The organism is Thioalkalivibrio sp. ALE14, from assembly GCF_000376845.1.
Taxonomy (GTDB): Bacteria; Pseudomonadota; Gammaproteobacteria; order Ectothiorhodospirales; family Ectothiorhodospiraceae; genus Thioalkalivibrio.
The window spans coordinates 1-112,964 of record NZ_AQXY01000031.1 but is presented as its reverse complement, the minus strand read 5'-3'; the positions used below and the strand labels follow the sequence as shown (position 1 = coordinate 112,964).

The window sequence follows — 112,964 nt, the reverse complement described above, 5'->3', positions numbered from 1 at the left end:
GGTCCATGAGCCAACCATCCTGTTCCGAGAACCAGCCCGATGCCAAATTCCGAGAATGCACCTGTTGCTTCCGCCGCTCTTGATGCCGAGGCGGACTGGGAGGCCCGCTACCAGGCGGGCTCCACCCGCTGGGATCGGGGCGGGCCCAGCCCGTCGCTGGAGCGGTGGATGGAGGTGACGGCGCTGCAACCCGGCGCCCGCATCGTGGTGCCGGGTTGCGGGTTTGGCCACGAGGTTCCGGCGCTGGCCGGCCGGGGATTCCATGTGGTGGGGCTGGACGTGGCGCCAACCCCGGTGCGGCAGCTGCGGCGGGAAGTGAGCCAGGCCGGGCTGGAAGCTGAAGTGGTCCAGGCCGATATGCTCGCCTGGCAGCCCGAGACTCCGGCAGACGGGGTCTACGAGCAAACATCCCTTTGCGCGCTGCCACCCGACCAGTGGCCAGCCTACGAGCATCAGTTGCATGCCTGGTTGCGGCCGGGGGGCGAACTCTTCGCATGTTTCATGCAGACCGGGCGCGAGGGTGGTCCACCCTTCCATTGTGCCTTGCCGGACATGCGCGCGCTGTTCACGTCCGACCACTGGGAGTGGCGCGATGACGTCGGGCGCACCGACCACACGAACGGCAAGTACGAGCAGCTGTACCGTTTGCTCCGGCGGTAGCGGCAAGCGGCGGGAGACAGCCGGACTGTGGTCGAGGATCTCCCGCTTCCCGGCGTGGGAGATCCGTTCAAGTGCATCCATATGATCTAGATTCACGGGGGAAGAGGTCACAAGCCGTCCTGGCCGGTGAGCCCTCCCGTCCACCCGAAAAAGGAGTGCGCGATGAGAGTCTGGATGCTGGTTTTGCTGTTGATGCTGCTGCCGTTCCCCCTGGGGGCCTCCGATTCCGGAGACGTCGAGGAGTTCGATCGCGAGACGTTGCAGCAGATGGTCCGCCACAGCGTGGAACTGGTCCGCATCGAGGATGGCGTGAGTATCGAGGACGCCATCGAGTCGATGAAGCTACGGGCGAACCTGCGCAACTTCCAGGAAGTGGCCGACCTCCCTCTGTCGGATCAGGTGCAGGCCATGGGAGGCGAGGGCAACTACATGCGTATCCTGGCGTTCTGCGATGCGCTGATTGCGAACCAGATGGTGCAGCACGACATCATCTTCGCCAGCTTCCTGCCCTGCCGCATCGCGGTGGTGGAAGACGGTGAGGGCCAGGGCTGGATCGTGACCACCAACATGGACATGATGCTGCACGCGACGGATCTCCCCGAGGATCTCGAGGCGACCGCGCGCGAGGTCCGGGACACGATCTACAGCATCGTCGAGGCGGGACGCACCGGCGACTTCTGAGTCCCGCCAATAGAAACGCCCGCGGCTCCTTGCGGAGGCCGCGGGCGTTGGTCGTGGGGCGCTACCCGCTATGCTAGCCGTTGGCGGCCTTGCGCTTGATCATCAGCGTGCCATCCGCGCGCGAGCCCGATTTTTTCGCCGCGCCTGCCCCCTTGGAGGCAGGCCGTTTTCCGGGCGCGGCATAGGCCGGACGCTTGCGGTTGGCCGGTGCCGGTCCGCGTTTGGCCGGGGCCGGCTTGGCGAAGGACTTGGGCTTCGTGTTGCTCGATTCAGCCCGCTCGTTGCGCGGCTTACTCGGCTTGCGCGGGGTAGCCGGACGTGCGTCTTCCTGGTTGGCAGCCTGGCCCGGTCGGGGTGCCTGGCGGCTCAGCTCCAGCTTGCGATTGGCCACGTGGATATTGCCCAGGCGCTGAATCGCGGCTTCATCAAGCGAGGCCGGAAGATCAACGTGGCTGTGGTCGTCGCGCAGGCCGATGCGGCCGATGTCGCGACCGTTCAGGCCGCCTTCGTTCGCCAGTGCGCCGACGATGGCACCCGGGGCCACACCATTATTGCGCCCCACGGGCATGTAGTAGCGCACCATGTCGGCTTCCGGCTCGCGATCCTTGCCGCGTGACGGACGCGCACCGCGCGGCTTCGAGTCGCGACGGTGGCTGTCACGCTCGGAATAGGGTGCACGCGCGGCGGCCAGCAGCGGATCGTTGCCTTTTTGGGCATTCGCGTCCAGCGGGCTACCGGCCGTCGCCAGGGCGACCAGGGCCGTCGCCAGTTCGCGTTCGGATACATCGCCGTTGGCCAGCAGACGCTCGACCAGAGCCTCGTGTGCGCTGGCCTGTTCGCTGCCCAGCAAGGCCTGCACGCGCTCGGCGAAACGACCTTCGCGTCGCGCCTGGACGGCCTGGCGGTCGGGCAGCGGTTGTTCGCGCACCGGCTTGCCGGTGAGGCGCTCGATGTCCTTCAGCATGCGACGCTTGCGCGGCTCCAAGAACAGGATCGCGCGGCCCTTGCGCCCGGCGCGGCCGGTACGGCCAATGCGGTGCACGTAGACCTCGGCATCGCCGGGGGCATCGAAGTTGAAGACGTGGCTGATGCGCGGCACATCGATGCCGCGGGCGGCCACGTCGGTCGCCACGATCACGTCCAGACGGCCGTCGCGCAGGTCGCTGACGACCCGCTCGCGCTCGCCCTGTTCCATGTCGCCATTCAGGGCCGAGGCGGCAATGCCGGCCTGACCGAGGGCGTCGGCGATCTCGACCGTGGAGGCCTTGGTGCGGGCGAAGACGACCGCACCGTCCAGGCCGTCTTCGGTCTCCATCAGGCGCGTCAGGGCCTCCAGCTTGTGACGGGCGTCGACCAGGCAGTAGCTCTGGTCGATATCGGTACCCGCCTCGTTGCCGGCACCGATCTTGATCTCTTCCGGCTCGCGCATGTGACGGTGCGCAATGCGGCGAATGGGCGCCGGCATGGTGGCCGAGAACAGGGTGGTCTGACGGGTATCGGGGGTCTGCTCGAGGATCCACTCGATCTCCTCGACAAAGCCCATGCGCAACATCTCGTCGGCCTCGTCCAGCACCACGACGCGCAGGGCGTCGAGATTCAGCGTGCCACGCTTGATGTGATCCACGACGCGCCCGGGGGTGCCGACCACGATCTGCGGACCCTTGCGCAGGGCGCGCAGCTGCTCGCCCATCGGCTGGCCGCCGTAGACCGGCAGGACGTCGATGCTGGCAAAACCGGCCGCGAATTCGGTCAGCGCGCCGGCCACCTGGTTGGCCAGTTCGCGGGTCGGGGCCAGCACGAGCGCTTGCGGAACGCGCTGGGTGGCGTCGATGAGGTCGATCAGTGGCAGGCCAAAGGCGCCGGTCTTGCCGGTACCGGTTTGAGCCTCGCCCAGGACATCACGCCCCGCCAGAAGCGCGGGGATGCAGGCGCCCTGTACCGGGGTGGGGGTGGAAAAGCCCATATTCGACAGGGCACGAACCAGCGACTCGGAAAGCCCGAGCTGGGCGAAGGAGGGGGAATCTGACATTGGGATACTCACACAGGCCGGAAACAAAGGCCCGGCGAAAATCGGATGGCAACTGCCAACCCGGCATCATACACGAATCGTAGCCCTAACAAGCGAAAACTTCGGGACTTTCTTGGGAGCGTCCCTGCCTGGCAGTCGTTCCTGTGCGGGGACGAGATCGAACGTGTTGCGGATCATCCCTCGTTTGGAGGCCAGGCGCGCGGGCGGATCGTATCGTTTTGGGGCGGAGCCGAAATATCCGATGGGCTCGCTGCGTCTTACCGGTGGGGCCGCATATGGCTGGCTCGGTCGAATTGCCCAACCTGCGTTGTCGGGATATAGTTCGCCAACCCTGCTTTGCTGGATGCAATATGTCGCTTAAACCAACGGATTTGTTCAACCTGCTGGCGGACGAGACACGGCTGCGGTCGCTGTTGCTGATGCAGGCGGAAGGGGAACTGTGTGTGTGCGAGCTGACGCATTCTCTGGAGATGTCCCAGCCGAAGGTGTCGCGTCACCTGGCGGCCTTGCGTCAGCACAAGGTGGTGCGGACGCGGCGGGAGAGCAACTGGATCTATTACCGGATTGCGTCCGATTTCCCGGAATGGGCGGGCGCGACCCTGCAGGCCGCCGAACGTGCGGCGGCGGGAGCGGAGCCCTATGCGGGGGACCGGGCGCGGCTAGCTACCGCGCCCAGCCGTGCCGAGTTCCTCGACTCGGCTTGATCAGCGCACCACCGGGATACGCGGCATGACAAAACGGCCGGCGCCCCTTGCAGGACGCCGGCCGTTTTCGTTTGCACCTCCGGTGGAGCGGGGGTGATCAGTGCGGTTCGCGGTGGACGCAGGCCAGGATCGCGGTGGCGATGTCGCCGGGTTCGATACCCGGGGCATCCAGGCCGATCTCCTGCATGCAGGAGATCGCGGCGGTTTGCAGGGCCTCCTGGTCCAGCGGCAGGCCGTGCAGTGCATCGGCGATGCGGTCCATGCCGTCTTCCGGGAAGACGGTGAAATCGCCGGACAGCAGGAGATCCGCGATGTGATCGTCCTTCTCCATGAGCTGGGCCCGGATCAGGCCGCCGGCGGCCTTGTGGGCCCCCTCGGTCAGGTGGGTGCCCGCGGCGATCTTGACGCCCATCTCCACGAATTTGCGGCCCTTGCGGTAGGTCCATTCAGGGTCCGTGAGCTCGGCCATCTGTTCCTCGATGGCGGCGGTTTCCTCGGCGGTGGGCTCGCTCAACTCGACCTCGACGTCGAGATCGCTGGCCACCCGTTTCAGGAAGGCGTCGCGCACGGTCTCGCGGGCCGGCATCTCGCCGAGTTCGCGTGACAGCGTGGTGATGTAGTCCTCCATGCCGGCGCGCAGCTTGTCGCGGAACTTCTCCGAAGGGACCTTGAGGCAACGCGCCATGGTCGCGGTGTCGAAGTCGAACATGAAGCTGCCGACCATCACCGTTGCGTTGCCGATACTCGCCGCACCCGTGCCGCCGATCTTGCGGCCGTCCACGTGGATGTCGTTGACCGGACGGAAGGTCGCGTTCACGCCCAGGTCCTGATAGGTGTTGATCACCGGGTCGATGAACTTCTTGTAGATGTCGGAGACGATACGCGGCGCCTTCGACGACGGGTAGATGAAGTGGAAGAACATCTGGTTGTGATCCAGATACACCGCGCCGCCGCCGACATGACGGCGGATGATCGGCAGGTTCTTTTCCTTGCAGTATTCCTCGTCGGCCTCCAGGGCAATCTCCTGATGCAACCCGACGCAGACATAGGGGTCGTCGGGGTTGACCAGGGTAAGCACCGGATCGTCGTCCTTGCCCATGGCCTCGGCAATGCCGTGGTAGACGGCCTGGGAGCGAACGGCCGGCTGCTGGCCGAAATCGATGACGCGTAGACGCATGGCAGTGTCCTTGTCTTTTTCGTGAGGCAAAGGGTGCGGGCTGCCTAGAACTCGGCGTTCCAGGTGAGGCCAAAGCTGCGGCCCGGGGCCCAGATGTCCTGGACGCCGTTGGCCGGGTCCAGGCGTGCCTCGGTCATTTCGTTGACATGCTCGCGGTAGGTCTTGTTCGCGATGTTGGTCACGCTGAAGGTGATCTCGTTGGAACGAAAGCCCGCGCTGGGCCCGAAGCGGTAGCCTACGGCGAGGTCGGCGGTGGCGAACCCGGAGGTGTTGCGCTCGGTTCCGTCGGTGAACGTGTCCGCCGTGCGGCTCTGACTCGCTACGGCGCGCACACGCGCATCCCACTGCCAGCCCTGGGCCACGGTATGGCTCAGGCCGATGCTGGCCTCCGGCGGCGGCATCTGGGTCAGCGGTTCGTCGAAGCGGCTGTCGCGGTTCTCGCCGCGGATCCACGTGCCGCTTGCGTAGCCGGTGATCGCGTCGGTGAAGGCGTGCTCCACCAGGGCCTCGAGACCATGGATGCGGGCCTCGTCGAGGTTGACGGTTTGTTTGGTTTCGTCGCCAATTACTTCACCACCGATGTAGTCGCGAATCCGGCTCTCGTAGGCCGAGACGGTGTATGAGGTTGCGCCAATGTGGCCGCGGGCGCCCACCTCGAAGGTGCGGTTGCGTTCCGGTTCCAGCTGCGGGTTGCTGAGCCAGGTGAATCCATCGCTGTAGGGGTAGGTGAGATAGCGTTCCAGCAGGCTGGCGGAGCGGTATCCCTCGGAGAGACTGAAGTAGGGGTTGAAGGCCTCGTCCAGGTGCCAGGTAAGGCCAGCTGACCAACTGAGATTTCGGTCGGTCTTGTCGAGTGGTGGCGCAACCATGAACGCATCGTCCGCTTTTCCCGAAACTTCGTCGTACCGAACACCAAGATTGACCGTACCCCAGTCGAGGTAAGTTTCGTGTTGCACGAAGATCCCCACCGACTCAATGCGGCCGTTACTTACCAATGGCTGCGGGGTATCGATAAACGGATTGACGTACTCGCCCGGCTGGAAGTCGTTGCTCTCGGTCCCGAAAAACGATTCGGGGCTTGCGCGAAGCCGCCAGGCTTCGGCCCCGACCAGCAGGATTTGGTCATCGGTCGGTACGAGCTCAGTCTGGACGCGCAGGCCATCCGTGGTGAAATCGGTATCCGAGGTGCGGTAGTCGCGGCCCAGTTGGGCATTCCAGTCGTAGTTGCCTCGCGAGAGCTCGTGCCGGTAGACCGAGGCCTCGACGCGCGGGGCCCAGGCGCCGGACAGTTCGCCCTCGTAGCGGAGTTCGAAGAGGTCGCGGGTCTGGCGCGGGGTGTAATGGGTGTTCAGCCCTAAAGGCGGCTCGATGGTCCCAGGCCCGGGCTCTTCAGTATTGAAGTTGCGCGAGGCGAGGTACCAGACGTCCTTGCGTTCGTCGCGCTGGGCGCGGAACTGGACCTCGTGGCCCGGCGCCAGCTTGCCGCGATAGCGCAGGTGGTAGGCGTTCTGTTCGGTGCCGGAGTCGCGCAGGCGGTCGCCGTCGCCGGTCTTGTAGTCGTCGGTGTTCAGATACGCGGTGGACAGGTCCAGCACGTTGCGGTCGTTGGAGACGGTTACGCCGACCGCGCCGCGGATGCCGTCATCCACCGAGGTGACACCGAGGCGCGAGAAACCGCGGGTTTCGGGCTTCTCGGTGAAGTCGCCGCCGCGGGTGATGATGTTGATCACGCCGCCCATGGCGCCGGCGCCATAGAGTACGGAGCCCGGGCCGCGCACGATCTCGATGCGTTCGATCAGGTCCACGTTGACGTAGGAGGCCAGCGAGCCGCGTGCCGGGGGTTGCATGGCGTTGATCCGCACGCCGTCCACCAGAACCAGCACCTGGTCGCGCTTCAGGCCGCGGATGATCGGATCGGAGCCCACCGATCCGTCCACGGCCGTGGCGACACCCGGCTGGCCGCGCAGGAGGTCGCCCAGGGTGCGCGCCTCGCGGTTGCGGATCTCGCTAGCCTCGATCACGGTGACGGAGGAGGGGGTCTCGTCAACCAGTGTCTCGTAGCCGGTGGCCGTGACGGAGACGGTGCCCAGCGTCTGTGCGGCCTCCTGGGCCTGGGCGAGGGCGGGTGACGCAAGCAGACTGGCCAGTGTCAGGTGACCGACAACATGACGTTTCATGGCTGGATGACTCCCCAATAAGCATTCAAGAGCGCGCTAAAGTAGGGTCGTCGAACGCCAAGGGCAATTTACACCCCGAACCGTCAGGCCCATTCGGGTCGGGCGTACCCGCCAGGAACGGTCCGGGGGAGAGGAGGGATCCGCCATGCTGGAACTCGGCATCGTCGCGCTGACCACGTTTTTCGTGACCATCGGGCCAGTGGATGTGGCGGTGGTGTTTGCCGTGCTCAGTCAGGGCATGGATCCGGCCCAGCGCCGCGCCATGGCGATCCGTGGCGCGGTGGTGGCGGGGGGTCATCCTGTTGCTGTTCGCGCTGGTGGGGGAGGCGCTGCTGTCGCTTCTGGGAATTTCGCTGGCCGCGCTGTACACCGCCGGCGGGATCCTGCTGCTGCTGATCGGGATCGACATGGTGTTTGCGCGCAGCTCGGGTGGTGTGTCCGCCACGGCGGCGGAGACCCAGGAGGCCCGCACCCGCAAGGACCTGTCCATCTTTCCGCTGGCGACGCCGCTGCTCGCCGGTCCCGGTGCGATGGGCGCTGCGATCCTGATGATGAGCCGAGCCGAGGGCGACCCGGCCGCTCAGGCCGTGGTGCTGGGTGCGCTGGTGGCGGTGATGGTGCTCGCGCTGGTGTGCCTGCTGGTTGCGTCGCGACTGCAGCACTGGCTGGGCGTGACCGGCGCGCATGTGCTCACCCGCATCCTGGGGGTGCTGCTGAGCGCCCTTGCTATGCAGTTCATCTTTGACGGGCTACAGCGCAGCGGGCTGCTGGGCGCCTGAAAGGGCCCCGGGGCGCGCGTGGGGGCAGGGGTTCTCCTAAACGCGAAGAGACCCCTGCCCGAGTTCGTGTCAGAGCAGATCCTCGGCGATTGCGTCGATTCCGGCGGCCGCACATTCGTCGTCGACCTGGCCGCTGGGGGCGCCGGAGATGCCGATGCCGCCGACAATCCGGCCACCAGCCGTGATCTGCTTGCCGCCGCCGAGGATACTGACCTGGGGCAGGTGCTGGATGCCGTAGCCGCCCGCACCGGGCTGGCTCATCTCGCGCAGGCCCAGGGTGTCGGTACGGAAGCTGACGGCGGTCCAGGCCTTGCTGATGGCGGTATCCACGGTGTGCGGGCCGGCAAAACGGTCGCGCTTGAGCGCCTGTGGCGTGCCGTGCCGGTCAACCACCGCCGCGGTGACCTGGGTATCGCGGTCGCGGCAGGCTTGCACGGCCGCTTCAGCGGCCTTGACCGCGAGCTCCGGGATCAGGGTTGGGGTGTCGAAGGTACCCTCGCTGGCGTGCAGCGGGGCGGCGGCAAAGGCGAGGGCAATCGGGGCTGCCAGGAAGTAACGCAGGGTGTTCATCTCGGACCTCCAGAGGGTCGGGGTTTCACCCTTTCATCTAGATGTACGAGCTCCGGTCTTCAATGTGTGGACTGCCCGTGGCCGGCCTCATGAGCCGAGGGCCGGGTGGGCCGTGAGCATTCCCCGCAGGTTACTGCTGAGAAATGACAAAACGGGTCATATAACGCGGGCATCAGCGGGCCCTCTCGTTGCCTGGGCAGCAACCACTCAGGCGGCGCCGCTGGCCGCTTCCCGTTCGCGGCGGGCCAGATCGCGCAGGGCGTGTCGCAGGGCGGGGCGCAGTGGGGCATTCAGGTGAACGCGGGCTCGCCCCGGCGGGATGCCCTGGTGGCGGCAGAACAGGCCGAGGGCGTAGGCAAGGTCATCGCGGGACAGCGCGGTTTCGCGTTCGGCCGCCGGGCCCTTGCAGGCGCCACACGGGTTCACGCGGACCTGGAAGGCGGTATTGGCCAGCATGATGCCAAAGCCCATTCGTGTGGCCAGGAGCTCGGCGATGTGGGCCTCGTTGCCCTCGAGGGCGGGCGGGGACTGGTGGGCGGTGGCCAGCAGACGCAGCGCAATCTCGCGTGCGAAGTGGGCGATCAAAGCCTGGGAATGGGCGACCAGCTCGGGGTCGTACGGGATGCCGACGCCGCTGGATACGGCAGGCGCCGGGTTCTGGGTGGCTCGCGGCGTGTTCATTGTGTCCCACGGGATCGGTTCGCCCATCAGACTGCCCGGGTGCGAAAGGCGGAACGGACTGTCCGCAAGTCCTGCGTGTTCCAGCACGCGGTCGAACACCAGCTGGGCCATGGCCTGACGGTTATCGGCCTGCCCGGGGAAGTGTTCGGCCGTGGGCAGTACCAGGTGTGCGTTGCGCAGCATGGCCGCCAGGTGAGGCTCGTGATCGGCCCAGTCGAAGATGGCGTGGATCCAGGCGCGGCTCTCCGGATCGAGGGCCGGGGCGCGCTGGAACAGACGAGGGATGAGCGAGATCACATGCGATCCTGAGCGACGGGTGTAGTCTCTATTGTATGGGAGGTCAGCGGGCCGTCGCGATCGGATGCGGGGCCCACGAAGGAACCGTTTCGCGGGCCTTCCATGTTGGGGAAACCGTTGAACTGCATGGCCTGTCGCACCTGTGGGCAGGAACGCGAGGAGGCAAGCAATGAGCACGATGAAAGCCGCCGTTTTCGTTGAACCGGGGCGGATCGAGATCCAGGAACGTCCGATCCCGGATATCGGGCCGACCGACGCCCTGTTGCGGGTCACGACCACCACCATCTGCGGGACGGACGTCCATATCCTCAAGGGCGAATATCCCGTGGAGCCGGGGCGCATCGTCGGACACGAGCCCGTCGGGGTGATCGAGAAGCTGGGAAGCGCGGTGACCGGCTACGCAGTCGGCCAACGCGTCATCGCGGGCGCGATTACGCCCTGTGGTCAGTGCCATTCCTGTCAGGAGGGGATCTCCAGCCAATGCGGTGGCAAGGCCATGGGTGGCTGGCAGCTGGGTAATACAATCGATGGGTGCCAGGCGGAGTACGTGCGCATCCCCAACGCGCAGGCCAACCTGACGCCGGTGCCGGACGGCCTGAGCGACGAGCAGGTGCTGATGTGCCCCGACATCATGAGTACCGGATTCGGTGGCGCGGAGAGCGGGCATATCCACATTGGCGACACGGTGGCCGTGTTTGCCCAGGGCCCGATTGGCCTGTGTGCCACGGCGGGTGCGAAGCTCATGGGGGCGACGCAGATCATTGTGGTGGACGGGGTGCCGGAGCGGCTGGAGGCCGCACGGCGCTTGGGCGCGGATGTGGCGATCAATTTCCGCGAGCAGGACCCGGTCGCGACGATCATGGAACTGACGGGTGGCCGCGGGGTGGATGTGTCCATCGAGGCCCTGGGACAGCAGCAGACCTTCGAGGCCTGTCTGCGCATCCTGAAGCCGGGCGGGACGCTGTCCAGTCTCGGGGTCTATTCCGGCAAGGTCTCCATGCCGCTGGATGCGATCGCGGCTGGACTGGGGGATCACACCATCGTGACGACGCTGTGCCCCGGCGGGAAGGAACGCATGCGGCGGTTGATGGAGGTCGTCGCCTCGGAGCGCGTGGATCTGACGCCGCTGGTGACCCACCGCTACAAGCTGGCGGACATCGAGGCCGCCTACGATCTCTTCTCGCACCAGCGCGACGGCGTTCTGAAGGTGGCGATTACGCCGTAGTGGCAGGCGAAAGCCAACGGCGGAACCAGGCCGCCGCGAGTCCCGCCGCCTGTTCCAGTGTGCCGGGCTCTTCGAACAGGTGGCTGGCCCCGGGGACGATCTCAAGCTCGCAACCTGCGCGCATACGCGCCTGCGCCTGGCGATTCAGCTGGATGACGGTGGTGTCGTCGCCACCCACGATCAGCAGGGTGGGGCTCTGCACCTGGTCCAGGGCGTCGCCTGCCAGGTCCGGGCGGCCGCCGCGCGAGACGACGGCCTGAATGGTTCGAGGAGCGGCCGCGGCAGCTCGCAAGGCGGCGGCCGCACCGGTGCTGGCGCCGAACAGCCCCAGCGGGAGGGGCGCCAGCGACGGCTGTGCGGCGGCCCACTGGCAGGCCTGCACCAGCCGCCGGCCGAGCAGGTCGATGTCGAAGCGGTTGGCGTAGGTCCGGTCCTCCTCCTCGGTCAGGAGATCGAACATCAGTGTGGCCATGCCGCTGTCCTGCAGGGTGCTGGCGACCTGCCGATTGCGGCGGCTCAGGCGGCTGCTGCCGCTGCCATGCGCGAAGATCACCAGTCCGACGGGCGACCCGGGCAGGCCGAGGATGCCCTGGTGGGGCTGTCCGTCCAGGACCAGGGTGACGTTGCGTTCCTCAGCGCGAGACATCGGGGCGTTGTGACTGGTGGACCGATGCAAGCAAGGCGATCACTTCGTCGTCGGTGGTTTGTTCGAAGTCCTCGTAGTATGCGCCCACGGAGCCGCGGTAGTACTCGGGGATGTCCAGAGTGACCAGTTCGTCCACCTCGGTTTCCAGCAAGGCGGCGGTCTCCGCTGGCGCGACCGGGATCGCCACGACCAGATGGTGGGGCCCGCGCTGGCGGGCGTCGCGGATCGCCGCGCGCATGGTGAGTCCGGTCGCGATGCCGTCATCGACGATGATCGCGAGCTTGCCGCTGACGTCCGGGGCCGGTGTGGTGCAGTACAGCCGACGGCGGCGCCGAGCCTCGGCGCGTTCCTGTGCCTCCGCCTGCTCCAGCCAGCCGGGATCCGCGCGCGCCTCCTCGCGCGGATTGCAGACCCGTTCGCCGTGTTCCGGTACAGCACAGATGGCGTACTCGGGGTGGAACGGGTGACCGATCTTGCGCGGGATCAAAAGATCCAGCGGCATACCCAGGTGACGGGCGACCACAGCGCCCAGAGGCACCCCGCCTCGAGGCAGGGCATATATGACCGCGGGCTGACCGCGATAGCGCTCCAGGGCGCGTGCGAGCAGCTCGCCAGCTTCATGACGGTCACGAAAGCGCATAGGAGCCGCATCTCGCAGGGGGCGTACTCAGAGTGTAGGCCAGGGTGGCGTGAACCGGGCCCTCAACAACAAAAAGGCCCGGGGCCAATGGCGCCCGGGCCTCGACAGGAGAAACGTCTCCCTGGGTGTTTAGTTGAAGGCTTCACCGGGCTTTACGCCCATGGCCTTCAGGATCATCGCCAGAGGGCAGAAGCCGGTAAAGGCCGACTGCAGCAGGTTGGCGCCGACAAAAATCGTCAGGATCAGCCACATCGGCGTGAACACCCACGCAAGGATGGCGCTGATGATTACGACGAGGCCGGCGAAGGCGAGTACAACGCGGTCAATGCTCATGGATGGTATCTCCAGTATGTATTAGAGAACTCTAATATGGGGCCTGTCACCCGCAAATACAAGGGGTGACGGGCGCATCGTCCTTCTAGATGCACAAACGGCCTCGACGTTCAGGGGAATATCTGACCGGGCTTGAGGCCCACCGACTTCAGGATCATGACCAGTGGGCAGAAGCCGGTAAACGAAGCCTGGATCAGGTGGAGGCCAATGAATGCCGCCAGCAACAGCCACCAGGGGCTGATCAGCCAGGTAAGCAGGGCACTGACCAGGACCACGATCCCGGCGAACAACATGAAGAAACGGTCTGTGGACATGATGACTCCTCCTTGTGTGTGGAGCCTTGGGGTTCTGTCCATGGGCCTTCCGGAGACTGTTCCGCCAAGTAGAGTTCGCGATCATTCCGCGAGAGGGCGCTGGACAACAACCGATAGTTCGAGATTACACCCAGCAGGCGGTCCGTCAAGGCAGCCCGACATCGGTGGCGGTTGTGTATTCAGCGAGAACCGGGGAGCCCGGGAAAAATGGAGCCGGCGACAGGAGTCGAACCTGCGACCCTCTGATTACAAATCAGATGCTCTACCAACTGAGCTACACCGGCCTGGTGTTGGGGAAAGCGGATTCCCCGGAGTGCGGGCCTGGCGGAGGGCCCGTTAGAAAAATGGTGCCGGGAGCGAGAATCGAACTCGCACTCTGTTGCCAGAACCGGATTTTGAGTCCGGCGCGTCTACCAGTTCCGCCATCCCGGCTTGTGGGGCGCTAGTGTAGCGCAGGTTTCTTGCGGCACAAACGGCCTCGGGGGCGCAGGGGGCCGCGCCAGTGAGATTCCCGCATGGTAGGATCGCGCGCCATGCGTGTCGCCGACTTCGATTACGAGCTCCCGTCGGAGCTGATTGCCCAGTATCCGCTTCCGGATCGGGCGGGTTCGCGGCTGCTGGTCCTGGAGGACGAGCAGCCGCGGGATGCAGGCTTTGCGGAGATCGAGGGCCTGTTGCGCCCGGGTGATCTTCTGGTCCTGAACGATACCCGGGTGATCCCGGCGCGGGTGTTCGGGAAAAAGGAGAGCGGGGGGCAGGTCGAGGTCCTGGTGGAGCGGATCGAGTCGCCCGCCCGGGTGCTGGCCATGGTGCGGGCGAGCCGGGCGCCGAAGGTCGGGACGCGGCTGCGTCTGGCGGACGCCTTTACCGTCGAGGTGACCGGGCGCGAGGGCCCGTTCTTCCGGCTGGCGCTGGTCGATGCCGACGACGTGCTGGCGCTGCTGCGCGCGCACGGGCATATCCCGCTGCCCCCGTATATCGAGCGCGCCGACGAGGCGCATGATGCCGATCGCTACCAGACCGTGTTTGCCCGCCGCGAGGGCGCGGTGGCCGCGCCCACGGCAGGCCTGCATTTCGACGACGCCCTGCTGGGGCGCCTGCGGGATGCCGGTGTGGAGACCGCAACCGTGACCCTGCACGTGGGGGCCGGGACCTTCCAGCCGGTCAAGGTCGAGGACACTGCGGCGCACGCGATGCACGCAGAGTGGCTGGAGGTCTCGCCCGAGGCCTGCGCCGCCGTGGCGGCCTGCAAGGCGCGTGGCGGGCGGGTGGTCGCGGTGGGGACGACCTGCGTGCGCTCGCTGGAGACCGCCGCCGCAGGTGGAGAACTCGCGCCCTTCCAGGGCGAGACACGGCTGTTCATCCAGCCGGGCTATCGCTTTCGGGTGGTCGACCGGATGGTGACGAATTTCCATCTGCCCCAGAGCACGCTGTTGATGCTGGTGGCGGCCTTTGCCGGCTACCGCCGGATCCTGGATGCCTACGCGCACGCGGTCGCCCAGCGCTACCGTTTCTTCAGCTATGGCGACGCGATGTGGCTGGCGCCGGGACGGGTCGATGACCTGCCTCCCAGCGTTGCCAGGGATACGGGGGGCTCTGATGGACTTTGAGAATCTGGCCGTCGACGGGCCAGCGCGCCGGGGGCGCCTGCATTTCCCGCGCGGGACGGTGGAGACGCCGGCCTTCATGCCGGTGGGGACCTACGGCACCGTCAAGGCGATGACGCCGGAGGAAATGCGTGACCTGGGTGCGGAGATCATCCTGGGGAACACCTTCCATCTGATGCTGCGGCCGGGCACCGAGGTGATCCGGGCGCATGGCGATCTGCACGACTTCATGCACTGGGAGGGCCCGATCCTCACCGATTCCGGGGGCTTCCAGGTGTTTTCCCTCGCCGAGATGCGCAAGATCAGCGAGGAGGGTGTGCGCTTCCAGTCGCCGGTGGATGGCTCGAAGGTGCTGATGACCCCGGAGTCCTCGATGCAGGTGCAGCGCGAGCTGGGCTCCGACATCGTGATGATCTTCGACGAGTGCACGCCGTATCCCGCCACGGAGGACGAGGCGCGCCGGTCGATGGAGCTGTCGCTGCGCTGGGCGGCCCGTTCGCGCGCCGCGCATGGCGACAATCCGGCAGCGTTGTTCGGGATCGTACAGGGCGGCATGTATCCGGCGCTGCGCCGCGAATCGGCCGAGGGCCTGCAGGCGATCGGCTTTGACGGCTATGCGATTGGCGGGTTGTCGGTGGGCGAGCCGGAAGCCGAACGCCTGCAGACCCTGGACGTGACCCTGCCGCTGCTGCCGACCGATCGCCCGCGCTACCTGATGGGGGTGGGCCGACCGGAGGATATTGTGGAGGCGGTGCGCCGCGGCGTGGACATGTTCGACTGCGTGATGCCGACCCGGAATGCCCGCAACGGCTTCCTATACACGCGCGAGGGCGTGCTGCGCATCCGCAACGCACGCTTTCGCAATGACACCGGCCCGATCGACCCGGAATGCGGGTGCTATACCTGCCGTCACTACTCGCGGGCCTATCTCAAGCATCTGGACAAGTGCAACGAGATCCTCGGCTCGCGCCTGGCGACCACGCACAACCTGCATTACTACCAGGATCTGATGCGCGGATTGCGCGAGGCGATCGCGGCGGGGGCGCTGGACGCGTTCGTCGCCGATTTCTACGAGCGACGCGGCATGGCGGTCCCGCCTGTGCCATAATCCGCGCGTTATTTTTCGCGCCGGCGGGCGACCTTTTTGCAGGCGGCCGGCGCACGCACCTGAACCGAGAGACGGAGTGTTTCGATGGACTTTCTGATTTCTTCAGCGCATGCCCAGGAAGGTGGAGCCGCCGGCGGTGGCATGATCGAGTTCCTGATCATGATCATCATCTTCTTCGCGATCATGTACTTCCTGATCATCCGCCCGCAGAGCAAGCGTGCGAAGGAACATCGCAACATGGTCGAGGCCCTGTCCAAGGGCGACGAGATCGTCACCAACGGGGGTGTGGCCGGCAAGATCACCGAGGTCAGCGATGACTTCATCAAGGTCGACATTGCCGATGGCGTGAATGTGGCCGTGCAGAAGCAGTCAGTTGCCTCCGTGATGCCCAAGGGCACGCTCAAAGACCTCTAAACGCCCCGTCAGCGTCCCCGCAAGGTCCTCGATATGCGCAATTCCTATCCGGCGTGGCTGTACGCCCTGATCGTCGTGGTCGTCCTGGGCGCGGGTCTGTATGCCGCGCCCAACCTGTTCCCGGAGGATCCGTCGGTCCAGATCGGCAATCCGGTGACCGGCGAGATCGACGAAAACATCCGGGAGCTGATGGGCACCATCCTGGGTGCTCAGGGCGTGACGCCGAAACACGTCGAGGAGCAGGACGACGGCCAGCTGCTGCTGCGCTTCGAGACGACCGACGAGCAGTCGCTGGCTGCCGGAATCCTGCGTGATGCCCTGGATGACAATCATACGGTGGCGCTGAACCTGGCCCCGGCTACGCCGAACTGGCTGCGTGCCATCAACGGCCAGCCGATGGCGCTGGGCCTGGACCTGCGCGGCGGGGTGCACTTCCTGATGGAGGTGGACCTGGAGGCGGTCATCGGCACGGCGATGGAACGCTACTCGAATGAGCTCCGCGGGCGCATGCGTGACGAGCGCCTGAGCTTCGACACCATCGAGCGCAGTTCCAGCGACCTCACGGTTCTGTTCGCGAACGAGGCCAATTACGAGGCCGCCGAGAGCTGGCTGACGCGGGAATACCGTGGCGAACTCGAGTGGGAAGTGCGCGGTTCCGGTGACACGATTCGCATGGTCGGGACCCTGAACGATGATCATCTGACCGAACTACGTCGTCAGGCCCTGCAGCAGAACATCTCCACCCTGCGCTCGCGCGTGGATGAGCTGGGTGTGGCCGAGCCGATCATTGCGCAGCAGGGCGAGAACCGCATCGTCGTGCAGCTACCGGGCGTGCAGGACACTGCGCGGGCGAAGGAAGTGCTGGGCGCGACCGCCACGCTGGAATTCCGTCTCGTCTCCGAGGCCGGTGATCCGATGGAGGCCGACCAGACCGGTCGTGCGCCTTCCGGCACCCGCCTGTACCACGAGCGAGACGGAACGCCGGTCCTGCTGCAGCGGCAGGTCATGCTGACCGGCGACTACATCACCGATGCCTCCTCAGGTATTGCCCAGGACACCGGCGGTCCCGCCGTGTTCATCAACCTCGACGGACAGGGCGCCCGGATCTTCTCGCGGGTGACCTCGGACAACGTGGGTCGCCTGATGGCCTCGGTGTTCATCGAGACCACCACCGAGACGGTGGAAGAAGACGGCGAACAGGTCCTGCGCACCTCGCGCAGCGAGGAGGTCATCAACGTCGCGCGCATCAATGAGCCACTGGGCCGGCGTTTCCAGATCTCCGGGCTGGACAGTACCCGAGAGGCGCGCAACCTGGCACTGCTGCTGCGCGCCGGTGCGCTGGCAGCGCCGATGTCCATCGTGGAAGAGCGCACGGTGGGGCCGAGCCTGGGGCAGGAGAACATCGATCGCGGCATGCAGTCGGTGGTCATCGGGTTCATCGCGGTGATGATCTTCATGGTCCTGTACTACCGCGTCTTCGGCCTGATCGCGAACGTGGCGCTGGCGCTTAATCTGATCTTCATCGTATCGGTGTTGTCGATGTTGCAGGCAACACTGACCTTGCCGGGCATTGCCGGGATCGTGCTCACGGTTGGCATGGCGGTGGATGCGAACGTGCTGATCTTCGAGCGCATACGCGAGGAGATACGCAACGGACTGTCACCCCAGGCGGCGATCTCGTCGGGCTATGACCGGGCATTCACGACCATCGCGGACGCCAACGTGACCACCCTGATTGCGGCGCTGGTGCTGTTCCTGTTCGGCACCGGTCCGATCAAGGGCTTCGCCATCACGCTGTCGATCGGCATCATCGCGTCGATGTTCACCGCGATCATCGTGACCCGCGCAATCGTCAATCTGACCTACGGGCGCCAGCGCCGGCTGACGCGCCTGGCCATCTGAGCGCGGAGATAAAACATGCTTCCGCATCTGAATTTCGCTGAATCGAACATCGATTTTTTGGGCAAGCGCAAGATCACGATCGCGATCTCGCTGGTCCTGATCCTCGTTTCGGTGGCGCTGCTCGCGACCCGCGGGCTGAATTTCGGGATCGACTTCACCGGGGGCACCCTGGTGGAAGTGGGCTATCCCGAGGCGGTCGAGCTGGATCCGATCCGCGAAACCCTGTCGGCCGCCGGCTACGCCGGCGCGCAGGTGCAGACCTTTGGCACCTCCCGGGATGTACTGATCCGTCTGCCGCCAAGCGAGGACGACGACAACCCGGCCATGCTGTCCAACCGGGTGTTGAACGCCTTGCGGGATGGTGGCCCGGAGGATCCGGACCTGCGCCGGGTGGAGTTCGTCGGCCCCGCAGTGGGGGAGGAGCTGCGCGAACAGGGTGGCCTGGCGATGATCTACGCCCTGGCCGGGATCCTGATCTATGTGGCGGTGCGTTTCGAGTGGCGCTTCTCGATCGGGTCGGTGCTGGCGCTGGTGCATGACGTGCTGATTACTCTGGGGATCTTCTCGCTGCTGCAGCTGGAATTCGATCTGGGTGTGCTCGCGGCGGTACTAGCCGTGATCGGCTACTCGCTGAATGACACCATCGTGGTGTATGACCGAATACGCGAGAACTTCCGGGTCCTGCGCAAGCAGGGGACCGAGCAGGTGATGAACAACGCGGTGAACAAGACCCTGGCGCGTACGATCGTGACCAGTGCAACGACTCTGCTCGTGCTGTTCTCGCTCGCGTTCCTCGGGGGGGCGGCGCTGCAGAATTTCTCGGTTGCGCTGATCATCGGGGTCATCGTCGGCACGTACTCCTCCATCTTCATTGCCGCGACGGCGGCGCTGATGCTTGGGGTGGATCGCCAGGTACTGCTGCCGGTAAAGAAGGAAGGGGCGGAAGAAGACCAGACGCCCTGAGTGCCGCGTCCGAGGTGGTGCCACGCACTACGCCGCGCGGAATGAAAAACGCCCGGGGCCGAGAGGCCGCCGGGCGTTTTCGTGAGCGCGTATTCCGGGGGTGGTCTCAGAAGGCCAGCGCTTCCTTGATGATTCGCTCGACCAGATCGTTCACGGCGCGAAGGCTTTCTTTCGACTCCTCGTCACCCACTTCAGGGACGGGCGTGTAGCCCATGTAGACGGTGCCGGGCTCGTCGGTGAGTTCGTAAACCGTGATGATGTAGGGACAGAACACCATGTTGTGCGGGTCGGCCTCCATGGTGGCGCGGGAATAGGTCGCACTGCAGAAGTCGACCGAGTTGCCATTGAGGTAGATCCCCTCGCCGCTCTCCTGTCCGGCGGTGCGGTCCAGCATGTTCGCGATATAGCCGACGTTGTTGATCACCAGCCCTTCGGCCGTGATGGCCTCTTCGACCATCTCGAAGTAGAAGTCGTATTCGCCTTCGGTCTTGAAGATGACGCGTTCGTCGGTCTCCATGAACGTCTCGTAGGCGCTGGCCGTGCCCGCGACGGCGAGCCCAAGGCCGAGCCCGATCGCCAGGGTCGAATGGCGCAGGGTGCGCGAGATGCCGGTGAGTGTCTTCATGGTTCCTTCCTTTGTCTTGGTTGGTGCTGGCAGTGTAGCGGAGGTGGGGCCGGTGCCCGAACCGGGGTGCCGCCCGCGAAAGGCATGTGTCGTCAGTCGAAGAAATGGCCGGCAAAGCGCGTGCGCGGCGCCCAGTACGGATTGTCGAGATGTTCGATGCGGACCTGTCCGCGGGAGCTCGGGGCATGCACGAAGCGCCCGTCACCCACGTAGACCCCGACGTGGTCGATTTGATTCCCGCTGATGGCGAAGAAGACCACATCGCCCGGCGTGGGCGACCCGTCACGGCGCGTGGCGGCGCGGGCCTGATCGCGGGTGGTGCGGGGAACGCTGCGGCCCGCCTCCCTGTAGGCGCGCTGGACGAGCGCGGAGCAGTCCAGTCCTGAGGCGTCGGTGCCGCCATAGCGGTAGGGCGTATCGAGATGGCCGAGGGCGGTGAGTACGACCTCCGAGCGCTCCAGGCCGGCCTCCGGCGCGGGGCTCATCGGGCCTTCGGGCAGGGACTGGGGTGTGGCAATGGTTGAGACTGAACCGGACTCGCGCGGTTCGGGGCCTGTGCTGCAGGCCGCGAGGAACGCGAGGCCGGATCCGGTAAGCACCAGTGCCAGTCGGGACCGGACGCGGTCAGAAGAGATCGCGTTCGGCATAGCTGTCGGGAACGGTGAAGAGCTCGGGGCTCAGGTCGTCCGTGGAGATGCCCGCCAGGCGAGTGGTGACACCGTCCTGCTCGCTGACCTCCAGCGGGATGCCGTCGACCCGCGGAAGCAGGGAGGCACCCATCTGCGAGGCCATGGGCCCACCGGCCTCCAGGGCACTCAGGGACAGTTCGTACAGCCGGTCCATCAGACCGCCGAGGGTGGCGAAGTCATCCTGCCGAAGCCCCAGGGCATCGGGTTGTGCGACGCAGACGGTGCTTTGCACGTTCCCGTCGATCAGGACCTCGTAGTCGTCGCAGACGAAGTCCCCGATCGCCCGCTGCCGGTCGGTGGCACGGGTGTCGATCTCGGCGTCGAAGCCCTCGGCGCCGATGCCCAGCTGCTCTTCGAGCTGCGCGCGCACCTCGGGCGGGAGTTGCTCCATCTGGCGCCGCAGGTCGCTGACCATGTCGGTCATCGCGCGCATCTGCTGATCCATGACCTCGCGTGTCAGCGGCGTGTAGGTCTGCTCCGTGTCGTCCACGACGGTCAACTGGTCGGTCGTGGCGTCAAACAGCATATAGCCCGAGGTGCCGCTGATGGACTCGTTGAGTTCCATGCGAACGATATCGCCGCGTACCAGGATCTGGCTCTCAAGGCCCTCGTCGTCCACGTAGTGCAGGAGCGCGTCGGCCTGGGCGACAGTGCCGAGCGTGAGGAGCCCGCACGCGGCGATGGGCGCGAGTGCCTGGCGGAGATGGGCGAGCGGGCCGGAACGAGGCTGCATGGGAACTCCTGCGGATTGTGGGGTGTCGGCGCGAGCGGGACGATTCAACCGACTGCTCCGCCAGCAACGCTTCAGTGCCGCGATCCCGTTATGTTGAGGACCTTTCGGCGGCCTGTCCATGTGCGATTGTACCCGGTCGCTCAGGATGCGACGGGGCGCAGCAATTGGCGCGCGAGGGCATCGGGATCCAATGGGGCCTCCGGGGCGACCTCGATGCAGCCTTCGTCGTCGGAGGGCCATTCCTGCTGCGGCTGTTGTTTCTCCATGACTTCGATGCCCGCGTCCGAGGCATCGCGGCCCGCGCGGGCCCGTTGTTCCAGGCGCTCGCGCAGGATGGTCTCGTGTGCGCGGCAGGCCACCACTGCAAAGCCGGCGGAATGCTTGCGCGCCAGGGCCTGGAATGGCGCCCGCTGGTCGCGTGACAGGAAGGTGGCATCCACCACCACGGTGAGACCCAGCGAAAGCAGCTGATCTGCCCGCGCGTGCAGGTGGTCGTAGATCCGGGCGCGCCCGGAGTCGCTGTAGTCGACCGGCGTGGGCATGCGCTTGCGTTCAATATCGGAGCGCAGGCGCACGGCGCCCAGGGCCTCCAGCACCTGGGTACTGATCACGGTCTTGCCGCTGCCGGAGACCCCATGCATCAGGATCAGCCGCGGGGCCCCGCGTTCGGTCAGGCGGTCGGCCAGCGCGAGGTAGCGGCCCATCTCGGCCTTGTGGGCGGCCTGCTCGTCGGAGGGGAGCTGGGCCTCGGCGCCATGAATGCCCTGGACCTTGGCGCGGATCAGGGCTCGGTAGACCTGGTACAGCGGCAGCAGGGCGAGCCCGTCGAAGTCCTCGCGGCCCTCCAGATAGGCGTTCAGCAGCCGCCAGGCATGGGCCCGGGACTGCCGCGCCAGAAGGTCCATGGTGGTAAAGGCGATCTCGGAGATCACGTCGATCCAGCGCAGGGCGGGGTCGAACTCGATGGCGTCGAACGCGACCGGGACCTCGTTCCCGTCCTCGTCGTCGACGTACACCAGGTTGCCCAGATGCAGGTCGCCATGACCATGGCGGACGTATCCGTCATCATGTCTTTTCTGAAGATGAGGCTGAAGGCGATTGATTTCCGATCGGGTCCAGGCCTCCAGTCGTTCGAGTCGTGCGCGATCGGCCGCACCTGTGACGGCCTTTTCCAGGGCCGGGAAGTTGTCCAGCATCGGTTGGGTAGCGGCGTCCACCGTGCCGTATTCGGAACGGGTGTCGGTGCGTTCGGTTCGCTCGTGGAAGGCAGCGATGTAGTGACCCAGTGCCTCCATGGCGGCCGCCGGCAGCCGGTCCTGCTCCAGCAGTCGGTCCAGCTGGCGTTCGCGGTCGAACCGGCGCATGTGTACGGCGTAATCGAGGATGGGGCCCGGTCCGTTGATGACCGGGCTCGCGTCGTCGCCATTCAGGGTGACGACCTCGAGATAAATCTGCGGCGCCAGGCGGCGGTTGATCTCCAGTTCGGTCTCGCAGAACTGGCGCCGGGCCTCGAGCGTGGAGAAGTCCAGGAAGTCCAGGTCCAGGGGCTTCTTGAACTTGTAGGCGTCGTCGCCGGCAAGGATCACGGTGGAGATATGCGTCTCGATGGTGCGCACGGTCTTCGGGTCGGGCGCCGGCGCGGGAAACCCGGGGCCCTCGACCAGGTGGCGCAGACGAGTGTGGTGCTGTTCCAGTTCGGTCATCGAGGCTCCGCGTTGAGACGTGGGGTTGGGGGTGGCGGGGGCTACAGGTTTTTCCCGGAATCGCCGGCCATGCACCCGTTTTTGCCTGTCTGTCAGGTTACCATTGCAGCCGTTCTGGTCACCCCGTCCCGTACCCGCCATGCCGCGAAAGCCCTCTCGACGTCCACGCAAGCGAAGCCCGGCCCGAAAGGGACGTCTCCGGCGTCTGTTCGGGGCCGGTGGCTGGACCCTGGCCGGATTGCTGCTCGCCGTCGTGGCGGTGGGCGGGGTCTACGTCCATCAACTGGACCGCGAAATCCGCGAACGGTTCGAGGGCCAGCGCTGGGCCCTGCCGGCCCGGGTCTATGCGCGACCGCTGGAACTGTATGCCGGGCGCCCACTGACCGCAGATGCGCTGGAGACGGAGCTGCGCGCCCTGAACTATCGCGAGACGGCCGACGGGGCCGGTCCCGGGGAGTTCCACATCGGTGGGAACGTGGCCCGGCTGACCACCCGGCCGTTCATGTTCGGGGACGGCGCGGAGCCCGCCCATTCGGTTCGGGTGCGGTTGTCGAATGGTCGGGTGCAGTCGGTCGCCGAGCAGGCCAATCGGCGCAACGTGGATCTGATGCGCGTGGAGCCACTGCTGATCGGCAGTATCTATCCGACCCACGGGGAGGACCGCATCCTGGTCGATATCGACGAGGTGCCGCGCGAGCTGATCGGGGCGCTGCTGGCGATCGAGGATCGCCGGTTCATGTCTCACCGCGGTATCGATCCCGTTGGTATCGGCCGTGCGGCGCTCGCCAATCTGCGCGCCGGTCGTACGGTCCAGGGCGGCAGCACACTGACCCAGCAGCTGGTCAAGAATTTCTACCTGACCCGCGAGCAGACGCTCACCCGCAAGCTGAACGAGGCGGTCATGGCGCTGCTGCTGGAGCATCGCTACGACAAGCGGGAGATCCTCGAGGCCTACCTGAACGAGGTGTTCCTGGGCCAGACCGGCGAGCGTGCGATTCACGGCTTCGGGCAGGCGGCGCAATTCTACTACCAGCGTCCGCTGAACGAGCTGCGCCTGGATCAACTCGCTCTGCTGGTGGGGCTGGCACGGGGCGCCAGTTACTACGATCCAAGGCGGTTTCCCGCGCGGGCCACACAGCGCCGGGATCGAGTCCTGGAAGCGATGGCGGAGACCGGGCTTGCCAGTCGCGGGCGCGTGGACCGGGCGCTCGCGACGGCGCTGGATGTGTCCCCGGTGATGCCGGAAGGGCGCAGCCGCTTCCCGGCGTTCCTCGATCTGGTGCGCCGGGAGTTGCGTTCCGACTACGCCGACGAGGACCTGCGCAGCGAGGGCCTGCGGATCTTTACCACCATGGACCCGGTGGTGCAGATGCGCCTGGAGGATCGTCTGGTGCGGGGTGTGGACGATCTCGTGCGCCGCCGTGGAGGCAGGACGGATCTTGAGGCCCTGCAGGCCGCGGCGGTGGTGACGGATCCGCAGTCCGGCGAGGTGCTGGGGGTCGTGGGGGACCGCAATCCACGCTATCCCGGCTACAACCGGGCGGTGGAGGCGCAGCGCCAGGTTGGGTCCGTGATCAAGCCGTTCGTTTACCTCGCGGCCTTGACCAATCCGGATCGCTACACCCTGGCTACGCTGCTCGACGACAGCCCGCTCACCCTGCAACTGCCGCATGGCGAACCGTGGACACCGCGGAATTTCGATCGCGAGTATCGCGGCCCGGTTACAGCCTGGGAGGCCCTGGTGCAGTCGTATAACGTGGCGACCGTGCGTCTCGCGGAGGACATCGGCATTTCCCAGGTGGTGAGCCTGTTGCAGACGCTGGGGTTGCAGCGTACGCCGGCTCCACTGCCTTCGCTGGCGCTCGGGGCCATCGAGCTGTCTCCGCTGGAGGTGGCGGGGCTCTACCAGGCGCTCGCCAATGGGGGCTATGCAACGGGCACGCGGGTCATCCGCGATGTGCTGGACCAGGACGACGCGATGCTCTCGCACTATGGCCTGTCGCTGCAGGGCGCGGTGTCGGATGGCTCGGTTCGGGTACTGATGCACGCTCTGCACGACGTCACGCGCGAGGGAACCGGGCGCCGGATCGATGCGCGCCTGAACGGCCAGGTGGTGGCGGGCAAGACCGGTACCACCAATAACTTCCGCGATAGCTGGTTCGCCGGCTTCGACGACCGCCACGTGGCGGTGGTGTGGCTGGGGATGGACGACAATCGCCCGACCGGCTTGACCGGCGGGGTCTCCGCCGCTCCGGTCTGGGCGGAGATCATGGACGGGATTGGCGTCCAGCCCCTGCATCTGGAGGGGCACCCCGGGATCGCCTATCAGGGGATCGACCTCGCCTCCGGGCTGCGGGTGGAGAATGATGACCATGCCTGCGAGTCGGTGAAGACGCTGCCGTTCTGGCAGAATTCGGGCCCTGAGACTCGCGCCGATTGTGATCGGGGCAGTGATTCCGGCCGGCAGGGCTGGTTCGAGAGGCTATTCCGTTGAAGAAAGTGTGTACCGCAAAGACCTGTTTTTCCGGCATTGAGATTCGCGTTCGAGGCCATTCGGTCGCGCCGGCTGCGCTTGCGGTAGCGCTGGCCTTGTTGCTGGCTGCATGCGCGACGCCGGCCCCCCGGGATGCCGGCACCCAGGCGCCCGATGACGCGGAACGGGCCGGCGAAGAGGATCCGGCGCGGGAATCGGATTCCCGGGCACCCGAGCCGGAACGTGAAGCGACCCCCGCCGCTGCGCTGAACCTGGCGCAGCAGGCGGAGTCCGCCCGCCAGGCGGGGGATACGGCGCGGGCGGAACAGCGCCTCGAACGGGCCCTGCGCATCGCGCCGCGGGATGCGGGTCTCTGGCACCAGATGGCTGCGCTGCGCCTGGAACAGGGGCAGTACCAGCAGGCCGAGCGCCTGGCCGGGCGTTCCCTGCAGATGGCCGGCAGCCGGGACCGCGAGCTGGCCCTGAAGAACTGGCGCCTGATCCTGCAGGCGCGCGAGGCCCAGGGGGATGCGGCGGGTGCCGCCGAGGCCCGTGAGGCGATTCGCCGCCTGGAATCCGACATTGTCTGACGCGTTCAGCACCGTCGCGGCGGGCTCGGCGGCTGTGCGTGCCCTGAGCCCGGGCGGTGACCTTGCCACTGCGGTGGAGGGCTTTCGCCCGCGCGAGCCGCAGCAGCGCATGGCCGTGGCCGTGGAAGAGGCGCTGGCCACCGCGCCCACCGCGCTGCTGGTCGAGGCGGCCACCGGGGTCGGAAAGACCTTCGCCTATCTGGTGCCGATCCTGCAGTCGCGCCGCCGGGCACTGATCTCCACCGGGACCAAGACCCTGCAGGACCAGCTCTTCGAACGCGACCTGCCGATGGTCTGCGAGGCGCTCGGGTATCGCCCGCGCGCGGCGCTGCTGAAGGGGCGGGCCAATTACCTGTGCCACTACCGGCTGGAACTCGCGGCCGCGGAGGCTGGCGGGGCGACCGGTGGCGGTGTGCGGCGGGATCAGTTGCCGGTGATCGAGGCGCTGCAACGTTTCGCGCGGTCCAGCGATACCGGCGATCTGGGTCAGGCCGGGATCCTCGCGGAGGACTCGATGCTGTGGCCGCAGGTAACCTCGACCGTGGACAACTGTCTGGGCGGTGAATGTCCGAACTACAACGACTGTTTCGTGGTGCAGGCACGCAAACGGGCGCAGGAGGCAGACGTGGTGGTGGTCAACCACCATCTGCTGCTGGCCGACATGGCGCTGAAGGAGGAGGGCTTCGGGGAGCTCCTGCCGGAGGTCGACGCGGTGATCGTGGACGAGGCGCATCAGCTGCCCGATATCGCCGGGTCGTTCTTCGGGATTGCGGTCGGGACCCGTGCGCTGCGGGAGCTGGCGCGCGATGCGCGGCGCGAGCAGGAGCAGCACGCCCCGGAGATGCTCGATATCCGTCAGCGGGTCGCGGAACTGGAGGCCAGCGTGGCCGAGCTGCTCGACGCCTCGCGGACCTGGGAAGGGCGCTCGAGCTGGGACACGGTCAACCCGGATGGCGCCCTCGACCCGCTGCTGGACCGGCTGGACGCGGCGCTGGGTTTTGTCGGCGATGCCCTGGAGGCGGCGGCGCCGCGGGCGCCAGGCCTGGAGCAGCTGCGCGCGCGCAGCGCCCTCCTGCTTGAACGCCTGCGCGAATGGCGCCAGGAGACGCCCGACACGGTGGCCTGGGCAGAGCGCTTCAGCCAGAGCCTGACCCTGCACCGAACCCCGCTGGATGCGGCGCGCCCCCTGGCGCAGCGCCGGGCGGCGCGTCCGGCAGCCTGGATCTTCACCTCGGCGACGCTGGCCGTCGGTGAGGACTTCGGTCACGCCGCGCGCCGGCTCGGGCTCCCGGCGGACGTGGCCAGCGAGCGCCTGGACAGCCCCTTTGACTTCCCGCACCAGGCCTGTCTGGTGCATCCACAGCCTCCACTGCCCAATCCCAACGATCCGGGGTACACGCGGGCCTGCATCGCCTGGGCCTGGCCCCTGCTGCGCGACAATCCCGGTGGGGGGTTCTTTCTGTTTACCAGCCACCGGGCCCTGCAGGAGGCGGCGACGATCCTGCGAGCCGAGCTGCCGGATGACCGCGAGCTGCTGGTGCAGGGGGAACAGCCGCGGGGTGATCTGCTGGCGCGTTTTCGCGAGTCGGGAAGGGCCTGGTTGCTGGGGGCGCACAGCTTCTGGGAAGGGGTCGATATTCGCGGCGAGGCACTGTCCGTCGTGATCATTGACCGCCTGCCGTTTGCCGCGCCGAATGACCCGGTGCTGCAGGCCCGGGCCTCGGCACTGGAGGCCGAGGGGCGTTCGCCGTTTATGGAATTCACCCTGCCGCAGGCGGTGCTGGCTCTGAAGCAGGGCGCGGGACGGCTGATTCGGGATGCCGATGATGCCGGCATCCTCGCCCTGTGCGATCCGCGCCTGACCGGGAAGTCTTACGGCCGGCGCTTCCTGGCCAGCCTGCCGCCGTTCCATCGCACGCGGGAACCGGCCGCCGCACTGCGATTTCTAGGGAAACACTGATCCATGTACACGCTCGCGTTGGCACCCCAGGTTTTCCGAGACAAGGCGCGGTGCGCAGTCGGTAGTGGTTCTACCGGCAAGGGCCGCAACGCAGGATCGGGGAACCTTGGGTGCCAACGCCGAAGGGGCCCGGCCGCCCGTTGTCGACCGAAACTGGCGCGCGCACGGCGTTGCGATTCCCTTGTGCAGAATGACTGCACGGCGGTCACCGCGCCTTGTTCGCACGCAAAAGCGACTCGAGCGCGAGCGTGTACATGGATCAGTGTTTCCCTACAACAGGCCCGGGAGACGAAACCATGCGCCTGATTGCACTGGAAACCGCAACGGAACAGTGTTCGGCCGCGCTGTATATCGATGGCGAGATCCATGGGGTCCGGGAGCGGGCCGCCCGTCGGCATGGCGAACTGATTCTGGGACAGGTCGAGCAGCTGCTGCGGAAAGCGGATATCCCCCGCGGTAGTCTCGATGGGATCGCGGTGGGCCGGGGGCCCGGGGCCTTTACGGGCGTCCGCCTTGGGCTGGGCGTGGCGCAGGGGATGGCCTTCGCGCTGGATCGCCCCGTGGTCCCGGTCTCCACGCTGCAGGCGCTGGCGCAGCAGGCCCTGCGGGAGGGGCGACGGCCGGCGGCCGTACTCGCGGCGCTGGATGCACGCATGGGCGAAATCTACTGGAGCCTTTGTCCGGTGCGGGGCGAGCGAGTGATCGCGGCCCCCGAACAGGTCGGTGCACCCGATGCCCTCGATGTCGCATGGCCTTTTGGAGAGGGGTATGCCCTTGGCTCCGCATTCGCCGCCTTCCCCGAGCTGGCGGGCGCGCTGGCGCTCTCGATGCAGGCGGTGGACGCCGACGCACTGCCCGATGCCCGTGAGGTCGCGTTACTGGCGGTGGACGCCTGGGAGCGCGGCGAGGCCGTGGCCCCCGAGGACGCGCAGCCGGTGTATGTACGCGACGACGTTGCACAACCGGCGGCCCCGCGATGAGCCAGGAGACCGCGAGCAACGCGACCCCATATCCGTGGCAGCCTCCACTGTGCGCCACGATCAAGGGCCAGCCGGAGGATTTTCGGGTCGAGGAACTGCCGGCCACCCTGCCGGAGGGGGAGGGCGAGCATGTCTGGCTGGAGATCGAGAAACGCCTGATGAACTCGGAGGACGTGGCCGTCTGGCTGGGCCGCGAATCAGGCGTGGGGCGCGGGCGGGTTAGCTACGCCGGGCGCAAGGATCGCCAGGCCGTCACGCGGCAATGGTTCAGCGTGCAGTGCCCGCCGGAGTCCGAGCCGGACTGGTCGGCCCGGGCGGAGGCCTGGAATTCGCGGCAGGACGACGGGCCGGCGGCGGGGTGGATGCGCGTACGGCAAGTGGCCCGGCACGCGCGCAAGCTCCGCACCGGGCACCTGGCGGGCAATCGCTTCGAGATCCGCCTCGAGGGTGTGGAGGGCGACCGGTCGGCCGCGGAGTCGATTCTGGCGGCGATCCGCGACGGCGGTATCCCCAACTATTTCGGGCCCCAGCGCTTTGGCCGCGACAATCTGGCCAAGGCCCGCGCATGGCTGGGCGGCGGACGCCCACCCCGCAGCCGCAACCAGCGCAGCCTGCTGCTCTCCGCTGCGCGCTCGGCGATCTTCAACGCGGTGCTGTCGGAGCGGGTGCGCCGTGGAGACTGGGACCGGCTGGTCCCGGGGGACGTGGCCAATCTGGAAGGCTCGGGCAGTGTGTTTGCGGTGCCGGAAGTGGACGCCGAGCTGGAGGCGCGCGCCCGGCGTCTGGACATCCACCCGACGGGGCCGTTATGGGGAAAGGGCGAGATGCAGACCGACGGCGATGTTCGGGCACTGGAAGTGGCCGTCGCGGCCCGCGAGCCGGCACTGGCGGAAGGCCTGGAGAAGGCGGATGTCAAGGTGGCGCGGCGCGCCCTGCGCATGGTGCCGGGCGTCGTGGAGTGGCGCTGGGAAGGCGAGGACCTGCTGCTGACGCTGGAACTGTCGGCGGGGGAGTATGCGACCGGTATCCTGGATGCGATTTGCCAGGCCAGGGAGGCTTGCGCGTCCGCTTGATGTGGAAGCGCGTCAGGCGGAGTTCTGGAGCTTGCGTTCGGCGCGCTCGGCGCGCTGCTCGGCCTCGACCCGGTCGGTGATGTCCTTCTGGATGCCAATGTAGTACGTGAGCCGGTCCTCGTCGTTGAACACCGGGGTTAGCGACAGTTCGTTCCAGAACAGGCTGCCATCCTTGCGGTAGTTGCGCAGGGTTACGCGGCAGGGGCGGTTCTCCTCGATGGCGGCGCGAATCTCCTGGCGCACTTCCTGGTCGGTGTCGTCGCCCTGCAGGAAGCGGCAGTCGCGGTACAGGATCTCTTCGGAGCGGTATCCGGTCAGTTCCTCGAAGGCGCGATTCACGTAGATCAGGATGTTGTCGTCGCCTTCGCGCTCGGCGATCACGATGCCGTCATTGGAGGCATCCACCGCCAGGGCGAGCAGTTCGGCGTCTATTGTTCGCGTCATATAACGGGTATCGATCTGGTCTGCGGCTCGAAGGCGCGGGGGGGCTATTCCGGGTGCCGTGACCGCGCTTGTAGGGCACGAAAATAGCATGTTCCGGTTCGAGTGTGTTCAAAAATCGGACATCGGGCACGGCGCCCGGGAGAAGATCCGGACACAAAAAAGGCCGCCCGGAGGCGGCCTTTTCGGGACGGACCCGGCGTGTAAGCCGGAGCCTCCCGGGCGGTCACATTTCCTGGGTTACAGTGAAGGCACCGCGCACGTCACCCTCGCTGAAGCCGGTCGCCTGGTCGTCCGGGTACAAGCGTTCGAGTGCATGTTTCACGTCGCCGCTGACCTGGGAACCGTGGCAGGTGAGGCAGGCGCCGCCCGTCGGGATGGCGGCCATGAAGCGGAACTTGGGTTCCCCGTCGTCGGATTCGACCACGCCGAAGCGCGGCGGCAGGTCCGAAGCCGGCGTGCCGGCTGCGTGCTGGGCCTCGAAACCCTGCAGCGTAAGGCGCTCCCAGCGATCGGGGGCGTTGTCCTGGTTGCGCAGCTTCAGGCTGGTTCGGCCGATCTCGATGCCGGTTTCGGCGGAGATGTCACGCGCGATGGCCGGGGCGCGCTCGTTGCACACCTGGATCGCCTCGGTCGGGCCACCGGATTGCATGGCGGACATCAGCTCCCCTTGCAGGGTGCTGGCGAACTTCTGGATCGCGTCGCGATTGGCGGCAATGCGTTCCTGCAGATCATCCTGGCTGAGTTGCGGCATCGTGTCGGCACTCGCGTAGCCGCTGCCGGCCGTGAACGCGATCAGGCCGAGGGCCAGGGGGGCAAGCTTCCAGTTCTTCATGGCAAATACCTCGCAGTGCAGATTCCGTTGCGTCCTGTACCTATACAAGAGCTGTACAAAGAATGGACCGATCATGGTTCAAATGCAAGGGAGGGTGCACGGAAAAGTTGCCGAAACCGGCATCGGATTCCGTAGGCCACCTCACAGGCGTGGGTTTAGTCTAGGGCTGAACATCGCGGATTGCGAATATGTCAGGTGCCGGATGTGAGTGAGCCGTTGGTTCGGCTAATTATGGCATGCAGGAGGTTATTTTCGGGGGGCGGGCGTGGTATTGCGTGGCCGTTTGAGCAGGACATAGACCGCTCCGGTTCCGCCGTCGGCCGGGCGGGCGGAACAAAAGGCGAGGACGTCGTCGCGCTGACGCAACCAGTGGTCGGTCAGGCCCTTGAGGACCGGCCCCTGTTGCCGCGAACGCAGCCCCTTGCCATGCACGATGCGAACGCAAAGGGCGCCTTCGCGCCGCGCATCGTCGAGAAACAGGCCGATGGCGCGGCGGGCCTCGTCCGCGAACAGGCCATGCAGGTCGATCTCGTCCTGCACACGGTAGTGTCCACCTCGAAGTTTCCGAAACACCCGCTGGCTGATGCCGGGACGCGCAAAACGCAGTTCATCGCCCGGTTGCAGGTCGGCGGCGTCGAGCGGATCGCTGAGCCAGTCGGCGTGGGCGCGCGCTTCGTCGGCGTCGCGCTGGCGCGCCCGGGCGGCCGGGCGCGGGGGACGGACATCCGCCTGATCGCTGTGCAGACGTCGCACGTTGCCGACGGCCTGCAGGAATTCGTCGAAATCGTTGGGATCATCCCCGGAGTTCATGGCAGGATACTCGCACTTTTCGGGGGGCGGGCGCGATCGTGTGCATCAATGAGCCCGCCCAAGACGGTTTCCAGTATATTAAGAGCCCTCCCAACGGCCCTGTTCCTGCATGCGCATTCTGGTTAGCAACGACGATGGAATTCACGCCCCGGGCATCCAGTGCCTGGCGACGCACTTGCGCCGGATTGCCGAGGTGCACGTGGTTGCGCCGGACCGGGATCGCAGCGGCGCCAGCAACAGCCTGACGCTGGTGCGGCCCCTGCGGGCGCGCTACCTCCAGGGCGGTGACGTTCAGGTGGATGGGACGCCGACGGATTGCGTTCACCTGGCCATTACGGGGCTGTTGCAGGAGGAACCCGATGTCGTGATCTCCGGGATCAATTCCGGGGCCAACATGGGCGACGACGTCCTGTATTCCGGCACGGTGGCGGCGGCAATGGAGGGGCGCTTCCTGGGACTGCCGGCGATCGCGGTGTCGCTGGTGGGGACCGATCTGCAGCACTACGACGCCGCGGCGAGCGTGGTGGTCGAACTGCTCGACCGGATCAACCGGGTGCCGCTGCCGGCGGCGACGATCCTGAACGTGAATGTCCCCGACCTGCCGCGATCGGAGATCCGCGGCGTGCAGGCCACGCGTCTGGGGCATCGGCATCGGGCCGAGCCAATGATCGCCGACGAAGACCCGCGTGGCCGCCCGATCTACTGGGTGGGACCGGCGGGTTCGGAACAGGACGCCGGTCCCGGAACGGATTTTCACGCGGTCCGCGAGGGCTACGTCTCGGTCACGCCGATCCAGGTGGACCTGACGCGCTTCGATGCCATCGACACGGTGGGACGTTGGCTGGACGATTCCCTGCCGGAGGCTGGCCATGGTTCCTGATGCCGCCGGTGCAGGCCTGACCTCGCAGCGGGCCCGCGATCGGCTGGTCCGGATCCTGGAGGGACAGGGGATTCGCGACCCGCGCGTGCTGGATGCGGTCCGCACGATCCCGCGCCATCTGTTCGTGGAGGAGGCACTGGGCCATCGAGCCTACGAAAACACGGCGTTGCCGATCGGTCATCGCCAGACCATCTCTCAGCCCTTTATCGTCGCGCGGATGACCGAGGCACTGCTGGAGGGCGAACGGCCAAGAACGGTACTGGAGGTCGGCACGGGCTCGGGATATCAGGCGGCGGTTCTGGCGCAGATCGTGGACCGGGTGTACTCCGTCGAGCGCATCCAGGCGCTCAGCCGCAACGCTCGCGAGCTGCTCAGTCGTCTGGGCATCAATAATGTCAATCTCCGCCACAGCGATGGCGGCGAGGGCTGGCCGGACAAGGCGCCGTTCGACGGCATCATCCTGACGGCGGCGCCCAAGGAGGTCCCGGAGGCATTGCTGACTCAGCTTGCGCTGGGCGGGCGCCTGGTCGCACCGGTTGAAGGCCCGGACGGACGCCAGCAACTGGTGCGCTATACCCGGACGGAGGAGGCCTATGTGCGCGATATCCTCGATGCGGTGATGTTCGTGCCCATGCTGCCGGGGGCTGAGCAATGAGCACGCATCCCGGACCCCGGTGCCTGCGTGACTGAACCGGTGGCGGCGGTACGGTCCCGATGAAGCTCTTCGAGCCGCTTTACGACCGGGTGATGGGCTGGTCGCGGCATCGCCATGCGCCGCGTTATCTGGCCGGGCTCTCATTCGCCGAGTCCTCGTTCTTCCCGATTCCCCCGGACGTGATGCTCGCACCCATGGCGGCCGCGCGTCCGCGCTCCGCCTGGCGTCTGGCGGCACTGACCACGCTGTTCTCCGCGCTGGGCGGGCTTCTGGGCTACCTGATTGGCTGGCTGGCCTTCGAGTCGCTGGGGCCCTGGCTGCATCAGCTCGGCTATGGCGACGAGCTGCGCCAGGCCGAGGCCTGGTTCGCCACCTGGGGCGTGTGGGTGGTGCTGATTGCCGGTTTTTCGCCCATTCCCTACAAGCTGTTCACGGTGACCGCAGGGGCCCTGTCGATGGCGCTGCTGCCATTCTTTCTTGCCTCGCTGGTGGGTCGAGGCCTGCGCTTTTTCCTGGTCGCTCTGTTTATGGCCTGGGCGGGGCCGCGCGCGGAGCATCACCTGCGCCCGTACATGGAGCGCGTGGGCTGGGCGGCAGTGATTCTGCTGGTCGTCGCCATGACGATTTACGTGGTCGTGGATTGACCGATGCGGCGGCGCGCGATTCAGGGAGGGCTGACTCTGCTCGTGCTGGTCCTGGTCGTGGGCGTGCTGGCCGGTTGTGCCGCGCGAGCCCCCAGCGGGGCCTCGATGCCGGACACCCATGTGGTGCAGCGCAACGAGACTTTGTACCGCATCGCCCAGCGCTACGGACTGGAATGGCGCGATCTGGCCCGCCGCAACGCCATCAGCGCCCCTTACGTCATCCACCCCGGGCAACGCCTTCGGCTGAGGGGGGCGGCGCGATCGTCGCCGCCCAGCCCGCCGCGCACGGCTTCCACTCCCCGCACACAGCCGTCATCCTCGGGCGGATCCAGCAGCCCGCAGCGCTCGGAGAGCGCGTCCACTTCGTCCCGTTCGAGCCCGCCGCCTTCGGACCCCGGGGGGTGGCAATGGCCGGCGGACGGCCAGGTATTGCGAGGTTTTTCCAGCAGCGGCACGCGCAGGGGCCTGGCGATCGGGGGCGACCGCGGGGATCACGTTCGTGCCACGCGAGCCGGGGAGGTGGTCTATGCAGGTGGCGGGCTCGTGGGGTATGGTCGACTGGTAATCCTCAAACACGACGCGCGGTTCCTCAGTGCCTACGGGCACAACGACGAACTGCTGGTGTCGGAGGGTGACCAGGTGCAGGCGGGCGACACGATCGCGCGTCTGGGTTCATCGGGGGCCGAGCGCCCGATGTTGCATTTCGAGATCCGGGTGGACGGGACGCCGGTTGACCCGGCGCGCTATCTACCGGACCGCTGACGCTTCAAGAGCAGGGCTTTTCATGGCCAAGACCCGGCAGCCGGTTGATCCGGAACTGGACGACGACAGCCTGCCCCATGAACCGGTGCCGGAACAGGATGGAGACACGGTGCCCGAAGACCTGTCCCGTCCCGCCGAGCCAATCGATGAGGCAGCGGATTCCGAAGACGAGCCGCCAGCCGCCGCTCCCGACGTCACGGTCGGGCTGGAACCGGAGCAAGAGGCACCGGTGCGGCCGAAGACGCTGCGCGATGCCCGGCCCGCCGAGCTGGATGCCATACAGATCTACCTGCGCGACATCGAATACCGTCCGCTGCTGACTCCGGACGAGGAACGCAAGTACGCACGTCTGGCGCGCCAGGGCGACGATGCCGGGCGGCGGCGCATGATCGAATGCAACCTGCGGCTGGTGGTGAAGATCGCCCGGCGCTACCTGAACCGTGGCCTGCCTTTGCTCGACCTGATCGAGGAGGGGAATCTGGGCCTGATGCACGCGGTGGAGAAATTCGATCCGGAGCGCGGTTTCCGGTTTTCCACCTATGCAACCTGGTGGATCCGGCAGACCATCGAGCGAGCCCTGATGAACCAGGGCCGGACGATCCGCATTCCCGTGCATGTGAGCAAGGAACTGCGCATGCATGCGCGGATCGCCCGCAACCTCACCCAGGAACTGGGCCGCGATCCGACTGAAGACGAGCTGGCACAGCGCCTGGGCAAGCCGGTGGCAGAGGTCCAGAAACTGCGGGCGATGTCCGAGCCGTCGACGTCCATGGATCTGCCGTCGGGTCCCGATGGGGATCGCTCACTGACCGATATCCTGGCGGACGTGAATGCCCCCGAACCCTCCACCTTGCTGGAGGATCAGGACCTGCATCATCTGGTGGAAGCCTGGCTGGAGGAACTGGATCACAAGCAGCGCGAGGTACTGGTTCGCCGCTTCGGACTGCACGGCTTCGAGCGTTCGACGCTGGAGCAGGTCGGCGCGGAGATCGGGGTGACCCGGGAGCGCGTACGGCAGATCCAGATGGATGCGCTGAAGCGGTTACGCAAGCTTCTGGAGTCGCGCGGGATGAAGGGCGACGAGGTCCTGCCAAACTCCTGATCCCGCGGACGGGACCGGGCCCTGCCTATTCGGTGTGTTCAGCCTGACCGTCGATGATCAGGGCGGCCGCGACGTCGCGGCCCTCGGCCATGATCAGGTTGTAGGTCCGGCACGCGGCCGCGGTATCCATAATCTCCACGCCCAGACCCTGCCCTCGCAGGTGGCGCCAGACCGCGCGATCCGGAAACGTCTGTGCCTCGCCGGTGCCGATCAGCAGGACCTCGGGTGGGGTGTCCAGCACGGCCTGCAGATGTTCAACCGTCAGCTCTTCCGACGTCTGTACCGGCCAGTCGGTCTGCAGGTGGTGCGGGCGCACGATCAGGCTGCGGGTGTACGCAACCTGGTTGATCCCGACACGGCCCGACTCGTAGCCGGTGACGATGTAGGATTCCTCGCTGGTGACTTCGGAGAACAGCATGCTGCGTACGCTACTCCGGAGCCGTGCATGACTCAAGAATGGGTACCCTCACCAGAGGGCGGCGGCGCCCCGATTCGTTGACAGGTCCGGGCCCGGGTTATACTTTGGCGCGCTTTCCGGTGCGGCATCCGGAGGGGCCTTCATGGCCCTGCAAAGCGACTGCCCAGGCCCCAACCAGGACCCAGACCCGTGACCGACGTCTTCCCCCGTATCGAGCGCCTTCCGCCCTACGTCTTCAACATCGTGAACCAGTTGAAGGCCGAGGCCCGCGCCCGGGGCGAGGACATCATCGACTTCGGTATGGGCAACCCGGACCAGCCGACCCCGCAGCACATCGTGGACAAGCTGTGCGAGGCCGCGCAGCGCGGGGATACCCATCGCTACTCCGTCTCCAAGGGCATCCCGCGCCTGCGCCGCGCGATCACGCGCTGGTACAAGACGCAATTCGACGTCGATCTGGACCCGGAAACCGAGGCGATCGTGACGATCGGCTCGAAGGAGGGCCTGGCGCACCTGGCCCTGGCCACGCTGGGGCCGGGGGACGCCGTCCTGGTACCGAACCCGGCGTATCCCATTCATCCGTATGGCTGCGTGATCGCCGGTGCCGATGTGCGCCATGTGCCGCTGACGCCGGACGTCGACTTCTTCGCCGAGCTGGAGCGAGCCATCCAGGACTCCTGGCCGAAGCCGAAGATGCTGATCCTGAACTTCCCGGCGAACCCGACCACGCAGTGCGTGGATCTCGAGTTCTTCGAGCGAGTGGTGGCGATCTGCAAGGAGCACGGCATCTGGATCGTGCACGACCTGGCGTATGCCGAGATCACGTTTGACGGCTACAAGGCCCCGTCGATCTTCGAGGTGCCGGGGGCCAAGGACATCGCGGTGGAGTTCTACACCCTGTCCAAGACCTACAACATGCCCGGCTGGCGCGTTGGCTTCATGTGCGGCAACCCGACGCTGGTCGCGGCGCTGGCGCGCATCAAGTCGTATCTCGACTACGGCACCTTCACGCCGATCCAGGTCGCGGCCATCGCGGCGCTGGAGGGGCCGCAGGAGTGCGTCGAGGAGATCCGCGAGCTCTACCGCGTGCGCCGCGACGTGCTCTGCGACGGGCTCAACAAGCTCGGCTGGCACGTGGAAAAGCCGAAGGCGACCATGTTCGTCTGGGCGCCGATCCCGGAGCCCTACCGCGAGATGGGCTCGCTGGAATTTGCCAAGAAGATGCTGAGCGATGCCAAGGTGGCGGTCTCGCCGGGTATCGGGTTCGGCAACTACGGGGATGATCACGTGCGCTTCAGCCTGATCGAGAACGAGCAACGCACGCGCCAGGCGCTGCGCGGGATCAAGGCAATGTTCCGTGCCGACTCGATCCTGGCCGACGCGAGCGCGGCGGACTCTTAACACCATCAACACCGGGCGCCGCTTGGCGCCTGACGTCAAGGACAGTAAGGCTATGACGCCGGTAAAGATCGGAATTCTTGGACTGGGCACCGTCGGTTGCGGCACGGTCAACGTACTGGCGCGCAACGGCACCGAGATCGCGCGGCGCGCAGGTCGTGACATCCAGGTCGTGGCGGCCGCCGCGCGCGATATCAACCGGGAACGCGAGTGCGACTGCTCGCAGATCCGCCTGACCACCGATCCGTCCGAGGTCGTCAATGACCCCGAGGTCGAGGTCGTCGTCGAGCTGATGGGCGGGATCGACCCGGCCCTGAACCTGGTGCTTGCGGCGATCGACGCCGGCAAGCACGTGGTGACCGCGAACAAGGCCCTGATCGCGCTGCATGGCAACACGATCTTCGAGCGTGCCCAGCAAAAGGGCGTGATGGTCGCGTTCGAGGCGGCAGTGGCCGGCGGTATCCCGATCATCAAGGCGATCCGCGAGGGCCTGGCCGGCAACCAGATCGAGTGGCTGGCCGGCATCATCAACGGCACCGGCAACTTCATCCTCACCGAGATGCGCGACAAGGGTCGCGACTTCGAGGACGTGCTGGCCGAGGCGCAGGCGCTGGGCTACGCCGAGGCCGACCCGACCTTCGACGTCGAGGGTATCGACGCGGCGCACAAGCTCGCGATCCTGGCCTCGATCGCCTTCGGCATCCCGCTGCAGTTCGATCGCGTCGCGGTGGAGGGCATCAGCAACATCACCCGCGAGGATGTCGGCTTCGCCGCCGAGCTGGGCTATCGCATCAAGCACCTGGGTATTGCCCGCCGCACGCCCAAGGGTTACGAGCTGCGCGTGCACCCGACGCTGATCCCGGAACGCCGCCTGATCGCGAACGTGGACGGCGTCATGAACGCCGTGCTGGTCAATGCCGATGCGGTCGGCCCGACGCTGTACTACGGCGCGGGTGCCGGGGCCGAGGCGACCGCTTCCGCCGTGGTGGCGGATCTGGTCGACGTGGTGCGTGCCCTGACCACGGACCCGGAGAACCGCGTGCCGCACCTGGCCTTTCAGCCGGATGCCCTGTCGGACAAGCCGGTGCTGGACCTGGCCGATGTGGAGACGTCGTTCTACCTGCGCCTGCGTACCCAGGACCGCCCGGGTGTGCTGGCCGACATTACCCGCATCCTCGGCGAACACGGCATCAGCATCGAGGCGATCCTGCAACGCGAGCCGGACCCGGAGCGCGGCGAGGCGACCATCATCATGCTGACGCACAAGGTGCGCGAGGGCGCGATGAACGAGGCGATCACCGCCCTGGAGGCGCTGGATCACCTGCTGACCCCGATTACCCGAATCCGCATGGAAGGGCTGGCGCGCTGACCCCAGTGCGCGGCCTACCACTTCAACGACAGAGAACATCATGGCCTTTGGACACCGCTATACCGGACTGATCGAGCGCTATCGCGACCGCCTGCCGGTGCACGACGACACCCGCATCATCTCGCTGGGCGAGGGCAACACGCCGCTGATCCGGCTCAACAACATCCCGCGCGGGCTCTCGCGCGAGGTCGAGATCTACGTGAAGTTCGAGGGGCTGAACCCGACCGGGTCGTTCAAGGATCGCGGCATGACCATGGCCGTGACCAAGGCCGTGGAAGAGGGCTCGCGGGCGATTGTCTGCGCCTCTACCGGCAATACCTCGGCCGCTGCGGCGGCCTATGCCGCGCGCGCCGGGATCACTGCATTCGTGGTGATCCCGGACGGCAAGATCGCGATGGGCAAGCTGGCCCAGGCGATGATGCACGGCGCCACCGTGATCCAGATCGAGGGCAACTTCGATGACGGGATGCGCCTGGTCAAGGAGGTCGCCTCCAACACGCCGGTGACGCTGGTCAACTCGGTCAATCCGTATCGCCTCCAGGGCCAGAAGACCGCCGCTTTCGAGATCGTCGAGGAACTGGGCCGCGCGCCCGACTACCACTGCTTGCCGGTGGGTAACGCGGGCAACATCACCGCGCACTGGATCGGCTACAGCGAGATGGCGGCCAAGAGCAGCGACGACGTGACCGATGCGTGCGCCTACTGCAAGGGGCACTGCAAGTACGCGGGTGGCGGCATGGTAGGCAATCGCCCGCACATGGTGGGCTACCAGGCGTCCGGTTCCGCGCCGTTCATGCGCGGCGCGATGGTCGACAACCCGGATACCGTGGCCACGGCGATCCGCATTGGTCATCCGCAGTCCTGGGACATGGCGTGGAAGGTGCGCGAGGAATCCGGTGGCTGGTTCGACGAATGCCAGGACGACGAGATCCTGGCCGCACAGAAGCTCCTGGCCGAGAAGGAAGGCGTGTTCTGCGAACCGGCCTCGGCGGCCTCGCTGGCCGGTGCGCTGCGCGACATCCGCGAGGGCAAGATCCCGGAAGGCTCCACCGTCGTGTGCACACTGACCGGCAACGGCCTGAAGGATCCGGATACCGCGATCGCCCAGAGCGTGGTGCAGCCGGCCAAGGTCCCGGCGGAGCTGGAAGCGGTCTCCCGCGCGATTCGCGACAACCTGAGCTGATCCGTACGGGTATCGCGTCGCGCGGGTGCCGAATGGGCCAGCCCGCTTCGATCAGGGCTTGCTGCGCAGGTCCAGGTCGAACAGGGTGTCGGCCCCCAGTCGGAAGATGCGGCAGGGCGGACGCAGGGCCTGATCCAGCGAATCGATCTCGGGCAGCGTGACGCCCGGACGCCCGGAGCCGATCAGCATCGGCGCGACGGTCAGGTGCAGGCGGTCCAGGGTGTCCGCCTCCAGAAAGCGCGAGACCGTCTGGCCGCCGCCCTCGACCAGTAGCCGGTGCAGCGCCATCTCTGCCAGCCGTTCGCGGATGCGCGCGGGATCGAAGCGTCCGTCGGCCCCGGTGGGCATCTCCAGGCATTCGACGTGTTCGGGAAGTCCGCAGGGCCCGTACCCGGCTGCGTGCAGCACGATGGTACGGACCTCGGCTTCGCGGAAGACATGGGCATTACTGGGGATGCGGCCGTCGGGGTCGAGGATCACGCGGACGGGGTTGGGTCCTTCGGTCTTGCGCACGGTCAGGCGCGGATCGTCGGCGACCACCGTGCCGGCCCCGACGATGACCGCATCCACCAGCGCGCGCAGGCGATGCAGGCGCTCGATGTCCTCGGGGCCGGTCACGTAGTGCGAGTGGCCGCTGGCCGTGGCGATGCGCCCGTCCAGGCTTTGGCCGAGCTGGGCCACCGTGATGCTGGCGGCCTCGACGATCGGACCGTAGAGGTCCAGCAGCTCGTGAGCCCCCGGCGCGAGCGGGCCGGGCAGGGGGCAGCAGCCGGGATCGGCCCGCTGGGCCAGGAGCCAGCGCCAGGCCTGCTCCTCGGTGACCGGATAGGCCGTCATGCCGCAAATCCCGGGGTTACGGGACCGCGACGGGCCAGTTGGGGTAGTCTAGCGACCAGCCTGGTTAAGCCGGGGCCCCGTTTCGGGGAATTCGCGGTTTGCAGGCTGGTCATAAACAAAACTCCCTATGGAAGTACCCGATGCACAACGCCGATCGCGGGATCTTTGATCTTCGCCGGGGCCATCCGGTCCTGGTCAGTGGTTCGCAGTCGAGTGTACTCGTTGCGGCCGTCGAGGGTCTCACCCCCGTGTTGCTGGATCGCTTGACCCATATGACCGGGTCCGCGCCTCGACTGATTCTAACGCCGCACCGGGCCTCTGCAATGGGCTGGTCCCAGCCGCTGCAGGACGGCTGGGAGGGCGTGGCGCTGGAATTCGCGCCCGACACCGATCCCGAGGCCCTGTTTACGCTGGCCAGTGCGCCCGAGGCCTCGAACGAGGCCGCGCACCCCGAGGACGCGCTGGGGCAGCCGGCGGTGACCCGCGCGTTGCCGGCGGAGGTCGCGGCACTGGAACTGGTTCGCGCCGGTCGGCTGCTGCCCGCCGTGGTGGCGGCACCGGTGCCAGAGCCGGTGCCGGAGGCGATCCGCTCGGCCCTCGCGGACGGCATGTTCCTCGATGTTGACGAACAGGAGGCGCGCGCGGTGGCCCAGCACCCGCGCCTCGAACTGGCTTACGTCAGCGAGGCCCCCGTGCCACTGGCGGATGCCCCGGTTACCCGCTTCATGCTGTTCCGCGAGGGCAATGGCATCCTCGAACACGTGGCGGTACTGATCGGCGAGCCCCGCGACTGGCCGGCGGCGGTCCCGGTACGACTCCATTCCGCCTGCCTGACCGGCGATCTTTTTGGCAGTCTGCGTTGTGACTGCGGCGACCAGCTCCGTATGGGCGTGAAGACCATCAACGAGTCGGGTGGTGGGGTACTCCTGTATCTGGCCCAGGAGGGGCGCGGCATCGGGCTGGCCAACAAGCTGCGGGCCTACACCATGCAGACGGCCGGGCTGGATACCATCGACTCCGACTGCCAGCTCGGTTTCGAAGCCGACGGGCGTCGCTACGACGCGGCGGTGGAGATGCTGGAGTTCCTCGGTATCGACACCGTCCGCTTGCTGACCAACAACCCCGGCAAGATCGACGCGTTGCGCGCCGGCGGGATTGATGTCGTGGCCCGCGAGCCGGTACACGGCAAGCTGAATCCCCACAATCTGCGTTACCTCAGCACCAAGGCCGACCGCGGCGGTCACTGGCTGCAGGAGCTCCTGGCGTCGGAGGCCGAGCGCGGCTAAGCGTGTCGCGTTAGCCCGTCTCAGCGGACGAGGTGCGTCAGGTCGAAGCCGGCGGCGTCGCGGATCGTCGCGGCCAGGTGCCCGGCGTAATGCTCGACCAGACGCTGCCCCAGCTCGGCGGTGGCGCTACCGGCATCACCGACCACACCGGACGGGTTCAGGTCGCCCGCCATCCAGGCGAATGACGCACGGCCTTCCGGTTCCAGCGTTTCCATCTCGTCCTCAAGCCTTGCGCCCAGAGAGGGTGCAGCCGCCGCCGCTCCCATATGAACCTTCCCGGGGACGAGGTAGCGCATCATCGCGGTCTCGATCAGCCCCCCGTGCAGGCCGTGGCGAAGCTCTGACGATTTGATGCCCAGCGCCTCCGGCGGTGGCTGGGTGAAATAGTGATGCTTGACCACGAGCATGCCGTGGGTACGGCGCAACTCGAGTGCGGCGAGGTCGCAGATCGCGGTATTGCCGCCGTGGCTGTTCACGATCAGCAGGCGGCGCAGGCCGCTACGCGCGACGCTGTCGCCGATGTCGCGCAGAGTGGCCAGGGCGGTCTCCGGGCGCAGGGTCAGGGTCCCGGCGAAACCGGTGTGTTCGGTGCTGGTGGCGATCGCAAGTGGGGGCAGTACCGCCAGCGGCAGGTCGTCCTGCAGCGTTGCGAAGGCCGCCTGCAGCAGCCCGATGCCGATGCGGTAGTCGGTCTCCAGCGGCAGGTGGGGGCCGTGCTGCTCGATGGCCGACAGCGGCAGGATGGCGACGGCATCGCGCGTGGCGAGGTCGGCGATCGCGGCGCTCGTGAGGTCTTGCCACCAGGGCAGGGGGTCGGTAGTCATGAATTCAGCCTTGTCTTTCGCTCCGGCATGCGTCAAGCAGGTGGCCGGCGAGCGTAGAGATCCCCTGAACCCAGGCGTTCGCCATGTTCCTCCAGCCAGGCCAGGATCGCCGTGCCGGACTGCCAGTCGGAAAACTGGTACTCGCGCCGCTCGCCGCGGATCAGGTTGTACGTGTAGCTATCCAGTTCATCCAGTTGCCCAATGCAGTCGCGGGTGACGTCCAGCGCGCCGGCCACGAACTCGAACGACAGTGCGGGTATCGGGTGGGTGAGCCCGCGCAGCACCTCGGCCTCCAGGCCTTCCACGTCGATCTTGCAGAAGGCCGGGGTGCCGTATTCCTCGATCAGCTGGTCGAGCGTCACCATGGGGACCGTGATCTCGTCGTCCCAGTGCACGTGCTTGAAGCTGCGATTGCGGCTGCGCAGGGACTGGACCCAGGGGCGCGAGGCCGAAGAAACGGTCGGGTGTCGACGGCTGACCTGCAGCTGGGCGGAACCGGGGCGGGGCCCGGCGACCTCGCGCCGGATCGAGACGCCCGAGCGGCCCCGTACGGCCCGGCGCAGCCAGGGGATGAGTTGTGGCTGGGGCTCCAGGGCGACCACCCGCGCGCTGAGGTCGGCGAAGGCACGGGTGCGGTCGCCCACATGCGCGCCGATGTCGAACACAAGATCCCCGGACTGGATGAACGGGGCATACATTCGTTGCAGTCCCCGCTGGCGTCCGGGGCGGCGATAGATGACCAGGGACCGGAACACGCCGATCATCTGGTCCAGCCAGACCCGGCGCGAGGGGCTTTGCGAAGTGGTGTTCATCCCCGCAGGCTAACCGAGGGGGCGCGCCGGGGGAACGCCCGTGGCGCCACGGGGTCTTCAGGTGGGTTGGCGGCCGGGCGTCGAATCTCCATTGGCCGCTCGGGACGAGGAGTGTTGAATGAACGCAGGTGTGTGGTTGAGCAAGCGGTTCGGGACCCTGGGGCTTGTGGCCTTGTTGCTGGCGGGCACGGCGCAGGGCGCCGACGAGTGTCCGCCTCCGGGTGCCTGGGTGTCGCCGGGCGGCGAGGCACTGGATGTCGCCGGGCTGTATCGCGATCTGGCGACTCGGGATGCAGTCCTGCTGGGTGAACGCCACGACCGGATGGATCACCATCGCTGGCAACTGGGCACCCTGGCCGCGCTGCTCGGCCATCGTCCGGACCTGGTGATCGGGCTGGAGATGCTGCCGCGCTCCAGGCAACCGGTCCTCGACGCCTGGGTCGCGGGCGAACTCGATCCCGAGACCTTCCTGGAGGAAAGTGGCTGGTATACGCACTGGGGCTTTGATCCCGACCTGTACTGGCCCATCCTGCACTTCGCCCGGGTCCATGGGGTTCCGCTGCTGGCCTTGAATCTCGAGCGCGAGCAGATTCGCCGTCTCGGGCAGGAGGGCTGGGAGGCCGTGGATACGGAAACCCGGGACGGCGTCTCCCCGCCGGCCGAGCCCAGTGACGGGTATCGGGCGTATCTCGAGGCGGTGCTGGAACGCCACCCGGCCGGGATGGGTCCGGACGCGGATCGCTTTGTCGCGACCCAGGTGGCCTGGGATCGCATGATGGCGGGGGCCATCGCCGACCGGCTAGAGGAGGGCGGCGAGCAGCCCCCGCTGGTGGCTGCCATCATCGGTTCCGGGCATCTGGAATACGGGTACGGGGTACCCCACCAGCTGGCGGATCTGGGCGTGACCGATACCGCAGTGTTGCTGCCGCGCGAACCGGGTAGCTGCCGGGAGAGCGATCCGGCCCTGGCCGACGCGCTGTTTGGCGTCCCGCAGGATGACCGCTTCGAGACCTCCGGCGCTTTGCTGGGGGTGCACCTGGAGGGGGATGACGCGCCGGGTATTCGTGTCCTGCGCGTGCAGCCGGGCTCGGTGGCGGATGCTGCGGGGCTGCAGGCGGGGGATCGCGTGTTGCAGGCGGGCGAACGCCCGATCCGGGCCGCGGGCGATCTGCAGCGGGTGGTGCAGGCGGTGGCACCCGGTACCTGGCTGCCGCTGGAGATCGAGCGCGAAGGCGAACGGCTCGAGCGCGTGGCGCGTTTCCCGTACGGAGACTGACCGATGCATGCATGGGGCATGGCTGGCGTTGCCGCGGTGCTGTGGCTGGTGACCGGCCCGGTCGCTGCCGCGGCGGGATTCGACGGGGTGACGCTGCAGATCGAACTCGACCCGGAGCAGGCCCTCCTGGAGGGACGCTTCGAGGCAGACCCGGGGAGTGTCGAGCCGGAGTCGCTGCGGCGCTTCCGGCTGGATCCGGGCATTGCAGTGGACACCGTTTCGCTCGGCGGGCAGGCGGTTGCCTATGAACGCAGCGAGGATGGCTGGCTGGAGTTGGTGCGTGCGCCGGAGCCTGATGCCGGTGCCCTGGTGATCCGCTACGGCGCGCGGCTTCCCGCTCTGGAGGATGCGCGGCCGGGCAGCGGCTTCCTCGATTCTCGGGGCGGCTATCTTCCGCCCGGAGCGGACTGGTATCCACGGCGACCGGACGCCGAGCCCCACGCAGTGCGGATCGAGCTGACGACGACCGGCGGGCATCTCGTGGTTGCGTCGGGCTCGCGCGTGGCCGAGGAATCGAATGGTAGTGAGTACCGCGCAATCTACGAACACCCGGCGGGGCGCGCACTGGCCGTGGCGACCGGTCCGTGGGTATCCGGCGAGCGCGCGGCCGGCGAGGTGACGGTCCGCACCCTGTTCCCGGAGGGCCTGGAGCAAGGCTTTGGCGAGACCTACCGGAACCAGGCGGCCGGGTACCTGCAGCGCTTCAGCGACGAGATCGGGCGGTATCCCTTCGACACCTTCACGATGGCCGCGAGTCCCCGACCGGTGGGGCTCGCGTTTTCGGGATTTACCCTGCTGGGGGAGCGCGTGATTCCGCTGCCGTTCATCCCGCATACCTCGCTGGGGCATGAGGTGCTGCACGCCTGGTGGGGCACCGGGGTGTATGTGGATGCGGTGGACGGCAACTGGTCGGAGGGGTTGACGACCTACATGGCCGACTACCAGTTCAAGCGAGAACGCGGGGAAGGGCGCGAGGAACGGGGACAGTGGCTGCGGGACTACGCGGCACTCCCGGCCGGTGAGGATCGCCCGCACGCGAGTTTTCGCGGCGGGAACTCCGGGGCGGCGCGCATCGCCGGGTATCACCGAGGGGCGATGCTGTGGCGGATGCTGGAGGATCGGATCGGGGCCGAGGCGTTCCGGGCCGGTGCACGGACCCTGTACGACGAGTGGCGCTTTCGCGAGGCGGACTGGGATGCCGTGATCGCGGCCTTCGATGAGGTGACCGACCAGGATCTGCGACCGTTTTTTGCCCAGTGGATCGACCGTGCCGGGGCGCCGGCGCTGGAATTGACGGATCTGCGGCGGGAGGAGCGCGAAACCGGTTGGGTGGTCCATGGGCTTCTGCGTCAGGCGGACGATCACGACCCATGGGACCTGTATGTCCCGCTGGTGGTGGACACCGGGGCGGGGCACGAGACGCACTGGGTGATGCTCAATGGCGAGCGGACATCCGTTTCGCTCGAGACTTCCAGCCGCCCCCGGGCGATCGCAGTCGACCCGGACTGGCGGTTGTTCCGTCAGCTGGCCCCGGACGAGTCACCCGCGATCCTGCGGCAGGCGGCGCTGGACCCGGACACGCGGATCGTCACACTGGGGAACGCCGCGGCGGCCGAGGTCGCACCCTGGCTCGGCCGGGTCCCGGATATTGCGGAGGATTCGGACGGGGCGCGAATCCTGCTGGGTTCCCATTCCAGCGTGGCCGACTGGCTGGAAGCACGAGGCTTGCCACGGAATCCTGGCGCGGTGGAGGGTGATGCAGGTACGGAGACCGGTCCACGGGCCTGGACTGTGCCGGAGACACGGCTGGTCGTGACCAGCGGCGCGGACGGGGATGCCCGGGGCGATGTCGCCGCGGCGTTGCGCCATCGGTCGCACTACAGTTACCTGCTGCAGGAACCGGACGGGGCCTGGCGTACGGGTCTCTGGTCGCAGCCGGGAGTCTGGCAGAGGTTCGACGATGGTGAGTAAGTTCCAGCTGGATGGGCGCCTGGCGGCGGATACCTGGTCGGTCGCCGAGTGGCCGCTCTCGAGTGTCCGGCTGATGGATCACTTCGACTATCCCTGGTTCATCCTGGTGCCACGGCGGGACGACCTCCAGGAGTTGCACCACCTGGACGCCGAGGATGCGGTCCAGCTGGCCCGCGAATCGGGGGCACTGGCGCGAGCGATGGAGGAGGCCTTTGCCCCCCGGGCACTCAATGTGGCCAAGCTCGGCAACATCGTCGCGCAGTTGCACCTGCACCATGTGGCACGCTTCGAGGGGGACCCGGCCTGGCCCGGTCCGGTCTGGGGTGCGCCGAAATCCCGAGGCCTGGAAATGAAAGAGGCCGAGGCCCGCATCGCGCGGATCCTCGGCCTCGTAGAAGACGTCGGCAGCTAGGCCGGCGTCTTTCTGGTGCAGCTTGCGTTAGAAGCGGTAGCCGACGTTCATCCCGAAGGTCCAGGGATCGATATTGACGGTGCCGAGATGGGCGCCGCCCAGAGACACGTCAGTGTCGATGTCGATCCAGCGCACTTCGGCGTTCACGAACCAGTTGTCGTCCACCGCGAAGTCGATCCCGGCCTGCACTGCGGCGCCCCAGGAATCATCCAGGTCGACATCCTGCCCCAATGTGACCGACGCCGTATCTTCGTCGAAGAAGTAGGTGTAGTTGATGCCGGCGCCAACGTAGGGGCGGACCGCGGTACCGGTGTTGAAGTGGTACTGCAGGCTCAGGGTCGGCGGCAGGTGGCGCGTGCTGCCGATGTCGACACCGCCAACGTTCAGATCATGCTTGAATGGGATGGCGACCAGCAGTTCCAGGCCCAGATTGTCGGTCATCATGTAGGTGATGTTGCCGGAAGGGCGGGTGTTGGAGCCGACGTCAGCTGGTGCAGTTGCACTCAGGCCCAGGCCGCTTGCATCCAGGTTGCCATTGTCGGACTTGGGGGCCACATGGGTCAGGCCGCCACGGAGCAGCCAGTCGCCGGCGGAGACATCGGCATTGGCGGCGGTGGCGTGGGCCGGGATCAGGGCGGCGGGGGCCAGCAGGCCGGCCAGCGCCAGGGAGCGGAAGGTCAGGGTGCGTCGCATTTTCGGTTCCTCCGAAGGCGTGATTGTTCGGAGGTACTATCGCGCCGCGCGTATCAGTATTCGTTGATGCAGATCATTTCCGGCGACGGTTTTCAAAAGGGGAGACGCTGGCCCTCGAAGTCGTGGAAGCTCCCGGATTGCTCGGCGTCCAGTCGGTCGAGGACTGCCAGCAGCTGTCCAGTGGCGTACTCAGGGCTCAGCACCTCGGGTGCGCGCGAACGATACGGCTCCGACAGGGGCGTGGCACAGGTCCCGGGCTGCAGGGCGACCACGACGGCCTGGCGATGGCTGAAACGCATTTCCAGGGCCGTGGTGCGGACGATCTGGTTGAGTGCGGCCTTGGAGGCGCGATAGCTGACCCAGCCGCCGAGGTGGTTGTCCTCGATGGAGCCGACCCGGGCGGACAGGGTGGCCAGGACACCCTTGCGGCCGCGCGGGAGCAGTGGTGTCAGATGCTTGAACAACAGCGCCGGACCGATGGCATTGACGGCGAAGGCCTGTGCCATGATCGTCGGGTCGAGGTCGCGCAGGCGCTTCTCCGGTCCCTGGCCGTCAATGGTCAGGACGCCGGTGGCGTCGATGATCAGGTCCCATTCCGGCGCCTGCTCCTTTAGCCAGTTTGCCGCGGCCTCGATACTGGTCTCGTTCAGAAGGTCCACGGCGGGGTGGGTGCTGCGCCCGAGGCCCACCACCTGTGCGCAGTTCGGGTCGTTTTCAAGATGCTGGAGGAAGGCGGCGCCGAGGCCGCCCGTGGCGCCGATGACTAAGGCGCGATAGGGTATCTGCAGGGATTTCATACACCCTGCGACCACCACGCGGGGAATTGATTCCGGGGCGATACCCCGGCAAGGGAGCGCATGAACTTTCTCCACACCCTGGGTCACGCGGCGCGCAACCTGGCGCCCATCGTGATTGTGGTGGCGGTGTTCCAGGCACTCGTACTGCGCACGATGCCGGATGGTCTGCTGTCGATGGTGGCAGGGCTGGCCATCGTGGTGTTCGGTGTGGCGTTGTTTCTGCAGGGGCTGGAAATGGGGATTTTCCCCATTGGCAAGAACCTCTCCAATGCCCTGGCGCGGCGTGGCTCGCTGCTGCTGCTCATGGCCTTCGGCTTTACCCTCGGGTTTGCCACGGTGATCGCGGAGCCGGCCCTGATCGCCGTGGCGGAACAGGCCGAGCTGATCAGCGAGGGGCGAATCGAGGGTTTCATATTGCGCCTGATCGTCGCCCTGTCGGTTGGGGCGGTGGTGGCACTGGGGATCCTGCGCACGGTGATGGGCCACCCGCTGCACTGGTACATCCTGAGCGGCTACGTGCTGGTGGTGCTAGTGACCTTCTTTGCCCCGGAGGAGATCGTGGGCCTGGCCTATGACTCGGGCGGGGTCACCACGAACATCGTCACCGTGCCGCTGGTGGCCGCCCTGGGGCTGGGGCTGGCCGCCTCGATCAGCGGGCGCAATCCGTTGCGCGACGGCTTCGGGCTGGTCGCACTGGCGGTGATGGTGCCGATGATTACCGTGCAGCTCTACGGCATCATCGTATTTGCCGGCGCGGATGTGGCGGCCCCGACCGGTACCGAGACCGCCGCGATGGACCCGGATACGGATCTGCCAGGGAGCGGACAGCGGCACTGGGCATCCGCGATGGGGATGGACCTGCTCCTGATGCTGCGCGATGTGGCGCCGATCATCGCGGTTATCGTGGTGTTTCAGTATTTCGTGCTGCGCAAGCGCATCCCGTATCTCCCACGGGTGATCTTCGGCTTCGTTCTGGTGGTGCTGGGGCTGTACGCCTTCGTGGTGGGGCTCAAGCTGGGACTGTTCCCGATTGGCGAGAGCATGGCGGAGCAGTTGATCACCAACGAGCTGTTCTTCTGGGTCTATGTCTTTGCCTTTTCCATCGGGTTTGCCACGACGATGGCGGAACCGGCGTTGATCGCGATCGGCCAGAAGGCCGAGGAGGCGGCGCGGGGCTCGCTGCGGGGCAGTGTGATCCGGATCCTGGTGGCGCTTGGCGTCGCGATTGGCATCACGATCGGGGTCCATCGCATCCTCGCGGGGGATTCCATCCACCACTACATCATGGGCGGGTACCTGCTGGTGATCGTGCTGACAATCCTCGCGCCCAAGCAGATCGTGGCACTCGCCTTCGATCTGGGCGGGGTGACCACATCGGAGGTCACCGTGCCGCTGGTGACGGCACTGGGGATCGGCCTTGCCACGCATCTGGAGGACCGCAACGTGCTCATCGATGGCTTCGGCCTGATCGCGTTTGCCTCGATTTTCCCCATTGTCACGGTGATGCTCTACGCGATCGCCGTGGATCTTTACGAACGCTGGTTCGCTCGCGACGAGCGGCAGGAGGAGTAAGCAATGAGATTTTCCGCACTGGTGGCCGTCCTTTCCGATGACCTGGAGGAACAGGCGATTGCCACGGCGAAGGCGGCCGGCGCGGGTGGCGTGACCATCATGGATGCGCGCGGCATCGGCGCCGAGGCCCGCAAGACGTTTCTCGGGATGACCTACGAGGGCAGCCAGTCGGTCCTGCTGTGGGTACTGGAGAAGAAGGTGGCCCTGAATGTACTCAAGTGCATCTCGAAGGAGCTGGATCTGGCCAATGACCCGCGCGGCATCGCTTTTACGGTCGATGTGGCCCACCTCGCCGGGATCGGGCGCAACCAGATCGAGCAGTTCCAGGAACAGGTCAAGGAAGAACTCTGACGGAGAGCATCATGCTGGTAAGCGAAATTCTCAGACCCAATGTCGTTACCGTCTCGCCGCTGGCACCGCTGCGCGAAGCGATGCAGCTCATGCGCAAGCATGGCGTGAAGTCGCTGGTGGTGGAAAAACAGCACCCGCACGACGCCTACGGCATCATCACCTACACGACTATCCTCAAGACCATCGTGGCGGAGGAGGGCGATATCGACCTGTCGAACGTCTATGATGTCTGCACCAAGCCGGTGATTACCGTGCCGGCCGAGATGGACGTCAAGTACGTTGCGCGCCTGATGGTGAGCCAGGGGATTCGCCGTCTGGTGGTGCTCAAGGGCAACGAACTGGAAGGCATCGTGACCACCAGCGACATCGTCGGCTCCATTCTCGAGATGGCCGACATGGACTGAACCCCGCCGCGGCGGACCGGTCCGAAGTTGGACCGCATCCTGCGCGGGCTAGGACCCGCGCCCATTCGTTTCCGGAAGGCCGTGTTATGCCGCCCATGTCGTTCATCGAGGGGTTCGAGAAACTCCGGCTTCTGGATGCCGCGATCGAGCAGTCGCACAACTCGGTGGTCATCACGGATGCCGATCTGGATGCCGGCCCGCGCATCGTCTATGTGAATGCCGGCTTCGAGCGCATGACCGGATATTCTCGTGACGAGGTACTGGGGCAGACCCCGCGTATTCTGCAGGGCCCGGCCACCGCGCGCGAAGTGCTGGACCGTCTGCACGGGGCACTCGCCTGTGGCGAGTGTTTTGATGGCGAGACGACCAACTACCGGAAGGACGGATCCTGGTACCAGGTGCGCTGGCATATTTCCCCTGTGCACGCGGAGGATGACGACTGTCGGGTCACCCACTTCGTGTCGGTACAGCAGGACATCACCGATGAGCGGCGCCGGGATGACGAACTGCGGCTCCTGTCGACCGCGCTGGAAGTATCCGCGGATCCCGTGCTGATTACCGACCCCGGCGGCACGATCACCTACGTGAATGCCGCCTTCGAGGAACAGACCGGCTACAGCCGCAACGAGGCCCTGGGGCAGACTCCGCGCATTCTGAAGTCGGGGCAACAGGACCCGGCGTTCTATCGCGATATGTGGGAGACCCTGAATCGGGGCGAGGCCTTTCGCGGCGAGTTCGTGAACCGTCGCCGTGACGGATCACTGATGCACATTGAGCAGAGCATCAGCCCGGTCACCAGCGCGGTGGGCGAGGTGACCCACTATGTCTCGATCGGCAAGGACGTAACCGATCGTGTGCGGATGGAGGACGAGATCCGCAGGCTGGCCCATACCGACTGGCTGACCGGCCTGGCGAACCGGCTGAGTCTGGGCAACACGCTCGAGACCGAGATCGAGCGGAGTCGTCGGTACGGGCGTCCGCTGTCGCTGATTATGTTCGATATCGACCACTTCAAGGACTTCAACGACAACTTCGGCCACGAGATCGGGGACGAGGTCCTCAAGCGCCTCGCCAGAACGGTCCGGGAGGCCCTGCGCGAGGCGGATTCCCATGGCCGCTGGGGCGGGGAGGAGTTCATGGTGGTGGTGCCCGAGACCACCGGCAGCGGCGCCGAGGCCATGGCGGAAAAATTGCGCAACGCCGTCGCCCGTATGGAGACGCCGTGCCCGACCTCCGTAACGGCAAGCTTTGGTGTAAGCGAGATGCGGCCGGGCGACACCCCCAAGACGCTGGCCCGTCGAGTCGACGAGGCGATGTATCAGGCGAAGGAGGCGGGACGGAATCGCGTGGTCCTGCTCTGAGCTGGGGGCGCGGGTACGCGCCAATCCTGCCAACGAAAACGGGCCGACCCAAAAGGGCCGGCCCGTTCGCTGCGGGATGGGATATCCCGGTTTGGGCGCGGTGCCTCGAACTAGGCGCGGCGGCGCAGCACCCAGATCTCCAGCAGGGCCCAGTCCTCGCCCGGATAGTTTTCCTGCTCCAGCGGCGACAGTCGACGGTGACGGCTGGCGGTGCTGCCCACGAATTCCAGATGTTCCAGCAGCAGACGCTTGGTCGCGTCGGCCTTTTCCAGCGCGAAGGGGTTCAGGAAGTTGACCAGCATGTAACCCTCGCGCTGGGTCTCCGCAAAGGAGCGCACGAGCTTCTCGATCGCCGGCGGATCCAGGTAGACCAGCGACGCGGTGGAGATCACGATGTCCGCATCGGCCATGGCCTTTTCGATCCCGGCCTGGGTCTCCGGGGCGGGCTGGTTCAGGTCGGCCTCGAAGGTCTCGTCGAACAGGCCGGCGCTCTTGCCATAGGCGAGCGCATTGCCGGAGATATCGATCCCGGTCGTCTTCATCGGCAGGCGGCGCGGCGCGGCGACGGTCTTGCACGCCTGTTCGTCGGCCCAGTTGGCGCGGATTGCCTCGACATCCATATTGTGGATGGCGGCCATCGTGGTGTTACCGAAGCAGCAGCACAGATCCACGTAGTTCAGGGTCTTGCCGGCGGCGGCCTGCTGTTCGGCCCAGGGAAGGATCAGCCGGTCGAAGGTTTGCCGGTTGAAGTCGTCGGAGATGTAGTCGAGCGCGTCGATGATGCGCTCCTTGAACGGCACCGGGGTCTCGGCGACGTAGATGTCGTCAAAATGCTGTTTCTTCTCCTCGGTCTTCACTTGCGGCTCACTCATCGACTTCTCCTCGTTGGATAAACACACCATGTTCGGGGGCATGAGCCCGGAACGTCAAGTAACGCCGTTTACCCTGTTGGTACCGAGTGGGCGCCATGGGGCGATTCGGCTATGTATCATGAAACGAAGAGTCGCGGTCCCCACCAGGACGGGGACTGAATATCGCAGGAAGGGGAGTGCATGAAGATCGACTGTTTCAAGGCCTACGACGTGCGCGGCCGGGTGCCGGATCAACTCAACGCGGACGTCGTGCGAGGGATCGGCCGTGCCTTTGCCGAGGAGATCCGTCCGGGACGAACCGTGGTCGGACACGATATCCGCCTGTCCAGCCCGGAACTGGCGCGGGCGCTGACCGAAGGCCTGACGGCCGGGGGCAGCGACGTGGCCGATATCGGCATGTGCGGGACGGAAGAGGTGTATTTCGCCACGGCACATTACGGCGCGGGCGGGGGGATCATGGTGACCGCCAGTCACAATCCGCTGGACTACAACGGCCTGAAGCTCGTGCGCAGCGAGGCGCGGCCGATCAGCGGCGACTCCGGGCTGCAGGCGATCCGCGAACGCGCCGAGCGGGGCGATTTCCGCCCAATGCCCAATGGCCAGGTACGACATCTCGACCACCGCGCCGATTACGTGTCCCGGCTGCTGGCCTCGGTGGATCGTGATGCGCTGCCGCCTTTGAAGATCGTCGTAAATCCCGGAAACGGCGGGGCGGGTCCGGTGCTGGAGGCCCTGGAGGCGCATCTGCCGTTCGAGCTGGTCCGGGTCAATTTCGAGCCGGATGGCCGTTTCCCCAATGGCATCCCCAACCCATTGCTGCCCGAGAACCGGGCCGCCACCGCCGAGGCCGTGCGGACGCATGGCGCCGATCTGGGTGTGGCCTGGGACGGGGACTTCGATCGCTGCTTCCTGTTCGATGCCGACGGAAACTTCATCGAGGGCTATTACATCGTCGGCCTGCTCGCCGAGGCCTGTCTGGAGGGACATACGGGAGAACGTATCGTCCATGACCCGCGCCTGACCTGGAATACCATCGAGATGGTGCGTGCCGCCGGGGGCGAACCGATCCAGTCGAAGACCGGGCATGCCTTCATGAAGGAGCGGCTCCGCCACGAAGACGCGATCTACGGCGGCGAGATGAGTGCCCATCACTACTTTCGCGATTTTTATTACTGCGATACCGGGATGCTGCCGTGGCTGCGGGTGGCCGAGTTGATGGGGCGGCGGCGACAGTCATTGGGCGAGATGGTGGGGGAGCGGATTGCGCGCTTCCCCTGCAGTGGCGAGCTGAACTTCGAGGTCGAGGACGTCACGGTAGCCACCGGACGCGTCCTTCAGGCATACGCCGGGCAGGGTGGCGCGCAGGATGATACCGATGGCGTGAGCCTGGAATTCGCCGACTGGCGTTTCAACCTGCGCAGTTCCAATACCGAGCCACTGCTGCGGCTGAATGTGGAGACCCGCGCGGATCCGGTCTTGCTGGAACGCCGCGTGGACGAGATTTCCCGCCTGATACGGGGTTGAGGACGATGGAACAGACGCAAAGCCGGACCGAACTGCAACCGGTGATCCTGGCCGGTGGCTCGGGTACTCGCCTGTGGCCAGTGTCAAGGAGCCATTATCCCAAGCAGTTTCTGCCTCTGACCGGGGAGCAGACCCTGCTGCAACAAACGGCGCAGCGGTTGGAAGGATTGGGCGCGGCCCCACCGATGGTGCTGGCCAACGTCGAGCACCGCTTCCTGGCCGCCGAGCAGTTGCGCGCCGCGGGTATCGAGCAGGCGCGCATCCTGCTGGAGCCAGAGGGGCGCAACACCGCGCCGGCGATAGCCCTGGCCGCGCTGCAGGCCCGAGCCGAAGGGCGCGACCCGTTGCTGCTGGTGCTGGCCGCGGATCACCACATCGGGAATGCCGGGGCCTTCCGCGAAGCGGTGGCGCGGGCCGTGACGCTGGCGGATGCGGGTCATCTGGTGACCTTCGGCATCGTGCCCACCGCCGCGGAAACGGGCTATGGCTATATCCAGCAGGGCGAGGCGCTGGGCGAGGCTGGCGCCCGGGTGGAGCGCTTTGTTGAGAAGCCGGACGCCGCTACGGCCCGCGAGTACGTGGATTGCGGTGACTACCTCTGGAACAGCGGGATGTTCGTGTTCCGGGCCTCGCAGTACCTGGATGAGCTGGAGCGCTTTGAGCCCGAAATCGTGGCGGCCTGTCGCGCGGCCCTGGATGGGGCTCGCGAGGATCTGGATTTCCTGCGGGTGGATCCGGAGGCCTTCGCCGCGGCCCCCAATATCTCCGTCGATTACGCCGTGATGGAACGCACCGAACACGCGGCGGTGACGCCGCTTGCGGCCGGCTGGAGCGACATCGGTTCGTGGTCCGCCCTGGCGGGCGTTCGCGGGATGGACGAGGACGGCAACACGCTGCGCGGCGACTGCCTGCTGGAGGACAGCGAAGGCTGCGTGGTGGACGCCGACGGGTTGCTGGTGGCGGGCATCGGGCTGCGCAATCTGGCCGTGGTGGCGACCCGGGACGCGGTGCTTGTGGCCGACCGCGACCGGGTCCAGGACGTCAAGCGCATCGTCGAACGCTTGAAGGAGGCCAACCGCAGCGAGCACGTGGACCACACCGTGGTCTATCGCCCCTGGGGGTGCTACGAATCCATCGACACCGGCTCGCGCTACCAGGTCAAGCGCATCACCGTGAGCCCCGGTGCGCGCCTTTCGCTGCAAATGCATCACCATCGCGCGGAGCACTGGGTGGTCGTCAGCGGGACCGCGCGCGTGACCAACGGCGAACGGAACTACCTGGTCACCGAAAACGAATCGACCTTCATCCCCATCGGCCAGGTCCATTGCCTGGAGAACCCGGGTACGCTTCCACTGGAGCTGATCGAGGTGCAGTCCGGAAGCTATCTCGGAGAGGATGACATCGTGCGGCTGGAGGATGTCTACGGTCGTGCCTGAGCGCGCCTACTGGGCGCGTCGGGAATGCTATGATTTCGCGTTTTGGGCCGCGCCTGCCTGCCGGGCGGCCCGGTAGCGGGAGTCGACATGGCCAAAGTGGCATTGATCACCGGGATCACCGGACAGGACGGGGCCTATCTGGCCGAATTCCTGCTGGAAAAGGGCTACGAGGTGCACGGTATCAAGCGCCGCTCGTCGCTGTTCAATACCGATCGCATTGACCACCTCTACCAGGACCCGCACGAGAGCGATCGTCGGTTCATCCTGCACCACGGTGACCTGACCGATTCCACCTGCCTGATCCGCATCATTCAGCAGGTACAGCCGGACGAGATCTACAACCTCGCCGCCCAGTCGCATGTCGCGGTCTCGTTTGAGGAGCCGGAGTACACCGCCAACTCCGATGCCCTGGGCACGCTCCGCGTGCTGGAGGCGATCCGCATCCTCGGTATGGAGCAAACCACGCGCTTTTATCAGGCCAGCACCTCGGAGCTGTACGGTAAGGTCCAGGCGACTCCGCAGGACGAGACGACCCCGTTCTATCCGCGCAGCCCGTATGCGGTGGCCAAGCTGTATGCCTACTGGATCGTGGTGAACTACCGCGAGGCCTACGGCATGTACGCCTGCAACGGCATCCTGTTCAACCATGAATCCCCGGTGCGCGGCGAGACCTTCGTCACCCGCAAGATCACCCGTGCCCTCGCGCGCATCAAACTCGGGCTGCAGGAGCGGTTGTACCTCGGCAACCTGGACGCGAAACGCGACTGGGGCCATGCCCGCGACTACGTCGAGATGCAGTGGCTGATGCTGCAGCAGGACACCCCGGACGACTACGTGATCGCCACCGGCGAACAGCACAGCGTGCGCGACTTCGTCGATGCCGCGGCGCACGAACTGGGCATGCGCATCGAATGGCGCGGCGAGGGCGTGGATGAGCAGGGCTTTGACGACAAGGGACGCTGCATCGTGTCGGTAGACCCGCGCTATTTTCGCCCCACCGAGGTCGAGACTCTGTTGGGGGATGCCAGCAAGGCCAAGCGCGAACTGGGTTGGGAGCCCCGCATCCGCTTCGACGAACTGGTGGCGGAGATGGTGCGCGAGGACCTGCGCAGCGCCGAGCGCGATGAGCTGGTGCGCGACCATGGTTACCGGACCCTGAGCCGCCATGAGTAAACCGCAACGTGTCTTTGTCGCCGGGCACCGCGGTATGGTGGGCAGCGCCATCTGTCGCCAGCTCGAGGACTGGCCAGGTGTGGAACTGCTGACCCGCACTCACGCGGAGCTGGATCTGACGGACCAGGCCGCAGTCGAGGCCTTCATGCGCGTGGAACGCCCGGACCAGGTCTATCTGGCGGCGGCAAAGGTCGGGGGCATCCACGCCAACAACAACTATCCGGCGGAATTCATCCGCGACAACCTGGCGATCCAGACGAACGTGATCCATGGCGCGCACATCGCGGGCGTGCGGCGGCTGCTCTTTCTCGGGTCCAGCTGCATCTATCCGCGCGAGGCGCCGCAGCCGATCCCCGAGGAGGCCCTGCTGACCGGGCCGCTGGAGCCGACCAACGAGCCCTACGCGATTGCCAAGATCGCCGGCATCAAGCTGTGCGAGAGCTACAACCGGCAGTACGGCACGGATTACCGCTCGGTGATGCCGACCAACCTCTACGGCCCGGGTGACAACTATCACCCGGAGAACAGCCATGTAATCCCCGGTCTGATTCGACGCTTCCACGAGTCGAAACAGGCCAGCGCCGATCACGTGACGGTCTGGGGCAGTGGTACGCCGCGCCGCGAGTTCCTGCACGTGGATGATATGGCGGCGGCCTGCGTACACGTGATGAACCTCGATCACGCGACCTACGAAGAGCACACCCAGCCGATGCTGAGCCATATCAACGTCGGTACCGGCCAGGATCTTCCGATCGCCGACCTGGCGAAGCTGGTGGCCCGGGTCGTGGGCTTTGAAGGCGAACTGCGGTTTGACACCTCGCGCCCGGACGGTACCCCGCGCAAATTGCTGGACGTGTCGCGTCTCACGGCGCTCGGATGGAAGGCCCGGATCGAACTTGAAGAGGGCCTCGCGGGAGCTTATGCCGAATTCCTGGAACGCGGCGGGGAGAGGCCGTGACGGACCCCGTGTCGCGTCCAATCCGGGTCAAGTTCCTCTCGACCATGCGCGAGAGCATCTGGCGCCACCAGCTGCCGGGCGGCGAGGCGCGCTGGGGGCGCTGCAAGTTCGTCTTCGACCCCCAGGCCACGGACTACGACTGGCTGGTGGTCTACGACGAATTTCCTTCCAACACCGGGCGCAACCGACACTACAGCGAGCAACTGGCCTGCGGGGCCGAGCGCACTCTGCTGGTAACCATGGAGCCGCCGTCCATCAAGTCCTATGGCCGGCGTTTTACCCGGCAGTTTGGTCGCGTGCTGACCTCGCACCCGGAATGGGCCCTCAAGCACCGTCGGCGCATCCATTCCCAGCAGGGGATGCTCTGGTACTACGGTTTCGGCAGTCAGGGCGAGCGGCCGTACAACGAGATGCGGGCGAACCCGCCGTTGGAGAAGACCCGCGAGATCGCCACCATGTGTTCGGCGAAACGCCAGCGCCACACTCTGCACCGGCGGCGCTATGACTTCACCTGGGCGCTGAAGGCCGAGCTGCCAGAACTGGAGATCTTCGGCAAGGGGGTGCAGCCGCTGGATGACAAGGCCGAGTGCCTGGACGCGTACCGGTACCATCTGGCGGTGGAGAATTACGTGGGCGCGCATCACTGGACCGAGAAGCTGGCGGACGCCTTTCTCGGCGCGACGCTCCCGTTTTACTACGGCGCGCCCAATGCGGCGGACTATTTCCCGCCGGAGAGCTTTATCGCGATTGATATCGAAGACGTGCAAGGGACGGCACAACGCATTCGCCGCGCCATCCGCGACAACGAGTATGAACAGCGCCTGCCACACATCCTCGAGGCCCGGCGCCGGGTGCTGGAGGAGTACAACCAGTTCGCCGTGGTCTCGCGGATTATCGAGGCTGCACACGACACCGAGCCGGCTGGTCCCACGGGGCAGTGGATCCATTCTCGTCGCGCCCTGCGGCGCCGCGACCCGCTGGCCGCCCTGGAGGGCGCCTGGGAAAAACTCAGCCAGCGCATCGGCCACCTCGCCGGTCGCGTTTGACGCTACCCGGAGACGACTGGAGCGTGTCTTGCAAACACGCGATGTGCGCCGGAGAATCCGGAAATGGCTCCTCGAATCGAAAGCCCCATAATCGCCCGCGTTCTGGGTGAACGCCTCTCGGCCGAGCCGGGGGTGGTTTGTGCGTACCTGTTCGGTAGTCACAGCCGTGGAGAAGCACGGGTGGGGAGTGACATTGATCTCGCAGTACTGATGGTCGAACCCGTGGCTGAGGGTCTCCTTAATCCACTTGCGCTCCTGCAGATGGATCTCGAAGACGCGACCGGGTGCACGGTCGACTTGATCGATCTTCACAAGGTAGGCGCAGACCTGATCCACCGGGTGCTGCGGGATGGCATTGTCGTGTTCGAATCCGACGCGTCGCGCAGGATTGCCTTCGAAGTCGATGCCCGTAACCGGTATTTCGATCTTCTTCCGTACTTGGAGGAGTATCGCCAGGCAGGAAACGCATGATGGATCGCGCTCTCCTGCAGAAGAAGCTGGCTTTTATCGAGACCTGTGTGCGCGAGTTAAAGGAGTTGGCCCGCCCGGAGCACCTGGAGAGTGATGTCAGGGAACGACGATTCGTCGAACATACTCTGCAGTTGGCCATTCAGGCCGCTCTGGATGCTGCCTCGCACTGGGTTTCGGAACGACGGCTGGGGGAGCCGGAGAGTAACCGGCAGTTGTTCTTTCTCCTCGCTTGGGATGATGTGATCGAATCGGATTTGGCAGAAGTCCTGGCGGCAATGGCAGGGTTTCGTAACATCCTGGTTCACGGATATCAGAGCGTCGATCCGGCAAAGGTTCTTCTGATTCTGACCGACCATCTAAATGACCTGGAAGTATTTTGCAAGGCGATGGCGGGCGCCGTGCGCAAAGCCTCCGGGAATTCGTAGCCAGCCCATCCCCGGTTCAGCCGAAGTCGCGGGAGTGGGTGGCGAGTTCGCCGAGCCAGGTGCTGCGGTCGATCAGGCGCTGCACGATCAGGTGGCCGACGCCCTCGCTGTACTGCCACTCGCCGTGGGCCTCCAGCAGGCGGCCGTGCAGGACCTCGGCGCGAAAGCGCTCCACACGGTCCGGCCAGACGATCAGGTTGAGCGTGCCGGTTTCGTCCTCCAGGGTCAGGAACACCGTGCCGTTGGCCGAGCCGGGCCGCTGGCGGGTAATCACGATGCCGGCATAGCGGGCCCCGCTGTAGCCGGGCTGTTCGAGTAGCCGGGCGGCGGTGGCCAGGCGGTGCTGTTCCAGGGACGGGCGCATCAGTGCCAACGGGTGCGGGCCCAGGCTCAGCCCGGTAGTGGCGTAGTCCTGCACCAGGTCGTCCACCGCATCCGGGCGGGGCAGCAACGGGGTCACGTCGGCCTCGCGCACGGTCTCGCCCGGACCCTCGGCGAACAGCGGCAGGGGCTCCTCCACCGCCTCGGTCGCCCAGCGTGCCTGGTGGCGGTTGCCGGCCAGGCCCTTGAGCGCGTCGGCGCGCGCGAGGCGATTGGCCTGGGCGCGGGTGAGGGCGGCGCGTGCCACCAGGTCCGGCACGTCCGCGAATGGCCGCTCAACGCGGGCGGTGACCACGCGCTCGGCGACGTCGCGGGCCAGCCCGCCGACGCGGTTGAGGCCCAGGCGCAGGGCCAGCGCGTCGCTCCCGGCCAGCGGTTCCACCGTGCACTCCCAGTCGCTGTGGCGCACGTCCACCGGGCGGACCTCCACGCCGTGGCGGCGGGCGTCGGCGACGATCTGCGCCGGGGCGTAGAAGCCCATCGGCTGGCTGTTCAGCAGCGCGCAGGCGAAGATCGCCGGTTCGTGGCACTTGAGCCAGGACGAGACATAGGTGATCAGCGCAAAGCTGGCCGAGTGCGACTCGGGGAAGCCGTACTCGCCGAAGCCGAGGATCTGCTTGTAGAGCTGTTCGGCGAATTTCTCCGGATAGCCGCGTTCACGCATGCCCTTCATCAGGCGCTCGCGGTAGCGCGCGAGCTGGCCGGTGCGGCGCCAGGCCCCGATCGCGCGGCGCAGCCCGTCCGCTTCGCCGGCGGAGAAACCGGCCGCGACCATCGCCAGCTCGATCACCTGCTCCTGGAAGATCGGTACACCCAGGGTGCGCCCGAGCACGCGCTTCACTTCTTCGTTCGGATAGCGCACCCGCTCCGGGTGGGCCCGGCGCTTGAGATACGGGTGCACCATCTCGCCCTGGATCGGGCCGGGGCGCACGATGGCGATCTCGATCACCAGGTCGTAGAAGTTCGCGGGCTTCAGGCGCGGCAGCATGCTCATCTGCGCGCGCGACTCGATCTGGAACACGCCCAGGGTGTCGGCCTTCTGCAGCATGCGATAGACCGCCGGATCCTCGGCGGGGATGTCGGCCAGGCCCCAGTCGCGGCCGCGGTGCTGCGCCATCAGCTCCAGCGCGCGGCGCACGCAGGAGAGCATCCCCAGCGCCAGTACGTCGATCTTCAGCAGGCCGACCGCGTCGAGGTCGTCCTTGTCCCACTGGATCACCGAGCGTTCCGGCATCGCGGCGTTCTCGATGGGCACCAGCTCGTCCAGGCGGCCCTCGGCGATCACGAAGCCGCCAGTGTGCTGCGACAGGTGGCGCGGAAAGCCGCGCAGCTCGGCGGTCAGGGTCTGCCATTGCCGGGCCAGGGCGCCGTCCGGGTCCAGTCCGACCTCGCGCAGGCGTTCGGCGGGGATGCCGTCGTCCCACCAGGCGAGGTTGGCGGTCAGCGCATCCAGCCGCGCGCGCGAGATGCCCAGCGCCCGGCCGACATCGCGCAGGGCGCTGCGGCGGCGGTAGCGGATCACCGTGCAGGCCAGCGCGGCGCGCTCGCGGCCGTAGCGCCGGTAGATGTACTGGATGATCTCCTCGCGGCGTTCGTGCTCGAAGTCGACGTCGATATCCGGCGGCTCGCCACGCTCGGCGGAGATGAAGCGCTCGAACAGCATGTTGGAGCGCGACGGATCCACCGCGGTGATGCCGAGGGCATAACACACGGCCGAATTGGCGGCCGAGCCGCGCCCCTGGCACAGGATCCCGCGGCCGCGGGCAAAGCAGACGATGTCGTAAACGGTGAGGAAGTAGGGCTCGTAGCCCAGCTCGTGGATGATCCCGAGCTCGCGTTCGATCTGTTCCACCACCTTCGGCGGAATGCCGTCGGGCCAGCGCTGCCGTGCCCCCTTGAGGGTTTCCTCGCGCAGGTAGGCGGCCGGGGTCATGGTCTGCGGCAGCGGGTCGGTGGGGTAGCGGTAGGTGACGGCATCCAGCGAGAAGTCGCAGTCCTGCGCGATGGCCACGCTGGCCTCGAGCCAGGCGGGCGGGTAGAGCGCGGCCAGGTCGTCGCGTGGGCGCAGGCAGCGTTCGCCGTTGGGGAAGCGCGCCTGCCCCGCCTCCGCGACGGTGGTGCGCAGGCGCAGGGCGGTCAGCACGTCCTGCAGGGCGCGCCGGCCGCGGCGGTGCATGTGCACGTCGCCACAGGCGACGATCGGGAGTCCAGTGGTGGCCTCTAGCGCCCGCGCGCGAGCCGCCAGGGGGGCATCTTCCGGGGTACGCAACTGGCTTACGGCCAGATGGGCCTGGTCCGGGGTGGCCCAGGCGGCCAGCCAATGGGCCGTGTCGGCAAGCTTCGACTCCGGGGCTTCGGCTTCAAGGCGCAGAAGGACGTGCCAGCCGGTGCGGGCCTCGGCGGGCAGGGTGTCGAGATCGGCTCGCGACAGATGATAGTGCCCCTTGTCCGCCGCGCCGCGGGCCCGGGTGATCAGCCGGCACAGGGCGGCGTAGCCCGCCGCATTGCGCACCAGCAGGGTCAGGGTGGGCCCGTCCGCGAGCCGGAAGGTCGCCCCCAGGATCAGGTGTAGCCCGCAGTCCTTCGCCGCCGCGTGCGCGCGTACCACGCCCGCCAACGAGGCGATATCGGTCAGCGCCAGCGCGCGATAGCCCAGCGCACGCGCCCGCTCGACCAGTTCCTCCGGGTGTGATGCCCCGCGCAGGAACGAGAAGTTGCTGAGGCTCGTCAGTTCGGCGTAGGCAGGGGGTTCGGGTCGAGGGGATGAAGTGGGCTCCATATACTGTATATAAAAACAGTATAGATCCATACGCAAGAAACCGGGCACGTTCGCGCAGGAATGGGTAGCACCGGCTGTCTGCTCCAGCGCTACACTGAAGGGCCATTCCCGACGCGCTGGAGCGCCTTGTGATACAGCCCGGTACCGACGAACAGCCCGCTCTCGACATTGGGGCGATCCAGCTTCCCGAGGGTGGGGCGATCGGCATGACGCGATGCCCCGGCAAGCGCCGGGATCGAACGACCTGTGCACTGAAGGATGTCCAGGCGGATCTGGACGCGCTCCGCAGCTGGGGCGCGAGCGTGGTGGTCACCCTGAACCAGCCAGGCGAATTGTCGGATCTCGGGGTGGCGGATCTGGGCGCGCGCGTGCAGGCGGTGGGCATGCGCTGGCTGCATCTTCCAATCGGCGACATGGCTGCCCCGGACCGCCCCTGGGAGGCGGGCTGGAGGGACGTCGGCCCACGGATCCACCAGTGGTTGCGGGACGGGGAGCGCGTGGCGTTCCATTGCGGGGGTGGTCAGGGCCGTGCGGGTACAATTGCCGCCCTGACCCTCATCGAACGCGGGCTAGCACCGGAGGCGGCCATCCGGAAGGTTCGGTCCGCCCGTCCCGGCGCGATCGAAAGCCCGGACCAGGAACGCTACCTGGGCAGCCTGCCACGAACGGACTGAGGCGCGACTTCAGGAGCGGTTCAACGGACGCTCGACGATAAACGCATCTGCGAGCGTATCCCCTTCCTGTGCATCCAGAGCGGCCGTCGCGGCTACTCGCGAGTCGAACAGCCCGATGCGAACCCGGTAGCGTTCGGAGGCCGGATCGGGTCCGTCCACCACTTCCAGCCGGCTGGTAAGCCCGCGCGCCTTCAGTGTCTGATGCAGCTTCCTGGCGTTCTCCAGTTCGGTGAATACGCCGGCCTGAATGGAATACAGCGGATCGGATGCCGTGGCGTCTTCGGTTGGCCCATCCTGACGGTGCGGTGCAGGTTCTACCCCCGATGCTTCCCGGTTTTCCCTCTCGATGTGGCCGAAATGGTGCGCCGGTGAGAAGAGCGGGTATGCAACGTCATCGCCGTCGCGGCTCGGCAAGGGTGCCGCGGCATCCAGCAGGCCGGTACGGGTGCTTTCAGATGCCGTAGTGGAGTTGGTGGTGGTCTCGGTCCCCGCCGGTTCGGGTTCGCCGACAAGTGGCCCGGGGGCGCCGATGGCGGCACCCGAAAAGACGCCCAGAACGAACAGCAGGACCGTAACCAGCGGGGTGCCCAGCACCAGGAGGAACAGTTGGCGTCGGGTAAGGAACAGATTGATCATCTTGTGACCCTCCTTGGCAATCATTGCCTTTTCGTCATTGAGGGACGGGCCCACCGTCGTGCGACGGATAGTTGACGTTTCCGCCCTCTCGGGTCGATATGCAAGCAAAATGCCACTTATGGGGGTGTACCGGAACGGGCGATCGGGATGGAAGGCGACAGGGCGAACTGCGAGGATGCGCAGGGCCCGGTTCGTCTCTGCGATACCCGTCCGGGCTTTGCCGAGGAGTCCGATGCGAAGTGTGATCTATGATTTCCTGATTCTCCGGCTGACGGCTCGCTGGTACGCGGCGGCGCTGGAGCGGATGCCCGACGGGGCCCGGGTGCTGGATGTGGGCATCGGCACGGCCGGGGCGCTGCTGGCGAATGCCGGGGACGTGAGGCGCAAGCGATTGCGGCTGACCGGCATCGACATCGATGGCGACTACGTCCGGCGGGCCCGCCAGCGGCTGGAGGGGTCATCGCTGGCCGACTGCGTCGAGGTGCGCCAGGAATCGGTGTACGACCACGCGGCCGGGCCCTACGAAGTGGTTTATTTCTCGGCCAGCTTCATGCTGCTACCCGATCCGGAACAGGCACTGCGCCACTGCAAGGGCCTGCTGGCACCCGGTGGCCGCTTCATGTTCACCCAGACAATCCAGCGGCGCCCTGTGCGCTGGATGGAGATCCTGAAACCCTTGCTGCGGCGGATCACAACGATCGATTTCGGGCACGTGACCTACGAGGCCGATCTCCGCGCGCAGCTCGCCGCCGCCGGCCTAGCGGTGGAGGAGTGGCAGGTGCTGACCACCCATGGCAGCCGCGCCTCCTGCCTGGTCGTAGCCATATCCGACGGTGATACCGGTCCGGAAGATCAGGCACCGCCGTACGACTAGTGGGCCATGCGGTTGCCCGGGGCAAGGGCTTGTCACAGATACGCGGCGGTCCGATGGATAATCGCATGGCGATCGGCGAGCGCAGCAATGTCGCGGTCGTAGCCCCCGCCGATGACCGCCGCCACGGGTGTGGCCATCTCGCGGCAGACCTGCAGCACATGCCGGTCACGGGCCTCGATCCCGTCATCCGTCAGGTCCAGGTGTCCCAGTCGGTCCGCGCCATGCACGTCGACGCCTGCGTCGTAGATCACCAGATCGGGACGCACGTCCCGTAGCAGGACCGCCAGCACATCCCGCAGGGCCGCCAGATAGGCATCGTCGCCGGTGTGTCGGGCCAGTTCAATGTCATGGTCGCCGGGGGTCTTGCGGGCCGGGAAATTGGTCCCCGCGTGCATGGAAAAGGTCACGACCTCGGGGGTGTCCGCGAAGATCGCGGCCGTGCCGTCGCCCTGGTGGACGTCGAGATCGACGATCAGGACGCGCCGGACCCATCCCTCGGCGCGCGCATGGGCCGCTGCGACCGCAATATCGTTGATCAGGCAGTACCCGCTCGCGAACCCCGCGTGGGCATGGTGGGTGCCGCCGGCGGTGTTCAGTGCCAGACCCTCGGCCAGAGCGGCCTCCACGGTCAGCAGGGTGCCGCCGGTCTCCAGCCGCACGCGCTCCACCAGTGCCTCGGACCACTGGAACCCGCTGCGCCTCTGGGCGGCCTTGCTGGTCCGGCCGGACAGGAAGTCGTCGAGATATTCGGGCGTATGTACCCGCAACAGGGTTGCCCGCGCGGCGATCTCCGGTTGCAGCCAGGTGACTGCCGTGTCGGCCAGCTCCGTCTCCAGCCGTTCCCGGAGCACCCGGAATTTCGCCATCGGAAACGGATGCCCATCGGGCAGGTCGATCGTGTAGTCGGGATGATGCACCAGCGAGAGCGTCATACAGCGAGCCCGGCCTTCAGGCTGCAGCCTTTCGTGCCAGGATCATGTAGTTGACGCTCATGGATCGCGACAGCCACATCCGGCGGTTAAGTGGATTTACCTTGACCCCCGTCTGCGCCACGGGCTCCAGGCCGTCCCGGGCCAGCAGCTCCCGCGTTTCTCGCGGCGTGACAAAGCGCTTCCACTGATGGGTGCCCCGGGGCAGGATGCGGAACAGGTACTCGGCGCCGACAATCGCCACCACGAACGAGAGAGGATTGCGGTTGATGGTGGCCACGAAGGTGTGGCCGCCGGGACGGAGCATCCGGTTGACGCTCCCCATGAACGCGGGCAGGTCCGCGACGTGTTCGACCACCTCCATGTTGAGGATCACGTCGAAGGCTTCCCCGCGTGCGGCGAGGGCCTCGGCGGTGTTGACCTCGTAGCGGACATCCAGGCCTTGTTCCCCGGCGTGATGCCGCGCCGCGGCGATGTTGCGGTCGACAACATCCACCCCGAGCACGTCCGCGCCCATGCGGGCCATCGCCTCGCTCAGCAGGCCGCCGCCGCAGCCGATATCGAGCATGCGCAGGCCGGCCAGGGGGCGGTCGGCCTCCGGGTCGCATCCGAGCGACCGGCAGAGCTGATCCCGGATGTATTCGCTGCGCAGTCGATTGAGCACGTGCAGGGGCCAGAGTCTTCCATCCGGTTGCCACCACATCTCGGCCAGGGCGCGGTAGCGTTGCACCTCGTCCGGGTCAACGGTTCGGTCGCGTTCCACATCTGGAGAATTCATTGGCTGCGCTGCTCACCATGTTTGTGACGGTTCCTTTCGGACCACGCGATCCCGGTTTTGATCGCATCCGGTCAGGATCGATGCGATGGTGGCCCTTCGTCAGCAGCGAGCCGAGGTCGATCGAATGGGGCAGACGATCATCGGGGTGGACCTGTCCGGCCCCGGCAGTGCCGCGCATACCTCCGTCGCCGTGTTCCGTGAACAGGGTGGGGCGCTCGTTCTTTTGGAGCTGGTGGCGGGAGCGAACGATCAGGCGATCCTGGACCGGATACCCGCGGGCGCGATTGTCGGGCTGGATGCGCCCCTGTCGTATTGGCCCACCGGAGGCAGTCGCACATCCGACCAGTCCCTGCGACGCGTGGCGGTCGAACACGGTTTGCCGGCTGGAACCGTCATGGCCCCTTCCGCACCGCGCATGGCCTACCTGACGCTGCGGGGTGTGGCGGTCAGCCGCATGCTCGGCAGCGAGCGCCCGGACGCCCGGCTGGTGGAGGTACACCCCACCGTGGCCATGGTCCTGAGGGGCGCCTCGGTGGCGACATTGAAGGCCATGAAGCATGAGCCGGAGGCGCGCCGCGAGCTGCTGGCCTGGCTGGAGGGGCAGGGGCTCCACGGGGTATGCGACCTCGATCAGGCCAGCGATCACTCGGTCGCCGCCTGTGCCGCGGCCCTGGCGGCCTGGCAGTGGAGGCAGGGCAAACCCGCCTGGATCCACCCGGCCGAGCCGCCGCTGCATCCATTCGACTTCGCCTGCTGAAGGATTACATCGACGAGGAGTAACGGCGCATCTGGCCGACGAGCACTCCCTGGATGCGGAGCTGGTCCGGGGCGACCAAGAGCGGCGCGTAGGCCGGGTTCGCCGCATGCAGCAGGACGCCATCCGGGGTCTGTTCGATCCGCTTGAGGGTGGCGTCTCCGTCGTCGATCAGGGCGACCACGATCTCGCCGTTGCGGGCATGGCTGCGCGACTCGATGACCACCCAGTCGCCGTCCAGGATGCCGACATCCTGCATCGAGTCCCCCTTCACCTCGAGCACGTAGCACTCGCCGTGTCCGCGCAGGTGCGCGGGTACCTCCACGGGTTCGGGATGCGCGAGGGCCTCGATGGGCTGGCCCGCCGCGATCCGGCCCAGCAGGGGCAGGGTGTGCGGGGCCCACGTGTCGGCGTCTGTGGCGGGGTGTCGCGCATCTGTGAACACCGGCCGTTCATCGGCCAGCCGTATGCCGCGATGACGGCCGCAGGCGGGCCGTACGTAGCCCGCGGCTTCCAGCGCCCGGATGTGCTTGTGCAGCGAGCCGCGTGAGCGCAGGCCGAGGGCTTGCGCCAGTTCATCCAGGCTCGGCGCGTGTCCTTCGGCCGCATAGCGTTGCAGGGCCTCGAGGACTCGACGCTGGTGCGGGGTCAGTGCCTCCATGGCATCCGTTCTTCAGGATCGTGATCGCGCAGGGAAGAGAACATTGTTCTCCGTTTGTTCTCCGGGCTATGATCGCCACTGTACGGCTCCCGCGAGAAGATTGCCATGACCGAACCGGCGCGCGTCCTCCCCGAACTCACCGAACCCGAATCACACGTGGAGGGGCCGGGCGAAGGCGCCGGCGCGCGGCGACTGGTCGAGCGCATCAAGGAGCGCTACGCCAAGCGCATTACCGGTGAGCTGGTCCTGCCGGCGCGCCCCGCCCAGTACGCCGACCTGCCCGCGGATCTTGATCCGGCCATTGCCGGCGCGCTCCGAGCCCGGGGCGTGGAACAGCTCTACAGCCATCAGCGTGCCGCCTGGGACCAGATCCGCGGCGGACAACACACGGTGGTCGTGACCCCGACCGCGTCCGGCAAGACGCTTTGTTACAACCTTCCGGTGCTCCAGGCGGCCCGCGAGAACAAGGCCAAAGCGTTGTACCTGTTTCCCACGAAGGCGCTGTCGCAGGACCAGGTGGCAGAGCTCATGGAACTCAACGAGGCCGGTGACCTGGGGGTGCGGGCCTATACCTTCGACGGGGATACCCCCGGGGATGCCCGCAAGGCGGTGCGCACCCGGGGCGACATCGTCGTCACCAACCCGGACATGCTCCACCAGGGCGTTCTGCCGCACCACACCAAGTGGGCCCAGTTCTTCGAGAGCCTGCAGTACGTGGTGATTGACGAGACGCACACCTATCGGGGCGTGTTCGGTTCGCACGTGGCGAACGTCATGCGGCGGCTGCGCCGGATCTGTCGCTTCTATGGCGCGGACCCGGTGTTCATCATGAGCTCGGCGACCATCGCCAACCCGGAGGAACTGGCCTCGGGCCTGGTCGGCGAGCCGGTCACGGCGATCACCGAGAGCGGGGCACCGGCGGGGGAGCGCCATCTTCTGCTGTGGAACCCGCCGGTGGTCAACGCGGATCTCGGCATCCGCGCCTCGGCCCGGTCCCAGGTCACGCGCATCGCGCGCATGGCCCTGCGCGGCAAGCTCACCACCATCATCTTTGCGCGCTCGCGGCTGATGGTCGAGGTGATCACCCGCTACATGAAGGACGTGTTCGACAACGACCCGCGCAAGGCCTCGCGGGTCGCTGCCTACCGGGGCGGCTATCTGCCCAACGAGCGGCGCCAGACGGAGAAGGCCCTGCGCAGCGGCAACGTCGATTGCGTGATCGCCACCTCCGCGCTGGAGCTGGGGGTGGATATCGGCAGCCTGGATGTCTGCCTGCTGACCGGGTATCCCGGCACCATCGCCAGCACCTGGCAGCGCCTGGGCCGCGCGGGCCGGCGCAACCGCCCGTCGCTGGGTGTGCTGGTCGCCAGTTCCGATCCGCTGGATCAGTACATCATCCGCAACCCGGAGTTCTTCTTGGGGCAGTCCCCGGAGCAGGCGCGCATCGCGCCGGACCAGCTCCTGATCCTGCTGGATCATGTGCGTTGTGCCGCCTTCGAGCTTCCGTTCCGGAAGGGCGAGACCTTCGGCGGCGAGGATCTGGAGTCACTGCTGGCGTACCTGGAGGAGCAGGGCGTATTGCACCGCGAGTCGGATACCTGGCACTGGACCGAGGACAGTTACCCGGCCCAGAGCGTCAGCCTGCGTTCCGTCGCCGAGGGCAACTTCGTCGTGGTGGATACGACCGAAGGCCAGCAACAGATCATCGCCGAGGTGGACTTCTCCAGTGCGGCCGAGACGCTGTACGAGGGCGCGATCTACCTGGTGCAGGCCGTGCCCTATCAGGTCGAACGGCTCGACTGGACCGGGCGCAAGGCGTTCGTCACGCGCACCCGCGCCGACTACTACACCGACGCCATCGACTACACGCGTCTGAAGATCCTGGATGACTTCGAGCGCAGCCCGGCGGGGCAGGGCGAGGCCGCACGCGGCGAGGTCCATATCGTCCGGCGCATCCCGGGCTACAAGAAGATCCGCTACTACACCCACGAGAACATCGGTTACGGCAACATCCACCTGCCGGACCAGGAGATGCACACCACCGCCGTCTGGTGGCAGATGGCCCCCGAGGCCCTGGAGCAGCGCTTCGCATCCCGACACGAGGCCCTGGACGGGTTTCTCGGCGCGGCCTACGCCATGCACCACGTGGCGGCACTGGTGGTGATGTCCGAGCCGCAGGATCTGGGCCGGGCGGTCGGCGATGGCGATGCGCGCTGGTTTGCGACCGTAGGATCGAACGGCCGCGGCCAGCTGCGCACCCTCGATGGGGGCGAGTGCGATCCGGAGCAGGAAGGCCGGTTCCGCCCGGCCGTGTTCCTGTATGACCACTATCCCGGCGGTGTCGGGCTGTCGGCGCCCCTGTTCGACAACCGGGACCGGGTCATTGGCGACGCACTGAGTCTGATCCGCCAGTGCGACTGCGCCCACGGCTGTCCGGGTTGCATCGGTCCGATCCTCGCGAGCGACGAGGTACGCGGGTTTTCGCCGAAACAGGCCGCGATCACGGTCCTGGAGGGCCTGGAATCCCATGGGGCTGCATGACCGGCTGAACACCCTGCGCCGCCAGGCGGGCAGTGAGCCGCCGGCGCCTGGCCGGACCTCGGCGGATTCTCACAGCGCCGGCACCGCACAGGGCACGGGCAATGTGCTGGACGAGATCCGGGCCCGGCTTGACCGCATGGGGGTGGCGGGGACCGGGCGAACAAGGCCGCGCCGTGCAGCCGTCGAATCCTCCATCCCGCCCGAGGAGCTGGCGAAGCGCCTGGATGGCGAACTCCTGGCGCCGCAGGTGATCCTGCTCGACCGCGTGATGCCGGATCGCCACGCCCACGGCGGACATACCCTGGCACGGGCGCGCGAACCGGCAATGCCGTTCTGGCACGCCGATCGGCGCGTGGGTTTTATCGATACCGAGACCACCGGCCTCGCCGGTGGGGCCGGGACAGTCGCGTTTCTGGTCGGGCTGGCCACGATCCAGGATGGCCGGATCCGCCTGCGCCAGTGGCTGATGACGGCGTTCGCGGGCGAGGGCGCCCTGCTGGAAGCGGTCGACGGGGCCCTGAATGAGTGCGATCACCTGGTCAGCTACAACGGCAAGACCTTCGACCTGCCGCTGCTGCGCGATCGTCGCCGCATGCAACGCCGTCCGGATGTGCCAGAAACTGCACACACCGATTTCCTGCACCCGGTGCGCAGCCTGTTCGGCCACGCCTGGCCGGACTGTCGCCTGCGAACGGTCGAGGAGCGCCTGCTGGGGCTCGATCGTCAGGACGACCTGCCCGGGTCCGAGGCCCCGTGGGCCTGGAAGGCCTATCTTGCCTCCGGGCGCAGCGAGGAGCTGGAACGCGTCGTCCGGCACAACACCGACGACATCCTCTCCCTGGCCCTGCTGGGCCCGGCGCTGGCGTCCGTGTTGGTACAGCCCGCGGCCTATGGGGCATCGGTGGAGGGCGCCGCGCGCGTGCAGGAACGCCTGCAGGGCGCGGACACCGCCCGGCGGCTGCTCGAATCCCACCAGGACCGGCTGTCGCCGGCCGGCCGATTGTGGCTTGCGCGCGAATGGCGTCGCGAGGGGCGATATGATCAGGCCGTGCCCGTCTGGGAAGCGCTGGGAGAGCAGGGCGTCCAGGAGGCACTGGAGGCACTGGCCAAGTACCACGAGCACCAGCGCCGGGACTGGAAACGCGCGCTGCAGTACGCCGGGCAACTGGCATCCGGGCCCCGGGCCACGGCTCGGATCGCAAGACTGCATGCGCGGCTCGAGGCAACGGCCCGGTAAGGCGAGACGACATGTGCGGACGATTTGCGCGTTACTCGGCCACCAGTGAACTGGCCTGGCGCTACTTCGAGACCCGCATCGAGGAGGACTTCGATGCCCCTCGGTACAACGTGGCGCCAGGCACGGCCATCGAAACATTCCGGGCGGGCGACGAAGCCAAGGCCGCGTTTCAGCCCATGCACTGGGGCTTCCGGCCGCAACGCGTCACCGAAGGGCCGCAGCCCATCAACGCGCGTGCGGAAAAGGTGGCCAGCAGCCCGTACTTTCGCAGTGCCTTTGCGCATCGGCGCTGCATCATCCCGGCGGACGGCTGGTTCGAGTGGCAACAGATCGAACGGGGCAAGCAGCCGCATTTCATCACCCTGACCGACGACGCGCCGCAGGACGCGCTGCTCCTGGCCGGCATCTGGGAGCCGACCGCGGACGGTGGGGCCTGCTGCGCGATCATCACCGAGCCCGCGTCCGAGCGCCTGGCGCATATCCACGACCGACAGCCCCTCGCGCTGGATGCCGCATGCCGCTGGGACTGGCTGGACCCCGCCATCACCGAACGCGAGCAGGTCCGCCACATCACCCGGCGCCTGCCGCCGTCCGGCTTGCAGGCGTACGCCGTTTCGCCCCGGGTGAACCGCCCGCAGAACGACGATCCCTCCGTGCTCGACCCCACCGGCTAACCATCCTGATACGAAAAGATCCGGACCCGGCCCGTCTGACCCCGGGCGCGCATTCGGATGCTCTACAGTCAGGGGAGAGACGACATGAAAATGGCGTGGCTTTCGGGTCCGCGGTGGGAGTCTGGTTGATGGAACTTCGGGAAGGACGCCGCAGGGGCGTCCGCATGACCGCGGAAGTACAGGATTTGCAGGGTGCCCCCGAATTTCAGGCAAGTGGGTGGGTCCGCGATGTCAGCCTCAGCGGGCTTTATGTGGAGATGCCGGTTTCAGGTCTCTCCGTGCATTCAAGACTGATCTTGACGGTAACCCCGGAAGAGGGTGCAGACGCCCGGACCTATGTTTGGCACTGCATCGTGATGCGGCTGGATGAGCATGGCGCGGGAGCCATGTTCGAAACCGACGATCCGTCGAGTGTCGATGGCCTGCTCGATCTGATGCGCGAGTGCATCGGACTCCCGCCCGATTCGCGATAATCCGGCCCCCTGGGAGCGGGCCTCGCTGCTTGGCCCTGCGATTGACCAAGGGCAAAAGGCAGGGCCTGACCCCGTGACTCGACGGGCAAGGCGTGACACCCCCAGGGCCGCGTCGCATCGAAGTCGCGAGGCCAGCTTGCTAGCGGGGGTCTACCGATCTACGTCGTAATGGAGGCGGAGCCGTCAGCCGGTGCGGAACAGAGTCATTGGGTCGGGAGGCAATCGGGTAGTACGGTCTCGAGCGAGCGGGGTGTAATCCCGAGGTCGGCGAAGCTTCCGGTGGTGGTTCCGGCGACGTTGTCCTGCTGCATCAGGTAAAGCTGGTCGCGGGTCAGGGGTGGGTTTGGTAGCACGGCGGCCAAACCGGCCAGCGCGTGCCAGACGGCGAACGGGACCGGGAGCAAGGGGCGTCTGCGGCCCCTATGGTCCAGTACCAGGGCCAGGATCTCGCGGTAGGTCAGGATGTCGGGGCCACCGAGTTCGTATATGGGGTGTGCGGGTGGTACGTTTCCGGACAATTGGGCGATGGCGCGGGCGATGTCACTTACATGTACGGGCTGCAGGCGGGTGGTGCCGCGGCCAAACAGAGGGATCACCGGCAGGGATGCGAGACCGGCCAGGTTGCGCAGGAAGGCATCGCCCGGCCCGAAGAGGACGCTGGGGCGCACGATCACGGCGTTCGGGAATTCGCGTTGCGCAATGTCTTCGCCTTCGGCGCGGGCGCGGATATACGGGGAGGGTGACCGGCGGTCGGCGCCGATGCCGGAGATCTGCACGACGCGTTCGAGGCCGGCCTGGTGCGCGGCGCGGGCAAGCCGGCGCGCGCCTTCCACGTGGATGGTGGTGAACCGCAGATCACTTTGCTCCACGTACAGACTGACCGCGTTGACGACGCCGTGGGCACCCTCCACGGCGCGGGCGACATCGGCATCGTCGCGGATATCGGCGCGGCAGTGTTCCACCCGGGCCTGTTGTTCCAGTCCGGAGGGTACCGCCGCCCGGCGCGATGCAATGCGCACGGCGTGACCCGCATTGATCAGTTCGTGCACGATCCGGCTGCCGAGAAACCCGGTGCCGCCGAATACGGTGATCAGGTCCGGCTGCATGGCGAGACCCCCTCTGGATGATTGGTACGGACGTCGGATACGGCAGCCCACAATCAGCCCATCACGCTGGATCAAGCCGATGCGCCGCAGCGGGTCTCGTGCGTTCCGCTCTGGATCGAGGCCTGCATCTGCCATGATGCAGGGGACTGGGGGCGCGCGTGCAACCGGTGGCCCTGCGAGGCCAGACTGTCGGAGCAGACGGGGATCCTTGCGGGCGTACCCCTGGTGGTTTTTTGAAGGCCCCGCGCCGCGCCGGGGCAGGTGGCCGAGCGGGAAGCGGATGCACGAACGACTTTCACACGTGGTGGGTTTCGATGATGCACCGTTCGCGCGGCAGTATCGGGGCGACGTGCGAGTGATTGGTGCCGTCTTCGCCGGGAAGCGGCTGGACGGCGTCCTTTCGACGCGGGTGCGCCGTGACGGAGTCAACTCCACAGCGCGTCTGGCTGAGTGCGTGCTGGGCAGTCCGTTTGCACCGCAGCTGCACGCGATCCTGTTGCAGGGGATCACCCTGGCTGGATTCAACGTGGTGGACCTGCATGGGCTGCATGCGCGTACCGGGTTACCGGTGCTCGCGGTGGCGCGCCATGCCCCCGATTTGCCCGCGATTCGTCGTGCGCTGCTGGAGCACGTCCCGGGGGGCGCCCGGAAGTGGCAACTGATCAAGGCCGCCGGGGTCATGGAACCGCTGGAGGGCTTGTACGTGCAGCGCTGCGGCATCGGTTACACGGCGGCGCAGCGGCTCCTGGAAGACCAGCGACTCCACAGCCGACTCCCGGAGCCGCTGCGGGTGGCGCACATCATCGCGGGAGGCGTGACTACTGGGGCGAGTCGTCACCGCCCCTGACCCGGGGCGCCTCACCGGCGCGGCAAGGGCCGGGCGGCCATGGCATGAGTACAGGCCAGATTGAGGCACCCCGGGTGCCGCGTCGGGCTGGTCGCTACACTCGTTACAGGCAAGTCTGAAGGAGGCCCCGATGGCCCGTGCGTATGTCGGGACATCCGGCTGGAACTACCGGGCGTGGAAGGACGACTTCTACCGCGGCGTGCCGCAGCGCGAGTGGCTGGCCCACTGTGGGCGGCATTTCAGCGCTCTGGAGATCAATGGCACCTTTTACCACCTCCCCGCGACCACCACCGTGGAGCGATGGGCGGAGCAGACGCCCCCGGATTTCGGCTTCGCGATCAAAGGCAGCCGTTTCGTCACCCATATCCACCGATTGAAGGACGCCGAGGATCCGGTTCGGCTGCTGCGCGAACGCATGCAACCGATGGGGAACCGGCTGCGGGCGGTTGTGTGGCAACTGCCGTCGAACTTCGCGATCAACCAGGAGCGACTGGAGGCGTTCACCCACGCGCTGGGGTTCTGGCCGGAAGTTCGGCATGCCATCGAGTTCCGCCATCCCAGCTGGTTTATCGAGGCCGTGGCGACGCATCTGGATACGGCCGAAGTGGGCATCTGCCAGTCGGATGCCCCGGACTGGCCGTGCTGGGAGGCTGTAGCGGGCCCGCTGGTCTACTGTCGTCTGCACGGGCATACCCGCACGTATGCCTCGGCCTACAGCGACCGCCTGCTGGACCAGTGGGCCGCCCGCGTGCGGCAGTGGCAGGCGCAAGGGCGCGAGGTGCATGCCTACTTCGACAACAACGCCGAGGGGGCCGCGCCCCGCGACGCCCAGCGTCTGATCCAACGGTTGGGGGATGCGGACTGAGGGCTCAGGCACCCGCCTCCGCGCGGTGGCGGTGGTACAGCCGGAGGGCCGTCAAGCCGACCAGCAACGAGGCCAGACCACCGATCACGAACACGTGCGCGGGCGAAGCACCGGCGGGCCCGGTGAGCAGCCAGAACAGGACCGGCGACACCAGCATGGCCGAGAACGCCAGGAAGTTGCTCGCGGCAATGAAGCGGCCGCGTCGGTTGGCAGGGCTGTGGCCCTGCAGGTAGGCGGTGATCGGCACGATGAAGAATCCGGAGGCAATGCCCAGCAGGGCGATCAGCACCAGCGTCGCGGCGTAACTGTCGGCGGCGAAATACAGCAGCGCGCTGATCAGGGCGGCGGCGATCATGCCGGCCGGGGCATGGTGCATGGCGATGCCGCCACGCGACAGGTAGCCGGCCAGGATGCTGCCTGTCCCGATGCCCAGTGCCAGCGTGGTCAGGATGATGCCGGTCGCGAGTTCGCCCAGCTCCAGGTGCATCTCGGCGAACAGTGGCACGTTCAGCTGGTACAGCGTACCCAGGGCCCAGAACCATGCGATGCCAAGCATCACCATGAACAGGACGCGATGGGGCCGGATTTCCGCGACCGACTGCATGACGGTTGCGAACGGGTTCAGTCGGAAGGGCGCCGGGTCGTCGGTTGCCAGGGTCGGGGCGATGAAAAAGCTGGTCACCACGCCGGTAACGGACAACCCCACGATCAATGCCGCCGGGACCCAGAGCGCCTCGCCGGCGAACTCCATTACAAAACCCGCCAGCGCAGTGCCAAGGATGATCGCCAGAAAGGTCCACAGCTGGATGTGGCCGTTGGCGCGCGAAAGCTGCTGGTAGCGCACCAGCTCCGGGAGGATGCCGAACTTCGCCGGGCTGAAGAACGTGCTCTGCAGGCCCATCAGGAAGGTCGTCACCAGCAGGCCGGGGAAGTTGTCGGTGATCAGCATCAGCGCGGCGGTCAGCAGGACGGCGGCCTCGGCCAGGCGGGTGCAGACGATCACGGTCTTCTTGCTGTAGCGGTCGGCGATGTAGCCGGCCCATGGCGAGAACAGCACGAACGGCAGCAGGAACACGAAACCGACCAGGCTGTAGTAGAAGGTGCCTTCACCCTCGGCGACAAACTCGCGGATGGCGATGAAGATCACCACCAGCCGGAAGAAGTTGTCATTGAGCGCGTTGATGAACACCGTCGCCATGTGGGCGATGAAGCTCTTCCTGCGGATGTCCGAAGTCTCGCTCATGCGATATGCCGCGCAACGGGGTCTCCTGAAACGGTACAGGTCTGGTGTAGGGAAACACCAATCAACGTACACATTCGCGCTCGAGTCGCTCTTGTGTGCTCACAGGTTGCGTGACCCGGACTGGCTGGGCGCGAGCCAAGGAAGGCGGGTGACCTCTTTCTCGCGAGGGGGTCCGCTGTCATTGCAAGGCCTCGCAGAGGCCGCGGCAATCGGCCGGATCGGCCCGAGACCTTGCCCGGTGCATTGGCGTTCCCGGATCTGAGCGAAAAGGTGGGTGTCCTCTTTCTCCGCACGCTCTTTCTCCTTTTTCCGCGGTCAGTGGTGTCTGGGTGCGCTTAGAAAGAAGACAGCCCGGTTGCCTCCATCATCCGGTAGCGCCAGTAGCGCAACCGGGAGTCGTCGGCATATTCCTGGTAGGGGAGGCTGTGAACCCGGCCCTGCTCGTTGTGCCAGCGGGTATCGAAGAATTCGGTGGCATCGGCGATCACCGGAGTCCCGGCCTCGGCCTGAATCTGCACGTTGGTCTCCAGGTTGAAATTGTCCAGGTTGCGCCGGGTGAAGTTCGCGGAGCCCGCAAGCAGCGTGGCATCGCCATCGCGAGGACGATGCAGGAGCATCTTCGCGTGGCACTGTTCGCCCTGGGTGTTGCACCAGCGCACCGGAACGTCCCCGGCGTTCAACTCCAGCGCCACTTGCCGGTTGGGTATTCCCTGCTTTTCCCGGCCGAATGCATCACGGTTCGGATCGAGAAGCACCCGCAGGTCGACGCCGCGCTGCTGTGCGTCCAGAAGGGCCTTCACGATCCCCCGGTGCGAGAGGTAGAACATCCACAGGTCCAGCTGGTCTCCGGGAGCCGCGGTGTCAATCATCTCCAGGGCGGCGTCGCGGACCCGTGACTCGGTCAGGATTCGGATCCGGACGGGCGAATCGACGGCTCCGTTCGCTTCCACGCGATCCGGAAGGGCCGTTCGGGTTCCATTCGAGAACTCTGCGACCGCGCGTTCGGTGTGCAGCAGGTCGATGGCCGCGGCGCCCCGGAAACGCACGGCGATGTTGTCGTGCCGGCTGCTGGCATCATGCGGATTACCCGAAGTCACCAGCCCGGTCCAGCCGTCCGGCCCATCCGTGACCAGCGTCTTGCGGTGGTTCGCCTTGAAGTTTAGAAGCGCGAAGTACGTGCGCAGGGTGACGGGTGTATCGCCCACCGGGTTCGGCAGCCAACCGCCGTGCGAGCTGTTGCCGAACCACTGACAGCAGATGCGCCAGGCGGTCGACCACAGGGGGTTGGGATCCCGCAGGGCCCGCAGATCCGTTTCGATCACCGGTATGCCATTCGCCTCCAGCCGGGAAAACAGGGGCTGCTTGATGCCGCCGTAGAGGGTGTTGAATGGATCGGTGATCAGCAGCATCTGGACTCCGGGCCGTTGCGCTTGCCGTTCCGAAAGTCCCAGGACGAACTCGCTCGAGAGCGGGCGATGCGCAGTATCGGATCTGGCCGCGAACTGGTTGACCAGAAAGAAATCCGCGACCACCAGCGACTGCGCCTGTCCGATCATCTCCAGGGCGCCATCGAATATCTCGTGCTCGGTGTGCTGATTGCCCTGCGTATCCGTCCACGTGGAATCCGCGAGGAACTCGACCCCCTCGGCGGGACGGTAGGGCGTGGCGACATCGAGCCCCTCGGGAAGCGGCTTGTACAGGTGATAGGCGCCGGTCACGAGGTATGCGGCCAGCAAGCCGAGCAGGAGAAAGCGCCCACGTCTCATGCGCGGCCCGAATCGGAGGCGAGGGACGAACGCGCCGGCGTGGCGGTCGTGGCACCGTCCCCGAGCCGGCCGCGATCCACGCTCGACCCATGCCGATCCCAAGGTGACGCGGGAATGTCAGGGACGTTCAACGAGACCTCTCCGATGGTGGGCTAAACGGCTCTCCGGAAACCCGGCTCGAGGCGGGCGGCCGCGACAAGGCGGCTGTTGGTCCGGGCGGCGACACCGATTGCCTGGCGGCACCCGGGCACGAAGTCGAGACTGGAGCTTTCTCCCGAAGCCCGTCAATGCGCGGCCATGAGCCAAAAGCCCGCGTTTGATCCCATTGCCCGCGCGTTGACTCGAACGTGAGGCAGGTTGGCCGAAGGCAAGGCCTGACCTCGCGACCCAGCACAAGGCCAGGCCCCGAAGGTCCTGTAGGAGGCGAGCCCTCTCGCCGATCGGCCGTATCCAGCGCCCCGTCGCCCAGCGGGCTGGGCTCCTGCGGGAGAAGGGCGGCATGTGAACAAGATGGGTGTCCTCTTGCTCCGCAGAGTGCTCTCCATGGCCCTTTTAACAGGTGCTATAGTCCGCCCTGACGGCGGCTTATGATGGAGCGGATCGTGATGATCAAATTTTCCGAAGACCTGGTCCCCCTGACCGACCTGAAGGCGAATCCGGGACGGGTTATGAAACACGTGGCCGAGGTTCACCGGCCCGTACTGCTGACTAGCAGGGGCAGGGGTGTTGCCGTGGTGCAGTCGGTGGCGGATTACGAAAAGGCCGAGGAAGAGCGGGAATTCATGCGGGCCGTCGTCGCGGGTCTGGCGGACCTGGAGGCCGGCCGGGAACTCTCGCTGGACGAAGCCAGGGCGCAGCTCGGTCTCAACTAGCAATATGCCCGGCATTACGATCACGTTTGCCGAATCCGCCCTGCGCGATCTCGAGCAGATGCAGGAGTGGTACTCGGAGCAAGGCGTGCCGGAGGTCGGACAGAGGCTGGTGCAAGAGATTTTCCAACGAGTCCAGGCCCTGAACGACCACCCCGACATCGGCAGGGTAGTGCCCGAATTTGACCAGCCGTTCCTGCGAGAGGTCGTCCATCCACCGTTCCGCATCGTGTACCGGCGTGATCCCGGTCGGGTGAGGATTGTCCGCGTCTGGCGAAGCGAACGCCTGCTGCACCTCCCTGGTGGAGCGTCGAAGAAGGACTAGGCAGCCACCAGACCTCCGCTCACGGTTCGTGGCGTTTGAGCGCACGCAAGCCCGGCCCACCGTCATTGCGAGGCCTCGAAGAGGCCGCACCAATCGGCCGAACTGGCCCGAGACCTTGTTGGTAGCTTTCGCGGTGCCGCATCGGATCGGAAAGGTGGTGTCTTCTTTCTCCGGCTACGTCCCGCGCCCCGCCTTGAGACCATACATCGCGCGGTCGGCTCGCCCCAGCAGTTCGTCTGGATCGCCGTCTCCCGGACCGCAGGCCCAACCCAGAGTCATCGCCGGCGTGACCTCGCCCGCAGCAAGCTGGACCGGCCGGGACACCGCCGCCTGCAGTCGCTTCCCCTCGGCTTCGGTTGAATCCTCTCCGAACAGTAGCACCGCAAACTCGTCACCCCCGACCCGGGCCACACAGGCCGGCTCGCTGAGCGCCTCCTCCAGCCGGCGGGCGACCACCCCCAGCAGTTCGTCGCCCGCCGCGTGTCCGAACCGATCGTTCACCGGCTTGAACTGGTCGAGATCGATGAAGCCTACGGAGAACGCTTCGCCGGTCCGTTGGGACCAGGCGATTGCATCCTGCAGGCGCTTATAGAAAGCGCGCCGGTTGGGTAGACCGGTCAGCGGGTCGTGGCTAGCCTCGTGTTGCAGCTGGCGTCCGGCCTCGTCGAGCTGTGACGCCTGCTCGCGCAAATCATGGTGCATGGTCACCAGGGTCCGCCGGGTGAGCAGAATCAGAGCCAACGCGAACACCACGCCGCCCCCACCGAACACCAGCATGAAGCGCTGCGTGTGCGCCCCGACTTTGCCAGCGCGCTCGGCTGCCGCTTCCATCTGTGCGCGTTCATGTGCTCGCAACGCCTCGATGGAGCTGTCGAACTCCCGATCAAGATCAAACAGACGCTCGCTCAGGATTGCCATTGCCGGCGCGATCTCCTCGCGGGCCGCCAGGTCCACCACCTGGTCTTGCAGCTTCACGATGTCCGGGATCAGGGCATCCTGTTCCTCAAGCCTTGCCCGCGCCGCATCCTCGGTCACGCGCTCATCGAGGGCCGCGCGCACCTCGCCGACCCGGTGCCCCCAGCGGTGGTACTCCATCATCAGGTCATCACGCTCGAAGGGGTCGTCGGTGATGACCTGATTCACCATGGTCTGGTGGCGATTGTAGGCGGCCTCCAGCAGATCGGACGCCAGCTGGATGCGCTGTCCTCGCTCCTCGGTGATGTGATGCAGCTCGGCCAGCAGGCGCTGGTTCTGCCACAGGCTGTTGCCCACAATCACGATCATGCCCGCCAGCAGGACCACGAAAGCGACGGTGATGGCGTTCAACAACCGCCCGCTGATCCGCTGCACCTTTTGCGAGAACTGCATCGACTCCTCCTTTCAAGAGGCGAGCATGGAAAGCACCCTCCCGTGGGTCAAGCACCCGGTCAGTCGCCCGGATTCCGGACATTATCGGATCAAACCGTGGTTTCTGACTCGAATGTGAGGCTGAGGGCAAAGGGCAAGGTCCGGCCCCCGCTATTCCCCGCGGTCATTGCGAGGCCTCGCAGAGGCCGTGGCAATCGGTTGGAACTGCCTGGGCTCCAACCGGCTGTCAGGGGGCAAAAGGCATGAAGGCAACGTCTGACCCCCGACGCTTCTGGCTCCGCGCAAACCCTGTTGAAGATCGCCGACCGCCATCCCGACGTGTTGTGGGAATTGGCGGCCTGATGCGGCAGTTGCTCGGCGAAAGGCAAGGCCTGACTCCGAGCACTCGGACGCGGACGTCAGAGGTCCCGGCTCTCCGCTTCGCTCCGGCCGGGATGACGGCGTGGCCCCCGGAAGAAGATGGGTGTCCTCTTTCTCATTCCTTTCTCATTTTCGAGCCCCGTAGCGCATGCGCCTTCCGTTGACTCTCCGCACGGCACTCAGGGGCCCGGCCTTGCTTCGGTATCTGCCCACAGAAAACCATCCTCCCGGAACAGTGCCAGGCAGGTATCCACGATCTCGGGGCTGAACTGGGTCCCGCGCCCCTTCTGGATGACGTCCAGGGCCGCCTCGATGCCGAAGGCCGGTCGGTAGGGGCGGTGTGAACAAACGGCCTCCACCACATCCGCTACGGCCAGGATTTGTCCCTCGAGAAGGATCTCGTCACCGCTCAGGCCGTCGGGGTAGCCGGACCCATCCAGCCGCTCGTGATGCTGAAGGACGGCGTCCGCCACCGGCCACGGGAAGGCGATATCCCGGATGATGTCGTAGCCGGCCCGGGCATGGTCCTTGATGAGCTCGAACTCTTTGGGTGACAGCGTACCCGGGCGGCTCAGAATCTCGGCGGGGATGCTGATCTTGCCCAGGTCGTGGATCAGGCCGGCGAGGTAGAGGCCCTTGACCCGGTCCTCGGGCAATCCGAGCTTGCGGCCGATCGCCTGGCTCAGTTCGGCCACGCGCTTCTGGTGGCCGGCCGTGTAGGGGTCGCGCTTGTCTACCAGACGCGCGATCGCTTCGACCGTATCGACCAGGGCCTCCTGCAGAGCTGTCTGGCTCTCGTCGCGCTCCTTTTGTGTACGCAGGGCCTCGAGGCCGCGAGCGAGGTCCTTTGCCAGTCCTGCCAGCAGAGACTGCTCTTCATCGTCAAAGGCCTCGGGCTCGTTGGCATACACGTTGAGGGCCCCAACGGCCTCGCCATCGATCTGGAGAGGCAGGGCGATGGAAGACGCGAATCCGCGTTCCCTGGCCGGCTCCCGCCAGGGGGTAAAGCTGGGGTCGGTGGCGATGTTGCGGGTCATTTGGGGCTTGCCCTCCCGGATGGCCCGGCCGGTAGGGCCCTGACCTGTTTGCTCGCGACTACCCCAGGTCACCACGATGGTTTCCAGATAATCCGTGCGGGTGCCTGCCGATGCCACTACTTCCACCGGGTGGCCGGCCTCTTTCCGAGCCATCCCTACCCAGACCAGGGGGTACTCCCGGGCATCGGCCAGGGCCTGGCAGACATCCTGGAATAACTGGCTTTCTTCTGTGGCAGTCACAAGCGCGGAATGGGCCTGGACCAGGGCTCGCAGGTACTCGGTCGTTCGCGTAAGCCGGCGTTCGCGAGTCTTGCGCCGGGTAATATCCCGCAGGATCCCGAGGGCGTGCCAGCCGCCCCCGAACTGAACCGCCGAAACCGACAGTTCCACCAGGAAGACCGTTCCGTCCTTGTGTTGAGCCTCCAGCTCCAGGGTATCCCCGACGACGGGCCCCTCCCCGGTCTCCACAAAGTGGCGCAGGCCCGCCTCATATTTCCCTTGGTGCCGGGGTGCGGCAATCAGCGGATGCAGGGGCTTCCCCAGCACCTCCCCGGAGGAATATCCGAAAACCTCCTCGGCTGCCCGGTTCCAGTACGCCACCTTGCCTTCCGGGTCCATGACCACGACGGCGTCCCGGGCAGTCTCTGCCAGGGTGGTAAAGAAGGCCTCCTGCTCCTGCCGCTGTTGCCGATGGCGGACCTCGTCGGTGATATCACGGAAGACGTTGAATGCGAAGCGCTGATCCGCTTCCGGATCCCGGACGGCATACGCGAAGAGCTGGTAAGCCTCCCCCGAGGCCAGATGGAGTTCTCGGCTTCGGTAATCCGCCCCTTCGGCGATCGCCCGGCACTCGGGCAGGGGGTCGTCCTGACGCGGGAAAAAGTGCCAGTAGGGTGACCCGATCAGCTCGCCATAGGACGCGCCCGCCTTTTCGGCGTAGGCCTGGTTGACGCGCAGGATCCGTCCGTCGCTGTCGTGCAGCAGGATGGGGTCCGGAATCGCGTCCAGCGCCTGCAGCCACTGCTGGTGGGCCTGTTCGATCCTGGGGCATTCGAAAAGCAGCCGAGTGAAATCCACGGTCTTTTCGAAATACGTGTTCGGCATGCTCGCGATCCTTGCCACAAATCCGGCTTTTCTTGAGCCGGCATCGTCAAGAAAAAGTCATCCTAGCAGTCTGTCGCGCCTGGAGTTGATCTGCTGTAACGACCAGAGTGCAACAACAAGAGGGTCAGACATTGCCTTTTGGCCCTGGCCAGCAAGGCAGGCAAGAAGCAACGTCCAACCCCTGCGCCCAGCCCCACACCGCAAGGCCCGACCCCGCCGCCACGCATCGTCATCCCGGAAGCCGTGCAGCGGTTATCCGGGATCTCGGGCGCCGGGGCAGGAGGGGACGCCAGAGATCCCGGCACTGCGCTTCGCTCTGGCCGGAATGACCGTGTGGCCCCAGGAAGAAGATGGGTGTCCTCTCTCTCGTCACGAGACCTTCCCAGGCGCATTGGCGTTGCCGGATCTTCCCTGAAAGGTCGGTGTCCTCTTCCTCCGGTACGTCATGTGGGAACGGTGCGCCGGAAGACGCAATTGAACCGAACCTGAAGGATGTCTATAGTTGTACGGTACGTCCGTACGTTTGAGGTCCGGCATGGAAACAGTCAGCGTGAACCGGTTTCGCGAGAACCTGAAGGCCTTCGTGGAAGAGGCCGTCACTACGCACACGCCGCTCAAGGTCACGCGCCGAGCGGGTGAGGCCTTTGTGGTGATGAGTGCGGACGACTGGGAAAGGGAGCAGGAAACGCTCTACGTCCTCCAGAACTCCAGCCTGATGCAGCAGATCGCCGATTCGGCCGTTACCCATCGGAAGGGAGAAGGCTACCGTCCCACGGAAGGGGAGATGGATGAGATCACTGGTATTCGAGGGTAATACCTGGGCGGCGTACGAAACGCTCCGGGAGCGCGACCCAAAGCTGGATCGAGCGCTGCGCCGGATCCTCAAGGAAATGCTCCGGAACGATCCAGCTACGGGAACGGGTAAGCCGGAGCCCCTTCGGCATTCGCTGTCGGGCTTCTGGTCCCGACGTCTCTCCTCCCGGGATCGCCTGATCTACCGCTTCGACGATCAAGCCATCTACGTCTTCGCGATCGGCGGCCATTACGACACGTTGTGACCCGAGCCCATGTTGCCCCTCGCTCGGGGCATCATGGTCTGACCCCGAGCCCCGTTCGTGCCGGGAAGGCACCATTTCGGGGGCGAAATGCCCTCGCTAAGGCTCAGAAATCATCCTTGAGCGCACGAAAGTCCTTCTGCTACAGCAAGTTATCGTGGTCCGACCCCGTTATGTCGTGATTCTTACGCCTTGCCGGACACTCTCGGATGACCCGTCTCGTCGCACCAGGTCGACAAGGAAGGCGGTAGGGGGCAAGGGAGTCATGGCGTCAGACCTTGCCTCTTGCCTCTCCCTTGATGCGGGGCAAAAGGCAAGGTCTGACCCCAAAGTCCCATCGCGTTTCCCGGGTGTAACGCGCCCCATCCGGGGCCTGCGCACTGGCTTCTGGACATCCTGCAGATCGCCTTTTTCAGGGGCTTGATGACCTCGGAGATCATGCCAGGCCGCACAGGGTCAGATGTCGATGCCGACCGCCCGAAAGCGCTGACGCAGTCGATCGTAGTGGCTGCCGCGCCAGTAGACCCGGCCGCAGCCGCTGCAGCGCACGAATGCGACGAAGCGCTCGAGCACCCCGGGCGGCACCTCGCTCGGCTCGACCGAGTCGGCGAGTGCAGCGCCATCGATCGACCGGAGCTCGCCGTTACACCGCATGCAACGCGAGAACGGCTCGAACAGCCCGGCGAGCTGAAAGCGGTCGACCACCTCGCGAAGCTGTTGCAATGGGTCCGTAGCGTGCACGTACCGCCCGTGAGTCACCCGGCCGTCCTTCAGCAGGCCAGTGTCACGCGTGAGGATAATGCGGTGCTCGTCCTGCGCGGTGCGGATGATGTACTCATCGGAGAAATCGTTGGCATACAGGCAGTCGAAGCCCAGTGCACGCAGGTAACCGGCCAGCCGGCCCAGATGCACATCGAGGATGAAGCGTGGTTCGCGCAGCGGCTGGGGTCGCAGGCGGGAGACGTCGCCTACATCGAAGGCCTCGAACACCGGGTAGACCGCCACCCGTTCACCGCCGCGCAGCCGGTGGCCGAAATCCACTGCCCGCCCGTCGACCAGTACCAGGTCAACCTCCGTGTGCGGCACGCCCAGCGACTCGATGCGGTCCTTGACCGAAGGGGTTCCGTCGAACGCGTGTTCAAAGCTCTGGTATCGCCGTTCGGGCGCGAGGAAGTCGTTCAGCTCGGCATACAACCGGAAGGTCGCGGTCGCGCGGCCGAGGGGTGCGGATTCGCGGTCCTTGGGCGGGCACATGCCTTCGAGCATACCGAAACCACCCCACGGAAGAGGCGCGCTTCAGCCCCGTTCTTCCCCCGGGCCCGACAGACTCCTGGCGGTTCAACATTGGGCGGCGACCAACCGCCGGCAGTAGACTTGCCGCAAGTCGCTGAGCCGAAAAGGATGCAGACATGAACGATGTCTTTCTTCAGATCGCCAACGCACTGGTATTAGGGCTCGAAGCAGTCGGCATCGCCGTGATCATAGGTGGCTTCGTGCTGGCAACAGTGGTTTGGCTGGTCAACATGCGCCGCATGAGCACACACGAGGCCTACGTCGATTATCGCCGTCGCAGCGTGCGCGGCCTGATTCTCGGACTGGAGTTCCTGGTCGCGGCCGACATCATCATGACCGTAGCGATCGAGTACTCCATGGAAAACGTACTCATGCTGGCCCTGATTATTCTCATACGCACACTGCTCGTGTTTGCCCTGCACCTGGAGATCGAGGGCCGTCTCCCGTGGAACCAGTCGGAGGACGATAGCAAGACCTGACCCACTCGCAGCGGTGGGCCATTTTCCGGTGTGATGATGCTGGAGCCGCACTGGGAGGCGATCGCGAGGTCGGCCACACGAGAATGCTGCTACCCCCACGACCCCAGGAGGGAGAGAAGCCATGTGCGGACGGATGACGCGCTATAGCGCGACCAGCGAACTCGCCATGCGGTACTTCCAGGTCCCCGTCGACGAGGGGTTCGACGTACCCAGGTACAACGTTGCCCCCGGCACCCATCTGGAAGCGTTCCGGGCCGGCGAGGATGCGCCAGCGGCCTTCCAGCCGATGTTCTGGGGCTTTCGGCCGAGGCGCGTCGAGGACGGGCCGCGACCGATCAACGCTCGGGCCGAGACGGTCGCCACCAGTCGGTATTTTCGATCAGCGTTTGCGCACCGGCGCTGTATCGTGCTGGCCGACGGTTGGTACGAATGGCGCAAGACCGAACAGGGCAAGCAGCCGCACTACATCACCCTGACCGAGGACGCAGCGCAGGACATCCTGATGATGGCGGGTATCTGGGAACCCATGGTCGATGGGGGTGCCTGCTGCGCAATCATCACTGAACCCGCCAACGATCAACTTGCACATATCCATGACCGCCAACCGCTGATACTCGACGCACAGTGTCGGTGGGACTGGCTCGATCCAGGACTGTCCGAGCGTGACGACATCCGGGCCAAGACTCGCCGCTTTCCGCCGGACACGTTGCGCTATTACGCCGTTTCGAGCCGAGTGAATCGTCCGGTCGAGGACGACCCGGGCCTGGTCGAGCCGAAGCGCTGATCGGAAGGTGGTAGAGAGGTGGTAGAGGGTCAGACCTTGCTTCTTGCCTCCTTAGCTGACCGAGGGAAAAAGCAAGGTCTGACCCCGGAGACCAAGACTTCAACAGCTCAGGTCGGTCCAAACGGCGAGGGCGCCTGGAAGAAGATGGGTGTCCTCTTTTTCTTAGTTTCGGCCGGCGGGGTAGGCGTTAGCGTCAGCGATCTCGATTCTCCGCCTCGCTCCGGCCGGGATGACGTTTTGGACGCGGAAAAATAAATCTGTCCCCGTTTTTCCGTTTCTACAGCGGGTTACCGTGGTCCGACCCCGTCATGTTTGGTCATGTAATGCGTTAAGCGACTCCTTATGGCGCCCACCTCTCTAGCCGATCCAGTCTTTGTATAAAACCAGAATCAATCCATTGGCTAGAGTGAACAAGAACCCCCAGAGCTTTATAGAGTTTGCGGCTCTTTTGATCTTCATTTCCTCCTTTGCCAGGAGTACTTGCCGGTCTTGCTCGCGCCTCTCAAGCTCATGGTCTACCAAAGCCTTGAGTGTGGCCTCAGAAAGTCCGGATACGGTGAGTCGAGGCGCAATTTCGCCGCCATCCTTTGCCAACGCATAGAGGAGTTCGGAGTCAACGCTTCGGATTTTCTTTGTGGCGCCTCTGATTAATTTTTTCTCTTTTGCGGCATGCTCGGTCATCCCCTCGTTCTTCACGAGATCGACGTAACAGCCGTAACCCAGCCAAATAATTTCTTTAAGGTGGCGGTGTTCTAACAGAGAATACTCCTTAAAAATGTCGGCCTGATACGCGGCATACACGGCATCAAGAGCATCCTCTTCTTCGATTGCCGTATAGCACCGCCTTAATAGGCATGAACGGAAGAGATTGAACCGATATTCATTCAAGCCTTGTTTTTCCAGAATCCCTGCGGCTTCTTCTACGTCAGCCTCACTTTCTAGATCACAGTGGCTAATACAATCCAGGCCCCTTAACTCGGCATCAATGCGTTCTTCAAGCTCTTTAAAGCGTTCAATTAGCTTTTCTTTACCTTCGATCTTTTGGCCTAAGAAAAGCTGTTTAATGAATCCTTCTAGACCGGCGCGCGTGAACTCGCCGCCAGTAGCCGGGTCAAGAGACAGCGTAAGTTGCGGAACGTGGAATTTTTCGCCTTTTTCTACGCGGATTCCTCCATCTTCGCCGCGTCTTACAAAAAAGACCTCCTTGCCACAATTATCGCAATTACGACTCGTACACCATGTGTCGAGCATTACTAACGATAAGCCGCAAACTTCGCAGAACCTAGGTTGACTGGTTTCGCCTTCCATATCTCCTTCTTGCGGATTATCCATCATGACTGTGGCGTGCTCCCGCTTAACGCTAGAGTTGAGCCACCGGGTGAAGACGCCGACAGGCGGCTTTACCCGGTCGGGTCCAGCTCATGGTTGGGCTCTTCCTTTTTGCCACAGCTACTCCTTGCTCTCCCCCAAGTGCGTCTTCTCCCTCGCCACTCGAAGCTCCTGCTTCTTCTTCTCGATCTTCTGGCTGAGGCTATTTAACTCTGTACGAAAATGCTCGGAGTCCGGTTGCCGGGGCTCGGTTGCCGCGAGGACAGCCTCAGCATGCAAAACGGCTTCCTCGCGCTTTGCCTTTCTGTCCTGTACCCATCGGATCCGCCCGATGAGTTCATAGTACGTGGACACGAATCCGACGCGGAGGGTTTCGGTAAACGTAGCAGCTCCGGCGAGATGTTCGTCGGCGAGCGTTCGGTGGCTTGGCCCGAAACAGCTTTTCAGTTCCGCTGCAGTGCACGGCTCGACATCGGACCTAAACTCATGAGCATAGAAGTTCCGGATCTTGTTGAGCTTCAGTAGTAGCCCTTTGGACTCCACGGTAAGTAGCCCAAGGGCGATTGCCAGGTCGACCTTTAGGCCGACAGACAATTTCCTGAGCTCGACGCGGTGAGCCGCAGGCAAGGCGTTGGAGATCAACTTTTCCAGCGCAAGCTCGATGGCGGAGAAACCTACAACTGCGTACTTAAATGGATCACCCGACGCGCTCAGTCGCTGGATGTCTTCATCGGTCGGAAGCATGAGGTCTCCTAATGCCCAACAGTGATTGGATGGCGCGCACGGATATTGGATGAACGTGCGCGCGTGTTTAGTTGGATATTGATCCGGGCGCGTGGCGTAAGAAAGCGTCGTTGAATCAGTCGGATGGGGCGCCGGGATGGTTATTAGGACCGTGTTATCTCGCGCGGCTGTCGATGCGGTTTGGGGCCATGGTCGAGCGGTGAACCCTTGGTGCTTCTGGTCGTTTGTCATGTCAGGCGCCAGTGGTCGTTGTCGGTGGTGGCCTGGCCGAGGATTTGGAGGGCGGCGAGGACCTGGGTGATCGACTTTGTGGGTTTGCGCTTGAAGTGGCTGGCCAGGGCTTCTGAAGTTTGGGGGCCAATGGCGAGGAGGCGGCGGACGGCTTCGACCTGGTCGGGCATGGATTTGGGCCAAGTGGGCTTTTTGGCCGGTTCGGTCGGGGTGTCGGCGGCGGCCTCTGGTTTGGCTTCCAGTGTGGCGGTGGTCTGGGTGGCTTCGGGGGCCTGGTAGTCGGGGCGCAGCCAGCGGATGTGGCCCTGGGCTTCTTCGGCGGCGCGTTCGGCGTTGAGTGCGACGAGGCGGCTGAGGAGTTCTTCTTCGGCTTCGGCCTGGTCGGCGGGCTTGTCCGGCAGCGGGGTGGTGGCGCCGGGGCGGCCGACGAGGCGGTCGGCGAGGTCGTTCCAGCTGTAGGCGTCGAAGACGGCGCGGTCGAGGTCGTCGTGCAGTTCGCGCAGCAGGGAGACGAGGCCGTGTTCGTGGATGGTGCGTTCTTTGGCGGTCAGCGGTTCTTCGGCGCGCAGTTTTTCCAGCACGTTGTACATGCCGGTGAGGGTCAGCTCCGGATGTTCAGCCTGACGCGCCTTGCGGTGGGCGTCGATGCGTTCGGCGAGATCGCCGATGGTGGCGGCCCGGTGGTCGTCGAGTTCCGGGAAGGGGAAGGTCTCGAAGCAGCGGGTCTTATTGTAACGGGGACGATCCTCAAGTGTGCCGCCACTAGCCAGGGTCCAAGCAACATGAATCCGGCTAGAAAGGACGCCTAGCTTTGTCGATTCAGCTAAAGCGATGGCGACCAACATGTGATCTGGCAGCACATTGGAACTTAGGAACTGAAAGATTCTATGCTTGGTGGTTTCGACGGTCACCGTGAACCTAGTTAGGCCTTCCGACATATTGCGCCAATCAGGGCGCGGGCGGCCAGCGATCCACCAGTTCTCGCGAAACCCTCGGTCGCGATTCTGCTCGCGTTCGAGTTTCACATGGTCGAGGACCCAGTGATAGACCGCGGGGTACTCGGCACGAACTGTGTCGAGCGACAGCTCAAACAGGTCTATGACCTTGAGCCCCCTGGGCGTCTGAGTCAGGTCCCGACCATTGCGGTATTCGCGGATGACGCGTTGCAGTGACGGGTTTGTGCTATAGCCAAGGCTCTCGGCTTGCTCCGTGGTCAACAAGAATCCGGAACCGGCGAGCATGACGCCATTGGAAGAGATTCCTGCGTTTGATGAGAGCGCAATCGCGCTCGCTACATCTGCGCCGACGGAGAGGTCTGAGAAGATTTTTCCGATGCGTGGGGCTACCGAGATCAAGCGTGCGTCACTCGCTGTATCGGTTTCCGTGATGACCTTCTGTAATACCCCGGGAACATCGCCTTTGGTCGCAACGGTCATGGCAATGCGGACAGCTGCCCCATCTGTGCTGTCTACCCAGGGATGGTCCGGGATGGCGAAGGCGAGCGACATGGGGGTCTTGCTGTCGTTCAGGTGCGGTTCGAGCACACGGCGGTTGAAGATTTGGCGCAGGCTGTTGGTGGTGATGAAACCGAAGCGTCGGGCCTCGCCCTTGCGCACTTTCTCGGCGGCGATGTGCCACCAGTACATGACGAAATCCGCGGAATCCGGAACGACACCATCGAAGCACTTCCGCAGGGCATCGACGTAGCCATCCCCCAAAGCCTCGCGAATACGGCTCTTTCCAATAAACGGGGGGTTGCCGACGATGTAGTCGGCTTCGGGCCATTCGGTGCGGCGCGGGTTGCTGTAGTGGTAGACGGGGGTGCGGGCGGTCTCGTCGGGGATGAGTTCGCCGGTGACGGGGCTTTTCTTGTAGCTGATCCCGTCCCAGATGGTCACGGGCTGGCCGTGGTCGTCGGTCATGGGTTCGCGGCTGTCATATTCGATCAGCGCGTCGCGGCATTCGATGTTGTGGAAGTCGCGCAGGATGGGTTCGGGCAGGCTGAGGCGGCCGTGCAGGCGGTAGTGCCATTGCAGGTAGCCGATCCACAGCACGATCTCGGCGATGGCGGCGGCGCGCGGGTTGATCTCCAGCCCGAGGAACTGGTGCGGGTCGACGGTGAGGCCTTCGGTGTCGAAGGTGGCCTGGCCGGCGCTCAGGTCGCGGATGAGGTTGAACACTTCGCCTTCGAGGCGCTTGAGGTGTTCCAGCGCCACGTAGAGGAAGTTGCCGGAGCCGCAGGCGGGGTCGAGCACGCGCGTTTCGCACAGCCGGTGGTGGAAGCGGTGCAGCTCGTCCAGGGCCTTGTCGGGCTTGCTCTGCTGCAGCCAGGCCTCGGCGGCGACCTGCACGGTGTTCCATTCGGCGCGCAGGGGCTCGATGAGCGTGGGCATGACCAGGCGTTCCACGTAGGCGCGCGGGGTGTAGTGGGCGCCGAGCTTGTGGCGTTCGCGCGGGTCCAGCGCGCGTTCCAGCAGGGTGCCGAAGATGGCGGGTTCGACGAAGCGCCAGTCGGCCTTGCCGGCCTGGATGAGCAGGCCGATCTGGTCGGCGTTGAGCGGGATGGGGTCGATGTTCTGGAACAGGCCGCCGTTGAAGCGCTGCACCTTGTGCATCAGCTGGCCTTCGTAGCCGCCGGTGTTCATCGTCTCCCACAGCGAGCGCATGGCGTCGGGGAAGTGTTCGGGGTTTTGTTGCAGGCGCTCGAGCAGGGCGGTGAAGCTGCCCTTGGGCAGGAGCTCGACGTCCTCGCTGAACATGGTGAACAGGCAGCGCTTGAGGAAGTGCGCGACGCGTTCGACATCAAAGCCGTGCTGTTCCAGGGATTTGGCGAGCTCGGCCAGGCGCGCGCTGACCTCGCGGGTGACGCGGGCGGCGTGCTTGCTGGCGTCGAGCTGATCGGGCACCAGCCACAGGTGGCGCAGGCGCTGTTGGATCTCGGGGTCGCGCAGGTCTTCCAGGCGGATGCGGTGGCGGCTTGGGTCCGGGTAGGGGACGTAGGTGCCGCCGGAGCGGGAGAACTCGGAGTAGAGCTCGAGGCTGCGGCCGACATCGGTGACGACGATGAACGGCGGGCGGCCTTCGTCTTCCGGCAGGGCGCGCACGTACTGGTCGGCCTGGTTCTGCGCGGCGAGCATGGCCTTGTCCCAGCCCTGGGTGTGCAGGCCCTTGCCGGTCTGCTTGGCCTCCAGCACGAAGCAGCCGCGGCGGTAGAGGTCGATGTAGCCGCGATTCTCGCTGCCGTCCGGGTTGCGGATGGTGACGCGGCGTTCGAAGACGTAGGCGTTGTCGGCGGTGTCGTCGCTGGCCGGGTCGGGGTGGGGCAGCTCCAGCAGCTTGCACAGCTCGGTGAGGAAGAGCTGATAGTTGGCGCGCTCGGAGCCGCCGGTATCGCGCCAGCGCTCGATGAACGCCTCGACCTGCTCGGGGGCGGCCAGGGGCGTTGCGGTTTCATGATCAAAGAACGCGGCGTGGGCCGGGTTGCCCGGGGTGACTTCCATGTGATGCGGGTCCGGTTTCGTTTCCGGAACACCTTAACGATCCGGGGCCATTTTGTCGTGTGCAGCTTCGGTTGGAGATCGCCGCGGCCGCTTTGCGGCCTCGCGATGACGGGGTGGTGGGGTCCGGGTTGGAGCCGGTCCTGGGTTTCACGGTCGGGCCGCCATGAGTGGAGTGGGACGCAGGGGAAAGGGCGAGTGGAGGCTGCGCTTCGGGATTGCCTTGGCGAATCACGATGCGGGTGCGCGTGTACGGGGCACCGGGACTTGCCTGGCGTTGTCCTTCGACAGGGCGTCCGGAAATGCACTGGGGCGGTTCTGGATGGCAATGAACAGTGCCGGAGCCGGCAACGGTCGCAGTGGCGATCGTTCCGCACTACCCTTGGTTTGATTGAGAGGGGCCGTTGCCTTGCTCTTGTTGGGAGGCAGGCTCTTCGCTCAGTCCGGTGGCGCAAACCGGCGAACCGATTGCTGCACGGAGCACAAGCATGTCGGCAAGACAACAAGTCACGGAACTGTTGCGCAGCGCGGACATCGAGGTCGGCGGCGGGCGGCCCTGGGATCTCCAGGTCCACGACGAGCGGTTGTTTCGGCGGATTCTGGCCGATGGGTCGCTCGGCGCCGGCGAGGCCTATATGGATGGCTGGTGGGACGTCGAGCGGCTCGACGAATTGTTCTTCCGGATCCTCCGGGCGCGCCTGGAGGGCAAGGTGCGCACCCCCGCGGTGCTCGGCCGGGTGCTGCTGAGCTGGCTCGCCAATGAGCAGAGTCGAGGGCGCTCGCGGCGGGTCGCGGAGCAGCACTACGACCTTTCGAACCGGCTCTACGAGGCCATGCTGGGGCGGACCATGCAGTACACCTGCGCCTATTACGGCCCCGACGGGGCCGAGGCCACCCTGGACGCGGCCCAGCGCGCGAAGCTGGATCTGATCGCGCGCAAGCTGCACCTGGAGCCGGGCATGCGCGTGCTCGAGCTGGGCGGCGGGTTCGGCGAGCTGGCCCGGTACCTGGCCGCCGAGCACGGCTGCGAGGTGGACAGCTACAACATCAGCAGCCAGCAGGTGGAGTACGCGAGAGGGCTCTGCGAGGGGCTTCCCGTCGATGTCCGGCAGCAGGACTACCGCGAGGCGGCCAGGGAATCCCGGCAATACGATCGTGTCGTGAGCATCGGGCTGATGGAACACGTCGGGCCGAAGAACTTTCGCGCCTTCTTCGAACTCGCGCGCGCCCGCCTGAAGCCCGGCGGGCTGATGCTGCTGCACACCATCGGCGGCAACGTCAGCCGCGTTCGCACCGACCGCTGGATCGCCCAATACATCTTCCCCGGTGGCGTGATCCCGTCCGAGGCGCAGCTCACCCGGGCCAAGGAGGGGGTGTTCGTGCTGGAGGACTGGCACAACTTCGGCCCGGACTATGACCGCACCCTGATGGCCTGGGATGCCAATTTCGTCACCGCCTGGCCGGACCTGAAACAAAGCGAAGGGCTGGACGAACGCTTCTACCGGATGTGGCGCTATTACCTGTTGAGTTGTGCCGGCGCCTTCCGGGCGCGAAAACTGAATCTCTGGCAGCTCGTGCTCAGCCACGGCGATCTGCCGCGCTACGAGCCGGTCCGATGAGCCGGGCTGCCTGGGAAGCCCACCGCGATCGGGTGGAGGCGATGGCCGCAGCGCTGGCCGGGTCCGACGGGCCAGTGCGCCTGAGAAAGTCCACCAGCAACCTGTTCAGGCCGCGCGAGGAGGCCCGCCGGACGGAGATCGACGTGGCTTCGCTGAACCACGTGATCGAAATCGACGCCGCGGCCGGCGTCGCCGAGGTCGAGGGCATGACGACCTATGCCGACGTGGTCGACGCCACCCTGCCGTACGGCCTGGCACCGGCCATCGTGCCGGAACTCAGGAGCATCACGGTCGGCGGCGCGACCACCGGGGTCGGCATCGAGTCGGGGGCGTTCCGTTACGGCCTGGTGCACGACACGGTGGAAGAGCTCGACGTCATGGTGGCCGACGGGCGGGTGTTGACCTGCTCGCGCGAGCAGCGCCCGGAACTGTTCTACGGCTTTCCGAACTCCTACGGCAGCCTCGGTTACGCCACGCGGGTCCGGCTGCGGCTGATCCGGGTGCAGCCTTATATCCGGCTGGAGCACACCCGCTTCCGCGACCCCGAAGAACTGTTTGCCGCGATCGCCGAGGAATGCGCGCACCCGACCTGCGCGTTCCTCGATGGCGTCTACTTCGCCCCCGGCGATTTCGTGCTCACCCGCGCGCATTGCGTGGAATCGCCGCCGGCGGACACCGAGGCCAGCGACTACACCTGGATGCGCCAATACTGGCAGAGCCTGCGCGAGCGGCGCGAGGACTATCTGAGCATCCACGACTACCTCTGGCGCTGGGACACCGACTGGTTCTGGTGCAGCCGAAATGTCGGCGCCCACCTCAAGCCGGTGCGGCTCCTTCTCGGGCGCAAGCGCCTGTCGAGCGTGACCTACCAGAAGATCATGCGCGCCAGCCGCCGCTGGCCGCTGAGCCTGCTCCACGCCGTGCGCCCGCGCAGCGAGGCAGTGATCCAGGACGTCGACATCCCGATCGGCAACGCCGCGGCGTTTCTGGCCGATTTCGAGGCCGAGATCGGCATCCGCCCGGTGTGGATCTGCCCGTTTGTCGTCCCCGAGGCCGGATTCTCGTTGTTCCAGCTGCGTACCGACACTCCGTACATCAACTTCGGCTTCTGGGACATGGTGCGATCCAGCGAGCCCGACGGCTATTACAACGCCCGGGTCGAGGAACTGGTGGCGAAACACGGCGGCAAGAAGAGCCTGTACTCGCGCAGCACCTACGACGAAGCCACGTTCTGGCAGAACTACGACCGCGAGGCCTACAAGGCCCTCAAGCGCGAGTGCGATCCCGACGGACGCTTTCCCGGACTGTATGAAAAGGCGGTGAAACGGGGCTGAGGCCAGCCGGGCCTCGAGGCCGGACACGCTTGTGCCCGTCCCGGTGCGTTGCGCGCCGCGAAACCGTGCCAACCGGCAAGCTCGCGATCGCCGGGCATTGAATCGCGCGCATCGTAGGCGCCGCGCTCCATAAAATGCGTTAAACGATGCTTTGACAGCGGGCGGGGAGTCGGTAGAATACGCGGCTCGAAGACGACAGGCGCGTAGCTCAGCTGGTTGAGCACTACCTTGACATAGTAGTCCGCGTCCTCAGGCCCTCCCTCGAAATTCCCATATTCAAGGCCTTACGAGGCATCTGAAGTCATCCCAGATCCCCTGTTGGGCTCAAAACGTCTCTAATTGTGTCTCAAGACAAGATCCCTAGTCTGTGCCGATGTGGCACTCTAGAGTGAACACCACTCAGCACAGACCACCCCATGCCACCAAGACGCAAGCCTGAATGGAAACAGGTGCCCTTCGGCAGCATCGTTGTTCCACCGAATAGCCCTCAAGCGCGACTCCCAGAAGCATCCATCAGGGTCGCGATCCAGAAGCTTTCGCCACACCTTTCGACGCTCGAGTTACTCCATCCGATAGTCGTTGACCAGACGGATATGAGCCTTTGTGGTGGTCATCGAACCTACCGAATTATCCGCGCATTGGCAGACGATCCAGGGCGTCTTACGTGGGTCGTATCGACGTCGTTCCAGAACACCGAGATGGTCGCGGTATTGGACGAATTGGTGTGTCCGCTCTTGGGCTCACCAACTGACGAAGAGACGATTTCCCGATACCTAAAGGCTGCGGATCAGAACGAGAAATGGCTGCGTTTTATGTGGGTTGATCCCACACGGGAGGGGATCGCGGATTTCTTGGGGGTAAGCAGACAGACGGTGCAGCGGGTGGTCAAAAAAGGGGGCGAAGCAGGTGGCTGAGGCCTCAATCTATTCATCGGTCTGCAAACTCCTAGGTCCCGATCTGTGCCGCTTGCAGGAGAGTTTTAAGGAAGATCTGCAATTGCCCGAAGGTTGTGAAGGGCTATTGCTGATTGCTGAAAATCTCGTCGATCTTGAGCCCAAGCTGTCCGTATTGGAGGAGGGCTGGGGACACCGAACAGAGCAGATTGTTCGATGGGCTAGAGAGGTGGACAACCTCAAAAATAACGAAATTCTCCGGGTCGGTTTCTCGGAACTCTTCTACGGGCATGTTGAGCGCGATCGTATCCGCCCACCCTTGCACGGCGTGTATACGAAACATGGCATTTGGGCCGCGATGTGGTTTCGTTTTTGGGATCCGCATTCGCGAACTGATCGGGGGGATACGTATGGTTGGTTGCAAGCTCAAGCCCTCATCGCATCGATCTTAGTTCGACGGCGATTCGACCTTCCAAAAAAACTGTTGGATGATCGCCGTTGCCAGGCGGGTCGGTTGATCAGGAACCTTCATGATCAGCGTACTGAGTGGCTTCTAGACCGCTTGAAGGAGTCTTGTCAGCATCCTCGGGAGTTGATGGAATCGCTGAAATACCAAGGCGAGCAAATTGGTCCGGATTGGCAGGATCCAAGGGCAATGGAGCCGGTAAAGGGGAAACGGCGCGGTCAGTATCGATCATTGCCGGCGGATCTGAAAGCGTTCGGCGATCTGCTTTCGATTGCGTACAGATTTACGGACGATCGATCTGACGGGGACTCGAAGGCGCCTCAGAAGCGAACGCAAAATGGGCGCCTTCCAGCCCAGTTTCTGTACTCCCACCATGCGATGTACTGGTCCATCCTCAAGCGCATAGAGGATGTGCAACTGTGGAAAGAATCAGGGATCGAGCTGGGGTTCTACGTTCCGAGTGGCGAAGCTCGAAAGGAACTGCTCGATGCGGACATAGATCCTGCGGAGTTCGGGGATCCGGAAGGCGCCGCGATTGCGATTGAAGATGTACTGGGGTTCGACCCGGACATGTCGGATCTGGGTGCATTGCCCCACCTTTCGACAGTGTTCGCCAAGGCGGCGCACAGAGGCCGCCATATCGCGGTCCAAAATCAGCGACTCCGAATCGCTCGGTCGCGACCTAGGCTCCAGGAGATCAAGCGCCTCGTTAGCGGTCTGAACGATGTTTACAGGATGGCGAGCTCCAGCCAACTGCCCGACGAAATTTCCGCGTCTGAGCGCGAAAAGCTTTGTCGCACGGTGGAGTTCGCCGCGGCGTGCCTGGTCACAGGCACGCCGGCCCAGGCTGTGAGGAATGCGCGAATTCTCGTGGAGGCTGATATAGGGCAACCGCCGAGCGAACTCAATATCGACCTGGCGTCTGGAGTATGGGTTCGTAGCTACGAAGGACCGGAACGCAGGAAGGTTCGAGAGGACGTCGCGAGTGAGATGATTCCGAGCACACAAAAGGTTTTGATCCCGGATGTCTGGGGCCTTCTTCGATGGAAGAACGGGACGGCGATTGGCGAAAAGCCGTTCGCCATGCACCAACTGGATACGTACACCGACGTATGGGATCGCCGGGTTCGTCCTCTGCTCAAGCGGATGGGTGTGTCGGACCGTCACCAGACATTTGACGGTATTGCGGCGGTGTTGCCGGCCTGGTTCAGAGGCCTGGAAGAGGGTGAGCATGTCAGCGCCTCGATGTTATTCGGACAGAAAGATCCGCTCGCGGCTACGCACCAGTTCTACACCGCCGTTAACCGGGAGAAGCTCGCGCAGAGGTTTCAAGAGGTCCTGGATGACCTGGGTGCCGCTATCGCACTTCCAACAGTCGATCAACGGAATGACGCTGTTCTGGCTCGATGCCCGGCGGCTTCATGTACAAAGGCGACGATTGACCCTAAAAAGAAAACCTGGGTTGGGGATGATCGGACGCCACGCATCACGCCGATGGCCGATTTTCTGCAGGAAGTCCGCGACCGGATCGTGTCCGCGCACGTTGGATCTGCGTATACGCTCCATAACCGGCTCGCCCTTTATACGGCATTGGCGTTGGTTCTCGTAACGGGGGCCCGCGCCATCCGTACCCCCATCCCAGATCTCACTGCGATCCATGGGCCAACCCGAACGCTCTGCCTGCAAGAGAAGGACCGTGGTGACGGTTTGCACGCTCGTCTCGCTCTGATGCCGCAACGGGTGTACGACCAGGTACAGATCTATCTCACCTGGCTGCAACGGAGCTTTCTTTCGGGTTCGTTGGACATGCCAACGGTGCTTCAACTCAAGGCGACCAAAAGCCGGGATCGGAGCCGCTACGGGGCGGAAGGCTTTCTGCTGGACCTTAGGAAATCCCTCTATTTCTGGGAGGAGGTAGCGAGGGACGAGTGGCGTCCGGTGGAGATGACCGGGAAAAGCCTGCAACAGCAGTGCGAGCAAGTGAGCAAGAATTCGTGGCCTATTGAGAACCAGGCGCGCCATTTTCATCGGACCTATCTGACGTGGTTGGATGTGCCCTCGACGGTCATTAACACGATGATGGGGCATTGGCACTACGGCGAGGAGCCCTGGACCGCCTACTCGGCAATGGATCCGGTGCGGTTACGGAATGAAGTTGAACCGATTTTGGACCAGATGCTGGACCACCTGAAATTCGAGGTTGTCCGGATCTGATGTCTGACGCCCCGGAAACCCAGCAGGTCTGTTCGCTCTGGCGTCACCTTGTGGAGCCGATGGAAGACCTGTTAGCCCACAGGGATCATCTCTGGTGCGTTCGCGACGATCTTTCGCGGGATACCGGTTCGGAGCTTGGCAGAGCCATTTCGGCCATCGAAAAGCATCACCCGGAGGTCCTTAGGCGAGACCGGATTCTCAAGTCGGTATGGTCCCGTGAACAGTTTGTGGCCCTGATGGACACGGTCCGTCGAGCGGCCCCGCGGGGGTCCTCTTTTCGGGCACGCTGGCGGGTCGCCGAGGTGCTCGATGCTGGTAATCGATTGGGTGTGTGGAAGATCCCACTGTATGACATTCCAGCTCCGCTCCCACCGCCCGGGAGACCGATTTTTCGCCCTGACAGCTTCGAGCGCATGGTTCAGTACGAGCCGTTGTATGCGCGTTTCGTGGAGGGGTTGGGTGCCGATGTTGGGGACCTCGATGATGGGCGCATGGCTTGGGGGCAGATTCTCGGTTCGTTCCTCTTGTTCGGGGGGCTGGTGCAGCCAGCGTGGCTTGCCGCGGTCCCGAGTTCGCTCAAACATGCGCCGGCGCACTTGCATTGGCTGGATATCGAGCGGTCATTGCCTGACAACCAACGACCGGTGATTCGTCGGCATTACCTGGATCCGATCTCGCGTTCGGTGGTGATGCACTGGAGAGACGTTGGTTGGCCGGAGATGCCTCCTGGTAAGGGGCGAAGCCCGGCGTTTCTCAGTCGCGTGATTGGTTCCTACTTGCGGCGTTTGGACCCCAGCCTACGGATTCCGGACAACTGGACGGAATTGCGCGACTTCGTCGAAACCCGTCTGGCCTTGTACGTCCCACCGCACCTGATGGGGTACGCCACGGGCTTTTATAACTCCGTATCGTTGTCGCCGGAAGTAATTCAGCGCATGGAGTTCCCGCCAGGTCAGGTGCCTTCGGGCGAAGGACTCGTCACTGCTGACTCTGAAGGCGTAGTGCCAGTAGGACAGGCGGCTGCTGGTGAAGATTCTGACAGCCAGGGCAGGCCAATTGCCCCGCCCGCGGGCCCCTGGATTCGCGAATTGGGAAGTGCAATCCGTGGGGGATCGGCGGCGGACCCCAAACGTGTGGCGGCCTGGCTTGAACGCCAAGCGAATGGTGAGGGATCTGAGCCTGACTCGGTACCACCGAGTGTTGTGAAGATGGGAGAGTGGGCCCAGCGTTGGCTGTTTTCGAGTCGTGCCGGTGCCCGACCCATGAAACCCAAGACGGCCTACGATCGCTTCAATGCATTGGCCGTCCCTCTCGCTGGCTTTCTCGGCAACGAGGATCCGGCCGCGTTCGAATGCGTGGACGACTTCGTGGAGGTCTACACCGGCGTCCTTGAAACAGCCGATACTTTGTCAAAGCGCAAGCGGTTAGCCGCAGCTCTGGCGAGCTTTCATGACTTCCTGCGGAACGCGCACGGGGCACCAGATATTGCGTCGGCGGGTCTCTTCACGGTTCGCGGGCGCCAGCCCCACGCCGTCGATGCCAATTTCATCGAACCGCGCGCGTTTGAATGGGCGGTACGCTGGTTGGACTATCGTTACGCCGAGGATCCTGAGCTGCGGGAGAGCCTCGTTTTGATCGCGTGTCTCGGGTATTTCGGGGGGCTGCGCCGCTCTGAGGCGATTGGGCTGCACATTGGTGATCTTGATGGCGAACCCGCGTGGGACTGCGTCGTGAGACCGAACCGAAATCGGGGGCTCAAGAGCTCAAGCGCGCACCGAGTCGTCCCATTGGGTGTGCTCCTGCCTGCGCGCTATCTGGACCGACTGAAGCATTGGTGGGCCGCTCGCCGAGAAACTGTGGTTGCGGATGGTGGCGATCCTGCAACGGTTCCGTTGTTCGATCGTCCCCGGAAACAGGGAGCGGGGAATGACAATCTCCGGCGTTTTGATCGCGATCTGGAACGCATTACGGATGCACTGATACGGGTGACAGGTGATGGGAGCGTGCGCTATCACCATCTCCGGCATTCATTTGCGAATCAGCTCTTGCTTGCGTTGTGGCGGCACGAGCACAGCGATGATGCGTTGGTGGTCGAGCGGGTTGATCCCCTGATCGGCTTTGAAGATATCGCGAAGCTACGGATAACCCTTCTTGGCGACTCCCCGGTTCAGCGCCGCAGCCTACGGCTAATCAGCGCGCTCATGGGGCACCTGACGGCCGAGATCACCATGAATCACTACGTTCATCTGACGGATCTTCTTTTGGGCCAAGCCGTGCGGGTAGCGCTCCCCCCGCTGGAATTCCATGATGTGGCTCGAATGCTGGGTGTGTCCCTCAAACATGTTCAACGAAGCGAGCGAACCTTCCGAACAGGGAACCCGGTACTTCTGTTCGAGAGGATGCTGGACCGTCATCTCGGCAGCCCTGTCCCCGCGGACATGGATGCAGAAGAGTCCAAGCAGCTACTCCCGCCGCGTGATCCTCATGCAGCACTCCTGTCCTTGACTGACCACCTGAATCGCACTTCGCAGGACGATTCGAAAGTCGTTCATTTCGTGGGGCCTTGGCAAGGGCCCACTCTCGATGTGTTGAGGGCCTGGCTGTCGGACGTTCCGGAGCACTTTCGCAGACCCCGCACGGGGCGCCATGAACGGATCATTGCGCCACCCCGGACTCAGCAGGGGCTGGGTTTATCGAAGGAAGCGGTCCAGTTACTCCTGGGTGTGAAAGGCGCCTGGGGCAAGGAAGAACGCGCCCGGCTGCTTCGGATCTTTCTGTCAGGGAAGCTGGCGAGTGGTCCGCTCGACGTTGTCCTGGCGACCTTGCCCGCGCTGGATCTTTGGGTGCGGTTCCTCCGAGAGATCCAGCTCGATGATGCCTTCGAATACATGCATTTCTCAGGTAAGGGTGGAGGCCGAGAAACGCCGATGGGGCAGTATCAATACTGGGCGCAGCGCGCACCGGTCGCGCTCGAGTCTGGTGACGCCAATCCCGAGCCGTTCGCGGAGCATCTCCCCGAGAAACGAAGAGGCGTCGTGGTTGCCCGGCACCGACGAAGTGGCGAGGCTGGCCGGCACCGCTGGGTGTACGGGGTCTGTTGGGCACTCGTTATGCTGAAGGCGAACGACGAGCATCCAGAACTGGCACTGCTGACGCCATAGCGTGTGCTCCGGGCCTTTGGCTTATATGGCTCGCGCTGTCTCGAGCACCTGGGCTCTCCACTTTTCGGGGAGCGCGCCGGGGGTGACGACGTCGACCTCGACACCGAGGAGTTCTTGCAGCTCCATGCGAATTTCACCGATATCGAAGAGGGAGGTCTCGTCCGTCGGATCGATCAGGAGTTCCAGGTCGCTGTTGGGGTGTCCTGTCCCCGCAGGACCGAGCCAAAAACACGTGCGTTCTTGGCGTGGTGACGTGCGACCTCTCTCCTGATGGCATCCCGGTGTATCTCTACGGCCCTCGAGGGTTGCATGGTCCGGCGTCTCGGCTGCTTTATGAGAAAATCTTACTGCACAATGGCTAACTAGAGCAGCGGGGTAGCCCCTGCACCCTTCGAACTCTACGCAGCTTGGCCGTGGCGGGCACGCCAGAGATCGTAGTCGAGCTGCATTCCCGCCCAGACTTCGGCACGCCCGCCTCGCTCGACACCGAGCCAACGTTCGATGCGCAAAGCCATCTCGGGCGAGATGCTCGCGTGACCATGCAGCACGCGTGAAAGCGCTGCCCGCGTGACGCCCAATTCCCGGGCGGCGGCCGTCACCGACAGGCCCAGCGCCGGCAGCACATCATCGCGCAGGAGCTCGCCGGGGTGCGGCGGATTGTGCATCGTCATAGTGACCCTCCTCAGTGGTAATCCTGATAATCGACCAGGATCACGTCACCGTTATCGAACTTGAACGTCAGCCGCCAGTTACCGCTGACCGAAACGGACCAATGCTCCGACAAGCGGCCCTTCAGCGGGTGTAGCGCCCAGCCCGGCAGGTTCATGTCCGATGGCCCACTGGCTCGGTTCAGCACAGCGAGTTGGCGCGACAGTCTTGCGGCATGGCCGCTTTGGATGCCGGACTTGGAGCCCGTCTCAAAAAATCGCTGAAGACCTTTGTGCCGGAAGCTCTTGATCACGTCTGGTATCGTATATCGAGACTATACGCATTGCAACTGGGCTTTGGCATCGCGCCTGAGTTCCAGATCAAGGCTTGGCCGTTTCCATCATCCGCCGCAACAGAGAAACGGGCGATTTGCGGCCCCTCCGCACTGTCGTGTATCAGACGGGTTCGGAGTGCCAGTGAATGTGCTCTCATCAGCCTCTCACAACAAGCGCATGGCATCCGCTTGTGCCAACTCCTCTTCCCATAGACCGTTGCGCGTCGAATGAGTCTGTCGTCTGGATCGGTCAATTCAGCCTCGGCGGGTGCTCTGTTGGATGATGAAGGAAGAGTAGTCGGCCCTCCGCGGCGGCGTCATGGTGAATAACGCCTCATCTACCCCACGAGTACGCCCTGGATCTGAAGCTGGTCCAGGGCAACGTGTAATGGCGGATACGCCGGATTCTCTGCATGGAGCAGCACCCCGTTCGGCGTCTGCTCGATCCGTTTAAGGGTGGCTTCCTCACCATTGATCAGAGCGACCACGACGTCACCGTTGCTCGCGTGGCTGCGGGATTCGATCACCACCCAGTCGCCATCCAGGATGCCGGCGTCCTGCATGGAGTCGCCTTTCACCTCGAGTACATAGCACTCACCCTTACCGCGCAGGCCCTGAGGCACTTCTACCGGTTCCCGGTTTTCCATTGCTTCGATTGGCTGACCGGCCGCGATACGGCCCAGCAGGGGCAGGGTAGTAGCACTTCGTTCCTCGGATGCGGCTCCGGGATCGGTGGCTAACGCCTCGAGAACATCAGGCGTAAGCCGAATCCCCCGATGGCGCCGCGGGCGGCCTGTACGTAACCCGCCGCCTCCAGTGCACGGATGTGCTTGTGCAACGAGCCGCGTGACAGCAGGCCCAGGGCCTGTCCCAGTTCATCGAGGTTCGGGGCGTGCCCCTCCGCCGCGAAGCGCAGCAAGGCCTCGAGCACTCGACGCTGGTGTGGGGTCAGTGCCTCCCTAAGTTCGCTTTGGTTCCGCCGGTGTCCGGGGCCTCCTGAACGCATTCGCGCAGGGCAGCAGATCCGTCAACGGGTCCTCTGGTCCGTTCGGGTTCCCTGTCGTATTGTGAGCAATGGTGGCGTATCTCCTCTGGCTGACTGGTTGGTGGTGCTTCCATTCCAGCCGGATACGCTGCCTTCCTCAACCCCCCCGTACACCACTTTCGACAGTAACTCGACAGCAGGAGAGTAAGCGCATGGCAAGCCTAAGAGGATTGGTTGGTGGATCACTAGCCCTCATCATTCTCCTGGTTATGGGGTGGGCCGGCTCTACTTGGTACTTGGGGGCTACCATAAACGAGAGGCTGGAGCAGGAAGTCGAGCGAATTGCGGGCTTGGCTTATGTTGAGTCTGTCGCCTACGAGAAGACTCGAGGGTTTTTGTCTACCGAGTTCTTTCTTGCGGTCCACTTTGCAGATCAGGAAAACTCGGGTTTCGGCAATAGGTCGACCGAAGGCTTCCCACCGATAGGACTATCGTCAACAATTCAGCATGGTCCAGTATTAGGGTGGTCGAGTGGAAAAACAGGTTCCGCGGCCAAAGCCGAGATACACGAAATTCTGTTCCTAGGGATGATCGTGCCGGTCTCGGATAGTAGCGTTGTGACGGGGGTTTTAGATGACCGGGTTAGTGGCAATCTCGTGGTGGATCGTCACGTAGAAACCTTTTCGGGAGAGTTTCCGGCCACTGAAGCCATAGAGAATCTGTCAATGTGGTTCGAGGGAGATTCAGAAGGCTGGTCTTTAGATGTCTCAATAGATAGTTGGCGCTGGCTGCACGATGTCTCGGATGTAGATTGGATCGATAAGGAAATGGCCGAGGGTGAAATGGAGTCGATCAAGGCATCTCTTGACTATGAACCCCTTAGCGCGGGGCGCGGGCCCGTGTTCTCGTTATCGGTTGGCATCGAAGAAGCGTTTAGCATTGAAAGAGGTGCACGGAGGGGCGACGCACCTAACCAGTGGGAATTAGGAGAGTCGCAGATCCAGGTTCTGGGCCGCGGTCATGGAGTGAATTGGGATGCGGTTTGGGATTGGGACATCGTATTCTCGGCGAGCTCAGTTATTAGTCGGGATGGTGACGAGACGTTCGAAACTGGCGAGACAACCATGGAAGCGGGTGTCTCAACTGATGGTGGGTATAGTAACGTTCAGCTTAACTGGTCGTATAACGACTTGGATGTACCGTTCTTGGATTTAACGGACTTTCAAGGCCGTATGGACATTAGAAGGATACCGCCTCGCGATTTAATTAAGTTTCGGGACAAGGTGCGGGATCTCCGCTCCGATCCCCTTGGTTTCTATGAAGGGCCAGAAGGTTATGGAATTGCGACGCGTGAGGCGGCTGAAGCAGCGTTTGGCGGTCCGGCAGGGAGCGGGCTTCCGTTGTCTGCAGATGTACGCGGTCGGACTTCCGATGGCGAATGGGGTGTGCGCGGAGAGACGCGGCTAGACGTGGCGAATCTGCTTTCGCAGCCGTATCCGTTCTTGGTCCTGCTCTGGCCTGAGCCGAACCTTAGGTTAGTCTTGGATTTCGATGACGAGCTTTTGAACGCATTGTGGGGAAGGGAGCTAAAGAGGGGATATCTCGAGGAGTTTGGTCTTTCGGAACAGCCTGATGGATACACCATTCGGTTACGTGCGCACAATGGCCGGATATTTCGGGGACGACGCGATGTGACTGAGGTTTATCAGGCTTGGGTTGAGTGGCTCTTCGTGGATTCTGGAGTTGAGCACGAGTAGGCGATCGTCTGGTTTTGGTGCGGTGGTGTCGCTGCATTGCTGTACGGGATAATCTGATGGCGACCATCAGTTTGATTTCATGGCGATGAACTGGCATTTAGGGATCTTTGGAAGGCGCTGAAAAAAGCGGGCATTGAGCGAGTACGAGATGGCGCCGATGTTCAGCTCGCCGTTCAGGAGGAAGGCACGGTTCGCTATGGGTATCAGGTCCATCATCGGCAAGCGAGCCCGGAGGGGCGGTACCCGACGTCCCCCAAGGATGCGGGGTGGGAGCGGATTGCAGATCTGTTAGAACGGCCTGGAGGCCGGGGAACACCCCCGAAGTACTCGCGGCGGGAGCTGGTCGATGCGTGCTGTTATGTGGTGCGAACCGGCTGCGCATGGCGCTTACTGCCGAAGGGGTTCCGGCCTTGGCAGAACGTGTACCGGACCTTCCGTCGCTGGAGCGAGCAGGGCAAGTTCGAACAGATGCATGATCGGCTGCGGGCGCAGTGGCGGGAGCGCGAGGAGCATACGCATGCGGCCACAGCGGCGGTGATCGCGGACATCCTCGAGGCGCGCCTGGATGCGCAATCCACGCGCGGATCGCCGCAAGGGGGCGAGACCAGTTATGGCGCGGGCAAGCAGATCAAAGGACGCAAGGGGCACCTGGTGGTCGATACGCTGGGCCTGCTCCTGGCGGTCAGTGTCACGGCCGCTAGTGTCCAGGATCGGGACGGCGCCCCGTCGGTAGTAGCCGACGCAAAGGACAAGTACCCGAGCATCGAGGCGCTCTTCGTCGACTCGGGGTATGCCGGCCGCTGCGCCCGGGCCATGGCTCAATGCCAGGCCATTGACGTGCAAGTGGTCCGCCATCCCGCCAATCGCAACGTGGGCCGATGGACGGCGTCGGAACCGCCGGACCTTTTTACTGTACAGGCGGATCCGAAAGGCTTTGTGGCCTTGCCCAAGCGCTGGGCCGTGGAGCGCACCCATGCCTGGATCGAACGGGCTCGGCGCCTAGTGATGCACCACGATCGGTTGCTCCGCGTCGCAGAGAGCTGGGTATGGCTCAGCGAAGCGCGTCGCCTGCTACGGCGACTTACGGCATGATCCTTTTGTAAACACCCTCTTAACGCCGAAGCTCAAGGCTGTTGATCGAGGATCAAGAGTCTCAGGACCCATCCGGATACTGAACCGGAATCTCGGAGGGCCACGTCCAGCAGCTTTTCCATTGCCCAACAGAAATGTTCATCCGAGACAGCCGAAGGCAGCAAAAATGCCTGCCCCAGAGCCGTGGCCTCCGGGTGTTGCGCGAGACGATTATCCAGAACCCGCTCCGCAAGGGATCGCTGGGTCGGAGTCAGAGTCTGTACGCTTGGATCCATGTGGGCCTCTGCGAGAATGGCTCGGCGCGAAATGTCCAGATATCGACGCAGATCCGAGCGCGACAGGCTCCACGCATATTCCATCTCGACCCTAGTGGAAGTCTCTCCAGGCAAATCTCCACGGAAGAACGCCGCACACGTTTGATTGTCAAGACCCGCAGCCATCTGCCGGATGTGCGTATACATGAATCTGAGATCGTCGGTGCTGATGCGACGCAGACCCAACGCCGCCAACTCGCCGATGGAGGCTTGGCTGAGCTCGAAAGCCATGCGTTCATGATCGGACGGGTCCGCTTCATCCATGAACTCCATGACAACTAGGGCGTTCTCAACCATCAGATCGATAATGGCCTCATCGGACAGGAGACGTTCCAGGTGCTGTCTGAAGATCGGGCGGGCTTCTTCGGGGGGGGACCAGTAATCGATTGCATTGTCGATGAGTTCATCGGAGGTCAGTAGGTCCCGAAAATTGTCGTGGCCGTTGTCTGAACCCAAGGCAGGTGATGCCGCAAGCAAGAAAATACAAGCCGCTGCGATCAGTACCGCGAATAATGGCATTCCCTTCATTTGTTATTCCTCCATAAGATCCAAAGGCGGAGGTGAGGTCGTCCTTGCACGTCTATGGGCCCGTGGCCTTGGCAGTCGGGCCATTTCCAGTGAGTATGGCGTGTACGACGATGGTTACCATGAGAATGGCACTGAGCGGTCGGCATGGAAAGGGGCGTTTGGGAGCCGACTCAGGGCTCCGTGAGGACGCATTCAGCAGAAAGGGGTGCCTTCCAGAACGAAAGAGGTATCGGGCGTGGAGCGAAGTTGACGTGTCCCTGACTGCGGGCTCACCACTGGGGTTCATCCTAAGGTGCGTTGATGAAGGATTTCTACTCCGGTCAAGCAGAGCGCTTTTTTTCAGAGTATGAAGCGTTGACGTTTGAGAACGTACATGCCGCATGGAAGCACTTGTTGCCGGATCGGCCGGGCTTTGCGATGGATGTCGGCGCGGGGAGTGGGCGCGATGCGGCTGCTCTGGCCGAACGTGGTTGGGAAGTGCTGGCTGTTGAACCCTCCGATGGACTGAAATCCCGGGGAGAGTCCTCCACGCGTGATCGGGGTTTGCCAGTCCAGTGGATGGCTGATCAACTTCCGGATCTGAGCCGCGTGCGGTCGTTGAGCTACCAGTTCGATCTGATCTTGGTATCAGCCGTCTGGATGCATCTGCCGGAGCATCAACGAGAGCGGGCGTTCCGGATTCTCGCAAACCTTCTGGCTCCGGGTGGCGTGCTGGTGATTACCCTGCGCCATGGTGCAAGCCCGGACGAGCGGACCTTCCATCCCGTTTCAAGGGATGAGCTCGAGCACTTCGCACGGCAGCAGGCCTTGGTGTCTGTTTCATGTGAAGACGTTCCCGACACTCAGGGACGCCCGGGCGTTTCCTGGGAGACGGTGGTGTTCCGTCTTGCCGACGACGGGACTGGTGTCCTGCCGCTGCTCCGCCACATCATCGTCAACGACGACAAGTCCTCGACGTACAAGCTGGCGCTGCTGCGCGCGGTGGTGCGACTGGCGGAAGATGCGCCGGGTCTGGTGCTGAGGCGGGATGATGACCGCGTGGAGGTCCCGTTCGGGGCGCTGGGCCTGTACTGGATCAAACTGTACATGCCGTTACTGCTCAGGGAGCGTCTGAAGCAGTTGCCGCGCGCCACCCCGGGCTTCGCCAAGTCCGCCTTCTGGGCACTCGGGAACATTTCGCCTTTCGATCTGCGGATCGGGCTGGCCATGGACCGTGAACAAGCGGACATCGTTGGCGAGGCCATCGATGACGCTTGCCAGACGATTAAGAACATGCCCGTGCGGTACACGACCTATCCGGGCACGAGCAACCGAATCTTCGAAGTCGCGCCGGGCTCCCGCCAGCGCAAGACGGATTTCGACCGACTGACCCCGGAAGGGCTGGAACGGTTCGGTGTCTTTCGGATTCCGACCGCGATCTGGGATTGCTGCAGTCGCTATGCGTGCTGGCTTGAACCCGCGATCGTGAATGAATGGATCGGACTGCTTCGTCAGTACAATCGCGATGCATCGGTAGAGACGCTGGTGAGCGCGATGGAATGGGAGGAGGGTATACGACAGACCTACCAGGTGCGGAATCGTGTTCAGGCCCTTCGAGACGAAGGGGCAACCGTGAAGTGTGTCTGGACCGAAACCGCCCTCCGACGGAGCTACGATGTCGACCATTGTTTTCCATGGATCCGCTGGCGCAACAACGACTATTGGAACCTGTTACCGGCCAGCCGGCGGGCCAACAACAGCAAGGGTGACCGATTGCCCTCGGCCCCCCTGCTGGAGCGTGCCCGGCCGCGTATCCTCGACTGGTGGCAACATGCGTATGTCGGAACCGAGCTTGAGCGCCCGTTTCTCCTTCAGGCGCGTGCCGCTTTGCCAGTGGAACACCCCGAAGATCTCGAGGGACTGTTCGACGGGGTGTTGCAGCAGCGCTTGCGATTGAAAATGAACCAGCGCTTGGCCGAATGGCACGGCCTCGCAGGCGCCTGAACGTACAAACGGCGCTCTGCCAGACCCCTGACACTTGTACCCATGTGATGCCGCACCAGAGTGGTCGAATGAAGGGATTGGTAGCGGTGTCGAGATTAGTGGGTGGACCTTGCCACCCTCAGCACGAGGATCCTGCGTCATGTGCGGACGGATGACGCGCTACAGCGCGACCAGCGAGCTCGCCATGCGGTATTTCCAGGTGCCGGTCGACGTGGCGTTTGACGCACCTCGATACAACGTCGCGCCCGGTACCCCCCTTGAAGCATTCAGCGCCGGGGACGAAACTCCCGCCGCCTTTCAGTCAATGTTGTGGGGCTTTCGGCCAAAGCGGGTGCAGGAGGGTCCTCGCCCAATCAACGCCCGGGCCGAAAAGGTCGCGAGCAGTCCGTATTTCCGCAGCGCCTTCGCGCATCGGCGCTGCATCGTCCCGGCGGATGGCTGGTACGAGTGGCAAAAAACTGAACAGGGCAAGCAGCCGCATTTCATCACGTTGACCGACGACGCGACGCAGGACGTGCTGTTCCTGGCGGGCATCTGGGCGCCGACCGCGGACGGCGGGGCCTGCTGCGCGATCATCACCGAGCCTGCGTCCGAGCACCTGGCGCAGATCCACGACCGGCAGCCACTCGCGCTCGACGCCGAATGCCGATGGGATTGGCTCGACCCCGAGATCACCGACCGCGAGCAGGTCCGCCATATCACTCGCCGTATGCCGCCTTCCGCTTTGCGGGCGTATCCAGTTTCCACCCGAGTGAATCGGCCGGCGAATGATGATCGGTCGTTGCTTGATCCCGTAGACCGGGCTTAATCCACCGTTTGCCTGCCCGAGGCCCGTCGCAGGGGGGCATCTCCCAGCCGTTGTCTTTCTCTGGATGTGCAGGAGCAGAGCATCCCGAAGCGTTCGTCCAAGTCCGAGTGAGTCAGCGCGTACCCCAGGGAGTTACTGTCGAAAGTGGTGTACGGGGGGGATTGAGGAAGGCGGCGTATCCGGCTGGAATGGAAGTGCGAGCAACCAGCCAGCCAAAGGAGATACGCCACCATGGCTCACGATACGACAGACATCCCGAACGGACCAGAGGACCCGTTGACCGATCTGCTGCGCCGCGGGGCGCGGGATCTGATCAAGCAAGCGGTGGAGGCCGAGTTGCAGACGTTCATGGAGCGCTACGCGGAGGACCGCTTGCCGGACGGGCGCCGGGCAGTGGTGCGCAA

Annotated in this window: 100 protein-coding genes, 2 tRNA genes and 4 pseudogenes; 63 read left to right on the top strand and 43 right to left on the bottom strand. The window is 65.1% G+C overall.

From position 1 onward, the window contains the following. The first annotated feature begins 39 nt into the window (after window positions 1-39). Together F572_RS0113345 and F572_RS0113340 are read left to right on the top strand one after the other, a co-directional pair. Window positions 40-660 carry a methyltransferase domain-containing protein gene (locus F572_RS0113345; protein WP_017942462.1) on the top strand — a complete coding sequence of 207 codons (621 nt, stop codon included), beginning with the start codon at window positions 40-42 and terminating at the stop codon, window positions 658-660. Between the two features lie 162 nt (window positions 661-822). Beyond that, a complete protein-coding gene (locus F572_RS0113340; RefSeq protein WP_026143089.1) occupies window positions 823-1,341 on the top strand; it encodes a DUF302 domain-containing protein in 519 nt (172 codons plus the stop codon). Window positions 1,342-1,414: 73 nt separating this feature from the next. Here the strand turns inward: F572_RS0113340 and F572_RS0113335 are convergent, their stop codons facing one another. Next, a complete protein-coding gene (locus F572_RS0113335; RefSeq protein ID WP_017942464.1) occupies window positions 1,415-3,370 on the bottom strand; it encodes a DEAD/DEAH box helicase in 1,956 nt (651 codons plus the stop codon). 350 nt (window positions 3,371-3,720) lie between these two features. On the opposite strand from F572_RS0113335, the gene F572_RS0113330 reads away from it, so the two are divergent. Continuing rightward, complete coding sequence (locus F572_RS0113330; RefSeq protein WP_026143090.1) at window positions 3,721-4,074, top strand: metalloregulator ArsR/SmtB family transcription factor; 354 nt, start codon at window positions 3,721-3,723, stop codon at window positions 4,072-4,074. Window positions 4,075-4,171: 97 nt separating this feature from the next. On the opposite strand, the gene F572_RS0113325 is transcribed toward F572_RS0113330, so the two are convergent. Beyond that, window positions 4,172-5,251, bottom strand: a complete 1,080-nt coding sequence (locus F572_RS0113325; protein WP_017942466.1) for a lipoate--protein ligase family protein — start codon at window positions 5,249-5,251, stop codon at window positions 4,172-4,174. Window positions 5,252-5,295: 44 nt separating this feature from the next. Then, a complete protein-coding gene (locus F572_RS0113320) occupies window positions 5,296-7,428 on the bottom strand; it encodes a TonB-dependent siderophore receptor (protein WP_017942467.1) in 2,133 nt (710 codons plus the stop codon). Window positions 7,429-7,573: 145 nt separating this feature from the next. Between F572_RS0113320 and F572_RS14830 the strand changes: the two are divergent. After that, a pseudogene (locus F572_RS14830) lies at window positions 7,574-8,207 on the top strand (MarC family protein). 69 nt (window positions 8,208-8,276) lie between these two features. Here F572_RS14830 and F572_RS0113310 read toward each other — a convergent pair. Both F572_RS0113310 and F572_RS0113305 read right to left on the bottom strand, forming a co-directional pair. After that, window positions 8,277-8,777 carry a heme-binding protein gene (locus F572_RS0113310; RefSeq protein WP_017942469.1) on the bottom strand — a complete coding sequence of 167 codons (501 nt, stop codon included), beginning with the start codon at window positions 8,775-8,777 and terminating at the stop codon, window positions 8,277-8,279. Between the two features lie 207 nt (window positions 8,778-8,984). Then, window positions 8,985-9,755, bottom strand: coding sequence for a hypothetical protein (locus F572_RS0113305; protein WP_017942470.1), 771 nt, complete (start codon window positions 9,753-9,755; stop codon window positions 8,985-8,987). 169 nt (window positions 9,756-9,924) lie between these two features. Here F572_RS0113305 and F572_RS0113300 point away from each other — a divergent pair, with 169 nt between their 5' ends. Next, window positions 9,925-10,980 carry an NAD(P)-dependent alcohol dehydrogenase gene (locus F572_RS0113300; RefSeq protein WP_017942471.1) on the top strand — a complete coding sequence of 352 codons (1,056 nt, stop codon included), beginning with the start codon at window positions 9,925-9,927 and terminating at the stop codon, window positions 10,978-10,980. Here F572_RS0113300 and F572_RS0113295 read toward each other — a convergent pair. The 6 genes from F572_RS0113295 to F572_RS0113270 form a co-directional block, all read right to left on the bottom strand. Continuing rightward, window positions 10,970-11,626, bottom strand: a complete 657-nt coding sequence (locus F572_RS0113295) for a dienelactone hydrolase family protein (protein ID WP_017942472.1) — start codon at window positions 11,624-11,626, stop codon at window positions 10,970-10,972. The genes F572_RS0113300 and F572_RS0113295 overlap by 11 nt on opposite strands. Further along, window positions 11,613-12,266 (bottom strand): phosphoribosyltransferase, encoded by a 654-nt coding sequence (locus F572_RS0113290; protein WP_017942473.1) that lies wholly within the window; start codon window positions 12,264-12,266, stop codon window positions 11,613-11,615. The genes F572_RS0113295 and F572_RS0113290 overlap by 14 nt, the downstream gene beginning before the upstream one ends. Before the next feature lie 129 nt (window positions 12,267-12,395). Beyond that, window positions 12,396-12,599, bottom strand: a complete 204-nt coding sequence (locus tag F572_RS0113285; protein ID WP_017942474.1) for a DUF2892 domain-containing protein — start codon at window positions 12,597-12,599, stop codon at window positions 12,396-12,398. Window positions 12,600-12,709: 110 nt separating this feature from the next. Continuing rightward, window positions 12,710-12,913 (bottom strand): DUF2892 domain-containing protein, encoded by a 204-nt coding sequence (locus F572_RS0113280; protein ID WP_017942475.1) that lies wholly within the window; start codon window positions 12,911-12,913, stop codon window positions 12,710-12,712. Window positions 12,914-13,121: 208 nt separating this feature from the next. After that, window positions 13,122-13,197, bottom strand: a tRNA-Thr gene (locus tag F572_RS0113275). Between the two features lie 61 nt (window positions 13,198-13,258). Next, window positions 13,259-13,345, bottom strand: a tRNA-Leu gene (locus tag F572_RS0113270). A gap of 101 nt (window positions 13,346-13,446) precedes the next feature. Here F572_RS0113270 and queA point away from each other — a divergent pair. From queA to secF, 5 genes are all read left to right on the top strand, one after another. Then, window positions 13,447-14,523: a tRNA preQ1(34) S-adenosylmethionine ribosyltransferase-isomerase QueA gene (queA, locus tag F572_RS0113265; protein WP_017942476.1), complete on the top strand. Its 1,077-nt coding sequence runs from the start codon at window positions 13,447-13,449 to the stop codon at window positions 14,521-14,523. Then, complete coding sequence (gene tgt / locus F572_RS0113260) at window positions 14,513-15,628, top strand: tRNA guanosine(34) transglycosylase Tgt (protein WP_017942477.1); 1,116 nt, start codon at window positions 14,513-14,515, stop codon at window positions 15,626-15,628. Before queA ends, tgt begins: the two co-directional genes overlap by 11 nt. An 84-nt stretch (window positions 15,629-15,712) precedes the next feature. Beyond that, window positions 15,713-16,042, top strand: coding sequence for a preprotein translocase subunit YajC (gene yajC / locus F572_RS0113255; RefSeq protein ID WP_017942478.1), 330 nt, complete (start codon window positions 15,713-15,715; stop codon window positions 16,040-16,042). Window positions 16,043-16,075: 33 nt separating this feature from the next. Next, window positions 16,076-17,944: a protein translocase subunit SecD gene (gene secD, locus F572_RS0113250; protein WP_017942479.1), complete on the top strand. Its 1,869-nt coding sequence runs from the start codon at window positions 16,076-16,078 to the stop codon at window positions 17,942-17,944. 15 nt (window positions 17,945-17,959) lie between these two features. Beyond that, window positions 17,960-18,907, top strand: coding sequence for a protein translocase subunit SecF (gene secF / locus F572_RS0113245; RefSeq protein ID WP_017942480.1), 948 nt, complete (start codon window positions 17,960-17,962; stop codon window positions 18,905-18,907). Between the two features lie 106 nt (window positions 18,908-19,013). On the opposite strand, the gene F572_RS0113240 is transcribed toward secF, so the two are convergent. From F572_RS0113240 to F572_RS0113225, 4 genes are all read right to left on the bottom strand, one after another. Beyond that, window positions 19,014-19,532, bottom strand: coding sequence for a DUF302 domain-containing protein (locus tag F572_RS0113240; RefSeq protein WP_017942481.1), 519 nt, complete (start codon window positions 19,530-19,532; stop codon window positions 19,014-19,016). A 92-nt stretch (window positions 19,533-19,624) separates the two neighbouring features. Next, on the bottom strand, window positions 19,625-20,179 hold the full coding sequence (locus F572_RS14825; RefSeq protein WP_026143091.1) for a C40 family peptidase: 555 nt from the start codon (window positions 20,177-20,179) through the stop codon (window positions 19,625-19,627). Beyond that, on the bottom strand, window positions 20,157-20,954 hold the full coding sequence (locus F572_RS0113230; RefSeq protein WP_017942483.1) for a hypothetical protein: 798 nt from the start codon (window positions 20,952-20,954) through the stop codon (window positions 20,157-20,159). Before F572_RS0113230 ends, F572_RS14825 begins: the two co-directional genes overlap by 23 nt. Window positions 20,955-21,094: 140 nt before the next feature. Next, entirely contained in the window at window positions 21,095-22,657 is a 1,563-nt protein-coding gene (locus F572_RS0113225) for a bifunctional aminoglycoside phosphotransferase/ATP-binding protein (protein ID WP_017942484.1), read from the bottom strand. 139 nt (window positions 22,658-22,796) lie between these two features. Here F572_RS0113225 and mrcB point away from each other — a divergent pair, with 139 nt between their 5' ends. From mrcB to truD, 5 genes are all read left to right on the top strand, one after another. After that, window positions 22,797-25,151, top strand: coding sequence for a penicillin-binding protein 1B (gene mrcB / locus F572_RS0113220; RefSeq protein WP_155983913.1), 2,355 nt, complete (start codon window positions 22,797-22,799; stop codon window positions 25,149-25,151). Window positions 25,152-25,192: 41 nt separating this feature from the next. After that, complete coding sequence (locus F572_RS0113215) at window positions 25,193-25,720, top strand: tetratricopeptide repeat protein (RefSeq protein ID WP_051045153.1); 528 nt, start codon at window positions 25,193-25,195, stop codon at window positions 25,718-25,720. Next, window positions 25,713-27,680 carry an ATP-dependent DNA helicase gene (locus tag F572_RS0113210; protein WP_017942487.1) on the top strand — a complete coding sequence of 656 codons (1,968 nt, stop codon included), beginning with the start codon at window positions 25,713-25,715 and terminating at the stop codon, window positions 27,678-27,680. The genes F572_RS0113215 and F572_RS0113210 overlap by 8 nt, the downstream gene beginning before the upstream one ends. Window positions 27,681-27,976: 296 nt before the next feature. After that, window positions 27,977-28,660, top strand: coding sequence for a tRNA (adenosine(37)-N6)-threonylcarbamoyltransferase complex dimerization subunit type 1 TsaB (tsaB, locus tag F572_RS0113205; RefSeq protein WP_017942488.1), 684 nt, complete (start codon window positions 27,977-27,979; stop codon window positions 28,658-28,660). Next, window positions 28,657-29,733, top strand: coding sequence for a tRNA pseudouridine(13) synthase TruD (gene truD / locus F572_RS0113200; protein ID WP_017942489.1), 1,077 nt, complete (start codon window positions 28,657-28,659; stop codon window positions 29,731-29,733). The genes tsaB and truD overlap by 4 nt, the downstream gene beginning before the upstream one ends. Window positions 29,734-29,745: 12 nt before the next feature. Here the strand turns inward: truD and F572_RS0113195 are convergent, their stop codons facing one another. The 3 genes from F572_RS0113195 to F572_RS0113185 all read right to left on the bottom strand — a co-directional run bounded on the left by F572_RS0113195 (window position 29,746) and on the right by F572_RS0113185 (window position 31,819). Further along, complete coding sequence (locus F572_RS0113195) at window positions 29,746-30,177, bottom strand: PAS sensor domain-containing protein (protein ID WP_017942490.1); 432 nt, start codon at window positions 30,175-30,177, stop codon at window positions 29,746-29,748. Window positions 30,178-30,400: 223 nt separating this feature from the next. Continuing rightward, window positions 30,401-31,009, bottom strand: a complete 609-nt coding sequence (locus tag F572_RS0113190; protein ID WP_017942491.1) for a DUF3365 domain-containing protein — start codon at window positions 31,007-31,009, stop codon at window positions 30,401-30,403. Window positions 31,010-31,255: 246 nt separating this feature from the next. After that, a complete protein-coding gene (locus tag F572_RS0113185) occupies window positions 31,256-31,819 on the bottom strand; it encodes a Smr/MutS family protein (RefSeq protein WP_017942492.1) in 564 nt (187 codons plus the stop codon). A 109-nt stretch (window positions 31,820-31,928) separates the two neighbouring features. On the opposite strand from F572_RS0113185, the gene surE reads away from it, so the two are divergent. From surE to rpoS, 5 genes are read left to right on the top strand one after another with little or no spacing between them, the layout of a single operon-like run. Next, window positions 31,929-32,699 carry a 5'/3'-nucleotidase SurE gene (gene surE / locus F572_RS0113180; RefSeq protein ID WP_017942493.1) on the top strand — a complete coding sequence of 257 codons (771 nt, stop codon included), beginning with the start codon at window positions 31,929-31,931 and terminating at the stop codon, window positions 32,697-32,699. Beyond that, the gene (locus F572_RS0113175) at window positions 32,689-33,354 is read left to right on the top strand and encodes a protein-L-isoaspartate(D-aspartate) O-methyltransferase (RefSeq protein WP_017942494.1); all 666 of its coding nucleotides are present in this window, start codon (window positions 32,689-32,691) and stop codon (window positions 33,352-33,354) included. The genes surE and F572_RS0113175 overlap by 11 nt, the downstream gene beginning before the upstream one ends. Before the next feature lie 59 nt (window positions 33,355-33,413). After that, a complete protein-coding gene (locus F572_RS0113170; RefSeq protein ID WP_017942495.1) occupies window positions 33,414-33,998 on the top strand; it encodes a YqaA family protein in 585 nt (194 codons plus the stop codon). A 3-nt stretch (window positions 33,999-34,001) separates the two neighbouring features. Further along, entirely contained in the window at window positions 34,002-34,760 is a 759-nt protein-coding gene (locus F572_RS0113165) for a peptidoglycan DD-metalloendopeptidase family protein (protein WP_017942496.1), read from the top strand. Between the two features lie 22 nt (window positions 34,761-34,782). Continuing rightward, complete coding sequence (gene rpoS / locus F572_RS0113160; protein ID WP_017942497.1) at window positions 34,783-35,862, top strand: RNA polymerase sigma factor RpoS; 1,080 nt, start codon at window positions 34,783-34,785, stop codon at window positions 35,860-35,862. Between the two features lie 25 nt (window positions 35,863-35,887). Here rpoS and F572_RS0113155 read toward each other — a convergent pair whose 3' ends face one another. After that, a complete protein-coding gene (locus F572_RS0113155; protein WP_017942498.1) occupies window positions 35,888-36,280 on the bottom strand; it encodes an Mth938-like domain-containing protein in 393 nt (130 codons plus the stop codon). Between the two features lie 189 nt (window positions 36,281-36,469). On the opposite strand from F572_RS0113155, the gene alaC reads away from it, so the two are divergent. The 3 genes from alaC to thrC are packed head-to-tail and all read left to right on the top strand — an operon-like array spanning window position 36,470 to window position 40,230. Then, window positions 36,470-37,681 carry an alanine transaminase gene (gene alaC / locus F572_RS0113150; protein WP_017942499.1) on the top strand — a complete coding sequence of 404 codons (1,212 nt, stop codon included), beginning with the start codon at window positions 36,470-36,472 and terminating at the stop codon, window positions 37,679-37,681. Between the two features lie 52 nt (window positions 37,682-37,733). After that, complete coding sequence (locus tag F572_RS0113145; protein ID WP_017942500.1) at window positions 37,734-39,047, top strand: homoserine dehydrogenase; 1,314 nt, start codon at window positions 37,734-37,736, stop codon at window positions 39,045-39,047. A gap of 40 nt (window positions 39,048-39,087) precedes the next feature. Next, entirely contained in the window at window positions 39,088-40,230 is a 1,143-nt protein-coding gene (gene thrC / locus F572_RS0113140; RefSeq protein WP_017942501.1) for a threonine synthase, read from the top strand. 51 nt (window positions 40,231-40,281) lie between these two features. On the opposite strand, the gene F572_RS0113135 is transcribed toward thrC, so the two are convergent. Next, on the bottom strand, window positions 40,282-41,067 hold the full coding sequence (locus F572_RS0113135) for a RibD family protein (protein WP_017942502.1): 786 nt from the start codon (window positions 41,065-41,067) through the stop codon (window positions 40,282-40,284). A gap of 140 nt (window positions 41,068-41,207) precedes the next feature. Here F572_RS0113135 and ribA point away from each other — a divergent pair, with 140 nt between their 5' ends. Then, entirely contained in the window at window positions 41,208-42,353 is a 1,146-nt protein-coding gene (gene ribA / locus F572_RS0113130; protein ID WP_017942503.1) for a GTP cyclohydrolase II RibA, read from the top strand. 20 nt (window positions 42,354-42,373) lie between these two features. Here the strand turns inward: ribA and F572_RS0113125 are convergent, their stop codons facing one another. Together F572_RS0113125 and F572_RS0113120 are read right to left on the bottom strand one after the other, a co-directional pair. Then, window positions 42,374-43,177 carry a creatininase family protein gene (locus F572_RS0113125; protein WP_017942504.1) on the bottom strand — a complete coding sequence of 268 codons (804 nt, stop codon included), beginning with the start codon at window positions 43,175-43,177 and terminating at the stop codon, window positions 42,374-42,376. Window positions 43,178-43,209: 32 nt separating this feature from the next. Beyond that, a complete protein-coding gene (locus tag F572_RS0113120) occupies window positions 43,210-43,989 on the bottom strand; it encodes an FkbM family methyltransferase (protein WP_017942505.1) in 780 nt (259 codons plus the stop codon). Between the two features lie 118 nt (window positions 43,990-44,107). Here F572_RS0113120 and F572_RS0113115 point away from each other — a divergent pair, with 118 nt between their 5' ends. From F572_RS0113115 to F572_RS0113105, 3 genes are read left to right on the top strand one after another with little or no spacing between them, the layout of a single operon-like run. Continuing rightward, a complete protein-coding gene (locus tag F572_RS0113115) occupies window positions 44,108-45,265 on the top strand; it encodes a ChaN family lipoprotein (RefSeq protein WP_018158509.1) in 1,158 nt (385 codons plus the stop codon). A 3-nt stretch (window positions 45,266-45,268) separates the two neighbouring features. Then, on the top strand, window positions 45,269-47,236 hold the full coding sequence (locus F572_RS0113110) for a M1 family metallopeptidase (protein WP_017942507.1): 1,968 nt from the start codon (window positions 45,269-45,271) through the stop codon (window positions 47,234-47,236). After that, entirely contained in the window at window positions 47,226-47,648 is a 423-nt protein-coding gene (locus F572_RS0113105) for an HIT domain-containing protein (RefSeq protein WP_017942508.1), read from the top strand. The genes F572_RS0113110 and F572_RS0113105 overlap by 11 nt, the downstream gene beginning before the upstream one ends. A gap of 27 nt (window positions 47,649-47,675) precedes the next feature. Here the strand turns inward: F572_RS0113105 and F572_RS0113100 are convergent, their stop codons facing one another. Next, on the bottom strand, window positions 47,676-48,341 hold the full coding sequence (locus F572_RS0113100; RefSeq protein WP_017942509.1) for an OmpW family protein: 666 nt from the start codon (window positions 48,339-48,341) through the stop codon (window positions 47,676-47,678). Window positions 48,342-48,433: 92 nt separating this feature from the next. Further along, a complete protein-coding gene (locus F572_RS0113095) occupies window positions 48,434-49,138 on the bottom strand; it encodes an SDR family NAD(P)-dependent oxidoreductase (RefSeq protein ID WP_017942510.1) in 705 nt (234 codons plus the stop codon). A gap of 60 nt (window positions 49,139-49,198) precedes the next feature. On the opposite strand from F572_RS0113095, the gene F572_RS0113090 reads away from it, so the two are divergent. From F572_RS0113090 to F572_RS0113075, 4 genes are all read left to right on the top strand, one after another. Beyond that, window positions 49,199-50,710 (top strand): DUF1538 domain-containing protein, encoded by a 1,512-nt coding sequence (locus F572_RS0113090; protein WP_017942511.1) that lies wholly within the window; start codon window positions 49,199-49,201, stop codon window positions 50,708-50,710. 3 nt (window positions 50,711-50,713) lie between these two features. Continuing rightward, complete coding sequence (locus tag F572_RS0113085; protein WP_017942512.1) at window positions 50,714-51,061, top strand: hypothetical protein; 348 nt, start codon at window positions 50,714-50,716, stop codon at window positions 51,059-51,061. Between the two features lie 11 nt (window positions 51,062-51,072). Beyond that, window positions 51,073-51,465: a CBS domain-containing protein gene (locus F572_RS0113080; protein WP_017942513.1), complete on the top strand. Its 393-nt coding sequence runs from the start codon at window positions 51,073-51,075 to the stop codon at window positions 51,463-51,465. An 86-nt stretch (window positions 51,466-51,551) separates the two neighbouring features. After that, window positions 51,552-52,826, top strand: coding sequence for a diguanylate cyclase (locus F572_RS0113075; RefSeq protein ID WP_017942514.1), 1,275 nt, complete (start codon window positions 51,552-51,554; stop codon window positions 52,824-52,826). 110 nt (window positions 52,827-52,936) lie between these two features. On the opposite strand, the gene F572_RS0113070 is transcribed toward F572_RS0113075, so the two are convergent. Next, the gene (locus F572_RS0113070) at window positions 52,937-53,698 is read right to left on the bottom strand and encodes a class I SAM-dependent methyltransferase (RefSeq protein WP_017942515.1); all 762 of its coding nucleotides are present in this window, start codon (window positions 53,696-53,698) and stop codon (window positions 52,937-52,939) included. 180 nt (window positions 53,699-53,878) lie between these two features. Between F572_RS0113070 and F572_RS0113065 the strand changes: the two genes are divergently transcribed. From F572_RS0113065 to F572_RS0113035, 7 genes are all read left to right on the top strand, one after another. Continuing rightward, on the top strand, window positions 53,879-55,222 hold the full coding sequence (locus tag F572_RS0113065; RefSeq protein WP_017942516.1) for a phosphomannomutase/phosphoglucomutase: 1,344 nt from the start codon (window positions 53,879-53,881) through the stop codon (window positions 55,220-55,222). Between the two features lie 5 nt (window positions 55,223-55,227). Beyond that, window positions 55,228-56,658 carry a mannose-1-phosphate guanylyltransferase/mannose-6-phosphate isomerase gene (locus tag F572_RS0113060; protein ID WP_026143092.1) on the top strand — a complete coding sequence of 477 codons (1,431 nt, stop codon included), beginning with the start codon at window positions 55,228-55,230 and terminating at the stop codon, window positions 56,656-56,658. Between the two features lie 87 nt (window positions 56,659-56,745). Beyond that, window positions 56,746-57,831: a GDP-mannose 4,6-dehydratase gene (gene gmd / locus F572_RS0113055; RefSeq protein ID WP_017942518.1), complete on the top strand. Its 1,086-nt coding sequence runs from the start codon at window positions 56,746-56,748 to the stop codon at window positions 57,829-57,831. Further along, window positions 57,824-58,789 (top strand): GDP-L-fucose synthase, encoded by a 966-nt coding sequence (locus tag F572_RS0113050; RefSeq protein WP_017942519.1) that lies wholly within the window; start codon window positions 57,824-57,826, stop codon window positions 58,787-58,789. The genes gmd and F572_RS0113050 overlap by 8 nt, the downstream gene beginning before the upstream one ends. Then, window positions 58,786-59,835: a glycosyltransferase family 10 domain-containing protein gene (locus tag F572_RS0113045; RefSeq protein ID WP_017942520.1), complete on the top strand. Its 1,050-nt coding sequence runs from the start codon at window positions 58,786-58,788 to the stop codon at window positions 59,833-59,835. Before F572_RS0113050 ends, F572_RS0113045 begins: the two co-directional genes overlap by 4 nt. A gap of 63 nt (window positions 59,836-59,898) precedes the next feature. Continuing rightward, complete coding sequence (locus F572_RS0113040) at window positions 59,899-60,306, top strand: nucleotidyltransferase family protein (protein WP_017942521.1); 408 nt, start codon at window positions 59,899-59,901, stop codon at window positions 60,304-60,306. Then, window positions 60,306-60,731, top strand: coding sequence for a HepT-like ribonuclease domain-containing protein (locus F572_RS0113035; RefSeq protein ID WP_017942522.1), 426 nt, complete (start codon window positions 60,306-60,308; stop codon window positions 60,729-60,731). The genes F572_RS0113040 and F572_RS0113035 overlap by 1 nt, the downstream gene beginning before the upstream one ends. A 16-nt stretch (window positions 60,732-60,747) precedes the next feature. On the opposite strand, the gene F572_RS0113030 is transcribed toward F572_RS0113035, so the two are convergent. Further along, window positions 60,748-63,891, bottom strand: coding sequence for an error-prone DNA polymerase (locus F572_RS0113030; RefSeq protein ID WP_017942523.1), 3,144 nt, complete (start codon window positions 63,889-63,891; stop codon window positions 60,748-60,750). A gap of 128 nt (window positions 63,892-64,019) precedes the next feature. Here F572_RS0113030 and F572_RS0113025 point away from each other — a divergent pair, with 128 nt between their 5' ends. Then, entirely contained in the window at window positions 64,020-64,565 is a 546-nt protein-coding gene (locus tag F572_RS0113025; RefSeq protein ID WP_017942524.1) for a cyclin-dependent kinase inhibitor 3 family protein, read from the top strand. Window positions 64,566-64,574: 9 nt separating this feature from the next. Here the strand turns inward: F572_RS0113025 and F572_RS0113020 are convergent, their stop codons facing one another. Next, window positions 64,575-65,225 (bottom strand): SPOR domain-containing protein, encoded by a 651-nt coding sequence (locus F572_RS0113020; protein ID WP_017942525.1) that lies wholly within the window; start codon window positions 65,223-65,225, stop codon window positions 64,575-64,577. Between the two features lie 208 nt (window positions 65,226-65,433). On the opposite strand from F572_RS0113020, the gene F572_RS0113015 reads away from it, so the two are divergent. Then, entirely contained in the window at window positions 65,434-66,075 is a 642-nt protein-coding gene (locus tag F572_RS0113015; RefSeq protein WP_017942526.1) for a bifunctional 2-polyprenyl-6-hydroxyphenol methylase/3-demethylubiquinol 3-O-methyltransferase UbiG, read from the top strand. A gap of 32 nt (window positions 66,076-66,107) precedes the next feature. On the opposite strand, the gene F572_RS0113010 is transcribed toward F572_RS0113015, so the two are convergent. Together F572_RS0113010 and ubiG are read right to left on the bottom strand one after the other, a co-directional pair. Further along, the gene (locus tag F572_RS0113010) at window positions 66,108-67,007 is read right to left on the bottom strand and encodes a histone deacetylase (protein ID WP_017942527.1); all 900 of its coding nucleotides are present in this window, start codon (window positions 67,005-67,007) and stop codon (window positions 66,108-66,110) included. Window positions 67,008-67,023: 16 nt separating this feature from the next. Then, a complete protein-coding gene (ubiG, locus tag F572_RS0113005; RefSeq protein ID WP_026143094.1) occupies window positions 67,024-67,782 on the bottom strand; it encodes a bifunctional 2-polyprenyl-6-hydroxyphenol methylase/3-demethylubiquinol 3-O-methyltransferase UbiG in 759 nt (252 codons plus the stop codon). An 85-nt stretch (window positions 67,783-67,867) separates the two neighbouring features. On the opposite strand from ubiG, the gene F572_RS0113000 reads away from it, so the two are divergent. After that, on the top strand, window positions 67,868-68,539 hold the full coding sequence (locus F572_RS0113000) for a DUF429 domain-containing protein (RefSeq protein ID WP_017942529.1): 672 nt from the start codon (window positions 67,868-67,870) through the stop codon (window positions 68,537-68,539). A gap of 4 nt (window positions 68,540-68,543) precedes the next feature. Here the strand turns inward: F572_RS0113000 and lexA (F572_RS0112995) are convergent, their stop codons facing one another. Beyond that, on the bottom strand, window positions 68,544-69,197 hold the full coding sequence (gene lexA / locus F572_RS0112995) for a transcriptional repressor LexA (RefSeq protein WP_017942530.1): 654 nt from the start codon (window positions 69,195-69,197) through the stop codon (window positions 68,544-68,546). 105 nt (window positions 69,198-69,302) lie between these two features. On the opposite strand from lexA (F572_RS0112995), the gene F572_RS0112990 reads away from it, so the two are divergent. The 4 genes from F572_RS0112990 to F572_RS0112975 all read left to right on the top strand — a co-directional run bounded on the left by F572_RS0112990 (window position 69,303) and on the right by F572_RS0112975 (window position 74,122). Further along, on the top strand, window positions 69,303-71,738 hold the full coding sequence (locus F572_RS0112990) for a DEAD/DEAH box helicase (protein ID WP_017942531.1): 2,436 nt from the start codon (window positions 69,303-69,305) through the stop codon (window positions 71,736-71,738). Further along, on the top strand, window positions 71,725-72,975 hold the full coding sequence (locus F572_RS0112985; protein WP_017942532.1) for a ribonuclease H-like domain-containing protein: 1,251 nt from the start codon (window positions 71,725-71,727) through the stop codon (window positions 72,973-72,975). The genes F572_RS0112990 and F572_RS0112985 overlap by 14 nt, the downstream gene beginning before the upstream one ends. Window positions 72,976-72,986: 11 nt before the next feature. Then, the gene (locus tag F572_RS0112980) at window positions 72,987-73,649 is read left to right on the top strand and encodes an SOS response-associated peptidase (RefSeq protein ID WP_017942533.1); all 663 of its coding nucleotides are present in this window, start codon (window positions 72,987-72,989) and stop codon (window positions 73,647-73,649) included. A gap of 128 nt (window positions 73,650-73,777) precedes the next feature. Beyond that, complete coding sequence (locus F572_RS0112975; protein ID WP_026143095.1) at window positions 73,778-74,122, top strand: hypothetical protein; 345 nt, start codon at window positions 73,778-73,780, stop codon at window positions 74,120-74,122. 203 nt (window positions 74,123-74,325) lie between these two features. On the opposite strand, the gene F572_RS0112970 is transcribed toward F572_RS0112975, so the two are convergent. Further along, window positions 74,326-75,228: a complex I NDUFA9 subunit family protein gene (locus F572_RS0112970; protein WP_017942535.1), complete on the bottom strand. Its 903-nt coding sequence runs from the start codon at window positions 75,226-75,228 to the stop codon at window positions 74,326-74,328. A 280-nt stretch (window positions 75,229-75,508) separates the two neighbouring features. Between F572_RS0112970 and F572_RS0112965 the strand changes: the two genes are divergently transcribed. Both F572_RS0112965 and F572_RS0112960 read left to right on the top strand, forming a co-directional pair. Continuing rightward, entirely contained in the window at window positions 75,509-76,075 is a 567-nt protein-coding gene (locus F572_RS0112965; protein WP_017942536.1) for a DUF99 family protein, read from the top strand. A 130-nt stretch (window positions 76,076-76,205) separates the two neighbouring features. Continuing rightward, window positions 76,206-76,940 carry a DUF72 domain-containing protein gene (locus tag F572_RS0112960; protein ID WP_017942537.1) on the top strand — a complete coding sequence of 245 codons (735 nt, stop codon included), beginning with the start codon at window positions 76,206-76,208 and terminating at the stop codon, window positions 76,938-76,940. 4 nt (window positions 76,941-76,944) lie between these two features. Here the strand turns inward: F572_RS0112960 and F572_RS0112955 are convergent, their stop codons facing one another. Continuing rightward, complete coding sequence (locus F572_RS0112955; protein WP_017942538.1) at window positions 76,945-78,183, bottom strand: MFS transporter; 1,239 nt, start codon at window positions 78,181-78,183, stop codon at window positions 76,945-76,947. Between the two features lie 335 nt (window positions 78,184-78,518). Next, window positions 78,519-79,949: a phospholipase D-like domain-containing protein gene (locus F572_RS0112950; RefSeq protein ID WP_026143096.1), complete on the bottom strand. Its 1,431-nt coding sequence runs from the start codon at window positions 79,947-79,949 to the stop codon at window positions 78,519-78,521. Between the two features lie 587 nt (window positions 79,950-80,536). Here F572_RS0112950 and F572_RS0112945 point away from each other — a divergent pair. After that, window positions 80,537-80,821 (top strand): type II toxin-antitoxin system Phd/YefM family antitoxin, encoded by a 285-nt coding sequence (locus F572_RS0112945; protein WP_017942540.1) that lies wholly within the window; start codon window positions 80,537-80,539, stop codon window positions 80,819-80,821. 4 nt (window positions 80,822-80,825) lie between these two features. Further along, the gene (locus tag F572_RS0112940) at window positions 80,826-81,143 is read left to right on the top strand and encodes a type II toxin-antitoxin system RelE/ParE family toxin (RefSeq protein ID WP_017942541.1); all 318 of its coding nucleotides are present in this window, start codon (window positions 80,826-80,828) and stop codon (window positions 81,141-81,143) included. Between the two features lie 174 nt (window positions 81,144-81,317). On the opposite strand, the gene F572_RS0112935 is transcribed toward F572_RS0112940, so the two are convergent. Next, on the bottom strand, window positions 81,318-82,511 hold the full coding sequence (locus F572_RS0112935) for a diguanylate cyclase domain-containing protein (RefSeq protein ID WP_017942542.1): 1,194 nt from the start codon (window positions 82,509-82,511) through the stop codon (window positions 81,318-81,320). A gap of 539 nt (window positions 82,512-83,050) precedes the next feature. After that, a complete protein-coding gene (locus F572_RS0112930; protein WP_017942543.1) occupies window positions 83,051-85,012 on the bottom strand; it encodes an HD domain-containing phosphohydrolase in 1,962 nt (653 codons plus the stop codon). Window positions 85,013-85,547: 535 nt separating this feature from the next. On the opposite strand from F572_RS0112930, the gene F572_RS0112925 reads away from it, so the two are divergent. Continuing rightward, on the top strand, window positions 85,548-85,826 hold the full coding sequence (locus F572_RS0112925; protein WP_024327451.1) for a type II toxin-antitoxin system Phd/YefM family antitoxin: 279 nt from the start codon (window positions 85,548-85,550) through the stop codon (window positions 85,824-85,826). Then, window positions 85,801-86,070, top strand: coding sequence for a Txe/YoeB family addiction module toxin (locus F572_RS15490; RefSeq protein ID WP_081602041.1), 270 nt, complete (start codon window positions 85,801-85,803; stop codon window positions 86,068-86,070). The genes F572_RS0112925 and F572_RS15490 overlap by 26 nt, the downstream gene beginning before the upstream one ends. Window positions 86,071-86,523: 453 nt before the next feature. Here the strand turns inward: F572_RS15490 and F572_RS0112915 are convergent, their stop codons facing one another. Beyond that, window positions 86,524-87,333 carry a Mut7-C RNAse domain-containing protein gene (locus tag F572_RS0112915; protein ID WP_017942546.1) on the bottom strand — a complete coding sequence of 270 codons (810 nt, stop codon included), beginning with the start codon at window positions 87,331-87,333 and terminating at the stop codon, window positions 86,524-86,526. 143 nt (window positions 87,334-87,476) lie between these two features. Here F572_RS0112915 and F572_RS0112910 point away from each other — a divergent pair, with 143 nt between their 5' ends. Then, the gene (locus F572_RS0112910) at window positions 87,477-87,839 is read left to right on the top strand and encodes a DUF1622 domain-containing protein (RefSeq protein WP_017942547.1); all 363 of its coding nucleotides are present in this window, start codon (window positions 87,477-87,479) and stop codon (window positions 87,837-87,839) included. Between the two features lie 133 nt (window positions 87,840-87,972). Then, window positions 87,973-88,623, top strand: coding sequence for an SOS response-associated peptidase (locus tag F572_RS0112905; protein WP_017942548.1), 651 nt, complete (start codon window positions 87,973-87,975; stop codon window positions 88,621-88,623). A gap of 357 nt (window positions 88,624-88,980) precedes the next feature. Here the strand turns inward: F572_RS0112905 and F572_RS15985 are convergent, their stop codons facing one another. The 3 genes from F572_RS15985 to F572_RS0112890 all read right to left on the bottom strand — a co-directional run bounded on the left by F572_RS15985 (window position 88,981) and on the right by F572_RS0112890 (window position 94,427). Next, window positions 88,981-89,958, bottom strand: a complete 978-nt coding sequence (locus F572_RS15985; protein WP_231291121.1) for a hypothetical protein — start codon at window positions 89,956-89,958, stop codon at window positions 88,981-88,983. A gap of 114 nt (window positions 89,959-90,072) precedes the next feature. Beyond that, complete coding sequence (locus F572_RS0112895; protein WP_017942550.1) at window positions 90,073-90,696, bottom strand: hypothetical protein; 624 nt, start codon at window positions 90,694-90,696, stop codon at window positions 90,073-90,075. Window positions 90,697-90,923: 227 nt separating this feature from the next. Then, entirely contained in the window at window positions 90,924-94,427 is a 3,504-nt protein-coding gene (locus tag F572_RS0112890; RefSeq protein WP_017942551.1) for a DNA methyltransferase, read from the bottom strand. Window positions 94,428-94,912: 485 nt separating this feature from the next. Between F572_RS0112890 and cfa the strand changes: the two genes are divergently transcribed. From cfa to F572_RS15975, 5 genes are all read left to right on the top strand, one after another. Beyond that, on the top strand, window positions 94,913-96,043 hold the full coding sequence (cfa, locus tag F572_RS0112885; RefSeq protein WP_018158507.1) for a cyclopropane fatty acyl phospholipid synthase: 1,131 nt from the start codon (window positions 94,913-94,915) through the stop codon (window positions 96,041-96,043). Beyond that, on the top strand, window positions 96,040-97,377 hold the full coding sequence (locus F572_RS0112880) for an FAD-binding oxidoreductase (protein ID WP_017942553.1): 1,338 nt from the start codon (window positions 96,040-96,042) through the stop codon (window positions 97,375-97,377). Before cfa ends, F572_RS0112880 begins: the two co-directional genes overlap by 4 nt. Window positions 97,378-97,793: 416 nt before the next feature. After that, a complete protein-coding gene (locus tag F572_RS15980) occupies window positions 97,794-98,291 on the top strand; it encodes a hypothetical protein (protein ID WP_231291122.1) in 498 nt (165 codons plus the stop codon). Between the two features lie 634 nt (window positions 98,292-98,925). Beyond that, on the top strand, window positions 98,926-100,950 hold the full coding sequence (locus tag F572_RS0112870; protein WP_017942554.1) for a hypothetical protein: 2,025 nt from the start codon (window positions 98,926-98,928) through the stop codon (window positions 100,948-100,950). Further along, window positions 100,950-104,111 carry a site-specific integrase gene (locus F572_RS15975; RefSeq protein ID WP_017942555.1) on the top strand — a complete coding sequence of 1,054 codons (3,162 nt, stop codon included), beginning with the start codon at window positions 100,950-100,952 and terminating at the stop codon, window positions 104,109-104,111. Before F572_RS0112870 ends, F572_RS15975 begins: the two co-directional genes overlap by 1 nt. Before the next feature lie 398 nt (window positions 104,112-104,509). Here the strand turns inward: F572_RS15975 and F572_RS0112855 are convergent, their stop codons facing one another. The 3 genes and pseudogenes from F572_RS0112855 to lexA (F572_RS15965) form a co-directional block, all read right to left on the bottom strand. Then, window positions 104,510-104,782 (bottom strand): HigA family addiction module antitoxin, encoded by a 273-nt coding sequence (locus F572_RS0112855; RefSeq protein ID WP_012982509.1) that lies wholly within the window; start codon window positions 104,780-104,782, stop codon window positions 104,510-104,512. An 11-nt stretch (window positions 104,783-104,793) separates the two neighbouring features. Further along, window positions 104,794-105,072 carry a type II toxin-antitoxin system RelE/ParE family toxin gene (locus tag F572_RS0112850; protein ID WP_026143098.1) on the bottom strand — a complete coding sequence of 93 codons (279 nt, stop codon included), beginning with the start codon at window positions 105,070-105,072 and terminating at the stop codon, window positions 104,794-104,796. A gap of 359 nt (window positions 105,073-105,431) precedes the next feature. Next, a pseudogene (lexA, locus tag F572_RS15965) lies at window positions 105,432-106,099 on the bottom strand (transcriptional repressor LexA). Window positions 106,100-106,290: 191 nt separating this feature from the next. On the opposite strand from lexA (F572_RS15965), the gene F572_RS15465 reads away from it, so the two are divergent. Beyond that, window positions 106,291-107,835, top strand: coding sequence for a DUF945 family protein (locus F572_RS15465; RefSeq protein ID WP_081602043.1), 1,545 nt, complete (start codon window positions 106,291-106,293; stop codon window positions 107,833-107,835). Between the two features lie 111 nt (window positions 107,836-107,946). Further along, a pseudogene (locus F572_RS14820) lies at window positions 107,947-108,927 on the top strand (IS5 family transposase); the annotation flags it as partial. 32 nt (window positions 108,928-108,959) lie between these two features. Here F572_RS14820 and F572_RS0112820 read toward each other — a convergent pair. Next, window positions 108,960-109,769 carry a hypothetical protein gene (locus F572_RS0112820; RefSeq protein WP_017942562.1) on the bottom strand — a complete coding sequence of 270 codons (810 nt, stop codon included), beginning with the start codon at window positions 109,767-109,769 and terminating at the stop codon, window positions 108,960-108,962. 300 nt (window positions 109,770-110,069) lie between these two features. Here F572_RS0112820 and F572_RS0112815 point away from each other — a divergent pair, with 300 nt between their 5' ends. The 3 genes and pseudogenes from F572_RS0112815 to F572_RS15720 all read left to right on the top strand — a co-directional run. Then, on the top strand, window positions 110,070-111,752 hold the full coding sequence (locus tag F572_RS0112815; protein WP_026143100.1) for a class I SAM-dependent methyltransferase: 1,683 nt from the start codon (window positions 110,070-110,072) through the stop codon (window positions 111,750-111,752). Window positions 111,753-111,891: 139 nt separating this feature from the next. Then, on the top strand, window positions 111,892-112,560 hold the full coding sequence (locus F572_RS0112810) for an SOS response-associated peptidase (protein ID WP_038034395.1): 669 nt from the start codon (window positions 111,892-111,894) through the stop codon (window positions 112,558-112,560). Window positions 112,561-112,791: 231 nt separating this feature from the next. Beyond that, window positions 112,792-112,964 (top strand): annotated as a pseudogene (locus F572_RS15720) (IS256 family transposase); the annotation flags it as partial.

What these genes read in the sequence shown, in the direction of transcription:
- F572_RS0113345 (WP_017942462.1), top strand. Translation starts at nt 40, where the DNA reads ATGCCAAATTCCGAGAATGCACCTGTTGCTTCCGCCGCTCTTGATGCC.
- F572_RS0113340 (WP_026143089.1), top strand. Translation starts at nt 823, where the DNA reads ATGAGAGTCTGGATGCTGGTTTTGCTGTTGATGCTGCTGCCGTTCCCC.
- F572_RS0113335 (WP_017942464.1), bottom strand. Translation starts at nt 3,370, where the DNA reads ATGTCAGATTCCCCCTCCTTCGCCCAGCTCGGGCTTTCCGAGTCGCTG.
- F572_RS0113330 (WP_026143090.1), top strand. Translation starts at nt 3,721, where the DNA reads ATGTCGCTTAAACCAACGGATTTGTTCAACCTGCTGGCGGACGAGACA.
- F572_RS0113325 (WP_017942466.1), bottom strand. Translation starts at nt 5,251, where the DNA reads ATGCGTCTACGCGTCATCGATTTCGGCCAGCAGCCGGCCGTTCGCTCC.
- F572_RS0113320 (WP_017942467.1), bottom strand. Translation starts at nt 7,428, where the DNA reads ATGAAACGTCATGTTGTCGGTCACCTGACACTGGCCAGTCTGCTTGCG.
- F572_RS0113310 (WP_017942469.1), bottom strand. Translation starts at nt 8,777, where the DNA reads ATGAACACCCTGCGTTACTTCCTGGCAGCCCCGATTGCCCTCGCCTTT.
- F572_RS0113300 (WP_017942471.1), top strand. Translation starts at nt 9,925, where the DNA reads ATGAGCACGATGAAAGCCGCCGTTTTCGTTGAACCGGGGCGGATCGAG.
- F572_RS0113295 (WP_017942472.1), bottom strand. Translation starts at nt 11,626, where the DNA reads ATGTCTCGCGCTGAGGAACGCAACGTCACCCTGGTCCTGGACGGACAG.
- F572_RS0113290 (WP_017942473.1), bottom strand. Translation starts at nt 12,266, where the DNA reads ATGCGCTTTCGTGACCGTCATGAAGCTGGCGAGCTGCTCGCACGCGCC.
- F572_RS0113285 (WP_017942474.1), bottom strand. Translation starts at nt 12,599, where the DNA reads ATGAGCATTGACCGCGTTGTACTCGCCTTCGCCGGCCTCGTCGTAATC.
- F572_RS0113280 (WP_017942475.1), bottom strand. Translation starts at nt 12,913, where the DNA reads ATGTCCACAGACCGTTTCTTCATGTTGTTCGCCGGGATCGTGGTCCTG.
- queA (WP_017942476.1), top strand. Translation starts at nt 13,447, where the DNA reads ATGCGTGTCGCCGACTTCGATTACGAGCTCCCGTCGGAGCTGATTGCC.
- tgt (WP_017942477.1), top strand. Translation starts at nt 14,513, where the DNA reads ATGGACTTTGAGAATCTGGCCGTCGACGGGCCAGCGCGCCGGGGGCGC.
- yajC (WP_017942478.1), top strand. Translation starts at nt 15,713, where the DNA reads ATGGACTTTCTGATTTCTTCAGCGCATGCCCAGGAAGGTGGAGCCGCC.
- secD (WP_017942479.1), top strand. Translation starts at nt 16,076, where the DNA reads ATGCGCAATTCCTATCCGGCGTGGCTGTACGCCCTGATCGTCGTGGTC.
- secF (WP_017942480.1), top strand. Translation starts at nt 17,960, where the DNA reads ATGCTTCCGCATCTGAATTTCGCTGAATCGAACATCGATTTTTTGGGC.
- F572_RS0113240 (WP_017942481.1), bottom strand. Translation starts at nt 19,532, where the DNA reads ATGAAGACACTCACCGGCATCTCGCGCACCCTGCGCCATTCGACCCTG.
- F572_RS14825 (WP_026143091.1), bottom strand. Translation starts at nt 20,179, where the DNA reads ATGCCGAACGCGATCTCTTCTGACCGCGTCCGGTCCCGACTGGCACTG.
- F572_RS0113230 (WP_017942483.1), bottom strand. Translation starts at nt 20,954, where the DNA reads ATGCAGCCTCGTTCCGGCCCGCTCGCCCATCTCCGCCAGGCACTCGCG.
- F572_RS0113225 (WP_017942484.1), bottom strand. Translation starts at nt 22,657, where the DNA reads ATGACCGAACTGGAACAGCACCACACTCGTCTGCGCCACCTGGTCGAG.
- mrcB (WP_155983913.1), top strand. Translation starts at nt 22,797, where the DNA reads ATGCCGCGAAAGCCCTCTCGACGTCCACGCAAGCGAAGCCCGGCCCGA.
- tsaB (WP_017942488.1), top strand. Translation starts at nt 27,977, where the DNA reads ATGCGCCTGATTGCACTGGAAACCGCAACGGAACAGTGTTCGGCCGCG.
- truD (WP_017942489.1), top strand. Translation starts at nt 28,657, where the DNA reads ATGAGCCAGGAGACCGCGAGCAACGCGACCCCATATCCGTGGCAGCCT.
- F572_RS0113195 (WP_017942490.1), bottom strand. Translation starts at nt 30,177, where the DNA reads ATGACGCGAACAATAGACGCCGAACTGCTCGCCCTGGCGGTGGATGCC.
- F572_RS0113190 (WP_017942491.1), bottom strand. Translation starts at nt 31,009, where the DNA reads ATGAAGAACTGGAAGCTTGCCCCCCTGGCCCTCGGCCTGATCGCGTTC.
- F572_RS0113185 (WP_017942492.1), bottom strand. Translation starts at nt 31,819, where the DNA reads ATGAACTCCGGGGATGATCCCAACGATTTCGACGAATTCCTGCAGGCC.
- surE (WP_017942493.1), top strand. Translation starts at nt 31,929, where the DNA reads ATGCGCATTCTGGTTAGCAACGACGATGGAATTCACGCCCCGGGCATC.
- F572_RS0113175 (WP_017942494.1), top strand. Translation starts at nt 32,689, where the DNA reads ATGGTTCCTGATGCCGCCGGTGCAGGCCTGACCTCGCAGCGGGCCCGC.
- F572_RS0113170 (WP_017942495.1), top strand. Translation starts at nt 33,414, where the DNA reads ATGAAGCTCTTCGAGCCGCTTTACGACCGGGTGATGGGCTGGTCGCGG.
- F572_RS0113165 (WP_017942496.1), top strand. Translation starts at nt 34,002, where the DNA reads ATGCGGCGGCGCGCGATTCAGGGAGGGCTGACTCTGCTCGTGCTGGTC.
- rpoS (WP_017942497.1), top strand. Translation starts at nt 34,783, where the DNA reads ATGGCCAAGACCCGGCAGCCGGTTGATCCGGAACTGGACGACGACAGC.
- F572_RS0113155 (WP_017942498.1), bottom strand. Translation starts at nt 36,280, where the DNA reads ATGCTGTTCTCCGAAGTCACCAGCGAGGAATCCTACATCGTCACCGGC.
- F572_RS0113145 (WP_017942500.1), top strand. Translation starts at nt 37,734, where the DNA reads ATGACGCCGGTAAAGATCGGAATTCTTGGACTGGGCACCGTCGGTTGC.
- thrC (WP_017942501.1), top strand. Translation starts at nt 39,088, where the DNA reads ATGGCCTTTGGACACCGCTATACCGGACTGATCGAGCGCTATCGCGAC.
- F572_RS0113135 (WP_017942502.1), bottom strand. Translation starts at nt 41,067, where the DNA reads ATGACGGCCTATCCGGTCACCGAGGAGCAGGCCTGGCGCTGGCTCCTG.
- ribA (WP_017942503.1), top strand. Translation starts at nt 41,208, where the DNA reads ATGCACAACGCCGATCGCGGGATCTTTGATCTTCGCCGGGGCCATCCG.
- F572_RS0113125 (WP_017942504.1), bottom strand. Translation starts at nt 43,177, where the DNA reads ATGACTACCGACCCCCTGCCCTGGTGGCAAGACCTCACGAGCGCCGCG.
- F572_RS0113120 (WP_017942505.1), bottom strand. Translation starts at nt 43,989, where the DNA reads ATGAACACCACTTCGCAAAGCCCCTCGCGCCGGGTCTGGCTGGACCAG.
- F572_RS0113115 (WP_018158509.1), top strand. Translation starts at nt 44,108, where the DNA reads ATGAACGCAGGTGTGTGGTTGAGCAAGCGGTTCGGGACCCTGGGGCTT.
- F572_RS0113110 (WP_017942507.1), top strand. Translation starts at nt 45,269, where the DNA reads ATGCATGCATGGGGCATGGCTGGCGTTGCCGCGGTGCTGTGGCTGGTG.
- F572_RS0113105 (WP_017942508.1), top strand. Translation starts at nt 47,226, where the DNA reads ATGGTGAGTAAGTTCCAGCTGGATGGGCGCCTGGCGGCGGATACCTGG.
- F572_RS0113100 (WP_017942509.1), bottom strand. Translation starts at nt 48,341, where the DNA reads ATGCGACGCACCCTGACCTTCCGCTCCCTGGCGCTGGCCGGCCTGCTG.
- F572_RS0113095 (WP_017942510.1), bottom strand. Translation starts at nt 49,138, where the DNA reads ATGAAATCCCTGCAGATACCCTATCGCGCCTTAGTCATCGGCGCCACG.
- F572_RS0113090 (WP_017942511.1), top strand. Translation starts at nt 49,199, where the DNA reads ATGAACTTTCTCCACACCCTGGGTCACGCGGCGCGCAACCTGGCGCCC.
- F572_RS0113085 (WP_017942512.1), top strand. Translation starts at nt 50,714, where the DNA reads ATGAGATTTTCCGCACTGGTGGCCGTCCTTTCCGATGACCTGGAGGAA.
- F572_RS0113080 (WP_017942513.1), top strand. Translation starts at nt 51,073, where the DNA reads ATGCTGGTAAGCGAAATTCTCAGACCCAATGTCGTTACCGTCTCGCCG.
- F572_RS0113075 (WP_017942514.1), top strand. Translation starts at nt 51,552, where the DNA reads ATGCCGCCCATGTCGTTCATCGAGGGGTTCGAGAAACTCCGGCTTCTG.
- F572_RS0113070 (WP_017942515.1), bottom strand. Translation starts at nt 53,698, where the DNA reads ATGAGTGAGCCGCAAGTGAAGACCGAGGAGAAGAAACAGCATTTTGAC.
- F572_RS0113065 (WP_017942516.1), top strand. Translation starts at nt 53,879, where the DNA reads ATGAAGATCGACTGTTTCAAGGCCTACGACGTGCGCGGCCGGGTGCCG.
- F572_RS0113060 (WP_026143092.1), top strand. Translation starts at nt 55,228, where the DNA reads ATGGAACAGACGCAAAGCCGGACCGAACTGCAACCGGTGATCCTGGCC.
- gmd (WP_017942518.1), top strand. Translation starts at nt 56,746, where the DNA reads ATGGCCAAAGTGGCATTGATCACCGGGATCACCGGACAGGACGGGGCC.
- F572_RS0113050 (WP_017942519.1), top strand. Translation starts at nt 57,824, where the DNA reads ATGAGTAAACCGCAACGTGTCTTTGTCGCCGGGCACCGCGGTATGGTG.
- F572_RS0113040 (WP_017942521.1), top strand. Translation starts at nt 59,899, where the DNA reads ATGGCTCCTCGAATCGAAAGCCCCATAATCGCCCGCGTTCTGGGTGAA.
- F572_RS0113035 (WP_017942522.1), top strand. Translation starts at nt 60,306, where the DNA reads ATGGATCGCGCTCTCCTGCAGAAGAAGCTGGCTTTTATCGAGACCTGT.
- F572_RS0113030 (WP_017942523.1), bottom strand. Translation starts at nt 63,891, where the DNA reads ATGGAGCCCACTTCATCCCCTCGACCCGAACCCCCTGCCTACGCCGAA.
- F572_RS0113020 (WP_017942525.1), bottom strand. Translation starts at nt 65,225, where the DNA reads ATGATTGCCAAGGAGGGTCACAAGATGATCAATCTGTTCCTTACCCGA.
- F572_RS0113015 (WP_017942526.1), top strand. Translation starts at nt 65,434, where the DNA reads ATGCGAAGTGTGATCTATGATTTCCTGATTCTCCGGCTGACGGCTCGC.
- F572_RS0113010 (WP_017942527.1), bottom strand. Translation starts at nt 67,007, where the DNA reads ATGACGCTCTCGCTGGTGCATCATCCCGACTACACGATCGACCTGCCC.
- ubiG (WP_026143094.1), bottom strand. Translation starts at nt 67,782, where the DNA reads ATGAATTCTCCAGATGTGGAACGCGACCGAACCGTTGACCCGGACGAG.
- F572_RS0113000 (WP_017942529.1), top strand. Translation starts at nt 67,868, where the DNA reads ATGGTGGCCCTTCGTCAGCAGCGAGCCGAGGTCGATCGAATGGGGCAG.
- lexA (WP_017942530.1), bottom strand. Translation starts at nt 69,197, where the DNA reads ATGGAGGCACTGACCCCGCACCAGCGTCGAGTCCTCGAGGCCCTGCAA.
- F572_RS0112990 (WP_017942531.1), top strand. Translation starts at nt 69,303, where the DNA reads ATGACCGAACCGGCGCGCGTCCTCCCCGAACTCACCGAACCCGAATCA.
- F572_RS0112985 (WP_017942532.1), top strand. Translation starts at nt 71,725, where the DNA reads ATGGGGCTGCATGACCGGCTGAACACCCTGCGCCGCCAGGCGGGCAGT.
- F572_RS0112980 (WP_017942533.1), top strand. Translation starts at nt 72,987, where the DNA reads ATGTGCGGACGATTTGCGCGTTACTCGGCCACCAGTGAACTGGCCTGG.
- F572_RS0112975 (WP_026143095.1), top strand. Translation starts at nt 73,778, where the DNA reads ATGGAACTTCGGGAAGGACGCCGCAGGGGCGTCCGCATGACCGCGGAA.
- F572_RS0112970 (WP_017942535.1), bottom strand. Translation starts at nt 75,228, where the DNA reads ATGCAGCCGGACCTGATCACCGTATTCGGCGGCACCGGGTTTCTCGGC.
- F572_RS0112965 (WP_017942536.1), top strand. Translation starts at nt 75,509, where the DNA reads ATGCACGAACGACTTTCACACGTGGTGGGTTTCGATGATGCACCGTTC.
- F572_RS0112960 (WP_017942537.1), top strand. Translation starts at nt 76,206, where the DNA reads ATGGCCCGTGCGTATGTCGGGACATCCGGCTGGAACTACCGGGCGTGG.
- F572_RS0112955 (WP_017942538.1), bottom strand. Translation starts at nt 78,183, where the DNA reads ATGAGCGAGACTTCGGACATCCGCAGGAAGAGCTTCATCGCCCACATG.
- F572_RS0112950 (WP_026143096.1), bottom strand. Translation starts at nt 79,949, where the DNA reads ATGAGACGTGGGCGCTTTCTCCTGCTCGGCTTGCTGGCCGCATACCTC.
- F572_RS0112945 (WP_017942540.1), top strand. Translation starts at nt 80,537, where the DNA reads ATGATGGAGCGGATCGTGATGATCAAATTTTCCGAAGACCTGGTCCCC.
- F572_RS0112940 (WP_017942541.1), top strand. Translation starts at nt 80,826, where the DNA reads ATGCCCGGCATTACGATCACGTTTGCCGAATCCGCCCTGCGCGATCTC.
- F572_RS0112935 (WP_017942542.1), bottom strand. Translation starts at nt 82,511, where the DNA reads ATGCAGTTCTCGCAAAAGGTGCAGCGGATCAGCGGGCGGTTGTTGAAC.
- F572_RS0112930 (WP_017942543.1), bottom strand. Translation starts at nt 85,012, where the DNA reads ATGCCGAACACGTATTTCGAAAAGACCGTGGATTTCACTCGGCTGCTT.
- F572_RS0112925 (WP_024327451.1), top strand. Translation starts at nt 85,548, where the DNA reads ATGGAAACAGTCAGCGTGAACCGGTTTCGCGAGAACCTGAAGGCCTTC.
- F572_RS15490 (WP_081602041.1), top strand. Translation starts at nt 85,801, where the DNA reads ATGAGATCACTGGTATTCGAGGGTAATACCTGGGCGGCGTACGAAACG.
- F572_RS0112915 (WP_017942546.1), bottom strand. Translation starts at nt 87,333, where the DNA reads ATGCTCGAAGGCATGTGCCCGCCCAAGGACCGCGAATCCGCACCCCTC.
- F572_RS0112910 (WP_017942547.1), top strand. Translation starts at nt 87,477, where the DNA reads ATGAACGATGTCTTTCTTCAGATCGCCAACGCACTGGTATTAGGGCTC.
- F572_RS0112905 (WP_017942548.1), top strand. Translation starts at nt 87,973, where the DNA reads ATGACGCGCTATAGCGCGACCAGCGAACTCGCCATGCGGTACTTCCAG.
- F572_RS15985 (WP_231291121.1), bottom strand. Translation starts at nt 89,958, where the DNA reads ATGATGGATAATCCGCAAGAAGGAGATATGGAAGGCGAAACCAGTCAA.
- F572_RS0112895 (WP_017942550.1), bottom strand. Translation starts at nt 90,696, where the DNA reads ATGCTTCCGACCGATGAAGACATCCAGCGACTGAGCGCGTCGGGTGAT.
- F572_RS0112890 (WP_017942551.1), bottom strand. Translation starts at nt 94,427, where the DNA reads ATGGAAGTCACCCCGGGCAACCCGGCCCACGCCGCGTTCTTTGATCAT.
- cfa (WP_018158507.1), top strand. Translation starts at nt 94,913, where the DNA reads ATGTCGGCAAGACAACAAGTCACGGAACTGTTGCGCAGCGCGGACATC.
- F572_RS0112880 (WP_017942553.1), top strand. Translation starts at nt 96,040, where the DNA reads ATGAGCCGGGCTGCCTGGGAAGCCCACCGCGATCGGGTGGAGGCGATG.
- F572_RS15980 (WP_231291122.1), top strand. Translation starts at nt 97,794, where the DNA reads ATGCCACCAAGACGCAAGCCTGAATGGAAACAGGTGCCCTTCGGCAGC.
- F572_RS0112870 (WP_017942554.1), top strand. Translation starts at nt 98,926, where the DNA reads ATGGAGCCGGTAAAGGGGAAACGGCGCGGTCAGTATCGATCATTGCCG.
- F572_RS15975 (WP_017942555.1), top strand. Translation starts at nt 100,950, where the DNA reads ATGTCTGACGCCCCGGAAACCCAGCAGGTCTGTTCGCTCTGGCGTCAC.
- F572_RS0112855 (WP_012982509.1), bottom strand. Translation starts at nt 104,782, where the DNA reads ATGACGATGCACAATCCGCCGCACCCCGGCGAGCTCCTGCGCGATGAT.
- F572_RS15465 (WP_081602043.1), top strand. Translation starts at nt 106,291, where the DNA reads ATGGCAAGCCTAAGAGGATTGGTTGGTGGATCACTAGCCCTCATCATT.
- F572_RS0112820 (WP_017942562.1), bottom strand. Translation starts at nt 109,769, where the DNA reads ATGAAGGGAATGCCATTATTCGCGGTACTGATCGCAGCGGCTTGTATT.
- F572_RS0112815 (WP_026143100.1), top strand. Translation starts at nt 110,070, where the DNA reads ATGAAGGATTTCTACTCCGGTCAAGCAGAGCGCTTTTTTTCAGAGTAT.
- F572_RS0112810 (WP_038034395.1), top strand. Translation starts at nt 111,892, where the DNA reads ATGTGCGGACGGATGACGCGCTACAGCGCGACCAGCGAGCTCGCCATG.